Source organism: Halosimplex aquaticum (assembly GCF_028747785.1).
GTDB lineage: Archaea > Halobacteriota > Halobacteria > Halobacteriales > Haloarculaceae > Halosimplex > Halosimplex aquaticum.
This window is the reverse complement of the sequence record NZ_CP118158.1, coordinates 3,519,885-3,633,476: the sequence shown is the minus strand read 5'-3', so window position 1 is coordinate 3,633,476 and position 113,592 is coordinate 3,519,885. Positions and strand designations below refer to the sequence as shown.

The following is a 113,592-nucleotide window of genomic DNA, read 5'->3' as shown; positions in this document are numbered from 1 at the left end:
CCGCCTCGGCGACTACCGACGACTCTGACGCGCGGGATCGAATCCCCGGAGCTGTCGTCCAGAATACCTTTCACCCGCTGCGACGTACGACCGGATATGTCCAGAACGGTCGACCTCTCGGTCCCCCGGTGGGTGCACGTCCCGTTCGTGTTCCTCCTGATCGGCGGCGGGTTCGTCGCCGGCGTCGCCGCCCTCCTCGACCTCGTGGTCGAGGGACTGGGCCTCGTCGAGAGCGGCTACCTACCGAGTCTCGCCGTTGCGGCGCTCCTCTATCTGGCGATCTGCGCGGTCTGGTTCGCACGCACACGGGGAGACGGCAACGGGTCCGTCTGGTCCGCCATCCCCGACACGCAGTACACCGGTCGCCACGCCGAGAGCGGCGGCATCGCCCGGAAGGAACAGGAAGACGCGCTCCGCGAGTTGCAGGACGAACGGGAGTGAGGCCGAGCCGCCGCTCACGATCTGTTCGCGGCAAAATACGGTGGGAAGGGGATTTGAACCACGCCGAGACGTTCGCCTCGCTTCGCTCGGCGACTGCGACTTTCCTGCTTCAAATCTCCTATGAACGTTCGCCCGCGCCGCGATTCGCGGCGCGGTCTCACGGTGGGAAGGGGATTTGAACCCCTGGGTCCGTGAGGACACCTGCTCTCAAGGCAGGCGCGTTAGGCCACTTCGCTATCCCACCGAGCAAGCTCGGTCCGCCCCCGCCACGTCATGCGATTTTGGGCCTTCTGACCAGCCAACGATGAAACACCGTAGTTCCATTCCATCTCGATTGAACTGGCCCGAAACCACCGAAATCGCACGAATCGGGGCGTGTTACGATGAATGAGAGGGAGAAAGTTGAAGGTATCGTTCTCATTTGCGAGCCAACCGAAGAATATCTCAACGAGCGCCAGCGCGTTACGTACCGAAGCCACCGCGAGAAGCTAATCAAATGGCTCGCACGACAGGGAAAAGATCCCGAGAACCTAGCGGGTTACGCCCACGATACGTGTAAGACATATTCGACTATCATCGACCAATTCCACCGCCACGTCTGGACAGACCAAGACCGATTTACACTGAATCTCTCGCAGGAACACGCGGAAGAGTATCTACGAGGTCAGATTCTCAGTGACGAAGACTACTCATCGAGTCATCTGGACAATACCAAATTAGCGCTGAAAGCATACTTTCGGTTCTCGAACGACGAGTGGGACCCTGACCTCACTATCCCATCTACGCTCTTGTGAAGCACGTTGTTGATTTTCAGAGGGCAGCGTCGAGCGCATGTTTGAGCGCTTCGTCACCTGGTTTTCTGTAGAGTTCGCACCGGAGCTGGAATGCTCTGAGATACGGCGTTAGCTTGTCTTTCGAGACGCCTCGGTGGGGCGAGAGCCACCGTCGCGTCAGCGACGCGTGGCTCTCGCAACCGTTGACGTGTACGTCGCCATCAGCGTATTCACCGTCGCCGTGGACGACGTATTCGCGGGTGAATGCGTCATCGTCCTCTAGCGGGTCGTACGCCCGAAATCCGTCGGTGTAGACGGTCAGCGACTCCTGTGTGCGGTTGCCGAGCAGGAGTCGCACGGTCGATTCTTCGGCGGATTTCGCTGGCACGACGTACCGCTCGTCCGAGCCGCGATCGACCAGCGTGAACACCGGCGGTTTGTCGCCGTCGTACGAGCCTCGCCCACGCGTGGACAGGCCACGCGAGCGCGACTCCTGGTCGCGCTCGCGGCCTTTCAGCCCCGCAGACACGTACACTTCGTCGATTTCGACCGGCCCGGACAGCGTCATCGAAGGCGCGTCGAGCGATCTGGCGAAGCGCTCGACGCGCCGTCTCACCGTTCTGTACGAAAGATCGAGCTCTGCCTCGATCTGGCGAATGCTCGTGTTGAACCGTAAGAAGACGTAGATCGTGAAGTACCACTCTTTCAGCGAGAGCTTCGAGTGAGCGAAGATCGTGCCGGTCTTGTCGTTGAACGTCCGACCGCAATTCTTACACAGATACCGCTGGTACTCCCGATAGCTGCCGTTTCTGACCGTCAGGTCAGAACGGCAGCGGGGGCACTCGACGCCATCACGCCAGCGAACCTGTTGGAGCAGGTTCGCGGCAGCCGATTCAGACACGAACCGGCGTATTGGGAACATATCGGGCACCGCTGGCGCGGTGCCCTTGCCCTCTTCGACTTCCAGCCGCAGCTCCCGCTATCAACAATCTACTTCGCAAGAGCGTTGATCGAAACAGGAATCACGTAGTATTCGTCGTGGATTGTACGCCAGTGGTTACGCAATTGGTCCACATCGTCGTCTTCTGCTACTTGCGTAAGGTCGTCCCAGACGTCGTCGTATCGTCCGTCGAGCCAGTCGGAGTCGAGTAGTCCGTCGAGGACGGTCAGCAGGTGGCTCTTCCCACTGCCGTAATAGCCATAGAGCCAATAGTTCGAACCTGTACGCATATCGTCTGCCTGTCCAAGTGTCCGATCGACGAAGTCTCGAATAAAGCGCTGGGAGTCCGCAGTCACGTGGTATGAGTTGATGGCGCGTTCGCGATGATCGCGCTCATCCCTGTCGATGCGAACTGATTCCTCGAAGTCTTCTGGAAGGTCTTCGAACCAACTCGCGTCAACCATCAACTGACACCTCCCCTGGAGATCCACGAATACGGTTTCTCGGTGGGGCGGAGATCAAGGTCACCGTGGAGTTCGAGATACTCCCATGCAGAGGTGCTAGCAGCTCGATCAAACAGCTCTTCCCAGCGGTTCTCTGGTTGAAAGAGGTATAGGAAACCCCGTGGGGAGGCGATCCATTCCTCGTCGCCAGTTTCGTATGAATAATCCATCGCTACGAGTAGCGGCACAGTTCCTACAGAAGGAGTTCCTCCAGTCACTGCTTGTTGGCCCTCGAGAACCCCGACCTCGCGCATCACTGACCGGATCCCTTCGCACCAACGCTCGGTTGTCGATTCTGCATAATCGAAGCTGCTGCCGTCAGAATACGTCAAGCTGTTGAGGATGTTTAGGAGAGTTTCGTTAGAGAAGTCCAATGGTTTCGGCTCCTCGGAAACAAGACGGTCGCTGTATTCGGTGACGACGTATCGAACCAAGGTATCGTCGGTAACAAGATACAAATAGAGGATTTGTGCTTTGTCTCGCGTCGTCTCACATTGTTCGAACACCTGGGGGAGCAAACTGGGGTTCGGGAGCGTTGTCGGTGCGTTCTTGAAGCGAGATGTGAGGACCCGAAATATTTTCTGCGAGCTTCCCCGTGTGCTCCGATTCGATAGGCGTTCGTCGAACCAGATGTTCTTCACATCGTTCCAGTTTCCGTGATCTGCATAAAGTTGAGTGAGCTCCTCGGCTCGCTCAACGAGGAGACCACACATCGTTAGATCCATGTTGACTTCGTCTGGTGAGATCGTCCCAGACAAAGAGGGGATGGGCGCGTCACCGCCGTCGGATATGAGAGTCATGTATGGGTGGATTGAACGGACCTACTTTATGTTTCGTCTATCATAGCATACCCACTCAGAAACTTAACAGATGAGCAAGAAGAGCCAGTACGGCAAATAACAAAGCTTCCAGCCATCTCTCTCGATCACGAGGGACTCGCTTTTTACCAGGTCCTTCGGGAGGCTATCTGTGACAATAAACCGGAAAGGCGCCTGATACTCGAGGTCGATGAGATCTTCCCCATCTTCCTGTGGATGTTTCCCGACGGATGGGTCAAATGCCGTCGCGATCGACGTTGACGCGTCGGTATGCGGGTGGTAGGAGAGTACGAATGGGAGGACCAATTCGTCATTTCGGAGGACGTAATCCACCGTTCCGGCTTCGGTCTCGCAGTATTCGACTTGTGGATCTTCCCCCTCGAAATCATCCTCGACTTGGTATGCAAGCCGCTTGGCGTGGTCGAAACCGACGGTTCGAGCAAGTTTATACTCGAAGTCGTGATTGAGCCGACCCGTTGGCTCGTACGATTCGAATCCGAAATGTTCCTGCCGCTGTGAGAGGAGAACGACGTGCCGAGGATTACGCAGATAGAGTCTGGTCCGCCGGTATCGCTGTAGAGAGTAATCGTGTGATTCCGAAACTGAGAGCCCCTCGTCAAGAAGGGAAAGATACGTGTCAACGGTGCGGCGGTCCACACCAAGTCGTTCGCTAATATCGGTGTACTTTAACTCCTGCCCAGCACGACTCGCTGCCAGCGATGCGAGCCGGTGGAGGTTCTCCGGGTTCTTGATCGATTCGTACTGTGCAAGTTCCTTGTAGAGATAGAGCAGAAAATGCGAGTGGACGAGCTCGTTGTTTACGGAGTAGTCGGGGACTCGCTGGAACAACCCTCCTTTCTGCAAGTATCGCCGTGCAGCTTCGTGTAGTCCGTCCCGGTCAGCTTCAGAGAGTACGTTGTAGTGAAGATCTTCAAGGGCTTCGATAGCGTCTGGGAGCGCTGTGGCATCTGATAGGTTATTTCGAACGTCGCTGATTAACGAATTGTCCTCATCGAAGCTTGTCGTCCGGTGCGTTTCGACTATCGATGCGAGATCCGAATCGACGTCTTCGAACACGGACTTGTTGTAGACCCCATGTTGAACGGTATCGATGAACTTCATCGGAAGCATAGGTCTAGCCCACTTCACCTGGACCTCATCACTGCCAGTGACCTCCTCCATATTCACTTCAGATTCAACGATCCCCGTGACTACGAGAGACGTGTCGTCGTCGATAAGATCGAGAAGCTGCTGTTTCTCTTCACCTTCGAGGCGGAGTGCGCCGACGTCGTCAAGTAAAATGAACTTCCGACCGGTCCGTGGGGCAATATGGGTATAGAAGTAATCAACAACATTGCCGAGTGCTGCCATGGCATCTTCCGAAGGCTCGAGATGGTAAAGCGAGTCCTCCAACGGAATATACAGGACTTGTCGAGGATCAATACTACCGACGAGTTCTAAGTCGCGGTGGCTCGGGTCGAATGCCACCGTGTCCTCTCGAAGAAGAGCTGCAACAATCTGTAGTAATAAAGTGGTCTTTCCTATCCCCGTTGGTCCGTAGATAGGATAAACGAGACCATCCGTTTCTCCATCGTGTTCTCTATCGAGTTGTTTGAGGCAATTCACGACGTCGGAACGTGGCTCAAGCTCCGTGACCTCGGTGAGATCTGACGGACTGCCGGTTTCCCCATCCCACCATTGGTTATGCTGCTTTGCATCTTCGAGGAAGGAAGCGATAGACTCAGACGACTCCATCATATTGCTCTATCCTCCGTGCTGGACATAAATAATCATTCGTTCTGATGTCGCAAATCTGTGGATTTCTGTAATGTAATGCACTGGTTAATCCGTGGGTTCATTGGTCGGTCAGGTGATGTTCGAGCGCAACCTGTACAATCTGGTCGGGATCGGTGACTGCGGAGTCATCATTTTCAGCGATGGCGTCTACGAGAGGCACGAAGGTATCGAAACCAGCGACTGATATTGTTCGAGCATCGGGGTCGATGCCTAGACCCTTACAGAGAGTCCGTCTGACAGAAGTCGATACATCTGCATCGTCAGCCATTGACTGTTCGATCACCTGCTCTAGAGCGGAATCCGCATCGATAGTTGTCGCCGGCGCATCTGGCTCGATGTGGACGTTGTCGCCACGAAGGACGGCAGCCAATAGTTCCTCGACGGCGTCCGCGACGACAGCGTCGATAGTTGTCCCGCAGTCGTCGGCGTACTCGGCTGCGAGTGACCTGACGACGGGATCTATTTCAACGGTTGTGGCATCGTCAGCGCCGCCTTCCATGGCCGCTGAGGACCGAACACCGGACACAGACTGCTCGCTAGCGCCGTCGTTATCTATCGGTTCCTCCGTTGTTTCCTCCCGAGTCTGCTCAGGCTCACCGCGTTCGTCCGCCTCGATCGATCCAGTGGATTCGTTCGACCCAGTAACAGACTCCAAGCGCTCGCCAGCATCGGTACCGTCCTCGTCGTCCGTGTTTACGTCGTCTTTTGGAGTTGGCTCTGGCGCCGTATCAACGGATTCGGGAGCGCTATCGTTCGTCGTATCCGCTTCGGCGCTCAACACTACCTGCGTAGAGACCGTATCGAAAAGTTCCTCGGACTGGTCCGCATCGCCCGTGTCCACTGTAACACGGGCGCGCTTTTGTTCGCTGATGGCCGGGCCCGTCGTCTCGTACAGTCCACCGTCGGCAACGGTCGCCCGACGTTCACCACGGGAACTGCCACTCGCCTCCGCGTTCGGAGTCGGCTGGGACGTGGTTTCCGGGGCAGGCCGGCCTGTCCGAAGCCGCTTGCGGAGGGGCTTCACGTCGACACCTTCGGCCGCGAGATCGATCTGGTCACGTCTCCCGATTTCCGGTAGCGACAGCTGTTCGAGGAGCCCGTCGTTGCTCGCGGCTACTGTTCGAGACTGCTCACGTCCCCGAACGCGACTGTGGGTTTTTTCGCCGACCCACGGCGGGGCTACGATGGAACCGTCTCGGAAGAGTGTCTGTTCAGTCGCGTCGCCGTTCGCCCACGTATAGGCGTCCCACTTGTCCTTGTACCGTTCAGTTGCGCGGCCGTGCTGATGTTCGACGACGACGTGGATCGGCGAGATAGTGTCGACGACGTCGTCGAGGACGTCCTCGGACGGGTGATTCGTAAACATCGTCGAGGAGACCGTCCCTTTCGCGTCGCCACTGTCTTTCGCGTCGGTGTTCCCGCCCTGAACTTGCACGAGCGTCGCGTTTGGGTCGTCCTCGATCGCTCGGAAGAGCCGAGCGCTACTGCCCTCGACCGGGACCTCTGGTCCAGCGATGGTGACGGCACCGGCGTTCAGACAGGTCTTTGGATCGGAGTACGTCGGAACGGTCTCGACGTTGTCGTGGTCGTAGCCGAGGCGGTCGTACAGTTTCGCCACCTGGCCGGCAAGAATCACCCGCACGGCCCGTTCGGTATCCCGCTCGACGCCCGCAAGGAGCGTCGCCAGGTGGACGCCGGTCAGCCCGCTCGTCGTACACAGCGTCGTCGATCCTTCGCTCGCTCGCTGAACGAGCGTTCCGACGGTTTCCGTGAGCTCGTCCTCGAAGTCATCGTTCGTCGCCGCCGTGAGGAAGACGGCGTCGATGTCGAAGTAGTTCTCCGGCTCGAAGCCGGGATACCCGCCGGCGTCCCGAGGAGTGAAGTCTCCGGTCACGAGCGCGTGGAACGGATCTTCGTCGCCGACCTCCACGAGGAATCCACACGCACCGGGTGCATGCCCTGCCGGAACGGGATGGACGCGGACAGTCCCGGCCACGACATCACGCCAGCTGTCGATCCCTTCGACATGTCCGAGTAGTGCTTCCGTCTCACTGAGTCCGTAGTGACGTTTGCCTTCGGCGAAGACGTCCTCGACTATCGCCGCTGTTCCCGGCGAGGTGAGAATCGGCGCTCGGTCACGGTGGGCGTCGTCCAGGGAACGGTAGTGGTCGACGTGTGCGTGCGTGAGGAGAATCGCTGCCAGATACTCGTCGTCACCGAGTAGTTCCCCGGCGTCGACGCCATCTCCAGCGTCCACGAGAATGCACGGCGTACGTGCTTCGTGTTTTTCGCGAATGCGCAAGAGGAACGATTCGTTCCCCGAATGCGGATTTGCGTGCTGGTAGGTAATCTCCATGTATCTGAATTGAGAGTCCATCAATATAGTTCTGTGGTTTAGGTACATCCCAATGATTCAATCTGAATAATAGGGGAAGCACAGTGACTAGTTTTATTTGGTGGGAGGTTATTGGTATGTGTGAGGGTGTCATAGAATCCATCTCATACCGTGATGACGGTGCTTCCCGGATTGTCACCTCGTTCGTAGTTGGTGACGGCGACGACGAGTCGAACGCAGAGCGCAAGGAACACCTGCGCTCGGGCGTGGACGCGGCCTCGGGCGCGTAGCGTCCCGAGGCCGCAGTCCTTGACCGCATCGTTCGTTCGCTCGACCTGACTCCGGCGGTTGTACGTCTCGTCTAGGATCGACTGTTTGAGCTGAATCTCGTCACTGTGTTTCTCGATGCGGTCTTCGACTCTGTACTTGATATTGAGCGGATCGTCGGTGTTTCGCGGGTTGTACGGGGCGATTGGCACGACTCCTGCGGTCAGCAGGAGGTCGTGCCAGTCGAGCGTGTCGTAGGCGCTGTCACCGAGCATCCAGATCGGCTGGGCGACGGCGAGCGCGTCACGGGTGACGCGCATCGCCGTCTCTTCTGCGGCTTGTTTGCTCTCGGTGAACTCGGCTGCAATCGGGATCTTTGCGCCGGTTGAGACGATCGTACAGCCGTAGCCGTAATAGTACTCCTCAGCGGTTGGGTCGTAGTTCTTCGACGCATCTGGGTCGGATGGCATCGCTCGCACGTCCGTCGAATCGATTCGGTAGGTCATGTCGAGCAGGCCGCGGGCGGCGGCCTGCTCGACGAGGTGGTCGAAGACTTCGTCGACGACGTGTTCGAGGTCGGTGAGGAAGCGATCGACCGCGTCTCTTGAGGGCGGTCGATCGAAGCCAGCTGAGCCAGACGACCGTGTTCTGGAGTTCTCGTGTGACCGGGCGAATGCCGTAGATGTCCTTGTAGTAGCAGTGGAGGAACGCTCGGAAGAGTTCTGGTGGGTGGTGGTCTCGTGTTCGCCCCCGGCGAGCGGGGGCGAACACGTCGAACTCGCTGAAAAAGTCGAACTCAAGATGCTCGAACAACGCGAGCGTCTCGGTAGCCACGACATTGAAGAACTCGTCGATAGAACCCTCTTCTTGCAGGGTGCTGGCGCTCGTAGACACAGTTCCAACACCCTGCGTCCTCGTGTGTGAGGCTTTCTATGACACCCTCGAATACGCTTACTCATTGTTTGTGTACTACTCATCTCGATAGCGGGATGCGATGGGCGTGGACAGACGTCAGTGCCTGTCAGCATCGAGAACGTTTCGACAGAGTCGACAGACGACGCCATCGAATTCACCGGCGAACTTGTAGTCCTTCAACAATACCAGGGGGAGTTTGAAATTGAGGATACCGGGTCGTCTTCACGAATAGCTCAGGGACGACGATGCAGGCCGTAGAGATCGGGAGGATTCCCAACTCCTCGTTTCGAGAGGGATTCACGGTTAAGCTGGATAATCCCCCCGAGCGAGTCGTCATTCGAGTCGGCGAGGTACGCACTGACGTCGACGTCGAGTTGTACGGAACGCGCCGAACGGATTCCGGCACTTACGAGAGTTTTCTCCAAGAATAAGTACAGTCACCCCTGACGGAGATGGCCCGCACGGAGACGACGTTCCTCCGCCCGTGCGGCACTAGTATCCGTGGGACGATTGCCCTCGAATGCAAGCGGAAAGTCACCATCGCCTAAATGAGCGAGGATAAAGTGTCTGTTGCTCTCCGAGATACCGCGAACACGCAAAGGAGCGCCTAGAGGACGATACGATCTACAGCCAAGGATGGCGTGCCAAACCATCCGCCGAGATCCGAACGATGAGATTCTAGCTAGATGAGTTGGATCATTTCAATCGATACCAAGCGACTCCCAATGACGTATGAATAAGCCCCTTCAACGAAGAGAAGTCCTGTGCGGGACGGCACTATAGTAGCCGTTAGAACTTTCCGCTCAGAGAGTGTTGCTGTGATCAATGGACCACCTCGACGAGATCTCCGTCGAAGACCTCCAAGACGCCCTCGACAACGTCGAGGGAAACAAGCCGACACAACGGTTGTTAGCCGCAATTGCGTACAAAAACGGCGTAACGCAATCCGAACTTGCAGAGTGGCACGACACCGGTCGAAGAACGATCTACAGCTGGCTGATGCGATTTGATACGGACGAACCGCTTGAGCAAGCTGTGTCTGATGATCATCGATCCGGGAGAAAACGAAAACTCTCAGAATCACAGCAAGAAGAGTTCGAACAAGCCGTGCACGAACCGCCCGAAGAGGCCGGGATCGACGCGCCGGCGTGGACGCCGGCGCTCGTCCAGGAATTTCTCGAAGACGCCTACGATGTCGAGTACTCCTATCCGAGCTGCCGGCGGCTGTTGAAAGAAGCTGGATTGAGTTATCAAAAACCACGCCGCACAGCCGCCGAAGCTGAAGAATCCGACCAAGAAGAGTTCCACGACGAGATCAAAAAAAGCGAGCGGAGATGGACGCCAAAATAGTCTGTATCGATCAGACGAAGAAATCGGTGCAAGTCGAGCCGCGTGCCGCGTGGTTTCCGCGCGGCACGCGGCCGAGCGTCGAATTGTCCGGCCAACGCGACTGGACGTGTCTGCTCGGCGCAATCACCGAAGACGGTGACTGTTTTTTCTCACGGTTCACCGAGTACGTCACCGCCGATCATGCAAAACATTTCATTCTCGCGTTATGCGAAGAATTCGAAGAAGACTTGATCGTCGTATTAGATGGTGCGCCGTACTTCCAGGCGTCGGCCGTCACGGACCTAGCGGCCCGTGACGACCTCGCCTTCGTCACGTTACCGGCGTATTCGCCGGAACTCAACCCTGTCGAAGAGTGCTGGCGACAACTCCAAAACGCTCTCAGCAACCGGTTCTTCGACTCGCTTGAGCAACTGACCACCGCGATCGATACTGCTCTCGACCAACTGTCGCTTCCAAAGGTGAGCAATTATTTCTAACGTCCACTATAGCCGTTCTCTCCGGTTGTATGGAGCCGCGATCACGATCGCTCCGATACGGCTCAATAGAGACATCGCGGAAACCCGGGGCTGTCGAACTCCACATCGCTGTCCAGGCGAGCAGCAAAAACGTTGAAGGCGACTGGGCAGCTTTCCACAACGTCGAGGTCGCCGGATATGACAGTCCTGAGCCTGAACTATGTCGGGCAACGATCGGAACGCTGGCCCCCTCGGAGACGACCACGGTGACACTTGGTTGCTCCACCGCCCCATCCTCGGTGAAAATAAATGGCTAGTAAATTGAACAAGCGTATTATAGCAATTCTAGTGGTAACTGCCGGGTGCCATGAGCTGGGGCCCCAAGAGAAGGTATGGGGCGTGGGATCAGAGATTGCAGGTAGCGTCCAGAGTGACGGTAATTACACGACATCGGTCCAATTCGAACTGGAAGAAGACGTCTCACCTGTTGTTCTGAAAGGCGTCAAAGTAGAGTTCTTGACCGCGGAAGAGGTCATTCTTAACGAGACGACACTAGGAACAGTCCGATTCGAGCGGGGAGCACTTCATCAGTTCAACGTCTCCACACCGGAGCGGCCATATTACGTGTACCTGAAGTACGACGAGGTTGAGCAACCTACCGATGCCGTCGGCGGCGTCAGCGGGTTGCGCTTGCGACAGAGTGCAGAAGGTGAGTACCGATATAGCTCATATAGAAACTACACGGCTGAGTACTGAGTAGCTCTTGTGTTGGTTCCAACAGTGACATGTTACGAAAAGCACCCAGGAGACATCCAGTATTACCGGTCAGTACCTGAGAGACGTTTTCAGTGCGACAGAGCGTTCAGCCAAAGAAGGATCCGTAACAGTTGAATTAAATGAAACTCCTGTCAAACAGAGATGCGTATGCTGCCTCTCTGTCGGACGTGCCTCGTTGCGCTCCTCATCGTGACCGCTGGCTGCCATCAGGTCGGAGTTGAAAACGATAGATGGACTCTGTCTCCTGTGATCAATGAGACTGCTCAAACCAATGGGAGATATACGACGACAGTTGAGTTCAATCTAGGAGGGACGACGGCACCAGTCGTCTTGAATGGAGTCAAAGTACGGTTTCTGACCGCAAACAAGACGCTACTGAACGAAACCACGCTGGGGGCGATCAGGTTTGACTGGGAGGAGGAGACGAATAATCAGTTTACCGTCGTTACACCGGCCAAACCGCACTACGTGTACCTGAAGTACGACGAAGTCAAGCGGCCGACCGACGCCGTCGGCGGCGTTAACGGGCTGCGCTTGCAGCAGAACGCGGAGGGAGAATATACGTACTTCTCATACGAGAATTACACCCGGAGCTACTGAGTAGCTCCAATGCTGATTCCAGATGATCAGTACCGATACGCCACGGGAGGCACCCAGATGACAGCCAATATCATCGGCGCCGGACGGAAAGATGACGGTGTGAGACTCGATCCGGTCGGTGAAGTATCCAGCGGCATTCAGCATCGAGGAGCTACTGCCCGTCGAGTTAGGAAACATTGACACCATTAAAAGCAATGCGTCATAGCGAGATAATGGTAGTAATAGCAGTCTGTCTGCTGATTGCTCTCGCGGGCTGTCACGCCAGTCCTCGATCGTGGACACTGGAAGGCGACGTGGAACGTATTTCCCAGACGGACTCCGAGGTCAATATGACAGTAACTGTCTCTATTCAGGGACAAGGTGAGGGAGTGAAACTCACGGGCGTCAAGGCTGTCTTCCTCTCCGCTGAAAACCGTGTTATCGAGAACCAAAGCATCGGAACAATGTCCTACGAACTTGAGACGGAATATCACAACTTCAGCGTCACGCTTCCACAGCGGCCCCACTATATCAATTTCATGTATGACTCACTACGTCAACCTTCAAACGCAGCCGGGGGCGCTATCGGTTTGCGTTTGACTGATAAATACGAGGGGGCCCACCGGTACAGGACGTATTCAGACTACGACCCAGAATACTAACGGTGAGCTTCTGAGTATCGAACGGCGAGGAACGTTGAGACAGATATCCCTGCTCGAAACTCGCTAATCGGCAGTCTAGTGGCTGTTGTCGACGCTGGTATCTACCACGTCGTGTTCTCTGCCGTAATCTCACCCGGACGCGGAGCTGATATCGAATAGGTTTGATTGGGACCCATACGACCCAAAAGTAGCAGGTGGGCGTGTTCGGCATCGGGACCTTCGTGGCTCGCGGCTAGGCTGACGACCTCGATGTTCCACTGACGAGCGAGAATGCCATTGGTTTCAGCCTCGAATAGCTATCGACGATCGAATTCAATACCATCGAGATGGTGAGAATAATAAAACAAGTCGACAATGAGCCGATACTCAAAGTATCTCGTTGTCCTCCTCGTCTTGACTGCCGGCTGCCACCAGGTCGGGAACGAGCCGAAGGGGTGGACAGTCGCTCCGGAGGTAGCAGACAGTGTCCAGACCGATGATGGGCACTCGACGACCGTCCAGTTCACGCTAGAGGGGGACGCGAGTCCAGTGGTTCTGGACGGGGTCAAAGTCCTGTTCCTCACTCAAAACGAGACTGTACTCAACGAAACCGCCTTGGGCACCGTCGAGGTCGATTGGGGTGAGGGCCAGTCGTTTACTGTGACCACGCCAACGAAACCGCATTACATCAACATGCGGTACGACAGCGTCGAACGGCCCACTGACTCCGACGGCGGTGTCGTCGGATTACGGCTCGAAGGTGGTGGAGAAGGCCAGTATCGGTACGTCACCCATACAGAGTACACGGCGAGGTACTAACAGCTATCTGGCCGCGCAACACTCCCCTTCCTAAAGACGTCGAATACACCTACAGGTAGCCTACTCATGAAACGAACACTCCTCATTGTCTTGCTGGTACTCGCCTTACCAGCCGGATGCCACGTCCCGCAGGAGCGAGAGTGAACCCTCTACGCGGCGGGAGATCACGTGGCCGACTCCAATTCGTAGGTCGTGTCCACCGTCTAGGTGTACACCGGCGGATTCATGACGAACGTCACACTTCACGACGTGGCGGTTCAGTTTCTGACAGACGAGAAATCGGTTCTGCAGGAGGTGCCTGTCGGGACCATCAACGTCTCCGCGAATAGCTGAGATGAATCTAAGAGGCAAATTCAAAACATAGAAACAGTTCGTATCAAAGTAATACTATATCCAGTGACACCAAACAGAACAACAGGGATCGCAATAGTATTCGCCTTGCTTTTAGTGACATCTGGTTGCATTACTCAAAACGAACTCTCTTGGACCATCGGGCTGGAAATTCAAGATACCGAAGAGAGTGATCAGGCCCAAGAGATCACTTTGGAAACCTATATCGGTGGTAGCTATGGCCCTGTTGTCGTTCGGAACGTCTCTATCGTATTCGTTGGTGAACACCAACGAATCTTAGGCCGAGAGAACATTGGTACACTGAGCTCAAACCAGAGCTATCGCAAGAACGTTACAGTATCTCTCCCGGAGCAACCGGAACAAATGCTCCTGCAGCCAGAACGAATAACGACTCCGAACAACTACGTATACGTATTTGAAGGCCTCGTTTCTGATGGAAACCAGTACCTGGCAGTCCAGACGCTCACCGGGGATACCGATACACAATTTCACTTCTTCGAACGGTCCTGGCGCGACTGCAAATACAATTTGTCCTGTGAGAAGTTAGAGTCGGCGCCCTGACGACCGCCTGGTGAGATCTCCCGCGACAAATTGAATACTCGAGACCGTTCCGATTACAAATCGAAATCCGTGAGGCGGAGCGTCATTGCCGAGGGATTCAAACGGAGACTGCTGGAATGTCCAGTGGACGGAAATTATATTCCATTCAGTATCGAAGAACTATCGACAATCGAATTCGCCTCAATTGACATAGTTAGTGATGGATGAAATGAACCACTACAGATTTCTCGCGTTCGGTGTGGTAGCACTGGTTGTCGTCGCCGGTTGCGTCGGTTCCGGGATGTGGTCAGTTGAACCGAACGTTGAGAAGATAACCTCCACTGATTCGGGCTATTGGATGGAGGTCAGCGTTTCGACGAACGAAAACGCTCGACTAGTGCTACACGGAGTGAAGATCGTGTTTCTTTCCGGAGAGGGAAATCGACTCGCTGAGAAAGCACTTGGGAGGATGGAAGGAGCGCACAACAGTAGCTACAAGGTAGTTAACGTTTCCGTGCAGCGACCTCCAGAGTTCATTCAGATCAAGTATGATTCGGTAGAAGCAGGGAGTGAAGGCGAAGCACGCGGATTGAAAAGGACCACATCTGGTGGTGAAGAATACGGATACAAGGTCTATTCAAACTATACTGCGACCGATTAGTCCATCTGAATTCGATTCGAAATTCATCACCTCGATACTGGTCACAGAGACGTGACACAGAGAGTCGGAAGAGCCGACAGCGACGCCACGCTGTGGCGCTCGGAATGACTGCTCCCGATCCCGCAGACTGGAGGTGAAAGATCCGGGACAGTCAAGGAAAACCCTACATGCTGTGTGGCACGACTTATAGTGCTCGATCGATTAAAAGGGATGCCATGGATCGTTCGGGTGATCTGCCCTCGTCATCTACCGAGACGCCCGCTCCCGGAGATGCCTCTCTGTTATCGAAGGCGGATATCGCAACCGTCCAGCTCGATTCGACCGGCGAGATTCTCACAGTGAACGACGGACTCGTGAATCTCGTCGGGTACACTCGTGAGACCCTCGTCGGAAAGGCACTGACGGACATACTCGCGTCCGTCCCGGCCCCGCTCGAATCGTTTCTCGAAAACGGAACGAACGGACCGCTCACGCTGACGCTGCCGCTCGAGGCGTCGAACGAAGATATCGTCGCCTGTGAGACCCATCTAAAACCGATCGCTTCGGACGGAGACCGCGTAGTCGTAGGGCTCTTTTACGAATCCCGCGGGCAGTCGCCTCGACTGGATGCCACAGAAGACAGGGCGCTGACCCCATCGACCGAGATAGCGCCCGCGAGGGCGTTTGTCGCTCTCGCGGACGCCCTCTCCGACGGAATCATCGTTCTCGATACGGACAGCCAGATCCAGTACGCGAATCCGGCGGTCGAGCGGATCCTCGGCTACACGCCCGACGAACTGGTCGGAGGGAGCAATCTCAGCATCATCCCCGAACGGCTTCGAGACGCGCACCTGCGCGCGCTGAACCGATATCTCGAAACCGGGACCCGGAACATCGACTGGACGTACGTCGAGCTCCCCGGCCAGCACAAGGACGGGCACGAAGTACCGCTCGGGATCTCGCTGAACGACTTCGTCTTCGACGGCGATCGGTTCTTCGTCGGCCTGTTCCGGGACATCACGTCGCAAAAAGCGGCCGAACGCGCCCTCCGCGAGCGCGAGCAACTGCTCAACAAGTACAAAGAGTACACGGACGACGTCCTGAACGCGATCGGCGACGTGTTCTACGTGCTCGACGAGGATGGCTGCCTCCGGCGGTGGAACGACACGTTAGTCGAGGTGACCGGCTACACGGACGAGGAGATCGCGTCGATGCACGCGCTGGACTTCTTCGGAGAAGACGACCACGAGACTATCGAAGACGCCATCGAACGGGGGTTCGAATCCGGCGGGACGCGAGTCCAGACAGAGCTACATACCAAGTTCGGTGCGGAGATACCCTACGAATTCGACGCGGCGAGCCTCGAAGACCCCGACGGAGAGCCCGTGCTGGCAGGCATCGGCCGTGACATCACGGACCAGAGAGAACAGCAGCGGAAACTCAAGGAATCGAACGACCGCCTCGAACAGTTCGCCTACGCCGCCTCCCACGACCTGCAGGAGCCGTTACGGATGGTCACGAGCTATCTCCAGCTCATCGAACAGCGATACACCGACGACCTGGACGACGACGCGGTGGAGTTCATCGAGTTCGCCGTCGACGGGGCGGAGCGAATGCGGGAGATGATCGACGGCCTGCTCCAGTACTCGCGGGTGGACACCCAGGGGAAAGAGTTCGAACCGGTCGATCTGAACGCCGTTCTCGACGAGGTGGAGAGCGACCTCCAGCTGCGGATCGAAGAGACCGACGCTCGGATTCAGTCGGACGATCTGCCGCGCGTGTCCGGCGACCGCGGGCAGTTACGACAGGTGTTCCAGAATCTGCTGAAAAACGCGATCGAATACAGCGGGACCGAACCACCGAGAATCGAGATAACGACTGAACGCGACGGACGAATGTGGCGGATTGCGGTGACAGACAACGGGATCGGATTCGACCCCGACGAGACGCAACGTATCTTCCGGGTCTTCCAACGCCTCCACGGTCGCGAGGAGCACTCCGGGACCGGAATCGGCCTGGCGCTCTGTCGCCGCATCGTGGAGCGCCACGGCGGCGAGATCTGGGCCGAATCCGAGCCCGGGGAGGGGTCGACGTTTTACTTCACGCTCCCCGGATCGACTGAACAGCCAGATTCGAATAGGTACTCGCGTGCTCGATAGATGCGGTCCCCGAGCGACGAAGGCAGAGGACCCGCGGCAGAAGAACCCCAGCTACGGTGGTATACCCGATTTCGTCGCCGAGAGGTGCCCTCGTGGGAACCCCTAAGTCCGAACAGGCCGAAGTCACGCTATGGTCGAACCCGGCCGCGAGACGGAGTACACAGAGTCGGACGTCATCGAGGTGTTCCGCGACCGCGAGGACTACGCCGAACCGCTGACGGCGAGCGAGGTGGCCGAAGAGATAGGGTGTTCGCGCCGCACCGCGCTGAACAGACTCCACGACCTGCAGGAGGAGACGGACGTGACGAGCAAGAAGGCCGGCGGACGGAGTCGCGTCTGGTGGATCCCCGTGCTGATGGACGAATAAGCCGACGCGCGGGCATCGATCGCCCGATACTGGCATCTCCATCGTAGCCTCTCTGCCTCCCGCCGCTCGTGGCTGCGCCGTCGCGGTCTCTCCACGACTCACCGTCCCGCAGTGGAAGTCGGCCTCGCTGCAATTCCGGAAACTCTTTATGGATTTTTGGCTAGCCTAAACCCATGGAACGCGATCCCGAGAGTTCGGGTGGGCCGACTCGGAGAGCGTCCGTGACGTACGGTGGGGCGTTGGTGAGTGGCGGATTACCGGCCGGGTGTCCGAGCGACCGCGGTGCCCGAGGTGAGTACTCGTGAGCCCCGCGACGAGCAGCGTCTGCCGGGTCGGTCCCGGCGTCGCGACTCGTGCGGGTAGCGTGCGTCGGCACCCGGTCCGCACCCGAACGGGGCGGGGGGAGCGCTGATGGGAGAGCGCCAGTCCGTATCCGAGGAGTCTTCAGGCGCGCGCCCGGGAGCTTCTGACGAGAACGCGATGGACGACGACCACGGCGACCGCGCGAACCAGAACGGTCACGACGCGGCCAGCGAACTCGTCGGCGAGGACCTGGAGATCGGCTACCCGACGACGAGCGAACCGGTCGTGGAGTGCGACACCGTCGTCGTCCCGCGCGGGGAGGTGACCGCTCTCGTCGGCCCGAACGGCAGCGGCAAGAGCACGCTGCTGAAGGCGATGGCGAACCAGCTCGCGCCCGAGGGCGGCCACGTGTTGCTGGACGGCGAGCAGGTCCAGTCGTTCGACTCGAAACAGCTCGCCCGTCGCCTGGGACTGCTCTCCCAGGAGAACGAGTCGCCCGGGAGCCTCACCGTCGAGGATCTCGTCTATCACGGTCGCTACCCCCATCGCGGGTTCTTCGAGTCGGTCACCGAGAAAGACAACGACGCCGTCGACCGCGCGATCGACCTGGCCGGCGTCGACCACCTCCGGGACCAGGAGCTGCGCAATCTCAGCGGCGGCCAGAAGCAACTCGCCTGGATCGCGATGGTCCTCGCGCAGGACACGGACGTGCTCTTGCTCGACGAACCGACGACGTTCCTCGACCTGCACCACCAGCTCCGGGTGATGGACGTCGTGCAGACGCTCAACCGCGAGCGGAACATCACGATCGGCGTCGTGCTCCACGACATCGCCCAGGCGGCTCGGTTCGCGGACAACCTCATCGCCATGCGCGACGGCGAGATGTACGACTGGGGCCCGCCGACCGACGTGGTCACCGAGGAACTGCTGGCCGACGTGTTCCGCGTCGACGCGACGGTCGACCACGGGCCGTCCGGACCGCATATCTCGCCGAACGTCGCGATCGACGACGGCGAGTGAACGCCGGAGAATCGAGGACTCCAGCGAGGAGCGGCAGATGAGACGGGAGCGGACCGTCCGCCCGTCACTCCGTGGCGACCGGCCGTCGCTGGCTCTCCGCGCTCCCGGGCTGGCGTAACACGCGCTCGGCGACCGGTGCGAGGCTGTTCTGAACCGACCGGCCGTCGCGCTCGCGCTCGACCAGTCCGTCGTCTTCGAGTCGCGAGACGTGGTGCGAGATAGTGCTCGGATCGCGGCCGAGCGCGTCGGCGAGGTCGCTCACCGACGCCGGCCCCGACCGGGCGAGCGTCCGGAGGATCGGTTCGGTCGCGGTGTCGTCGAGCGCGGCGAGCAGCGCCGGGTCGGACTCGTTGCTGAGGAAGTACCGGCGCTGGCCGCGGATGCGCTCGCTGACGAGCAGGTGCTCCTCTTCGAGGATGCGGAGGTGGTGACGAACGGTCGACAGCGACGCGTCGGTCCCCTCGGCGAGCGTCGAGAGGTTGATCCCCGGCGAGCGCTCGACGGTCTCGAACAGGTCCCGCCGCGTCTCGTGTTCGAGCGGGTCGGAGTCGTCGTGGCGGCTGTACCCCGGCGGAACGATCACGCGCGGCAGGCGAGCGGCCTGTCCCCGAAGCGCGTCGACCGCCCCGTGGGCCTTCAACCGCGCCGCCTGTCCGATCCAGGCCAGTTCACTGCCCTGCGCGGCGGGGGTGTTCGCGGCGACGTGTTTCGACGCCGCGGCGGCGGTCACGCCCGCGACCAGGAGTGCGCCGCCGGCGGCCGCCCCCCCGGGCGAGGGCAGCGACGAGTCGCCGGCGCCGCTCTCCTCGCCACGGTCCGCAGCGAGCCCCCCTGACGTCGTCGGCGTGTCGGAACCAGCCGTCGAACCGTCGCTGGTGCTCGCGGCTGTCGCCGGATCCGTTTCAGTCGGGCCTGCTGCGGTCGGTGTCGGCGTCGGGGTCTCCGCGGCGCCCCCGATCCCGACTGATCCGTTGAGACCGACGGTCCCGTTCGCGCCGACCGTCGCCTCCCCGTCGACGGAGACGGTCGCCGTCAGGTTCGCGTCGACGAGGTCGTCGGTCTCGTCGACTACGGGCGACGTGACGTTCTCGGTCGTGTTCGTGACTTCCTCGGTGGTGTTCGTGACTTCCTCGGTCGCGTTCGTCACCGAGTCGGTCGTGTTCTCGACCGTCTCCTGGGTGGTGTTGGCCAGGGTCTCCGTCGTGTTCTCGGTCGTCTCCGTCACCGATTCGGTGGTGTTCTCGGTCGTTTCGGTCGCCGAGTCGGTCGTATTTTCGGTCGTGTTCGTGACGGTCTCGGTCGTGTTCGTCACCGAGTCGGTCGCGTTCTCGGTCGCGGTGCTGATCGCGCCCGAGAGCGAATCGTCCGGCGTCGGCGTGGGCGTCGCGTTCGTTCCAGCGGACGGCGTGGCAGTCGGGGTGGGCGTCGCCGTGGCGGTGTCGCTCAGGTTCCCGAGGACATCGGTCCCGACCATCGAAGCGGCCGTCCCAGCCGACTGGGTCGCACCGCTCACGCGGTCGGTATCGGCCGACGCGGCGCCGGCGAAACCGACGGCACCGGCCCCGAACAGACTCGCGAGTACGACGGCCACGACCGCCACCGCGGCGAGGGGGCTACCGGCCCGAGTATCGTCCATCCTGGAACACCCAGTTACCGCCGAGGTCCCCCCAGGCCGTAATAAGTCTCGTGGAACCGGTCAGTCGGTTCGGACGTCCCGGCCGGCGTCGGTGTCCCTGAACGCGACGCTCCCGCAGTTCGGACACTCGTCGGCGATCGGCCGGCGGACCTCACCCGGAACCGCCGGCGTGAACGACCCGCATCCGAGACACATCACCAGGTCCATCGCCGGTCACCGTCCGGATCGATCTCGTCCACGCGATACTCCGCTCAACGGTGCCGCGCGACGGCGAGACCCGTCAGCGCGGCCAGTGCGAGCAGCGCGACCGCACCACCGAAGCCGGGCCCGTCACCCGACGTGGTCGCCGCGCCGCCGGACTCCCCGTCGGTGGCATCGCCGTCACCCGCTCCGCCGTCGTCCGCGTTGCCGTCCGACGAATCGTCGTCGCCGGCGGACGTGTCGGTCTCGGCCGAGTCGGTCTCGGTCGAGGTGGTGCCCGTCGGCGTGTCCGTCGTATCGTCGGCGTCCGCGTCGTCGGTCATCGTCACCGTCCGCGTCGAGAAGTGATTGACGCCGACGAGAACCGTCGCGTCGGCCGAGGCCGAGGCGTCGCCGGACTGGCGCACCATGTACTTCGAGGTGTCGCCGCCCGCGGCCGCCTGACGGAGTTCCGCGTACGACGAGGCGCTTGCCGCGGCCTCGCCGTCGACGGCCACCTGCACGTCCTCTGCGGACTCGAACGTCTCGTTCGAGACGTGCGTGATGAGGACGCGCCCCTCGTGAGCGGTCCGGCTGACCGTCACGTTGACGCGGCCCTCCGCGCGCTCCTCGACCGCGACCGTCGTGTTCTGGCCGTAGGTGACGGTGTCGGTGACCGTCTCCTCGCCCTGCTGCATCACGTAGACGCTCGCGGCCGCGGTCTCGTTGGCGATCATCCGCTCCTCGCTCGCGTCGGCGTCGGTGCGGGCCTCGGTGTAGCTGCGGACGACGAGGCGGCTGTCCTCCGAGAGCGCGGCGGTGAGGTTGCCGGCCTCCGTCACGGAGACGTTCCCCTCGCCGACGACGATGGCGCTCGCGGTCGCACCGCCGTCTGTCTGGTAGACGACGCGGTCGTCGGCGACTCGCTCCGCGCCGTCGCCGCTGACGTTCAGCGCGACGTACTGGGCGGAGTCGTCGGCCGCGACGACCAGCGAGCCGTGCCCGTTGTCGTGGGCCTCGATGCGCGCACCGCTCTCGGTCGTCAGCGACGCGTTCGCGTCGGTCTGGACGTCGAGCGACAGCGCCGCGCCGACGATACCGGCCGCGGCGTCGAGCCCGGCCGATCCGCCCAGCCCGAGCGCCGAGTCGGCCTCGGATTGGGACTGGACGCGGACCGAGTCGATCGTCTGTTCGCCGTCGACCCGGTAGTCGACGACGGCGTTACTCTGCGTGTCGAAGGCGACGTGACTTCCCGCGTAGGCCTGTTGATCGGCCGTCCCGGCCAGTGCCGTGACGGGCGCGATCGCCGATACGACCAGCATCGCCAGTATCGCAACGGTGCGTTTCATCGTGTGTATCTCCGTCCGGGACGTAGCCGGATTGGTGAAAAGCGCTTGTGGCAAAACCGTCCAAAGGTCCCTGTGGGACGGTGACAGGCCGCGTCGCTCTCGGCGGAACGGGGCCGTGGGCACCCGTACCGATCGTGGTGGCGAAGGAGTCAGACGACCTCGTCGAAGCCCCACTCGTCGGCCCGCTGCTCGGCCTCCTCGCGGGCCTGCTCGCGGATCGCCTCGATCTTCTCAGTACCTTATATGACGAAAATGCGTCACGAACCTTGATCAACTGTCCGAACCGCGGACTTATCCGTGAACCAGCTATCCTCGTCCGGTTGAATAGGGATCGAATCCTTCTCCGGGCGCGATGGTTCCGGATTTGAGGGCACATTGACTGATGCCCGTCCGATGTGACGACTTGTGGCCACACCGGACTGCTCGAAGACCGATATTTTTGGCTGCATTATAGTCTGCATGGATCTCATATCCACACTCTTGACACAGGAAGGTATCGCGCTGGGGTCGGTTTTCGGAATCGATGTGGTCACAATCTGTCCGTGAACACATCCGACTGGTATTCCGAGGGTCAACCAGTAACACGTCGATACCTTCTGCAGTAGCTTTGTACTCAACGTAAGAAATTAAGCGTCTAAACGCCCAGCTGTGGAATAGAGATTGATCTGGGAGTCGTTTTACGATCCCCGTTAGTTCTTCGAAGGCAATCGTTGAGCAGTCATAACGGCGCGCTTCAGCGAGAATGCCGTTTGCAACCCGATGAATCCAGTCAATCGAGAATCTGCGGAGTCGTCTCCCTACTTCCCTATGGGTCCGATATGCACTTCGCGTTCCGGTTTCCTGCAATACACGCTGGAGTTTTTCATATCGCTCGCGCTCATGTTGGAGCTCGGACCCAGAAAAGAATCGCCCTGAACTCGTGACAGCGAGATATTCTATCCCGAGATCAACCCCGAGAACCGTTCCGTTCTCGGCGGCTGAATGTTCGAAATTTGGCGCTGGTTTCCGAAATCCCAGATGCAGGAACCACTGGCCATCCCGGATTGTTAGCGTACTTTCGGTAAGTTGCCACCCTGGATTGGAGAGATATTTGTACTGATAGCCATCTTCGTCGTCTGGAAGTACCAACTCTCCCTTTACACGATTATCGACAGTCGATAACGAAACCGTCCCGTCATCGAAAAGAGTCATCGACCGAGAATCGTAGCGGACAGTTGGAGCTGAAAACGTGGGCTTGGAGATGGGTCGGCCATTCTCTTCTCGAGTACGGCATGCCTGAATCGCCTCAGCTGCTTGGTGGGTCGCTAATATTGCGTGTTGGCTCCCCAGTTCGGTTTCCGAACGGATCGCACCGTACGCTATCGACTGAATGGATCGCTGTTCCTGATACTGTCCCCACGCTTTGTTGACCGCAATCTGACATCCGCCCTTCCACGCACTGAGCGTCTCTTCGAGGAGGTTGTGTGCAGATCTACTAACTACTAACCGCGTGATTGCTGTCCGACGGATGTATTCGGCGGCCACGAGAATCGTTCGCCTCGGATTAGTACTTAAATCTCAGGAGCAGGTAGTAGCAACTGTCCAAGTTGTAAGATATCAAAGAACGATTTCCAGCATGTTTATTCCATCATAGGTGTCGCTGAATTGGTTGTCCAATAGGTATGCGAACTGAGTAATTCCGTCAGACTTTAACGCTCTGGAAAACTCCTGCAAAGCCATGTCTTTTTAGAGTGCAACGTATGATCGAAGTAGTGGAATATGATATTCCCGCTGACGAATCAGTCGGCCATGCAGTGATCCGAACGGTAAGTGATTTCAAAGACTGCCCCATCACATCGCTCCCACCACTCCAAACAGTGATTGACGTGGATGCTCTCAACAAAATATTTGAGAGCGATTCAAACAAGGACCCACACGTGATATTCAATTATACTGGCCTCTCTATCTCAATTTGCAGTTCGGGATTTCTCACTGTCAATACCTGTCATCCGGTACCTCACGAAACGAAAAGTGACTCCTGAGGCTAGCACGTGAAGTGGTGAGGACTGTTTTTGACTCAGTCGTTAGCTGCGACTCGTGAAAATCCGTCGATGGGTTCTGTCTCGGTGAGAAACTGGCCAAGCCCGTTCAGTTCCTGGAGTTTGATAGAGTCCTTATTCGGACCGAAGGCAATAATGCCTGCATCTGCGATTTTCGGAAGGTGTGTGTGATGAAGGGCGATCTCAATGCTCTTTGGATCATTGTTCTGGTTCGTCGATCCCTTGGCCTTGTCCCATTGGGCAATCTCCGATGCGAGGGTGCTGATACTGATCTCCTCAGATGGCACTGTCTAGTTGAGTCAGTTTGAGAAGTGAGCAGGTCGTTGAGTTAGTTGGTCAAGATGCTCGCAGACCTGCTCAGCGAGAGCTATGAACCGGATTTAGAAGAAACTTGGGAGAATGAGCGGACGGCGACGCCCGTCAGGGCGTTCGCCGTCCGCCTCCACCAAACCGGTTGTTCGCTCAGAGAAACAACAACGATTTTAGCTGAATTAGGCGTTCAACGCTCGCATGGCGCGGTCTGGAATTGGGTACATCGGCTAGCTGACAGCGGCTGCGACCCGCCGACGGCGCAGCCGTCAAGGGTCGCCGTCGACGAGACCGCTGTCAAAATTAACGGTGAGTGGTCTTGGCTGTATGCTGCAATAGACATCGAAACAAAGTTGATCCTTGATGTCGCGTTGTTTGGGCGGCATGGCACCGATCCAGCGGCTGCGTTTCTGCAGAAACTCCAAGAGAAACATGATCTCTCGGAGGCTGAGTTTCTCGTCGATCAATTCGGGTACCGGACTGCCCTTGCTCGATTAGGATTAAGCGGTCGGGTCAACTATACCGACCGAAACCGCATCGAGAAGTGGTTTCATACGCTCAAAATGCGGGTCGGCCGCTTCCATAACTCGTGGGTGGGCAGTCGGTCGAGCGTCCGCGAGTGGCTTGAACAGTTTATGCATTACTACAACCGCCACAGACCGCATCAAGCTCTCGATGGAAAGACGCCGATTGAGGAGCTTCAGAACTAGACAGTGCCGGATTAAGAAATACGTCAGATTGTGGGAACAAATCAGTGAGTGAATCATAAGACCAATCCTCGATGTAATCTCCCCAAATTTCTCCGAATTTACCTCCATGTTCTCCGCTCACTTCTCCATAACCTTCCATATTGATTAAATCGTAATAGAAGGTGTCCATCAGTGCCTGTCTCAGCAGGCCGGGGTGTGCTCCAATAAATTCGTCATTATATTTTAGTATTGGTGAGGCGTGCACGGGGTTGTGGTCATCTATATACCGAAATTCAGACTCAAAGTCTGTGATATCCAGAGAGAGTCTTTCTAGATAATTCTCGAATGCTTCTTGATCCAAATCATCGGGAAGTTGATTCAGTAACTCCTGTTCTGAGATCCAAAGATCGTCAGAATAGGATGAGACCTTCTCATAACTTTCTTCGAGCACTTTTATGTCTCTCTGATAATCTTTTCTTTCCGTCGTCTTCGGAAATGACCCTTCCTCATTGATCTGCTCAACAACACTCTCCATCGTATTCTTTTCATGAGAAATTTGGCCCATATCAATATTAGATTCATCAAAATACACTTTGACAGCAAGATCGTCAAATTTCTTCTCAATATATCGAGTGAATTTTATTGCCTGACCAATATTGAAACCGACGGCCTCTACCATCATATCACTGTGGGGTGAATATGCCCGTCGAGCGACTTCTATCGGTTGTTCCCAGAACCAAAACCGGCCAGCAGTAACCTCTCTAAGCCGTAAATTGAACTTAATCGATTTTCGGGATTTTTCTTCATCTGGCGTCTCATAGGGGTCAATCTCTGATAACACTGAGTAACAATATGCATCTTGAACAGCCGTAGCTTTATCTGCGATTTCCCCATATTTTGGCTTCTCGTCACCGTATTCTTTTGCTGAAGCAATTTTTCCCAACAAGTATTCACACATTCTTGGTGGAATTCCTACTCCATCATCTGAGATCGGAACACTACTTATTAGCCCAGAAAGACCCGCTCCAAGTGCGATGTTTTCAATAAGGACTCTTGGATCCGAATCTTGGATAAACTCCTCTAATTTATCTATCTGAGCTTCGATATCGAGTTCTTCTGAGTCATAATGGTCAGTAACCCTATCGTCGTAATCATCGAGTTTTCCAAGAATATAGTCTGCTTCTTCTTCATCCATGTTTCAAATAGTCTGTTAGTTCTGTGTAAGTGTTTCTCAGTGAGTGCGGTGTATTTTGATGATGTGGCCTTAGCCACACCCCTGAGGGTGTCATAGAACGATTAGCACACCAAAGAGCAGGGTGAACGCTGAGGTGGATGAGTTCAGCGACCCTGCAAGATGATCCTTCGGTAGAGTCGTTCTTCAATGTCGTGGAGACAGAGACGCTAGCGCTGTTCGAGCACCTCTCCTTCGAATTTCTCGAAGAGTTTGACGTGTTCGCCCCGGCGCAGACGGGGCGAACACGAGACCACGAACCACCAGAGCTGATGCGTGGCTTTCTCCACTGCTACTACAAAGATATCTACGGCATCCGCCCCGTCGAACGAGAGCTTCGGAACACGGTCGTCTGGTTGAGCTGTGGCTTCGATCGACCGCCCTCAAGAGACGCGGTCGATCGCTTCCTCACCGACCTCGAACACGTCGCTAACGAGGTGTTCGATCACCTCGTCGAGCAGGCCGCCCGCCGCGGCCTGCTCGACTTGACCTACTGTATCGATTCGACCGACGTGAGGGCGATGCCAGCCGACCCAGATGCGTCAAAGTGCTACGATCCAACCAAGGACGAGTACTACTACGGCTACGGCTGTACAATCGTCTCGACCGGGCAAAAGATACCGATCGCAGCGGAGTTCACCGAGAGCAAACAAGCACCAGAAGAGACGGCGATGCGCGTCACCCGTGACGCGCTCGCCGTCGAGCAACCGATCTGGATGGTCGGTGACAGCGCCTACGACACGCTCGACTGGCACGACCACCTGCTGGCCGCAGGGGTCGTGCCAGTCGCTCCGTACAACGCGCGAAACACCGACGACCCGCTCGATATCGAGTACAGGGTCGAAGACCGCATCGAGGAACACAGTGAAGACGTTCAGCTGAAGCAACCGACGCTAGATGAGACGTACAACCGCCGCACGGGAGTTGAACGAACCAACGAATCAGTGAAGGACTGCGGCCTCGGGCGCACCCACGCCCGAGGCCGCGTCCACGCACGAGCGCAGGTGTTCCTCGCGCTGTGCCTTCGCCTTGTCATCGCGATCACCAACTACGAACGTGGAGACAATCCGGGAAGCACGATCATCACGGTGTGAGAAGAGTTCTATGACACCCTCGAACCGGAGACCGATAAGTGCGACCGACAGGTGGGGGAAGGGAGCCGGCGACGCGTGAGCGCGCCGGTTCACCCGAGTTGTCACCGGGGGACCGACGTCGACCGTCAGAGGCTGCCGCTGCCGCCTTCGAGTCGGTCGATGACCTCGCGGATGTCGGCCTCGTCCTCGATGGTCTCTTTGACGTTCTCGCGGCGGCGGACTTCCTTGGCGGTGGCGTCGTAGGCGCGGACGTACTCCGCGCGGCTGTGCTCGTCGAACGCGTGGCGGATCGCGAAGTAGCCGTCGGGGAGGACGGTCCCGCAGACCTTGCACTCGATGCGTTCGTGTGCTGTCGACTGGTGGACGATCAGGTCCTCGACGCGCTCGAACTGGTCGTCGTCGCCGTCGATCGCACACTCCCAGGGGGCCATCGTATCCGAGACATGCCGGCCCCTTAATAAAAACATTCCCCCTCGAACGGCAGTTCGGCGGGCGGTCGACCCCGCTCGCGGCCGTCGTCGGTCAGACCGGGAGCGACCCGCTCAGGTCGGGGAGGTAGTTCGGGAGCACGTAGACGAGGCCGGCGGCGACCGTGAGTTCGAAGGCGGTCACCGCGAGCATCATCGCGTCGGAGAAGTCGCTGCTGACGGGGACGCCGACGGGCGCGCCGAACTCCTCGTCCCACAGCGGGTAGAACAGGGCGATCCCGCGGGTGGTGCCCAGCACGTCGAGCACGTAGTGCGAGAGGACGCCCAGCCAGACCCAGTGGAGGTTGGAGAAGTAGACGGGGTAGGCGGCGACGATGCCGAGGACGAAGAGATTGTGGAGCGTCTTGCGGTGTTTGCCGAAGTGCGTGTCGACGTCGGGGAAGAGGGCGCCGAGGACCAGCGGGACGAACACCGCCGCGACGGTCCGGAAGGTCGCCGCGTCGCCGGCCGGTTCGAGGATGAAGCCGAGGCCGACGGCGAGGAAGACCGCGTTCAACACGTGACCGCGCTTGTTCATCGGCGGTATCGACGGACGGCGGGGTGACAAGTGTTCCCCTTCGGTGTGCCCGTCGAGCGAAGCAGGGGTCGCGGTATCACTCGGAGCGGTCGCGGGCGGCGCGTTCGAGGTCGGCGAGCGCGCGGCGTGCGAGCCGCTCGCGGACCGCCGCGCGGTCGCCGTCGAACTCGTAGCGCGCGACGGTCGCGGTCGAATCGCCCGACTCCCACGGCCCGGCGTAGGCGACCCCGACGAAGCACGTGCCGACGGGTTTCTCCTCGGTGCCGCCATCGGGACCGGCGATACCCGCGGTGGCGACGCCCCAGGTCGCGTCGGCCGTGTCGCGGGCGGCCCGCGCGAGTTCCCGCGTGACCGGCTCGCTGACGGCGCCGTGCTCGTCGAGCGTCTCGCGGGCGACGGCCAGCGTCGTCCTGAGAGCGTCGTAGTCGTAGGGGACGACGACGCGGTCGAGGTAGTCGCTCGCACCGGGTGCGCTCGTGAGGAGCGCGCCGACCAGGCCGCCCGTGGCCGTCTCGGCGACGGCGACGGTCTCCCCGCGGTCGCGGAGCAGGTCACCGACGCGCGACTCGACCGGCGGGTCCTCGGCGAACTCGTCCATACCGGCCCGACGAGCGGTCGACCGAAAAACCCAGGGGGCGGCCGCCGGAGGCCGGACGAGGTCGGTCCGCCGTGCGAGATCAGCGTCGCTCGGCGTCGACGACAGACAGACTGCTGTCGACCGTCAGCGTGAGTTCGTCCTCGCCCGCGGCGAAGGTAACTCGCGCCTCGAAGGGGTCAGTCGAGACGACCTCCTCGTCGAAGTTGTGGTACGCGCGGCCGATCGCGGGGAGCGTCTCGGCGGTCGGCGCGAAGGGGTTCAGCCCGTTGTCGAGCAGGAAGGCGACGAGGTGCGCCGAGTCGGCGAGACCGACGACGGCGGCCCCGCTCTCGTCGTAGATGCAGTTCGTGCATTCGAGGTCGATCGCGACGGCGTACCGTCGACCGCAGGCGCCACAGAGCCCCGCGTCCGGGTCGTGGTCCTCGCAGACCCGCGTCGAGCGGTCGAGCGTCGCCGAGCAGCGCGGGCAGACGCCCGCCGACGCCGCGAGTAGTTCGAGGTGGCCCCAGACCCAGGCCGATCGGAACACGGCCTCGGGGTCGCGGTCGGCGACGCCGGCGGGCGGGAGCGGGTGGTACCCGAGGTAGCCGTAGTCGGCGTCGTCGGCGTCGTCAGCGTCGGCGTCGGCGCACGTTTCGCCGCCCGGATCGGTGTGGGCGTACGTTCCCGCGCACTCCGTGCAGTAGAGCTCGACGCGCTCCTCGCGGAAGCGGACGGCGATCGGCGCGCCGCAGTAGTGGCAGGGCTGGTCGATCTCCGTCCGTTCGAGCACGGGCGCGTCGGTGACCGCCCCGGAGAGGACCGCCTCGACGACGCGCTCGCCGGCCCGCCGGAGCTCGTACCCGTCCTCGCCCTTCCGGACGAAGTGGCCGGTCAGGCGGTCGAGGTGGTAGTTGAATCGCCCGGAGTCGGTCATGCCGACGCGCTCGCGGAGCCGGGAGAACGTTACCGGGTCGTCGCTCCCGCCGAGCGCCCGGAGGATGTCGACGCGCGTCTCGTTCCCGAGGACCTCGAACGCCTCGTCGGGCGAGAGCGTGCGGTCGGCCGGATCGTCGGTCATCGCTCTCGCCAACGGGCGCCGGCACCTAAAACCCGCTCTCGTCGACGCGTCGACGGCGCATCGAAAAACCGCGATATCGACGATTCGACGCCGATTCGGGAGTTCGCTCACGGGGCTGTCCCGGCCCCGGACCGGCGGCAGTCGGCGTCAGCTCTCGACTTCGATGGTCGTGCCGCGGGTCTCGGCGCCCTCGAAAATGGGGAGGCGGACGTCGAGGATGCCGTTGGAGTACTCCGCGGCGATCGCCTCGTCGTCGACGTCCTTCGGGAAGCGGAACCGGCGATGGTACGTCTTCCGCTGGCCGCGCGTCTCGTCTTCGTGCTCCGCGGCGACGTTGAGAACGCCCTCGTGCCACGTCACGTCGATGTCGTCGGGGTCGAAGCCGGGTAGCTCGACGCTCAGTACGAACTCGCCGTCTTCCTCGTACAGTTCGTAGTCGTTGCGTCCCGTCTCGAACAGTCGGTTCGGCAGGTCCATTCCCTGGAACCACGAACTCACTGGTCGATCCGGTAGAGCCATGGCTTCTCACCTCGGCTCAGTAGATCGTTGTTCGCAGTTCTATAAAAACCCTACGGTGCCAGAATATTCCACCGATACCCAGCGGTCCGGTTCACCCGGATTCATACGGAGGGGGCGTCGATTGTGGGCCGATGGGTCCGAGACTCGTGGTACAGTGTGGCCTGCCCGGCGTGGGGAAGTCGACCGTCGCCGCGGAGATCGCCGACCGGCTCGGCGTCGGCCGCGTCCGCAGCGACGCGGTCCGGACCGAGTTGTTCGACGACCCGACCTACAGCCGCGCGGAGAAAGACCGCGTGTACGCGACGATGCTGGAGCGGGCGCGGGCGTCGCTCGCGGACGGGCGTCCGGCCGTCCTCGACGCGACCTACGAGCGGCAAGTAGACAGGGACGACGCGGCCGACCTCGCCGACGAGGTCGGCGCGGAACTCCTCCTGGTCAGGGTCGTCTGCGAGGAGTCGGTCGCTCGCGAGCGCATCCGCCGGCGGACTGACGACCCGAGCGAGGCCGACGTCGAGGTGTACGAGAACGCCCGCGAGCGGTTCGAGCCGCTCGAACGCGACCACGTCACGATCGACAACTCCGGCGACCTGGCGGCGACCCGCCGGCAGCTGGACGAGCACTTCTGAACGGGCGCCGAGCGCCAGTATTTACGTCGCGGGGAGCCAACGGACGCCTACTCGATGGACTACGAGACGCCGCAGTTCTTCAGAGTCATGCAGTACGCCGCCCGCGCGGAGCGCGACGTGGTCGACATGGTCAGCGGCAATCCCGACTGGGAGCCGCCCGCGGCGCTCCGCGAGGGATTGGCCGAGTACGCCGACGGCGAGGTGAGCGACTTCCAGTACCCGCCGAGCGTCGGCCTCACGCCGCTTCGGGACGAGATAGCCGAGCGCCGCGGCGTCGACCGCTCACGCGTGCTCGTGACCAACGGCGCCGGCGAGGCCAACCACCTGGCGATGACGAGCGCGCTCGATCGCGGCGAGGGCGACGAGGTGATCATGACCGACCCGGTCTACCCCTACTACGCGGGGCGAGCGAACCTGCTGAACGCCGAGAGCACCTACGTCCCCGTCGACGAGACCGGACAGGTCGACCCGGCGGCCGTCCGCGAGGCGACCACCGACGACACCGCCGCCATCGTCGTCAACTCGCCGAACAACCCGACAGGGGCGGTGTACCCGCCCGAGACGATAGAATCGCTGGTCGAGATCGCCGAGGACCACGACGCCGTGCTCGTCAGCGACGAGGTGTACGACCACTTCGACTACACTGGCGACTTCGAGAGCGCGCTCGCGACCGACTCCGATCACGTCGTCGCGACCAACTCCTTCTCGAAGTCGATGGCGATCACCGGATTCCGCGTCGGCTACGCCGTCTTCCCGGACGAAGACGGCCCCCTCGGCGAACTCGTCGAGCGGGCCAGAACTCGGCACATGATCCAGAACGTGGCCGGGAGTCGCCCGGCCCAGTACGCTGTCCTGCGCGCGCTCCGGGAGACGCCGCCCGAGTACTACGAGCGCAGTCGCGAGCGCCTCCGCGAGCGCATCGACCGGTTCACCGACGCGCTCGACGCGGCCGGCGCCGAGTACACGACGCCCGGGGGATCGTTCTACGTGATGGCCCGCTTCGACGGCTTCCCGGGGACGATGGAGAACGTCGAGCGGCTGATCGACGAGGCCGGCGTCGCGGGGATGCCCGGCGAGGCCTTCGGCGAGTCCCGCGCCGACTGGCTCCGCTTCGCGCTCGTCACGCCCCGCGTCGACGAGGCGGCCGAGCGACTCGCGGACTACCTCGGGTGAGGACTCACTTCAGCGTCACCGGTTCGCCGCGCTCGGCGGATTCGTAGATGGCCTCGACGATGGCGACGGCCTTGCGCGCCTCCGGGCCGTCGAGCATGAACGGCTCCCCGTTCTCGCGGGCGTCGAGGAACTCGCGGACGTTCGGCAGTTCGAGCGGGTTCGGCTCGTCGGCGCCCGCGTCGGGGCCGGAGAAGCGCTTTCGGACCTCTGCGTCGTCGTCGCGCTCCTCGCGGAACTCCCAGGCCGAGATCTCCTCGCCGCGGACCTCCGCGGAGCCGTCGCGTCCGCCGAGTTCGTAGCGGATGTCGCCGCCGGGATAGGTCGCGGTCGTCGCGAGCACCTGTCCGAGCGTCCCGTCGCGGAAGCGAAGCGTCGCGATTGCGGTGTCCTCGACCGCTAAATCGTCGTGTCCGCGGACGTCCGCGAACGCGAACACCTCGGCGACGGGGTTCTCGCCGGGGGCCAGGTCCAGTCCGGCGCCGACGATCCACTGGAGGGCGTCGACGCTGTGGATCGCCTGGCTCATGACGGCGCCGCCGCCCGCCAGGTCGTAGTCGGCCTGCCAGGTGCCGTCGTAGTAGTCGTCTGCCCGCCACCACGGGACCCCGGCGGTCGCGACGGCGAGCGACCCGAAGCGCCCGTCGGCGACCGCCTCCCGGACGGCCCGGACGACCGGTTTGTACCGGCGCTGAAAGACGCACCCGAGCCGGATTCCGTGCTCGTCGGCCGCGTCGATCATCCGGTCGACGCGCTCGGTGGTGATCTCCAGCGGCTTCTCGCTGAACACGTCGACGCCGCGCTCGGCGGCCGCGAGCGCGGGTTCGAGGTGCGCGCCGTTCGGCGTGCAGACGTCGAGCACGTCCGGGTCGACGTCGTCGAGCATCTCCTCGACGTCGAGGTACGGGTCGCAGCCGTGTTCGTCGGCGAACGACCGGGCGGGCGCTTCTTTGCGACCCGCGCAGGCGACGACGTCCACGTCGTCCAGCTGGTCGTAGGCTCGCATGTGCGTTCCCGCCGCGCCGCCGACGCCGACGATGGCGATCCGATGTACGGACATTGACGGACAGACGCCGAACGACGGCAAAAAGGTCGGGGTGGCGCGCTCGCGTCAGGCCAGGTCCTCGGCGTCGCCCGCGTCGAGTCGGAGCGTGACGGTCGTTCCCTCGCCGTCGGTGTCGAACGACAGCTCCCCGCCGGAGCGCTCGACGACCCAACTGACCAGCCACAGACCGACCCCGGTGCCGTGTTTGAGCGGCGTCTCCTCGCGCTCGTCCAGCACGTCGAGTTCCTCCTGTGAGATGCCCGGGCCGTCGTCGTCGATCCGCAGGGCGACGGTGCCGTCGTCCGCGGTCGCCGAGACGGTCACCGAGGCGTCGTCCTCGCAGTGGGTCACCGCGTTCTCGATCAGGTTCTCGACCGCGTAGGGGAACGCCCGGTGGACGTGGACGGGCACCTGTTCGGTGATCCGCACGTCGTACTCGGCGGCGGAGTGGGCGGCGGAGACGTTCGCGACGCTCCGGTTGACCACCGAGCGCAGGTCGAGCGTGACGCGGCCCTCGTCGCTGTCGATGACGCGCTCGATGGCGCGGGCCTTCTCGGCCGTCGCGACGAGTTCCTCGCTCCGGTCGACGATGGTTTCGGCCATCCGCCGCTCCTCGCCCGTCGTCCGCTCGGCCAGCACCTCCGCCTGTCCGCGGACGACGGTCAGCCCCGTGCGAACGTCGTGTCTGAGCACTCGCGTGAGCACCTGTTTCAACAGGTCCAGCTCGTCCTCGCGGCGCTCGCGTTCGGTCACCTCGTGGAGGATCCCGACCGAACCGGCGGCCTCGGCGTCTCCGAGACCCGCGACGGTCGCCTCGAACTGCCGGACCTCGCCGTCCGCGTCCTGGAGCTGCAGTTCGCAGGTGACGCTCTCGCCCGTCTCGCGCGCGCGGTCGAGGGCCGCGCGCGTCCGCTCGACGGCTTCGTCGGGCACGAACTCCGCGAGTCGCGCCCCGTCGAGCGCCTCGCGCGAGCGGCCGAACAGGGAGGCCAGCGCCTCGTTGCAGATCTCGATCCGGCAGTCGTCGTCGACGACGTACATCGGGTCGCCGGCGCTCTCGACGAGGCGGCGGTAGCGTTCGAGCGTCCGCTCGTGGTCACGCCGCTCGGTCACGTCGCGGGCGACGTTGACGAGCCCCTCGTAGCCGTCGTCGTCCTCGCGGACGGAGAAGTGGACGGCGAGCGTCCGCTCGTCCCCGTCGGCCGTCTCGAAGGTCATGTCGATGACGCCGCTGTCCTGGCTCGTCGTGCGCAGCCGCTGGATCAGCCGCTGGCCCGAGGCGAGTTCGCCGTCGGCCATGAACGACGCCGTGTGCTCGCCGACCATCTCCTCGTAGCCGAGCAGGTCCGCGAAGGACTCGTTGTGGTACTGGACGCGACCGTTGGCGTCGACGACGGAGATGCCGTCCTGGACGTGGCGGTCGAGCAGTTCGAGCAGTTCGTAGCGGGCGTCCGAGCGGGCCGACCAGGTCACGTCCTCGACGACGACCAGGCGGAGCGGCCCGACGGTCTCGGGGAACTCGTGTTCGCTGTACCGAAAGCAGGCCTCGCTGTCGGCGGTCGGCACCGTGAACCGCGTCGGCTCCTCCGGGACGTCGGTGCCACGGATCGTCCGGATCGCCTCGGGGTCGTGCGTGAGCGCCGCCGACAGCTGCTTGTAGAAGTTCGGCGTCTCCGGGAGCGTGACCGACACGTTCCGCCGGTCGAATATCTCCTCCAGCGTCGCCGTCTCCCAGATGACGGTCCCGTCCTCGTACACGAGGTAGCTCGACGACGACTGGGTGTCCGGGTCGACGCGGTCGAACGCACGCGTGAACCGCGACTCGGGCTCCGCGGCGGTGCGGACGGCGCCGAGCAGTTTCTCGACGACGAAGTCCAGCCCCTCCTCGGCGGTCCACTTCTCGACGAGGGTGTCCGCCGCGCCGGAGACCGCCGGGTCGACGTGGTTCGGTTCGAGCCCCGTGTAGATGGCGACCGGCACGGTCGCGTCGGTGACCAGGTCGGTCACGTCGGTCGGGGCGTCCGGTTCGACGACCAGCACGTCGACGTCTCCCTCGTCGAGGCGCTCGCGAGCGCGTTCGACGTCGCCCGTCCCCTCGTAAGTCACGTCGTCGTCACTCTCGTCGATGACGGCTGCCAGGCGCGAGCGGACGGTCTCGTCGGGGTCGAGGTGAAGTATCACCACTGCAGATCCGTCGCTGTCCTCCCCGCCGTCGTCCGTGTCGTCGTCCGATCCAGTCATCTGTCCTCCCGGCCGTCCAGTCCGTTCCGCGGCCCCACCGGCCCGTCTCGTCGGCCGTCGATGCCGGTAGTGCTGACTCCAGGACCATAAGTCTCCCGCGGAATCGCCATCAGTGGCCCGGTTCGCGCGAGCAGGCGGGTCGTGGCACCGCGGATCGCCGCGGCATCCGTGCGTTCATAGGCGAGGACGACGCAGGGATCCCCAATGGCCGAGGACCGCGGCGCGAGCGGCGAGACCGGCGCGTCGATCGGGAGCGGCGACCCCGAGACCGCCTGGCGCGACGTGTTCGGCTTCGACGAGCCCTACGAGAGCCAGACCGACGCGATCGAGCGGGCGATCGAGGTCGGCCAGCTCGGCGGCTACTTCGCGATGGAGGGGCCCTGTGGGACCGGGAAGACGATGGCCGCGCTGACCGCCGGCGCGACGCTCGTGCGCACGACGTCGAAGTACGACCGGGTGATGGTCGTCACGCCGGTCAAACAGCAGCGGATCCAGTTCGTCGAGGACCTGCGGACGATGAACGGGCGACTGGCGGGCGACCCCGACGCGCCCGATCCGCTCGACGGCGTCGCTCTCGTCGGCAAGCGCGACCTCTGTCCCTACGGGCGCGAGGGCGCGTTCCCCGACGACGCCTCGATGCACGACCGCTGCGAGGACCTGCGCGAGTCGACCGCGAATCTGGTCGAGGCCGACCGGCGCTCGGGCGACGCGCCCGCGGCCGACGCCTCGCTCGAATCCGACCCCGATGACATCTGGTGGGACCCGGACCTGGCGAGCGATCTGGTCCGCGAGGCGCGCATGGACGCCGATACCTATCGCACGTTCGACAGCGCGCTGGAGACCGGCGGCGCAACGTCGCCCTACCCGCGGAGCCAGCCAAGCGCCCCAGAGGGGATGACCTCCGGCGACGACGACCCCCTGTACTGCCCCTTCGAGGCCGACTGGTTCGCCCGCAACAAGGGCTCGCCGGTCGATTTCTCGGCCGGCGAGAATCGCGTCGTGACCGCCGACGACTACCTGCCCGCGAGCGTCGAGCGCGGCACCTGTCCTCACCGGGTGATGGGCGTCATGCTCGAACACGCCGACGTGATAATCGGCAACTACAACCACGTCTTCGACCCCGGGTCGCGACCGCTGGTCGCCGCCGCGCTCGACTCCTCGACCTTCCTCGTCGTCGACGAGGCCCACCGCCTCGAAGAGCGCGTGCGGGACCTGCTCTCCGACCGGGTGGGCCGCTCGACGATCAAGCGGGCGCGCAACGACTGCAACCACCTCCTCACGCGAGCGCGCGAGAGCGAAGACCGGAAGCGACAGGTCCGGGACCGACTCGCCAGCCACGACGTGCCGCTCTCGGCGATCGACCGGGCCAGGGAGTTCTACGACGACCTCCTCGGCTGGCTGGACGAGCGCGTCGAGGCCTACCTCGACGAGGAGTTCGAGCGCGACTGGCGCGTCGGCGACCCGGCCGACAGCGTCCCAGCGCGCGACGTGGAGATTCCCCTGCGCGACCCTGACGAGCCCGAACCGGACGAACTCACGCGCTGGGCCGAACGGGTAGGATACGACGGCGACACCTGGCGGACACTCGCGACCGTCGGCGCGGCCGTCGAGGACGTCATCGACGGCCTGGGACTGGCCCGCCAGCCAGTCTGCGCCGCCGTCGGCGCCGTGATGAACCACTGGTGGGAGCGCGACCACGACCGCTACCTGCGGGAGATCGAACTCGAACACTCGCCGAAGACCGGACAGGCCGCGGACGCGGTCGACGAAGACTACCAGCGCGTCTACACGCCGGGGCTCGTCCTGTTCGACTGTATGCCCGCCGAATCGTTACGGGAGATCTTCGACTCGCTCGGCGGGGGCGTCCTCATGAGCGCGACGCTCTCGCCGCTCGACGTGTTCACGGAGGTGTCGGGACTCGAATCGCTCCGCGCCGGCGACCCAGACCCGGGACCGACCCCCGACGAGGGCGACCACGGTCGCCCCGTGGAAGCGAAGAGCTACCCCCTGCGGTTCCCCGCGGAGAATCGCGCCAGCTGGGCCGTCGACGCGCAGCCGTTCACCGCGCGCAACCGCGGCGACCCGGGCGAGATGGACCCGCTCGGCGACGGCTGGAACCAGACGCGCGGCGAGTACGCACACGTCCTGCGGTCGGTCGCGCGCTCGCCGGGGAACGTCCTCGTGGCGATGCCCAACTACCGCGAGGCCGAGTGGGCCGGCGCGTACCTCGAGGACGCCGTCGACAAGCCGGTCCTCGTCGACGAGAGTTCGAGCAACGAGGCGACCGAGGAACTCAAGGCCGACTTCTTCCGCGGCGGCGGGAAGGTCCTGGTCACGAGCACCCGCGGGACGCTCACCGAAGGCGTCGATTACGACGGCGAGAAGCTCGCCGCGGCGCTCGTGATCGGCGTCCCGCTCGTCAACGTCGGATCACCACGTGTACAGGCCGTCCGCCGGGCCTACGCCGACGAGTTCGGCGAGGACAACGCCTTCGAGTACGCGCTGACCGTCCCGGCGGTCCGGCGCGCCCGCCAGGCCATCGGCCGCGTGATCCGGGGGACCGACGAGGTCGGCGTTCGCGTGTTCGCCGACAGGCGCTACACGGCGGGGACCCGCCACTCGGTCCACGAGTACCTCTCCCCTGCCGAGCGCGAGGAGTTCGTGCGGATGACCGCGGAGTTCCTCGACGGGCAGTTAGAGCGGTTCTGGGCGGACCGGTCGCCCTGAGACCTCCCGCGGGCTCGACGGTCGACGGTTTTCTCAGGTCGTCGAAAGGTAGTGCCGATATACCCCGGCGAAGCCGTCACCTGACAGGCGGTGAAGGGGAGTTAATCGGTCTATACCGCCATCCACGGCCGGAAAGCATATGGCGGAGTATTCCCGTTACTCAAGAGATGCCAGAGTGTCAGAACTGTGGGTCGTTTGTTACCGAGGCGTACGTACGCGTTTTCACGCCCGACGGTCACACTGGCCCTCGCGTCTGTCCGTTCTGCGAAGACAAACTCCGTGACGGTGCCGAGGTGCGCGAGGCTCGGTCGTCGCGGTCATAGGCATCAGGCCTACCCGCTCGTGCCGGCCGTCCGGGGGGACGGTCGACCTTTCGCTGTCCGACGCCGCGTAGTCGCTTCTGTCGTCGCCGCTCGGTAGATTCCGGTCGATCCCAGCGGAAACGACAACGGATACGGTGGCCCCTGACAACGCCGACGTATGGAGGCGTATCTGTTCGTCCACTTCAGGGAGAAGCGGACGCCGGACGGTGAGCAGGTGTACTTCGGGATCAGCGAGGACGGGTTCCACTGGGAGGAGGTCAACGGCGGCGACCCGGTCCTCTGGAGTTACAGGGGCGACAAGGGCGTCCGAGACTGCACGATCACCAGGACGGACGACGGGCGGTTCGTGATCGTGGGGACCGACCTCAGTCTGGCCTACGGGATGCCCAACCAGTACGACGGCTCGTGGGAGGAGATCACCCGCAACGGGAGCGACTCGCTGGTGCTGTGGGAGTCGGAGAACCTGGTCGAGTGGTCCGACCAGCGGATGGTCGAACTCGGCGACGGGCAGTTCGGCTGTCTCTGGGCGCCCGACATCACCTACGACAGTCAGAACGACGAGTACGTCGTCCACTGGTCGTCTTCGCACCGCAGCGACGACTATCAGGACAAGGCCATCTACTACGCGACGACGGAGTCGTTCGAGACGTTCTCGGAGCCGGAACTGCTCTACCGGAAGCCCGACAGCGGCGTCATCGACTCGGCCATGTACGAGGAGGACGGGTCGTACTACTGCTTCCTGAAGAGCGAGGCCGACCCCGCCGGGATCATCCTCGTCGAGAGCGATCGTCCGACCGGGCCGTTCACCCGAGTCGAGGCGTTCGACCGAACGATGGAGGGACTGGACGGCGCGCGGTACGAAGCGCCGACCGCGTTCCGACTCGACGACGGGCGTTGGTGCCTGTTCCTCGATTACTTCGGCGGGAGCCCGGAGACGCAGGGGTACGTCCCCTTCGTGGCGGACTCGCTGGAAGCGGAGTTCGAGCGCGCCGACGAGGAGTTCGCGTTCCCGTACGGGTTCAAACACGGCACGGTCCTTCCGATCACGGGCGAGGAGTACGACCGCCTGCAGGCCTACGAGAAGGATCCCTCGGAGCGGTAGGCCGCGCCTTAGCCGTCTAGACTCAGTAGGAGTTGAATCCGGTAGCGACGCCCCATAAACCTCCCGAGCGGGCGCGACGAGGGTACGCCCCGGCCAGAAAGAGGGGTTCTTATCCGTCGCGCGGGCCCAATCCGAGACAATGAGCGACATCGACGTCGAAGCGGTCGACGACATCGACGACGCGGCGGTCCCCGCCGGAGTCGACGCGCCGGAGTACGTCCTCTACGGGGGAAAAGGCGGCGTGGGGAAGACGACGATGGCGGCGGCGACGGCGCTGGCGAGCGCCCGCGACGGCACGGCGACGCTGGTCGTCTCGACCGACCCCGCTCACTCCCTCTCGGACACGCTGGAGAGCGAGATTCCGGCCGAGCCCGCACAGATCCGCGAGGAAATCCCCCTCTACGCGGCGGAGATCGATCCCGAGGCCGCGCTGGAAGACGGCCCGTTCGCCGACGACGGCGGCGGACTCGGCGGCGGCGGGGCACTCGGCGGTCTGGGCGGGATGCTCGGCGACGCCGGCGAGGAGATGGTCGACCCGCTGGGCGGGTCGATGCCCGGCGCGGACGAGGCCGCGGCGATCCGACTGCTCATCCGGTACATGGACGACCCCAGATTCGACCGGGTCGTCGTCGACACCGCGCCGACGGGGCACACGCTCCGACTGCTCGAACTCCCCGACGTGATGGACTCGATGGTCGGCAAGATCCTCTCGCTGCGCGAGCGAATGGGCGGGATGATGGAGAACCTCGGCGGGATGTTCGGCGGCGACGACGAGGACGTCGACCCCGAGGAGGGACTGGACGACCTGCGCGTGCTCAGCGACCGCATCGAGCAGTTGCGCGCCGTGCTCCAGGACCCGACCCAGACCGACTTCCGCGTCGTGATGGTGCCCGAGGAGCTGTCGGTCCTCGAATCCGAGCGACTGCTGGCGCGACTGGACGAGTTCGACGTGCCCGTCGGGACCGTCGTCGTCAACCGCGTCATGCAGGACCTGGCCGACGTGGCCGACGTGGACGCCGACTGGTTCGTCTCGCCGAACCTCGACGACTGCGAGTTCTGCCAGCGCCGCTGGTCGGTCCAGCGCGAGGCGCTCTCGCGGTCGCAGGACGTCTTCCGCGGGCACGACGTGCGCCGCGTCCCGCTGTTCGCCGACGAAGTGCGCGGCGAGCGTGCGCTCAAAGTCGTCGCGGCGTGTCTCGAAGAGTAGCCTCTACTCGCGGTACACGTCGGTGCTGCGTTCGTATTCCATCGCGTCCTCGACGTCGAAGGCGATCTCGTGACCCCACTCGCGCTCGACGAGCCACAGCGCGGCGTCGATGCCGGCGGTGATGCCTCCGGCGGTGAGCACGTCGCCGTCGTCCACGACGCGGGCGTCGACCACGTCGGCGTCGGTCTCGCGCAGGTCGTCGAGCGCGCTCCGGTGGGTGACGGCGGGTCGGCCGTCGAGCAGGCCGGCCGCTTCCAGCACCATCGCGCCGGTGCAGACCGAGAGAACCGCCGCGCCATTGTCGTGAAGCGCTCGGATCGCGTCGAGGACGTGCTCGTCGCGGGCCAGCGCCCGGGCGCCCGTGGTCTCGTCGCCGTCGTTCCAGCCGCCGCCGGGGACGACGAGATAGTCGAGGGCCGCGTCGCCAGTGAGGGCGCCGTCCGGTTCCACGCGGAGGTCGTACGCGGCGGTGACGCGGTCGGTCTCGTCGGTCGCCAGCAAGTCGACCGTCCAGTCCGCGCCCGCCGTCCGCGCGTTCTGGAACACCTCGTAGGGACCGATCGCGTCCAGCTCCTCGAAGCCCTCGAAGGCGAGGATGCCCAGCGAAGCGGGGTCGCTCATGCATCGACGCTACCCGCGAGACGCCCGAAAAGCTACCGGCCGGTCGAGACTGACGGCCGTCTGGCGGACGGGCCGTCACTCGACCAGCAGCACGCGCAGGTCGTTGACATTCGTCCCGGTTCGGCCGGTCCGGACGAGCGCGCCGCGGTCGGCGAGGAACGGCTCGGCGTCGTTGTCGGCAAGCGCGTCGCGCGCGGCGGCGGCCGCCTCGGTGTCGGCGATCGTCTGCCCGTCCACGAGCGCGCCCGCCGCGTCCGTCCCGCCGTCACGTCCGTCAGTGTCGACGGCACCCAGGACGGCCCCCTCTGGGAGTTCGAGGGCCGCGCGGAGGGCGAACTCCTGGTTGGGGCCGCCGGCGCCGTCGCCGCGGACGGTCACGGTCGTCTCGCCGCCCGAGAGGACGACCGCGGGCGGTTCGACCGGATTGCCGGTCGCCGCGATCTCCTCGGCGACGGCGGCGTGGGCGAGTCCCTGCTCGCGCGCCTCGCCGCGGATCCGCGAGGACAGCACCGCGGTCTCGTAGCCCGCCCCCTCCGCCACCGCGCGGGCCGCGTCGATGGCCGTCCACGCGTCCGCCAGCAGGTGCTCGCGCACGTGTCCGAAGTCCGCGTCCGGGCCGGGCGACTCCGGTCGGTCGCCCGCCGCGCCCGCTCGCAGGTGCGTCCGGACTTCCGGGGGGACGGCGAGGTCGTAGCGGTCGAGGACGGCCAGTGCGTCGTCGTACGTGGTCGGGTCGGGCGCCGTGGGGCCGCTCGCGATGACGCCCAGGTCGTCGCCGACGACGTCGCTGAACGCGAGCGTGACGACCGTCGCCGGGGCGGCCGCGGCCGCCAGCCGCCCGCCTTTTATCGCCGAGAGGTGCTTGCGGACGGCGTTGATCTCCGCGATCTCGGCGCCCGATTCCAGCAACGCGGCGGTCGTGTCCCGCACGTCCGCCAGGGAGAGGTCGCCGGCGGGCGCGGGGAGGAGCGCGCTCCCGCCGCCGGTGATCACCGCGAAGACGAGCGTCCGGTCGCCCGCGGCCGCGGCCCGCTCGCGGATCCGACGAGCGCCGTCGGCGGCCGTGTCGTCCGGCACCGGATGGGAGCCTTCGACGACCTCCACTCGCTCGGTCCCGACCGGGTCGTCGGTGACGACGACGCCCCCGTCGACGGCGTCGCCGATCCGTTCTTCGAGCGCGGCGGCGACCTGGCCCGCTGCCTTGCCGCCGCCGAGGACGAGGACGTCCTCGTAGGCGTGCAGGTCGTACACCTCGCCGGCGATCCGGAGCTGATCGCCCGACAGCGAGAGCGCGTCGGCGAGGACGCGCTCGGGCCGCGCGGCCGCGATCCCGGCTTCGAGGCAGTCGAGAACGACCTCGTGGGCGTCGGTGCGGGCCAGGTCGGCGCGGTCGCACACCGAGGCCACGTCAGCCCCCCTCCGGTCCGCGGCCAGTCATCGCTTCGTCGCGACCCAGCGCACCAGTCGATACGCGGCGTCGCGCCAGCGGTCGGGGAGGTGGCGCGACGCGATCATGACGCTCGCGAGCGTTCCGACGGGATAGCGCGGGTCCGGATCCGAGGCGCTGGCAGCGTCGCCGATGACCGCCGCCACCTCGGAGGGATGGACGCCGAAGTCGTTCCCGCTCCCCAGCACGTCCGTGTCCTCCTGGACGCTGTAGAGGTCGTGGTAGGCCCCCGAGCGCTCCAGACGGTCGAACTCCGACTCGGCCCGGTCGCCGAAGCGCGTGGCGACGGGACCGGGTTCGACCAGTACGACGTCGATCCCGAAGTCCTCGACCTCGACGCGGAGCGCGTCGCTCATGGCCTCCAGCGCGAACTTCGACCCGCTGTAGGCGCCGGTGCCGCCCGTCGCGACCCGACCCTGGACGCTGGAGACGTTGACGATCGTCCCCGACCCGCGCTTTCGCATGTGCGGGAGGACCGCGCGGGTGAGCCGGTGCGGGCCGTAGACGTTCACGTCGAACTGGTCGCGGACCGCCTCGACCGGCACGTCCTCGATCGGGCCGTACTGGGCGTAGCCCGCGTTGTTGACCAGGCAGTCGATGCGCCCCGACTCCTCGACGATCCGGTCGACGACGCGCTCGACGTCGGCGTCGCTTGTCACGTCGAGTTCGGCCGTCTCACACCCCGCCTCGGCGAGGTCGGCCACGTCGTCTGTGTCGCGAGCCGTCGCGTACACCGTCCACTCCCGCCGCAGGAAGTCGACGGCGGTCGCGCGTCCGATCCCGGACGAGGACCCCGTAATCAGCGCCGTCTTCGTCATGTTCCCGACGACGAGCGCCCGCAAGTTAAGTCTCCGCCGTGCAAGGGCGCCCTCGGAGGCTCCGCGGCCCGGTCCGCGCCGTCCGGAGCCCGGGCGCGGGAGCTATTTCAGGTCGCGGCGACAACGACGACGCGATGGGCCACCACACGTTCCCCGCCGAGGACGCGGACAGACTGGAAGACGCCGCGCGGCGCTATCGCCACTGCTCGGCCGAGGAACTGCTCTGGGCGATCGACCCCGACGCCGGTGATCGCGTCGTCGACCTCGGGAGCGGCACCGGCTTCTACACCGACGACGTGGCGCCCCACGTCGGCGAGGTCTACGCCGTCGACGTGCAGGCGGCGATGCACGACCGCTACCGCGAGAAGGGCGTCCCCGAGAACGTCACGCTCGTCACGAGCGGCGCGGACGAGTTGCCGTTCGACGACGACGCGCTGGACGCCGCCTTCGCGACGATGACGTACCACGAACTTCCCGGTTCCGCGGTCGCCGAGGTCGCTCGCGTCCTCCGCCCGGGGGGCCAGTTCGCTGTCGTCGACTGGAGCGCCGAGGGCGCGGGCGCGAGCGGACCGCCCGTGGAGGAGCGCTACGACGCCGACCACGCCGCGGCCGCGCTCCGCGACGCCGGGTTCGCTATCGAGTTCCGGGCGACCCGCTCGGAGACGTTCGTGCTCGTCGGCGTCCTCGACGGGGCCTGAGAACGGTCCGAAGCGCGCTCACAGGTTCTCGCGCACGTCGGCTTTCACGTCGTCTGCGTACTTGTCCGCGAGCCGCGTGGGTTCGGGGAGTTTGTACCCGCTCGCACAGGCCAGCGCGACGTCCGAAGCGGTGTCGGCGCTGACGCGATGGCCGGGACTGACGATCAGCGGGTTGACGTATCGGTCCGAGTTCTCGAACTGGCGCGTCTGAACGGCGTCGCCGATGTGCGTGCCCGGTTCGGCCGTCTCCACGTCCGCGTCGGCCTCGATCGCGACGCGTGCGCCCTGGGGGAGCTTCCGGTCGAGCGACTCCCGCGGCGTGCCACAGAGCAGGCTCTTGGCGACCCCGACCGTCGGGAGGTCGAGCGTGACGCCGATATGGGTCGCGATCCCGGCCTCCCGGAAGTGGATGCGCCCGCTGCCGTCCAGCAGCGCGATGTCGGGGTCGCGCGAGAGCAGGTCGAACGCCGAGAGGATGGCCGTTCCCTCGCGGAAGCTCAGCAGTCCGGGGACGTAGGGGATCTCGACCGGTTCGACGGCGTAGGCGCGCTCGACCACCTCGCCGCCCCGAAGGAGCACGACCGCGCTGACGGCGTGGTCGTCGACGAACGACTGGTCGACGCCGGCGACCAGCGGGGAGTCGGCGGGCGCGTCCGCATCGTCCTCGCTGTCTTCGCCGTCCGCATCGCCGCTCGCGTCCACGTCGGCGAGACTCGTCTGTTCGTCGTCGGTGGCGGCCGCGTCGTCGCCGCAGACCGCCGCCGGATCGACGGAGAGGTCGTCTTCGAAGACGGCGGCCTCTGCGATCTCCCGCTGGAGCGACTCCATGTCCTCGCGGGAGAGCGACGCGTCCGGGACGAACTCGGGGTGAACGATCCTCATCAGAACGGACCGCGACCGCCGGGACCGCCCGGTCCGCCAGGACCGCGGCCACCGCCGCCGGCGCCGAACTGGAGCTGGTTCGGGACGCGGTGGCGACCCTTCACGTGCTGGCCGTAGAGCAGGCCGACGATCAGTCCAAGCAGGTGCGCGACCTGCGCCGTGCCGCCGGCGCCCGCACCGACGCTGACGATCTGGTACACCGTCCAGCCGGTGTACCCCACGGTCAACAGCCACAGCGGGACGGGCAGGATGAAGTACAGGTACACCCGGAGATTCGGGTTCAGGACCGTGAGTACGCCCATGACGGCGAGTGCAGCGCCGCTGGCACCGAGGACGCCTGCGGTCGACGTCTGCGGGATCCCCCCGATCTGGACGATGTAGTATCCGATCTGGGCGAGTCCTGCGATCGCACCGCTCCCGAGGAACAGGAGCGCGAAATCCCGCGATCCGACGTAGTCCTCGACGATGCGGCCGAAGAAGTATATCACGATGCTGTTGAGTCCGATGTGGAACAGCGAGAACGGCGCGTGAGCGAAGATAGACGTGAACCACGTCCAGACGTACTCGGGGTGGCTCGCCCGGAGCGTGAAGATGGCGCTGTAGACGTCCCCGCCGGCGACCAGGATGACGACGTGCTGGAGCAGGAACGTGAGCCACATCGCGCCGAGGAAGGCGTAGGTCATGTTCCCGCGGAAGTACGCCAGCGGACCGCCGGGACCGGTGTCGATCCCGAGGCGGTCGCGGACGCCGCCCCCGCCGGAGTCGTCGGCGACGCCGTCGTCGAAGCCGCTATCGAAGACGCCGCCGGGGTCGGACCAGTTGTCCAGGCCCGGACACCCGTGGTTCTCCGGGAGGCGGTGTTCCGCACAGAACGTGCCGCCGCAGTGGCGGCACTGGTACGGCATGTTCTCCTGTTTGCCGCACTCGTCGCACCTCGACATTACAGGCTCTTGGGAAGGTACCGGCAAAGGGATTGTGTTTGGCCGTGTCCCGGCAGTTCCCGCGGCCCGCGGCTGCACAGCGCACGCAGACGGGCTGACTGGCCGCGGTAGTCGACACCCACGCACTTACATAGGATCACCGCATCATATCTCTCCGTGAACGAGACGAGTCCCGAGCCGCGGGTGCTCATCGTCGACGACGACGCGGAGGTCGCGGACGTGTACGCGCTTCGTCTCCGCGACGACTACGACACGGAGACGGCCTACGGGGGGGAGGAGGCGCTGGAGGAAGTCGACGAGTCGGTCGACGTGGTGTTGCTCGACAGGCGCATGCCGGAGGTGTCGGGCGACGACGTGCTCTCGGCGATCCGCGACCGGGGGCTGGACACCCGAGTCATCATGATCACCGCCGTCGACCCGGACTTCGACATCGTCGACATGCCCTTCGACGACTACCTCTGCAAGCCCGTCCAGAAGGGCGACCTCGTCGCGGCCATCGACCAGCAACTGACGGCCACCCGCTACGACGAGCGGCTCACCGAGTACCTCGAAGTCACGTCGAAGATCGCGCTGCTCGAAGCCGAGAAGACCGAACCCGAACTCGACGCCAGCGACGACGTCGCCGACCTCCGCGAGCGCGCCGAGCGCCTGCGGGAGGAGATCGACGAGGCGCTCGCCGAGTTCCACGACTTCGAGGCCGCGTTCAACGAGATCAGTCGCCACGCCGAGTGACACCGGCGAGCGGCAGCTATTCTTGCAGAACGGGCGGATCGAAGCGCGGTCCGCAGTTCGTCGGGTCGCCGGACCGCTCAGCAGAAGTTCGCGGTGGCGAACACGTCACCACGGCGGGTGATGTCGACGCCGACGCCGACCTCGTCGGCCCCGGGTCGCGTCAGTCGCGGCCGGTACGTCGACGTGTTCCACCAGTCGTCGACGATCGCGTGCGCGACGGCGCTCTCGTTGCCGTTGAACCGGCGCTCGCCGTCGTGACGGTACGGCTCGCCCGCGACGGTGCGATCGACGGCTTCGAGGGCGTTGTCGTCGGCGGTCACGAGGGCGTTCCCGTCCTGGGTCGACCAGCGACAGCGGTCGTAGAGGCTGTTCTCACGGTACCGGTCCGCGCTGGTCTGGCCGTCGATCCGGTGGATCGCCTTGTCCACGTCGGCCATGCGGACGCTGTGCCCGCGGGCCATCTGGATCAGGTCGTCGACCCCCTCTCCCTCGTAGTCGAGGCGGTCGAGGTCCCGCTCCGCCCGGCGATCGTTGATGTACTCGGCGACGAGGCGCTCGATCTCCCGTTCGTCGAACGACTCGGCCGGGACTTCGGTCAGCGCGGGCGTCGGCGTGGGCGTCGCCGTCGGCGTCGGTGTCGGCGTGAGCGTCGGATACGGCGTGGGCGTGGCCGTCGCCGTTCCCCCGCCGGCGACGGTCCCGGTTCCCGTGCCCGATCCGGTCTGTGTGGGCGCCAACGTGGGCAGGTCCGTCGCTTCCACGGCGGTCGGCGTCGAGTCGTCGCCGACGACCGGCGCGTCCGGTTGCGTCAGCGCCGCTCCGACGAGGATTGCGACGACTATCAGCGCGACGAGGCCGCCCCCCGCGACCAGCAGCGTCGGCTTGTTCACGTCCGCCATAATCGGGGGTGACTCCGCCACCCAATAACTGTTGCGTCAACCGACTGCCACGGTCCCGACGATTAGGAACCGCTCGCCGGCCGGGAGACGCTCAGTCGTCCGCCTCGGCCGGGCGATCGAGTGCCGCACGGATCCCCGCGACGACGGTGTCCGGGGTGGCCGCCGCGGCGGCGTCGACCGACCGTTCGGGGCCCGCCGCTTCGACGCTCCGGGCGTCCGCAGTGTCGGCGTCCGTCCGGTCGGCCCCATCGAGCAGTCCAGTCGCATCGGGCGATCCGGTGGCCTCGGCGGCGTCGACCGCTTCGGTCCTATCTACGATCTCGGTCGCGGCGGCCGGTCCGACCGCTCCGGTGGTCACTCGAACGACGGCGGGATGGCCGCTGGCGAGCGCCCCCAGCGAGGGGGCGACCGGTTCGACGACGACGGCCGCGTCGGCCGCCGACAGCGAGTCCCGCGCCTCGGCCTCGGCGTCGGGGTCGAGCGCCGCGAACGCCGCCGCCGTCACCGTCTCCGCGGCGAGTTCCCGCGCGGTCGCGGCCGCCACGTCGCCGTCCGGGACCGGTCCGACGGTGACCGTCGCCCCGGCCGCCGCCAGCGCCGCGACGGTCCGCGCCGTCGCCGCGCCAGTCCCGACGACGTGGACCGTCCGGTCGAGGTCGCCCGGTTCCGAGAGCGGGGTGACGGCGGGCGTCCCCGTCACGGGGTTGGGCAGGACCGCCGCGTCGGTGTCGAAGGCGGTTCCGAGGTGCTCGGCGGTCAGGACCTCCGCGGGCGGCCCGACCGCGAGCAGGTCGCCGTCGGCGAGGACGGCCAGCCGGTCGCAGAAGCGGGCCGCCATGTCCAGGTCGTGGATGGCCGCGAGCGCGGCCTTCCCCTCGCTGTCGACGAGGTCGCGGACGAGTTCGAGCGTCCGCACCTGATGGTTCACGTCCAGGCTCGCCGTCGGTTCGTCGAGCAGGAGCGCGGGCGTCCCCTGCGCGAGCGCACGCGCGAGGACGACACGCTGGCGCTCGCCGCCGCTCAGCGACGCGACCGAGCGGTCGCGGAACTGCGCCGTCTCCGTCCGGTCGAGCGCGCGTTCGACGGCCTCGTCCGCGTCGGGGTCGCCGCCGAACCGGCCGTGGTACGGCGTCCGCCCCATCTCGACGACGTCCTCGACGGCGAACTCGAAGGCGACCGTCGTGTCCTGCGGGACGGTCGCGATCCGGCGGCTGGCGGCCCAGGAAGACAGGTCCGCGACACGTTCGCCGGCGACGCGGACCGCCCCCGAATTCGGGTCGAGCACGCCGTTTATCGCCTTCAGCAGCGTCGTCTTGCCGGCGCCGTTGGGACCGACGAGCCCCACGAACTCGCCGGCGTCCACGGCGAGGGACACGTCGTCGAGCACCTCCACGTCGCCGTACCCCACCGAGACGCCGTCGACCTCGAGCAGGGCTCGATCTGGTGCGTAGCCAGCGCCCGATCCCGCCGCGTCCGGGCCGCGAGCGGACCCGCTACCGTCCGAGGCGTCGCCGACGAGGTCGTCGAGGGCTGCCGGCAGGTCGACCGTCACAGCGAGTGCACCTCCCGGGTCCGCAGGAGATAGAGGAAGAAGGGCGCGCCCAGCGCGGCGGTGACGATGCCGACCGGGACCTCGACGCTGCCGGAGCGCGCGACGGTGTCCGTCGCGACGAGGAAGGCAGCGCCGGCGATGGCGCTGGTCGGGAGCAAGATCCGGTGGTCCGGACCGACGACGAGGCGCATCATGTGCGGGACGATGAGGCCGACGAAGCCGATGGAGCCGGCGACGGCGACGGCCGCGGCCGTGGTGACGCTCGACACCGTGAGCAGGATCCGCTTCGTTCGTTCGACCTCGATCCCGAGCGTGTGGGCGTCCTCCTCGCCGAGCAAGAGGACGTTGAGGTCTCGCCCGTACGCGAGGAGGACGGCGAAACAGACCAGCGCGACGGGGGCGGTGACGGCCACGTCCGACCACGCCGCGTTGTGGAGTCGCCCCATCAGCCAGTAGAGCGCCTGTTCGAGGCTCTCGCCGGCCTGGAGGAGGAGATACGAGACGACCGCGCCGAGGAACGTCTGGATCGCGACGCCCGCGAGGAGGAGCGTCGCCACGGGGGTCCGGCCCCCCTCGGTAGCGATGACGTAGACGGCGAAGGCGGCGACGATCGCGCCGACGAACGCGGCGGCTTGGATGCTGTAGGGCCCGGAAAACGACAGCGCGATCGTGGCGACGGCGCCGACCGCGGCGCCCGAGGAGACGCCGATGATCGAGGGGTCGGCCATCGGGTTCCGGAAAAATCCCTGCATCACCGTGCCGGCCGATGCCAGCGCGAACCCGACCGTCGCCCCGAGGGCGATCCGCGGCAGTCGGATCCGCCGGACGATGGTCTCCTGGGTCGAGTCGACAGGGAACGAGAAGAGGTACGTGTAGGAGGGGTCCGGAACCGGCACCGAGACCGTGGCACCGAAGAGGGCGACGGTTCCGGTCCCGAAGCGGACGCCGGTCGGGATCCCGACGGCGTTGAGCGCGGCTTTCGCGACCTCTGGGAGCGGGACCGCGACCGGGCCCCTGGTCGCGCTGACCAGCGCGACGGCGACCAGCACCGCGGTCAGCCCGACCGACCACCCGGTCGCCCTAGTCCGGACGTTCATGGTCATCAAGTCTGGTTGCAGTAGGTAAGTATTTATTGCAAAGAGGCACAGCCACAGACGCCATGAGAGACGCGACAGCAGTCGTCGGTGCCGCGCTGGTGCTCGTCGCCGCGTTCGGGGCGGTCGCGACCCCGGCGGCGGCGGGCGTCGGCGCCGGATCGGGTGCAGCGAGCGCGAGTGCGAGCGGCCTCGCGGACTCACACTGCACCTACCCGATGACAGTAACTGACGCGAGCGGAACGGAAGTAACGATCGAAGAGGACCCCGACAGACTCGTCGCGCTCGCGCCGAGCGCCGCCCAGATACTCTGGGACATCGGCGCGCACGACGAGGTCGTCGGGCTGCCCATCAACCAGTACACCTCCTACCTCGACGGGCGCGAGGGCAAGACGGACGTCGCCACCAACGACAGCACGGTCATCAACGAGGCCGTCGTCGGTGCCGAGCCCGACCTGGTGCTCGCACCGAACGTGATCTCGAACGAGACGGTCCAGACCCTGCGCGACAGCGGCTTGACGGTATACCGCTTCGAGGAGGCCGACAACCTGGAGGACGTGTACGCGAAAATCGAACTGTACGGTCAGCTCACCGGGAACTACGAGGAGGCCGGACGGACCAGCGCCCGGATGCAGGGACAGGTCCAGGCCGTCCGTGACGCCGTGAGCGACGAGGAGAACCCCCGCGTGTACTTCTCTCTCGGGGGCGGCTGGACCGCCGGCGAGAACACCTTCGTCGGCCGGCTGATCGAGGCCGCGGGCGGGAACAACATCGCCGCGGGCGAGATCAACACCAGCAACGGGTACGGCCAGCTCAGCGACGAGATCGTCGCGCAGAAAGACCCCGAGTGGATCGTCCAGAACGGCCAGTTCGGCACGGTCCCGAAGACGGCAGCGTTCAACCAGTCGACGGCCGTTCAGGAGGGGAACATCGTCCAGGTGAACCGCAACTTCATGACACAGAACGGCCCGCGGAACGTCCAGCCGCTGAAGAAGATGGCCCAGGCGTTCCACCCCGAGGCCTACGAGAACGTGGACTTCTCGGCGGTCGAGACACCGCAGCCGGTCTCATGTCCGACGTCGACCGCGACGACCGCCGAGCCGACCGAGACAGCCACGGCCGAGAGCGGTGACGCGACGCCCACGGCGACCGCAGAGACGGGCGCCACGCCGACCGACACCGAGACGCCGGTCGCCGAGACGACCAGTGACGGCGGCCCCGGCTTCACGGCCGCGACCGCGCTCGTCGCGCTGCTCGCCGGCGCGCTGTTCGCCCGGCGACGCCGATAGGACGGCGACCGCGGTCCGCCGATAGAGCGGACGCCGACCGACCTTTTTTCGCCGCGGGTCGCGCCGACCGGAAAGACCCTTACGTAGGCGGGTTCTCAGGGCCGCGTATGGTCGAGAACGTCATCTGGCCCGCGGCGCTCGACGCCACCCGCACCCGCAGCGAGGGGCGTCGCGTGTCGACGGATCTGGCGGTCCCGGAGCCGACGGTCGACGAGATCGCACAGGCCGTCCAGCAGGTCGGCTACGACGCCGTGATCGAGCGCGACAAGACCTACCCCCGCGAGTACGAACCCCGCGGGCGCGTCCTCGTCAAGGACGCCGACGACGCCAGCAAGACCGACCTGCTCGGCGCCGTCGCCGCCTATCTCGGCGTCATTCGCGAATGACCCGCCGGAGGGTCGAGCCGTGAAACGAGTCGGCGAGGTCGTCCGGATCGCACAGCACCTCGCAATCGTCCGCGCGCCGGACGACGACCACGTCGACATCGGCACGCCCGTCGTGGACGAGAACCTCGACCACCTGGGCCGGGTCGTGGACGTGTTCGGCCCGGTCGACCGGCCGTACCTGGCCGTCACAGCCGACGACGACGTGCATCTGCCCGCCCTCGTCGGGACCCCGCTGTACGCGCGGTAGGCGACCCGGTGCGAGCGCGGGCCTGCATCTGTCGCCCCGGATCTTACACCGTGCCGGTCCGGATCTGAACTAGATGCAACTGTTCGGCGGCGACCGCGGCATCGGCGTCACGGAGGCTATCCACAGCCTGGCGGAGTGGCCGGTCGTCCTGCTGTTCGGACTGGTCACCCAGCTCGGAGACGGGTGGTTCCTGTTCGTCCTCGGCGGCACGCTCTTCGTCGCCGGCGAGGAGTTCCCGCTCTGGGGTGTCGACCGCCGCCGCGCGCTGTTCGTCTTCGCGCTCGCGCTCACCTACGTCGCCGTCATCGGCGCGCTCAAGACGTTCTTCGGGCTCGGTCGGCCGCCGGGGGCGATGGAACCGCCCGAGGTGGCGGTGTTCCCGGAGGCGTTCGACGCCCTGTTCGAGAGCGCCACCACCGCCGACGGCCCCGGGTTCCCGAGCGGCCACGCGCTCGGCAGCACGATGGTCTGGGGCGGACTGGCGCTGGTCCTCGACCGGTGGTCGTTCCGTCGGCGAGTCGCGGGCGCCGCCGCGGTGGTCGTGCTCGTCTCGTTCTCGCGGCTCGTCCTCGGCGTCCACTACCTCGTCGACGTCGTCGTCGGGGCGGCCGTCGGCGTGGTCCTCCTCGGCGCGCTCTACCGGTTCGCCGACCGCGGAACCGACCCGGGGCGGGTCCTGGGCGTCGCGGTCGCGACCGGCGCGCTCGGCCTCCTCAACGGGGTCACGTTCGACAGCGTGGCGGCCATCGGCGGCGCCGTCGGCGGCTGGCTCGTGTGGCGGCTCGTCGCCGACTCGACGCCGGCCCACCCGACCGACCGGCGAGAGGTGGTCGCCGGGTTCGCTATCCTCGCCGCCGCAGGCGTCCTCTTCAGCGCCATCGAGGCGTTCGAGCCGCCGCTCGCGCTCACGTTCTCCGGGACCGCCGTGGCCGTGGGCGGCGCCGTCGGCGCGCCGCTGTTGGGAGAGCGACTCGGCTGAGCGACCGACGACGGCGTCGCCATCCCGCTCGGCCCGGTCGCACGACCGCTCCGCCGTCGACGCGGGCGCGACGGCGGTAGTCGGCGACTCGTCGGCCGTAACCCTCAAACGAATCGTGGGCGAGGTGTGCACATGGACCAGCGGACGCGCGCCTACGTCGCTTCCGGAGCTATCGTCGGGATATTCGTGCTCGTGCAACTCGGGGCGCTCGCGCTGGTCGGGCCCTTTCAGGACGCGGGCTACCAGGCCGTCGAGGACCCGCAGAACCCGACGAACACCCTCGTCTACGTGGCGTTCATCCTCGTGATGACGGGCGTCATGCTGTTGATCATCCGGTACGGGGTCGATCAGCTCCTGCGCCTGCTGCTGGTCGGCACCGGCGCGTACGTCGGCCTGTTCGTCCTGCGCGTGCTCGTGCCGCCGGTCGTGACCGTCCCGGTCGGCGGCGTCGAACTCAACGCCGTCGCGTGGGCCGGCGGCGCCGCCCTCGGCCTCGCCCTGTGGTTCCACCCAGAGTGGTACGTCATCGACGCCGCAGGGATCGTCATGGGCGCCGGCGCGGCGGCGCTGTTCGGGATCAGTTTCGGCGTGCTCCCGGCGTTGCTCCTGCTGACCGTCCTCGCCGTCTACGACGCCATCAGCGTCTACGGCACCGAACACATGCTCACGCTCGCCTCCGGTGTGATGGAGCTCAAGGTCCCCATCGTCCTCGTCGTCCCGCTCTCGCTGTCGTACTCCTACCTCGACAGCGGCGCTCCCGACACCGTCAGCGACGGCGAGGACGGGCCCGGAGGCGAAGACGACGGTGCGGACGGCGACCGCATCGGGGAGAACGAGACCGCTCGGGCGGTCGAGACGGACGGCTCGGCCGAAGGGCGAGCCGAAGCGGACGGACGGGACGGCGAAACAGTGCGGGAGGACGAGGGGGAAGCCGAGGACCTCGCCATCGACCGCGAGGCGCTGTTCATCGGTCTCGGCGACGCGGTGATCCCGTCGGTGCTCGTGGCGAGCGCGGCGTTTTTCGCCCCCGACTCCGTTCCGACGGTCGACCTGCTGGGGATCCCCGCGACGCTCCCGGCGCTCACCGCGATGGTGGGGACGACCGCCGGGCTGGTCGTCCTGCTGTGGATGGTACTCAAGGGCCGCGCCCACGCCGGACTGCCGCTGTTGAACGGCGGGACTATCGCCGGCTACCTCCTCGGTGCGCTCGCGAGCGGGCTGACGCTCGCACAGGCGACCGGGCTCGCGCCGTACCTCTGAGCGCGGCCGTCGCGGGCGCGGGAACCGGAAGATCCGGCGGCAGACAGAACAGTGAAGCGGGAGTCGCCACAACACCGGTCCATGCCGCTCGATTCTCTACCGCGACTCGGACTCGGTACGTACTCCGACGACAACCGCGAGCAGTGGCGCGGGAACGTCAGCACCGCCCTCGACGTGGGGTTCCGCCACGTCGACACCGCGCAGGTCTACGAGAACGAACAGTACGTCGGCCAGGGGATCCGCGACAGCGACGTCGACCGCGAGGACGTCTGGCTCTCGACGAAGACCGTCCACCACGACGTCCCTCCGGAGCCCGAGCAGGTGTCCGACGCCATCGACGGCTGTCTCGACCGACTCGGCGTCGACGCCGTGGACCTCCTCTACGTCCACTGGCCGTCGGGGATCTACAGTCACGAGGATGTCCTGCCGGCGTTCGAGGCCGCCTACGAGGAGGGCAAGACCCGGAACATCGGCCTCTCGAACTTCACCCCCGAACTGCTCGACGAGGCGCGCGAGTTCCTCGACGTGCCGCTGTTCGCTCATCAGGTCGAGATGCACCCGCTGCTCCCGCAGGAGGAGTTAGTCGAGTACGCCCAGGAACACGACCACTGGCTGGTCGCGTACTCGCCGCTCGGGAAGGGCGCGGCGCTCGAAGCGCCCGAGGTGCAGGACGTGGCGGAGAAACACGACGCGACGCCCGCGCAGGTCAGCCTCGCGTGGGTCCTCTCGCACGACAACGTCGCCGCCATCCCGAAGGCGAGCAGCCGCGAGCACATGGAGCAGAACCTCGCCGCTCGGGACCTCGAACTGGACGAGGAGGACATCGAGCGCATCGACTCCATCGACCGGCGCCACCGGGAGATCGACCCTGACCACGGCCCCTGGAACTGGTGAGCGGGCGCGTCCGAACGCCGCCGCGGTGATTGCCCGTCACGCCTCGGCGACGTCGGCGAGCGCGTCGAAGTCGTAGGTGACGCCGGTGCGGTCCTCGGAGACGGTCCAGAGCCGCTCGGCGTCCTCCCGGTCGTAGGAGGCGTCGCTGGAGCGCTGTTTCTCCGGGTGGCCGCGCATGCCGAACAGGCCGCCGGGACCGACGTAGTCGCCCCCGTCGACCTCGGGCGCCGTAGCGGCGTACACCAGCGGGAGCGTCCCCTTCTCGGCAGATTGGGCGAACACGGCGTTGAGGGCGGCCATCGCGTATCGCTTGAGCGTCGACCCCTCCTGTTCGGGCCCGCGCCCCTGGAGCTCGGTGTCCGCGTAGCCGGGGTGGCAAGCCGCCGAGAGCGTGTCCGCGATCCCGGCGGCGTCGAGGCGGCGCTGGAGCTCGTAGGCGAAGAGGACGTTGGCGAGTTTCGACTGGGCGTAGGCCTCCCACTTCCCGTAGGCGTCCTCGTGGCCGAGGTCCGCGAAGTCGATCTCGCCGCGCTCGTGGACGCCGCTGGACTGGGTGACGACGCGCGCCTCGCCGGCCGTCTCGACGAGTCGGTCGAGGAGGTGACCGGTCAGCGCGAAGTGGCCGAGGTGGTTGACGCCGAACTGCGTCTCGAAGCCGTCGGCGGTCTCCGAGCGCGGGATCGCCATCACGCCGGCGTTGTTACAGAGGACGTGCAACTCGTCGTAGTCGGCGCGGACGCCCTCGGCGAACGACTCGACCGACGAGAGGTCGGCCAGGTCGCACTCGCGCACGTCGAGGTCCGGATCGGAGAGCCGAACGCGGATGTCGTCCGCGGCGCGCTCGCCGCGGTCCGTGCTCCGACACGCCATCACGACCGTGGCGCCCTTCACCGCGAACATGCCGGTCGCCTCGTATCCGATCCCGCTGTTGGCCCCCGTGACCACGATCGTCTTCCCCGAGAGGTCGGGCGTGTCCGCCAGAGTCCACTCGCTCATACCGGAGTGTCGGACGCCGGCCACTCAAACGCGTCGCCCGGCTGGCAAGACGCGGCGCTGGACCGGCAGGACGCGTGCGGGCGGCGATCAGTCGACGGACTCGGCGGGGTCGCCGACCGGGACCTCGGCGACGGTGACCGTCGTCAGGAGGGCGACGATGCCGACGGTCAGCAGGGCGCCGAGGACGAACGGCGACCAGTAGACGACGACCGCGTAGAGGGCGGTCATGATCGGCGGGCCGACGGTCCGTCCGAGACTTCCCGCGCCCTGCGTGACGCCGAAGGCGCTCCCCTGCCGGTCGGCGCTGGCCGCGAGCGAGACGAGCGTCGTCAGCGCGACCGTCAACAGGCTGTTGCCGAGCGACAGCAGCGTCAGCGCGCCCAGCAGCGCGACGACCCGGGGGCCGAATCCGAGTATCCGGACGTCGCCGAGGAACGCGCGGCCGATCTCCGGCGAGAAGGGGAACGCGCCGAGCGCGACGACGAGCAGGACCGCGCCGGCGATCGCGAGGCGGCGGGCGGGAACGCGGCGGGCCAGTCGCCCGACGAGGACGCCCTGGTTGAACACCGCCAGCGCGCCGACGTAGGTGAGCAGCAGGCCGGCCTGCGAGGCGTCGTAGCCGTACACGTCGGCGACGTACGGGATGAAGGCGATCTGGATGCCGGAGAACGCGACGGAGGCGACCAGGAACGCCGCGACGAGCGGGCGGAGGGTGGCGTCCCGGAACGCCTCGACGAACTGGCCAATCACGCGGGGGCGACGGGCCGGGCCCGCGCGGCGGTCGGGTTCGGGCAGGAACGCCCAGGTCGCCGTGAACGCGACGAGACTCAAGAGGGCGGCGCCGAAACTGGGGAGCGAGAAGCGCGTCGCCGGCAGGAACTCCGGGAAGACCGCCGCTGCGCCGGCGACGGCGCCGTCGCTCGCGAGAACGGAGCCCAGCGCCGGTCCGAAGACGAACCCGAGGCCGAAGGCGGCGCCGACGAGGCCGAGCGCGCCGGCGCGCCGGTCCGCGGGCGTCACGTCGGCGATGTAGGCCTGCGCGGTGGCGATGTTGCCGCCCATCGCGCCGGCGAGCATCCGCGCGAGGAAGAGCGTCGCCAGCCCGGCGGTCGTCCCGGCCGTCGCCGCGACCTCGCCGCCGAGGCCGAACACCGTCCAGGCGACCGCGTTGGCCGCGAGCGAGATCATGAGGACCGGTCGGCGACCGCGGCTGTCCGAGAGCTGTCCGAGCAGCGGCGCGAAGACGAACTGCATCAGCGAGTACGAGGCCGCGAGGAGGCCGTAGACCACGTCGCTCGCGCCGAAGTCGCGCACGTAGAAGGGGAGGATCGGGATGACGACGCCGAAGCCGAGCAGGTCGATGAAGACGATCACCAGCACGGCGAACAGCGCCCGGCGGCGGCCGGCGGCCGGACGAACGACGGCGCGAGGGTCCTGCACGCGCTCCCGTAGGGAGTGCGCGGCCGAATAGCTAGGGGCGGCGGATCTGCGGAGGGGGGCTCGCCATCCGGCGAGGCCAGTGGTGGCCCGGTGTGGCCGGGTCTCGCTCCTGCGCGGCCGCGGCGGTCACGGTTTCCGTCGCTCGTCGAACTCGAAGGCGAACCAGCCGTCCGCGCAGGTGATCCCGCCGCGCTGGACGCGGCCCGCGGCGTCGAGGTCGACTTCGTACCCGTACAGCGTCGCCTCGCCCTCGCGCAGTTGCGCGGCGATCGATTCGAGGTCGGCGGCGATTCGGTCCTCCCGACTGCGGCGTTCGCCCATACTGGACCGTGACGCGCCGCGGAGAAAAATCAGTCCCCGCGCGCCCGGGAAACGACCTCGCCGAGTTCGCGCGTCGCGGCCTCGGGGTCGGCGGCGCGGGTGATCGCGGTGATGACGGCGACGCCGTCGGCCCCGGCCTCGACCACCGGACCGGCGTTGTCGGCGGTGACGCCGCCGATCCCGACGACCGGGATATCGACCGCGTCGGCGATTTCCGCGACGCGTTCGGGGCCGATCCCGTGCTCGTCGTCGTCGATGTCGTCCTTCGAGCCCGTCTCGTAGACCGCGCCGACGCCGAGGTAGTCGGCGCCCGCCCGTTCGGCCTCGCGGGCGTCGTCGACGAACGAGACCGAGCGGCCGATCACGGCGTCCGGCCCCAGTTGCTCGCGCGCGACTTCGACGGGCAGGTCGTCGTCGCCGAGGTGGACGCCGTCGGCGTCGACCGCCCGCGCCAGGTCGACCCGGTCGTTGACGATCAGCGTCACGTCGGCCTTACGGGTGAGCGCCCGGAGTTCGCGTCCGAGACGGTAACGCTCGCGGGCGCTCCGACCTTTCTCCCGCAGTTGCACCACGTCGACGCCCCCGGCGACGGCCGCCTCGACGATATCGGTAGTCGCGCGACCCGCCGAGAGGCGCTCTTCAGTGACGAGATAGACGTCCCAGTCGGACATTGCCGGAGGGTCGGCGGCGCGCGACCTGTTCCTTTCGGACCCTCTTTTTGGCCGGAGGGTCGCCTGCTGCGACTCCTAGCGAAAAAGATGGTTGCGCAAGACGGCGGAACCGTCGTCGGGTCCGGCCACGACCTTATGCCGTCGGCGTCGCTACTCGGAACCATGACCGGCGACACGCCAAGGATCGATCCCAGGGACCTCCAGCGGCGGATCGACGCCGGGGACCCGGTCCGCATCCTCGACCTGCGCAACCGCGGCGAGGTCGAGCAGTGGCGGCTCGCGGGACAGCCCGTCACGGTCACGCAGAAACCCTACAACCGCTTCGTCCAGGCGACGGTGACGGGCGACGTCGACGGGTTCGTCGCCGACGTCGAGGGCGAGGGGCCGATCACCGTCGTGTGCGCGCGGGGGGAAGCCAGCGCCGAAGTGGCGGCGGAGCTGGCGGAAGCCGGGTACGACGCACGCAATCTCGCCGGCGGAATGGAAGGGTGGGCGCGACTCCTCCTCTCCTCGGAGGTGGACGACGGAGTCCCGGACGAATCAGACGGGAGACTCGTCCAGTACCGCCGGCCGTCGAGCGGCTGTCTGGGATACGCCGTCGTCTCGAACGGCGAGGCGGCGGTCGTCGACCCGCTACGGTCGTTCACCGACCGGTACGTGGCCGACGCCGGCGAGCGCGGTGCCGACGTCGAGTACGTCGTCGACACGCACGTCCACGCCGACCACGTCAGCGGCCTGCGCGAACTGGCCGAGGCGACCGGTGCGACGCCAGTGATGCCCGCGCCGGCCGTCGAGCGCGGCGTCGCGTTCGACGTCGAGACGGTCGCCGACGGCGAGACGCTCCGCGTCGGCGACGTGGCGGTCGAGGCCGTCCACGCCCCGGGACACACGACGGGGATGACCGCCTTCGCCGTCGGGGACGCGCTCCTGACCGGCGATAGCCTCTTCACCGACGGCGTCGCTCGGCCGGACCTGGAGCGGGCCGACGACGCCCCGGCGTTCGCCCGCGACCTCTACCGGACGCTCACCGACCGGTTCGCGCGCTTCCCCGACGAGACGGTCGTCGCGCCGGGCCACCACGGCGTGGGTGCGACGCCCGGCGACGACGGAACGGTGACGGCGCGCCTCGGGGAGTGTCGTGACCTGCCCGTCTTCGCGCTGGGCGAGGACGAGTTCGTCGCGCGTATCACCGAGCGGACGCCGCCGCGACCGGCCAACCACGACCGGATCGTCGCGATCAACCTCGGTCGTGAGTCGGCGACCGACGACGACGCGTTCGAGCTGGAGCTGGGACCGAACAACTGCGCGGCCGCGGCGGCCGACGACTGACCGGGACAGAGCGCGGTAGTAACCCGGACTGCGAATCGCTGGAGTCGACGAGCGCACTCAGAAGGGGAGTCGTTCGCGGATCTGTCCGAGGAACGAGTCGTCGGCGGGGTCGACGGGGCCGACGACGCCGTCTTCGGGGACGATGACGGTGCGGCGGTCTTCCTCCGTGGCCTCGATGAGGCCGTCCTCTTTCAGGTCGGCGAGCGCCGTCTCCAGGGTGTCGATGTCGACCTCCACCCGCGACCGGAGTTCGAAGACTGTCATCCCCTCCTCGCGCCGGTCTGCCAGCGCGTCGAGGACCGCGACCTCCACGTCGTCGCGGTCGCGGTACTCCGGTTTCGCCCTCATACATCTGTATTCGACGGGGCGGGTCTTACGCTTATCCCTCGGTCCGGTCGTCGAGCGGGCCCACACGACGGCGCTACGGTCCCGCGCAACCGCCGGATCGCTCGGCGTTCGGACAAACAGCACGCTTATGTTTCGGAGAGGACGAACACGTGGTAATGAGTATCAAGTGTTCGCTCCTGGGGCACAGTTTCGGGGAGACGACTGTCGAACGGGAGCGCGAAGAGGAGGGGACCGAAGTGGTCATCACCATCACCGAGATGGAGACCTGTTCCCGCTGCGGCGAGTCCCGCGTCGTCTCCGAGAACAAGGAAGTGACGACGCTAGAGGCTCCCGACGACCAGGACGGAGGGGCCGACAGCGACGAGAGCGAGGCGGCGACCGACGAGTTCGCTGCGACCCCTACCGACGACGGGGACGACGAGGACGACGTCGGGGGGTCCGACGCCACGGACGCCGTCATCCTCGACGACACCGGCGACGAGTCCTCCGCGCAGGCCGAGGCCCGTGGCGCGGAGTCGACTATCCCCGACGCCGAGTCCGACGCGCCGGTCGAGAGCGACCCCGACGGCGAGGACGCCGTCATCATCGGGGACGCCGAGGACGACGACCGCGACGACGGCGAGTGGCCGGACGACGACGAGGCGGAGTCGGACCCGGACGACGAGACCGCTCGGGACGACGCGGGCGACGACGACCGCGACCCGGGCGAGTGGCCCGACGAGCCGACCGACCCGGCCGAGCGAGCGGGCGAATCCGACGAGGTTGAGATTCTCGACGACGGTCCGAGCGACGACGACGCGACGGGACCCGCGGACGCGTCGCAACCTGCCGACGCGGGCGACGACGCGGCCCCGGACGGCACGACGGACGAAGCGGACGTCGGCGCGGCGGCGGGTTCGGCGGACGGAGGCGACGCCGCGGCGGCCGAAGTCGACGACCGCACCACCGGCGAGTGGCCGGAAGAGGAGGACGCGACGACGAGTGCCGACGCCATGGGCGAGTGGCCCGAGGCGACGAAGCGCGACGAACCGGCCGACAGCGGCGTCGCCGGCCCGTCGCTTGACGGCGAGGAGGGTCACTCGGTCACGGTCCCGGCGGGGATGTTCAAGTGCTCGGAGTGCGGTTTCACGACGGAGGCGGACTCCTCGTCGCTGCGGGCGGGCGACTTCTGTCCCGAGTGCCACCGCGGGACGCTGCTCCAGCGAGAGGACGAGTCTTCGCCGGCGGAGTGAGGCGGTAGAGTAACGGTCGTCGGACGCGCGACCGTGCGTTCGCTCGTTCGGCGCTCGAAAAAGGTAAGAACGGTGCTTGCAAAAGGTCGTCCATGCGGGAGTACAAGATGCGCCGGGGAGAACACCTCGAAGAGCGTATCGAAGACATGGAGGCGACGATCGAGGACTACTTCGGGACCATCTCCACCACCGAGGAGTACAAGGGGAGCGACCTGTACGTGGTCGAAGATCCCGACAACCCGGTGTTCCAGCGCATCACGGCGGGCGCCGTCGAGTACAGCGGCAAGAAAGACAAACTGGCGGTCGACTTCGAGGAGCGACCCGCCGAGGAGGTCATCGCGGAGGGGAACGCCGACGCCGCGGCCGACGCGGTCGACGCGAAAAACGATTTCCTGCTCGAAGCGACCGGGCGCGACGCCAAGAGCCGACGCGACTCGATGAAACGCTCCGTCGAGGACAGCCCCGACGAGGCCGACGAAGTCTAACACTCCTTTTCCGGACCGCGACGGGACGAACGCCGCCGTTCGAAGTCCGGGTCCGCGGTCAGCAGTCCGACGCCCAACCGCGGTACCCCTAAATGTGTGTGCGACGTAGTGACACACGTCGCCTTCCCGGAGGCGATCGGAGAAGTATCCCGGTCGGGGCCGCCGTCCCTGTGGCCATGGGTAGGGCCTGCCACAGTTCCTGTCGAACGCCACCTCGGACGCGGCGGTCACGGATGCAGACTGGCGGCCCCGGTAAATGCTTTCTGGCGACTGTCCGGACGGTGATACGATCCGAATCCAAGCGGCGGCCGCGGTCGGGTACCGACGGCCGGACGGTCGCGTCGAGAGAATGGACGGCTGTTGGCGGCCACTCGCCCCGTCGACCCCAGTAGCGCGGCGAGCGGACGATTACTGCCCGAGCGGATCGCGGTTGATCGCGACGCCGTGGGGCGTGATGATGAGCTGGTCGTCGCCCTTCTGGGCGATGTCGCCCCCGACCTCGTTGGCGACCTGCTTGAGTTCGTCGGTGATGTGCTCCATCGTCCGGTCCTGGGTCGTGTGGCGCGTGATGTCGGCGATGACCACGTCGCCGTCGTAGACGGCGTCTTTGATGTCGATGACGTCCTGCTTGTCCCCGATCTTCGCGATCCGGAGTTCCATCTTGGTCGCGGCCCCCCCGGCGTCGACGCCCTCGCCGTCGATCTCTACGTAGTCGTCTTTGTGCCGGCTACCGGCTGAGTCCCCGAGGATCTTGCTCATTAGTCCCATACTCTGTCTCCCGGTCGCTGAGGGTTTGTATTTTACGTCAGACATCCCTCGCCGTCCGGACATTCGCACGCGACGGTCGCTTCACCCGATCAGCGCTGCAAGCGTCGTCTCCTCGACCACCCAGTCGCCGGGAACGGTCTCCCGGATCGCCAGCGTCACCAAGTCACCGCCTCCCTCGCGGCCGTGCAGTTGTGCGACTGATCCCATCCGCAACGTCTCGCCCCCGGGAACCTCGACCACCGAGACGCGATAGGTCTCGGCCTCCGGCAGGGCGTACTGCTCGACGATAGCCTCGCGGTCGAGACCGCCGTCGAACTGGTCCGCGCGGTGGAGCCACCGGTCCTCGTCCAGTCCGTCGGGCTCGAACCGGAGATAGCGCTCGGGCCGTCCGGTTTCGAGCCCCATCACGATCGAATCCTCCGCGAACGGTCCGGTCATCGGTTGGGACTGTCACGTCGTGAACGGGTACGGGTTTCGGTCGACCAATCGAAAGCACCGTCGGCGGCCCGTGATCGTGTACTCGATGTCGCCCATCGGATTCCATATCGCGTCCTCTCACATCCATCACGTCTTCTTCCGCGACTGAACACATCTTCTCGGCCGCGAGGTCTCCGAATTTGTCGTCGAGGATAGCCACGACTGCGTGAAGCAAAATCACAGTGATCGAAAACCGAGTAGATTCTACGAGTCGAAGTACTTTTTCTGATATTCCTCTTGTTTCCAAACCAGGTCCTCGTGTGAAAACGCAGTTTCTTCGACTGTCAAGTCCGGATCAAACGACAGCTCGACCTCGATGTAGCCTTCGTCACCCTCCTCGGTGATCCACTCTGGGAGATCCGACCGGTTTCGTGTATGTTCGCCGGTCCAGTCCAATCGGTTGGTCTCGATCTTAAACCAGCTTTCCTCATTCGTGGACGTACACGTTACGGGACCGACGACCCTCGTGAAATCGTCCGTGACTTCTGTTTCGTCTTGGAACGACGTTTGCGAGAGTTCGATCCGGGCGTGAAAATACGCGAGTCCGAATCGTCCGTTCGTCGGGAGTAACCGCGCGTTGAGGGCGGAAAAACCCATATGACTGTCGCTGACTAGGTGTGCAACCGGCAACTCCCCCTCGATGTCGTCAACGTACAGGTCCACTTCGACGATTTCACACATATCCGAGGTAGATCCTCGCCCGTATATAAATAAACTGTCATCTTCCAGTAGTCGCCTGCCGATCGAGGCAATCAGTAATCGTTCGCGACAGTGATTCAAGTCAGCCGGTCGCTTCCGCACGCTCGCTCGACGGCAATTCGCTGATCAAGAAGTCGGGAACAGGTGGGACTTCCGAATCGAGATCATCTCCGTCTTCCGACTCGGCAACGACACCCAGCCTCCCGTCTTCTACCTTGAACACGATGTCCTCGTGAGTTGCTGTCCAATACGTCATCACGTCGTTCTGTTCGAGCACACGGAATACCTTCCCGCCAGGAGAACTGGAAGGCGGACTGCTATCGTCGTTGTTCGAGACGACCGCAGTGTACTGGATCGATTTGAGCATCGTTCGGTTGTACGACGAGTCCGTGCCGTGGTGGGGCAGTTTCACGACATCGGCACCACCGAACTGGACGACCGAACGGTCGATGAGTTCCCGGATGTGGGGCGTCTTCACGTCACCCGTGAAGAGGAACGAGTGCGTGCTGTAGTTGACTCGCAAGATCACGGAATTACAGTCGGTCGCGTCGTCGTCGGTCGGGCAGATCCGATCACTGCTCGACGCGTCCATCGGATGCCTGACATCTGCGCTGACGAGTCCGCCACCGAAATCGATGTCGTCGCCGCGGGTGACGATCGTCCAGTCGGCGACCTGATCCGCGTTACTGCTCAGATGGCTGTCGTCTGGTACTGGCGGCCGATACCAGTTGTGGACCTCGATATCGGGATCTCCTTGTAGATTCTCGATGTATTTGTTGTGATCCCTGTCGTCGTGAGAGAGCACAAAGTGGTCGATATCGTAGTCACCATCCCCGCCCTCCGGGACGTCTTCTTCTATCGAGTCCGTGATATCAGCGTAACTTCGACCGCTTTCGTGGTCACCGGCGTCGATGAGCATCGTCTCCCCGTTGGGCGCTTCAAGCAGGATACTGGTCCCTTTCCCCATATCGATGAACCGCACCGTCATATTCTTGTCCGGACAGCCGTCCTCCTGTTCCGGATCGTCGTCACTGCCCGTACTACTCGCTCGTGCGCTGGGCGCCGGGAAGTCCATGTCCTCTTCGGCGACCGGGCACATCGGCCCGGCGGCGAGATTTTCGAACTTGTCGTCGACCATGTCCGCGGCCGTCTTCAGCGCCGAAGAAGCGGTCGTAGACTTCGACGAGACGCCCGTCAGTTTCAGTCCACCCGTGTTGGCCTTCTTCTTCTGATTGTAACACTTGTACTTGTCACCGTGCTTACCGCCGCTGTCGCTGGGCGTCCGCTTGAACGGCGTAAAGCCCGGCCCGGTGTACGTCCACGTCGACGAGCACTCCTTGAGCTGGTGTTTCGCCGCTTTCTTGCCGCTGCTCCCGAAGCGTTCACCAGTCCCCAGCGACCCCGACGGCATCACGGTTCCGCCGGGCATCGCCACTACGATGGGCACGCCGTTGTCGAAGGAGATCGGCTGGACCGTCCCCGCCCGCCGGTCGACGCCGTTAATCTCCAGGTACACCGCCTGCTCCTGGCGGACGTACGTCACGGGCTTCGTCCCCGACGGGTCGCCGGTCCGCGCGGTCACCGCGAATCGGGCGTACTCGCCCTGCATCCGCACGTTCCAGGCGTTGACCGACAGGAACCAGTAGCCCGGGATCGGCGCGATGGGCAACCCCGGCATCGGTCCGCCCTCGACCTTGCTCGCGAACGGCGCGTGCATCGTGTTCTCCGGGTCGGACGGCCCCTCGCCGGCCGGCCGCACCGCCGGCACCGTCTGGCTGTTGACCGGCTTCATCGTCAGCATCGTCGGCGACCCCTTGACCCGGTACGTGATGTCGCCCATCAGCTCGGTGTTCATCTTCGCGGGGTCGGACATGGTCAGCTTCGGCGTCGCGCCGCCGATGAATTCCTTCGCGTTCGACAGCCCGTTCCCGATGCTATCGATCCCCAGTTCGCTCTGGAGGTGGCCGTTCGCTTTGTCCTTGCTGCTCTGGCGGCGCTTGTTGATATCGTTGATCCAGTTTTCGATCTGGGCTATGTAGAGGTGACGCGCCTCCGCTCGCGCCAGATCCGCCGCGTTGCCGTACTCGGATCCACTGGCGTGCTCGTAGATGTACCCCCCTTTCCGCTTGTCGAGCTTGGTCAGGAACTTCTGGAACGGGTTCGACGACGTCCCCATCTTGACGAGCTTCATCTCGATGGGGTCGAAGTCCTTGAGGATCTTCGGGTAGACGTGGTTCTTGATGTCCTCGGCGAGCCAGTTGCGGAGCTTCCCCTGGTCGGCCGGTGAAACGTCCCAGCGGGCGGACGATTTTTGCCGTAACTGGTTTTCGAGCGCGCTCTTACTACCGACGGAACTGGCGGTGATAGCGCTCCGCACGTCAGACTTGGTGAGCTTGCCGCCGGGGCTGATCGTCGAGACTTTCTCCGCTGACTGTTGGGGTAGCCCCTCGAAGTTCGTCGGGGTCGTTCCCTTGTAGTCGGGGGAGCCGCCGGTTTCGAACTCCTTGGTGAGTCCCTTCGCAGTGACGTCGGCAGCCATGCTCCGAGCGCCCTTGATCTCGAAGGACATCGTGTAGGTGACCGTCTTCCAGCCCTTCGAGAAGGTCTTCTGCTTCCAGTCGACACACTCCTCGGTGCCGTCCCCGTTGGTATCGGCCTTGTCGGCGCACTTCCTCCAGCGCTCTTTCTCCTTGTACTGCTTGTCGACCTCGACGGTCGCAGTGTAGTAGGTCCGCTGGCGCGGATTCGACGAGGTCCCCGTCTCGTAGGTCCGTTCGAAGTTCGTGACTCGCGCCGAACTCTTCTTGTCGTACCAGTCGCGGAGCTTCGTGTCGTACCCGGACGGGTCGGACACCTCGGGCTTGCTCCCGCTCTTTTCCAGCCGCGTCGTCTCGAAGTTCGCCTTGGCGGTGTAGACCTCGTCGATCGCCTTCTTGACGATGTCGTCGGGGTCGCCGATCCCCTCGTCGGTCTTCGGAAGCTTCGACTTCTTCCCCGTCACCTTGTCGGAGTTCGGCGGTCGGTCGCCGCCGTTGTACTTCGATCCCCCCCAGTCTTTGCGCAGCACGGTATCGATATCCTTCCAAGTCAGTTTCTTGTCACGAACGTCTTTCTGCGCGGGGTAGGCGAACTTCTTGATGTCGACCTTGATCGTCCGTTTCTGCGGATAGGCCTTCTTGCGGCGCGACTTCTTGAACCCGCCCGTCAGCGACGAGAGGCCGCTGGGGATGAAGTTCATGTACTTCGTGTGGTCGGCGAAGAGGAACTGTGCGCCCGCACAGACCTTGTTCGCGACGTCTTTCGCTCTGGCGCGCCGGGGCGATTTCGATGAGACGATCTTGTTGACCTTCTTGGCGAAGAAACACGCCCAGGCGGGCGCCATCGCTTCGGTCGCTCCTGGGTCCTGCGTTCCGAAGGTCTCCCGCTGGACCGCGTAGATCGCGTCGTTCGCCAGGAGTTCCACTTCGCGGTTCTCGACGACGCTATGGAACGTGCCGCCACCGGAGACCGACGGGGTGGGATTCGTCCCCGCCGCCGGGAACCGCTCGTAGCCCGCCTTCGCCCAGGCGATCGGATAGACGCGCATCGCGAACTGCGTCCCCAGCGAGTTCGGGTTCGTGGAGTCGACGTCGGTATTCCGAAGATTGTCCTCGTAGTTCGAGACCTTCTCGTGGAGCGCGAACACCGTCGTCGCGGCAGAAACCGTGATCGATTCGGTCCGGGTACCGACGCGTTCCCCGTCCCGGTAGGCAGTCACGGTGAGGCCGTCGATCGTCGCCTTCACCGTCCCGGGGTCCAGTGACCCGGATACCCCGGTCTCGAGCGTCACGCGTCCGATCGCTGCTTTCACAGACGCCTTCGAGTAACGGACCGCCGGAAGACTCGCGGTGGTCGTGGTCCCCGCACCGACCGTCTGACCCGCGTCAGCGAGGTTGCGCTGGGCCTGCAGATAGATACGGAGCTTGACGTAGTTCCTGAACACGTCGCCGCCGGCGGCTCTGATCCCCTTCCCGGCGGGCGTCTCCGCGAGCGATCCCGTAGTGGTGAGCGGTTGCTTCGCCGCGGATCGTGCACCCGCCTGGATGGCAGCCCGGACTTCGCTCTGTGCCGCACCGACGGTCTGGTCCATCGCGACCGAGATGTCGACATTGGCGGTCTCCTCCGTTCTGGACTGGAGCACGCCGACGACCGTCGCGCTCGTCACGAGAAGGAGAACGCCGACGATCGCGAACGGGACCCGTGCGCTCCGGTTCGATGCCAGTGCTATCGTGTTCGGCTGTCTCGGTCGCATGGTTACCAGGTTTGAACGGTAATCGTGACTTCCCCAACGGTGATCTCCTCGGCGAGTTCCTCGCCGCTCGTCGACGGATACTTGTCTTTCAGTTCTCTCTTGATGTCAGCCGCGAGCTCGGCACGCAGTTGATCGTTCGCTTTGCGGACCTGGGGGCGAGAAGAGTCGACGAGGTGCGCGACGTTCGGGTCGTAATCGACGCCACGGTCGTCCCACGTCCCCATGGGCCTGGAGCGCTCGCCTCTCCAGTCGTCGAGCCGGTCCTTCCAGCGTTCGTAACGATAGGTGGCCACGGCGCCCTGAAAGCCCCCCCGCTCGAGGACCAGTTGTGTCTGGTGGCGGGGGAAGTACCCGCGAACGATCGCGTCGGCGAGTAGCCGTGCGACGCCACCGTAGTCACCCGTCGCCCAGCGACTCTCGATCTCGCCGTCGCTGACGGACGGGATCCGGCTGTCGACAGTCAGTGTAACCGTCCTGAGGTCGGTTCCCTGGGGCGGTGCTGGGCCGGCCTCCGCTCGCCCCTGAATGGCCGATCCCTCGTAGGGCCGCCAGACGGCCACTACGTGCGCCTTCGCGTCCGCGCTCGTGAGGATGTCGCGGACGTTCCCCTGCATCTTCCGCAGGTAGTCTTCGCCCGCCTGGGAGACGCGGTCGTCGGCGACGCGCACACGAGTGATGGCGGCCGCCGCGAGCAGGTCCGTCACCGGTCCGTGAGACGCCCGCATCAACTCCGACGACGACGGCGATGAGGGGCCCGAGTAATCCGGGTCGTCGACCACCGGCTGAAGCGAGTACTCGACCCTGAGCGTGGTCGCCGAAAGCGTCTGGGCGGTCTGTTCGGATTCGAGCGTGTCCCGCTCGGCGTCGTCGTCCGTGATGTGGATCGCGAGGACGGCTATCGAAGCGCTCACCAGCAACAGCGCGAACGTCACGTCGACGACCGTGCTGATCGCTCGGTCGTCGGGACGGACGGCCCCGGTCATTGTTCCCACGCCGCCACGTTCAGGCGGCCGGCCACCACGTCACCGTGGCCGCGCTGGATCGGGATCGGGCGGCTCGCCGTGCTCGCGCTATCCGGGACCCCCAGATCGGAGTTCTCGACTTCGTCGCGCACGTCGGGGTGGCCGGGAGCGCCCTGTGGCCCGTAGACGACGTGCTTCGTCGTCCCGGTCGCGTTCACGAACAACGCCTGTTGCTCCGTGTCGCCGACTTCCGTCCGCGTGATGTTGATGTAGACGTAGTACCCCTCGGGAAGCCCGGACGGGCCGGGTCCGTCCGACGCCGACGCGCTGTACAGGGAGTCCATGTCCTTGTCCGCGGGGTACACCCCCGATTCCTGCATCTTGTTCCACACGTCGTCGATAGCCGACTCGGCCACGTCGCGCTGCTGGGACCCGGGGAGCGCATCGGTGACGTAGCCGGCGTAGAGACTCAGTCCGATGGCCATCGCGGCGACGGCGATCAGCGCGGCCAGCGGTTCGGTCTGGCCGCTGTCACGCGTCGACGAGCGTCGCACGGTACTCACCCCATTTGACGTGCCTGACCACCAGTCGTCCGTCCGCGACGCGCCAGTTCCGCACGTCCGGGTCGTCGATGTTGTTCTCCACCGTCGTGGAGACGGTCTTCACCGCGTTCCGGAACTCCTCCGGGTCGTCGTAGTGGTCGCTCGGGTCCGACGAGCCGTTCAGTATCGCTCTGAGGTACTCGTTCGGCTGGGCGGGAACGACTCTCGCGTACGAGAGACTCGCCCGCGTCGTGCCGCCGTCGTTTTTCATGGCGATGGTCTTGTTGGCGACGTACCAGCGGTCGGCGTTGTGCTCGTACTCGGCGGTCGCGTTGTAGCCGCTGGCGGTCACGCGGTCGATGGCGTCGGCCGCCTCGGCCGTGTCGGGCGGCGGCTCCGAGGGGAACGACGCCACGACCCCCACGAACGCCAGACTCACCAGCGCGACGCCGAACCACACGTACCACGCGTCAGCCGGCGACTCGAGGTCCATACAGTGTTTGGTCCCGTCATCGCATTTAAACGACAACGCGGACGCGGTCGCGGCCCGCTCCCGCGGGGAGACGGAACCGCTCCGTCCCGGGCAGTCACAGATTGATGATGAAGCCGGTCGCGACGACGGCCAGCACGTAGATCGGCGTCGCGGAGACGAGCGAGCGGCCGACGTGATACCCCACGAGCGAGCGGTCCAGCCCGTCGCGCAGCCCGATCGACAGCGTCGTGAGGATCACCGACATCAGGAGGACGTACCCGCCGACGACGACGCTGAGCTGGTCCGGTGGGAGCGCCTTCCCGACCTGATCGCTGGCGGCCTGCGTGCCGTCGTTCTCGGCGATGTACTTCGCGAGCCCGACCGTCGCGCCGGCGACCAGCGGCCCGAAGTACGCCGCCGTCGAGTCGAGCGTGCCGGTGACCGACGACAGCTCTCGCTTGGCCTCGGCCTCGACCTCCTGTAGTTTCTCCAGGTGGTCGGCCATCGAGACGACAGCGGTACCCGCGGGCCGTCCCTCCCGGGCCGCGATCGACAGGAGCGACGCCATGCCGTGGGCGCGCGGGCTCGGCACGTCCGTCAGCGAGCCGTACTCGCCGAAGAACGCGTGGTCGACGGTGACGTGCAGCCGCTCCTGGAGGCCGGCGGCCTGCTCGAACACCGCGCCGGTCTCGCCGGGGACGCGCTCGCCGGCGTGGGCGATGGCCGACTCGACGGCCTGCCCCTCCGAGACCTGGCGCCCGACGAGGTACAGCGCGTCCGTGAGGTGTTCCTCGATGTCCCGGACGTGGTCGCGCATCGCCTTGACCGGTCCGAAGACCACGAGGAGGGCGGTCCCCAGCCCGAGTCCGATTCCGGCGATCGGCGCGAGGAAGCCGTGGCGGAGGACGCCCGTCGCGACCCCGGCGACGAGCCCGACCGCGATGCCGCCGCCGATCCCGACCAGCCGCCGGTCCTCCACGTCGGGGTGGTCGGTCGTCACCTGGGGCGGCGGGAAGGCGACGGGCCGTCGCTGGAGCAGCCAGACGCTCGCGGCGACGAGCCCGACCGGCAGCGCCAGGTCGTAGACCAGGACGAAGAACTCGATGGGGAGGCTGATCCCGCCCTGGCCGCCGGCGAGCCCGATCGCGGGCACCAGCGCGACCAGCGCGAGCGGGAGCATGACGCCGAAGGCGTACAGCCCGGTCGTCGGCCCGCGGATCTCGCTCGTGAACTGCGCCATCTCCTCGCGGGTGCCGTCGAGGACCGCCCGGAGCGAGCGTTCGAGCGTCCGCTGGCGCTCCTCGGGCGGCGCGTTCTCCGCGGTGGCGAGCAGGTGCGCCGCCCGCCGCAGCGCCGGGAACTCCTCGGCCCAGTCCTCCGCGAAGGAGATGAGCCCGGTCTGTGGCGACCCGATCGAGCGGTCGATGTGGCTCTCCAGGCTGGTCGCCAGCGGGCCGTACCCCGTCCGGGCGGCGAACTCGACGGCCGTCTCGGTCGCCGGCTGGATCTGCATCCGGAGGACCGCCCGGCCGATCAGGTTCGGCGTGTCGCCCAGCGCCTCCGTCCGGCGGAACCCCGCCAGCACGGTCGGCGCCGTGTGGACGCCGTGGATCACCCCGACGCCGATCGGAAGCGCGAGGACGATGTACGGGAGCTTCCCCGCCGCGAGGAGGACGACGGCCACCAGCAGCGCCGCGACGACGCCCGCGCCGAAGCCGGCCCGGACGACCGTCTCCGGAGTGACCGGCGACTCGATGAAGGCGATCGCCTCGACGAGTTCGTCGCTGGTCTCGACCTCGTAGGGGTACAGCCGCGCGAGCCCGCGGACGGCGCCGACCTTCCACCCCATGGCTCACTCGACGCCGCGGCCGGCGTAGGCCGCGGCCACCTCCGTCGGCGAGGTGCGCCCGTCTTCGGCGATCGCTTCCAGCCGCTCGCCCCGCTCGATGACCGCCTCGCGCACGTCGGCGTACGATTCGGCCGGGCCGGTGAGCCGGTCGAGAAAGCGGCTCTCCCCGCGGTCGATCCGGTCGGTCGAGCGGGCGATGTCGCCCTCGATCTCGTACAGCGGCGCGAAGCGGATCTCGTCGTCGCCGACGATGACCTCCTCGATGGCCGAGAGCCGACGCTTGCGGCCCGTCGGGGTGCGGTAGGCCTGGACCGTCACGACCAGGTCGGTCGCGCCGAACGACGACGGGGGCACGCCCAGGTCCGAGACGACCCGCTCGAACACCTCGTCGGCGCCGTCGCCGTGGATCGTCCCGAGGACGGCGTTGGCGTTGGCGCCGACGCGCATCGCCTCGTAGAGCGTCTCGGCCTCCTCGCCGCGGATCTCACCGACCACGAGCGCCCCGTCGCCGAGCCGCAGGGCCGTCTGGAGCGCGTCGGTGGGTGTGATCTCCGGTCCGGTTCCGGTCCCTGTCCGCAGCGGCTGCACGTCGCGGTCGCACTTCTGGAGCTGGTTGACGGGCAGCTCCGGCGTGTCCTCGATGACGACCGTGCGGGTGTCCGGCGTCACCTCGTAGAGGAGGGTGCCGAGCAGCGTCGTCTTCCCCGCGCCGCGGGTCCCGGCGATGAGCGCCGCGGCGTTGCGCTCGATGGCGACCGAGAGGAATCCGGCCGCCTCGGCCGGCATCGTCCCGTTCCTGACGAGTTCCGGGAGCGTGAAGGTGTCCTCGGCCTGCTCGCGGAAGGCGAACGCCACGCCCTCGGCGACCGGGTCGGTGACCCCCGCGACGCGCAGGCCGGTCCCGTTCTCCAGGTCCGCCGTCGCGTCGACGGTCGGCGTCGCTCTGGAGAAGGCGCGACCGCTCGTCCGACGGATGCGCGAGGCCAGCGCGCCGCCGCCGTCCGGCGTCAGGTGGACGTTCGTCGTCATCGCTTGGCCGTCGACTTCCAGGCGGATGGGGTTCGACTCGACCGGGGAAGTGGCGTACACGTCGGTCACGCGCGGGTCGGCGAACAGGTCCTCCAGCACGCCGTACCCCTGCGTGTGTTTGCCGAGCACCGAGGTCAGGATGGGGTCGACGTCGCCGTCGCTGACGTACTCGATGGCCCGCGAGGCCCGCCGGTCTCCCTCGACGAGCCCCTTCGCGATGGCCTCGTAGCCGTCCAGCAGGAGCTCGCGCTGCTCGACGGAGAGGGTCACGTCGACCACGTCCAGCGAGTACAGCGGGACAGAGTCCTCCCGGCCGTAGATCCGGGCGGTGCTCCCGGTCGGCAGCTCCGTCACGTCCCGGAGTCGCGCGCCGTCGTCGACGGTCCGGTCGACGAAGTAGTGACCGACGGTCAGCCCGACGGTCGGCGCGAGCGCCTCGTCGTAGTCTTCGACGCCCGCCGCGGCCTCGTTCAGCCCCGATTGCGCGGCGATGTCGGCGACCGGGCCGACCCGGGTCTCGGCCTCGTCGGCGACTGCGAGCGGGTCGGTCGCGGCGGTCCGGGCGAGCCGGTCGTCGCGGTCGCCCAGCAGGTCGACGAAGCGGCCGGCCGTCGAAAGCAGGGAGACGGCCGAGTCGCCGTAGCGGTACTCGAGACCGCTCGTCTGGACGACCAGCCCGTCGACGGTGTGGTCGGCCAGCTTGCGGACGACGGTCGCCCGACAGGCCGACGACGCGCGGAGGTCGCCGTCGTTGTCACACGCCGACGCGTCGACCAGCAGGACCCCCTCGTCGATGCGCAGGTCGCACGTACAGGGACCGTCGTCGTCCTCGTCGTCCCCGTCGTCGGTCAGCCCGTCGAGACCGACTGCGTCGAGGACCGAGGACAGGGAGAGATCGGACGTACCCGTTGCCATGCCGGGAGTGGCCGCGTGTTCGGTCTTAAACTTCTACACGGCGGCGCCGCGACCGTCGGAGTCCCTCGTCGGCCCGGCGCCGGGTCGATGTCGGGCTACAGCAGCGGGTCAGCCGCCGGCGCGGTGGACCTCGATGATCGGGTCGTCGGTCGTCGACTCCCGTCGAAGCCGGAAGACGAACGTCTGATGGCCCGAGATCCGGCCCAGCTTTAGCGTCCCGCCCTTCGCGTTAACCACCGGCGCGTCGATGTGGTGGACTCGTTCGGGCCGGCCACCGACCCGGTAGATGAGCACGCTGTGCATCTGGCCGTCGCGACGGGCGACGGTGAAATTCTGGACCGCCGTGGCGGTGAGCGACGGCGTCGGGAACTGAACCTCGACGATCCGCTGCGGGCCGCGGACCCCCTTCGGCGGGAGGTCCTCGCTCTCGTTGAGTTCGACCGCCGCCTGCTCGAACTGGCTTGCGATGCTCTCGACCCGGCGGTCGCTGTTGACCCCGGCGGCGTGGTCGATCGCCGGCAACGAGATACCCAGCAGGACGACGGTCAGGATGACGGCCAGGACGACGCGAATCACGGCAGCTTCGAGCGGATGGTGTCCAGGAAGCCGTCGTCCTCGTCGTCGTCACCCTCGCCGTCGAGGTCGAACTCGTCGGCTAACTGCCCCTGGTCGGCGTCCGCGGTCGCATCTGCGCCACCGGCTCCGTCGGCCGACCCGGCGCCACCGCGGCCGTTTGCCGACCCGCGGCCGGCGACTCCGCTGGCGGTTCCGGCGCCGTTCTGCGCGTGACCGTTCCCCGCGGCGCCGCGAGCGGGCCCGGTCCCGCCGCGAGCGGCGCCCTGTTCGCGACCGGAAACGACGCGGTCGACGGAGTGTTCGGCGTTCTGCGGCCCGCTGGCACCGCGATCGGTGCCTCGGCCGTGAGACCCGCCCTGTCCGCCCCGCGTGGCGCCCTCCGTGACTGCTTCGAGCTCAGCGATCCGCCGTTCCAGCCGGTCGACGGCCGCGAGCGCGGCGTCGGCCTGCTGCTCGACGTCCTCGTTGACTGAGCGCACCTGCCCGACGAACCCCTCGACTGACTGCGAGCGGGCTTCGACCGTCGCCAGCCGGTCCTCGATGTCGTCGAGGCGGGACTCCAGCCGATCGACGTCGTCGGCCACCGCGGCGAGGTCGGCCAGTTCGTCGAGTTGGTAGTCCCCGTCGACGACCGCCCGCTCGACCGCCGTCAGCCGCTCGTCCAGGCGCTCGATGTCGGTCATACCCCGTTTGCCTGCCTCATCGTATTTAAACCACAACGCTCCATTCGCCGGTTTTCCGTCGCTCGCCCCGTCGCCGACCGGTCCTCGGCGGCCGGTGGTCGGTGGTCGGTGATCGGAGCGGTCAGCCGTCGACGCACGCCCGGGGCAGCCGCGTCAGTCGTCGTCGGAGAGCCGCGGGTGGGGCTCGACGTTGACGTCGCTCGCGTTGGGGCTGTCCCCGCCGTGTGGCGTCTCCCGGCGGCGGACGTTCGCCGAGTGGACCGTCTCGGTGGCGTCGTCGATGACGATGACCTCGCCGGGGCTCGTCGGCAATCGCTCGGCCAGCGAGGTCTGCATGTAGGTCGGCTGGGCGGCCTCCAGCGCGTCGAGGTCTGCCTCGGAGGTCAGTCGGTGGGAGACGACGATGTCTGACTGGGAGACGGCCACCTCGGAGACGGCGCTGGGCCGCTGGGTCGCCAGCACGAGGCTGACGCCGGGCGCGCGGCCGCGCGTGAGGATCGTCTCCAGCGCCGCCTCGCCGACGCCCTGGAAGAAGGTGTGGGCCTCGTCGATCATGTACCACGGCAGCCGCTCGATCTCGCGGTTGACGCGGGCGCGATAGAGCGCCTCGCCCACGCCGCGGACGACCGCGTTCATCGGCGCCGAGTCCAGCCCCGAGACGTCGACGACGGTCACTTCGCCGCCGCCGAGTTCCTGTGCGTCCAGCCCGTCGGGGGCGAAGATGCCCCACGAATCGGCCAGATCGAGGTGGTTGACGGCCGCGCGCTTGTCGACGGTCGGCGCCTCGGTCGCCTCGACGTTCGCGCGCATGTCGGCGAGCGTCGACTCGTCCTGGGCGGCCTGCCAGACGAGGCCGCCGGCGCCGCTCTCCGGCGAGAGGTCGAGCAGCGCACACCACGACCGCGGGTCGAGCGTCGTCGCCGTGATCTCCGGGTCGCTGACTACCTCGGCGGGGACGGGGTCGCCCTCCGAGGGCTGGTCGAGCGTCGGGAACACGCCCATCGGGTCGGCGATTACAGGTGCAACGCCGCGCGCCCGCGAGAGTGCCTCGGCCACGACGCCCAGCGTGTAGGACTTCCCGTAGCCGCGCTTGCCGACGATCAGCATCGCGTGGGGGCCGTCCAGATCGATGTGCAGGGGGGCGCCGCTGGAGCCGTCCCTGGCCCGGTAGGTCCCGAGGTGACCCGCGGGCGCGTCGTCGTCGGCCGTCACGACCTTGCCGCGGCCGATGACGAACTCCGTCTCGTCGGATGCGGGGGAACCAGTCACGCGAGTCGATAGCCGCGCCGCCGCACTTGTAACTTCGGTTCAAGGTTTAAGTACGAAGACGGGACCAAGACCGACATGCGGCGCACAACGACGCTGTCGCAGGACGAACGGGCCATCGAAGGACTCCCAATACGGCTCGTCATCGCTCTCGTCGTGGGCGTGGCGAGTCTCGCCATTATGATGCAGATGATCGGGGGGCTGGGCTTCAACACCCAGAAGGAAGTGACGGTCGAGATAACGTCGAATTCGATCGCGAGCACTGGTGGCTCTCCGGTCACGGTGACGGTCATGACCGAAGAGGGGGACCCGGTTCGGAACGCGCAGGTGCTGATAGAATCGGGCACGCTGACGGTCACGAACGGCCCCGTGCAGATGTACCCTGATAGTGCTTCAAGCCCCGGACCGAGTGCCGACAACGGTAAAATGAAGACGAGTGGTTCGATTTGTGCGAGCTGCTCCTCCCCCGGCTCTGGTAGACCAAAAGTCGACTTCAGGTCGGACCAGGACAAGGGGACGATTAAATTCGACATCGTCCTCCAGGGCGACGGAAACTACAAGGACAAGAAACCGAATCCGGAGTTAGTCGTCACCAAGTGACGTTGCCGTGACGTCTCGGTTCGGGCAGTGTCCGCCAAATATTCACACTGCATCTCGACGGGAAAACAGTAACTGAGAACAACAGAACCCCGAATTACAGCGAATTAACGCCACTACGCCCGTTTAACGAACAAAATTCTCACCAGGCCGTATTTAAATAGAAAATGCACCACGCCCACGCAAACGAATCGCTCGAACGACTCGAAAAGGTAGTCGCCGCCCTGGTCGCCTGTCTGCTAGTTACTTCCCTGGGTATCGGATTCGTCGGTCCGGCGAGTGCTACCAACTCGTTGGAGCGCGACGCGCAGGGATCAGTTCTCGACGACATGGCCGGCAGTGGCACCGCCGAGGACCCCTACCAGATCACGAACGCGACGGAACTGCAGGCGATGAACGAAGACCGCGAGGCCCACTACGCGCTCGCGAACGACATCGACGCGAGCGAGACTTCCGATTGGAATCGCGGCGACGGGTTCGATCCGATCGGAAGTTACGAAGAGGGCGACGGTTTCAGGGGAACGCTCGATGGCCAGAATCACACGATAACGGGGCTGAAAATAGACCGGCAATCGACTGCTGCCGTCGGGTTGTTCGCCGTCCTAAACGGTGGGACCGTCGAACACCTGACTCTGAAAGACGTTTCCATCACGGGAGAACAGGTCGTTGGTGGTTCTGTTGGATCCGCACGGAACTCAGCGACCATCGACGACGTCAGCGTCAGCGGGACAATCAACGCAGAAAGTGGTTACGCTGGCGGGGTTGTTGGCACCGTTTCAGAGTCGACAGTCGTCGGCGCTCATTCCTCTGCGGACGTGAGTGCGAAACAGCATGCTGGCGGATTGGCAGGGGTGGTTTCTGGAGGCACCGTCCAACTCTCTACTGCGACGGGAGACGTGGCAGTCACCGATATTGTTGCAGGGGGAGCGTTCGGGGAAGTCCTGAAGGAGAGTTCGATCAACCGCGTTTACGCACGCGGATCAGTCACCGGGAGTTCCGGAATCGGTGGTCTCATCGGAACCAACTACCAGAACGAAATCTCAAACGCGTACGCCACTGGCGAGGTGACCGGTGACAACGAATTCGGTGCCCTCCTGGGCGTCGACCAGAAGGGCGGAACGACCTCAAACCTCTACTGGAACGAACAGACTGCTGGTGTCAGCAACAGTGTTGGCTCCGGTAGTGACGTTGGTACGGCAGTGTCGACGGACGAGATGCAGGGAGCATCCAGCAAAACGGCGCTCTCCGGTCTGAAATTCGATCAGGTCTGGGCGACTACCGACAGTTACCCGGTCCTCCGTGACGAGATCGAATCAGTCTCACTGCGGGCACCCGACCAACTGATCGTCAGTCATACCGGTGAAACGTCGGTGCGTGTCACGCTCGCCGACGGTCGAACCGTCACCGCGACCGAGACAGCCAGCTACGACAGCAACCAATCGTTCCTCTCGGTCGATGGGGGCGTCCTCGACGCCTCCGGAACCGGAATGGTCGAGGTGACCGCTTCGGTCGGTGGCCACCCTGACAGCAACACCGTGTCGGTCGTCACTCCGCCGGACATCTCCGTCGAGAGCCGTTCGCTCCGCTACGACAGCGTCGGTTCGGAGACGGCCGCACCGGTCGACGTGACGCTGACGAACGACGGCGGGGCCGACGGCGAGTTCGACGTGGTGCTCTCGATCAACGGTACCACCGAGCAGACCCGGACCGTCACGGTCCCAGGTCACTCGACGACCACGGTCCAACTGAACTACTCCGCGCCCGCGACGGGAACGTACCCGGTCGCGGTCAACGGGACGGACCTGGGCGACCTCACTGTCGTCGAGGAACCCGAGACGAGCGTCGCCTCGGCGTCCGTCTCGAAACGTCTCCTCGCGGTCGGTAACGGCACGACCGTCGAGGCGACAGTGGAGAACGCCGGCGACGCCGCCGCCGGACAGACGGTCGAGCTGACCGCCGGCGGTGAGACGGTCGCTACGAAAGACGTGGTCGTCCCGGCCGACGGAACGACGGTGAGCTTCGACTATACCGCCGATTCCACGGGCGAGTACGATCTGTCCGTCGGCGGCACGAGCGCGGGCACGCTGACCGTCGCCGAGATGGGGAGCGTCTCCGTCGAGAGCGTCTCGGTCCCCGAATCGGTCGAGGCCGGCGCCTCGTACGAAGTGACGGTGACGCTGGCCAACTCCGGCGGGCTGCCGCTGAACTCTGAAGTCGCCTACAACGTCGGCGGCACCTCGGTCGGTACGCAGACCGCCGAGGTGCCGGCCGACGGCACGACGGTCACGTTCGAGGCGACCGCACCCGAGGGCAGCGAGTCCATCGATCACGCCGTCACCACCGGCGACGCGGAGTGGACCGGCAGTTCGACGGTCGCTATCGAGACGGCGACCGCTGAATCGAGCGGCGACGGGAGCGACGGCGGCTCGACGGGTGACGGCGACGGAGCATCGAACGACGGAGACAGCGCGGCGACGACCAGCGGCGACGGCCCCGGCTTCGGCGTCGGCGCAGCGCTGGTCGCACTGCTCGCGCTGGTGGCTGCGACGCGGTATCGACGACGCTAGCGGCGAATCAGGCGATTCGATGACACAGATACAGATGAAACGAACTGGGTTCGGTGGGAACGGATGAATCGGATGCACGCGACGCGAAGCCTCGGGCTCGCGGCAGTGCTGGCCCTGTCGCTCATCGCCCCCTCAGTCGGGGTCGCGACCGCGGACAGACAACAGCAGACGACGTCGTCGCCGCTCTCGGAGATGGAGGGAAGCGGGACGCCCCAGGACCCCTACGTGATCACGACCCCCGAAGAGCTACAGGCGATCGACGAAGACCTGACGGCCCACTACGTCCTCGGGAACGACATCGACGCGAGCGTCACGGAGACGTGGAACGCCGGGAACGGGTTCGATCCGATCGGCGGTCAGAACGGCGCGTTCCGGGGCTCGCTCGACGGGAACGGCCACACGGTCTCCGGGCTGACGATCGTCAGGCCAGGCCTGGGGAAGGTCGGCCTGTTCAGCGTGTCGAGGGGCACGATCCAGAACATCTCGCTTCGCGACGTGCTGATAAACGGGAATCAGAACATCGGTGCCCTGGCCGGTGTCAACCTCGGATCCGTCACCGGGTCGTCGGCGACGGGCCGGATACAGGGAACGGCCGGGAACGTCGGCGGGCTGGTCGGCGTCAACGCCGGACAGATAGTCGCCAGTTACGCGGAAACGACGGTATCCGGTCAGGAAACCGTCGGCGGGCTCGCGGGCGTCAGTCGAGGGCCGATCCGCGGTTCGTACGCCAGCGGCGACGTCACCGCCCAGACGGTCGCGGGCGGGCTCGTCGGCGTGAACAACAACGCACTGACGGCCTCCTACGCGACGGCGACCGTCGACGTCGAGGAGGTGGGCGGCGGACTGGTCGGGTCCAACGGCGGGACGATCCGGACTTCCTACGCCGCGAGCGAGGTCGACGGTAACGCCAGCGTCGGCGGGCTGGTGGGACGGAACGGTAACAGCATCGTCAGCCAGAGTTACTGGGACGAGGACACCGCGGGCGTCAAGCACGCCGCGGGCGACCGGGCCGACATCGGCACGGCGCTGTCGACCGGCGAGATGAGCGGCGACAGCGCGGCCGACAATCTCGACGGCTTCGACACCGCGAACATCTGGATGACGTCCGACGACTACCCGGTCCACCAGTGGGAACGGTCGGACGTCGACCCGCTCGACCAGTGGCAGGTGCCGACACCGACGGCGGCCCCGCCCACGCCGACCGCGGCGCCGACCGCGGCGCCGACGCCGACCCCGACGCCCACTTCCTCGGGGAGCTTCGGCGTCGGTCCGGGCTTCGGTCCGGCCGCCGTCTTCCTCGCTATCGCCGCCCTTGCGGCGCTGGGGGTGACTCGCCGGCCATGAGCCTCCCGGTCGAGGTCCTGCTCGGCATCTCCTTCGGGCTCCTCGTGGGGCTGATCCCGGCGTTCGCGGTCGGGCTGGCGAGCTTCCTGTTCGAGTACTACGGCGACCGGTCGATCCCGGGGTTCGCGGCCGTGCTGGTCGCGTTACCGCTGGCCGGCGCGAACGGCTACGCGGTCGGGCTCGTCGGGACGACCGTCGAGCAGGCCCCGCGACTGCTGATCGCAGCGCTCGTGGCGCTGATGCTCGTCCTGTACGCCAACAGTCAGGGGAACGCGATCGCCGCCGACCTCCCCCGGGACCTGGCCCAGGCGACGCGGAGCCGCCGCACGCTGTCGGCCGAGGCGCTCGACAGCGTCGACGGCTCGGGGCAGGTGATGATCCGGGCGACCGGCGAGATACGCGACGTCGAGGGGTATCCGCCGCTCTCGCCGGAGCTTCGGACGGCCCTGGAGACGGGCGCCTGGCGGCTGCCGGCGGACCTACCGCTGGACGAACTCGAGGCGCGGCTGGCCGACCAGTTGCGGACCGACTACGACCTGGCGGACGTCGCGGTGTCGATCGACGCTCGCGGTCGCGCGTCGATCGCCGCCGCGCCGCCGTCGCGGGACCTCGCCGAGCGCGTGCCCGACGGGTGGCGCGCGGTCTCGTTCACGGCGCTGTTGCCGACGGGGCTGTCGCCGGGCGACGAGGTCGTCGTCGACGCCGGCGGCGAGTCGGTCTCGGGTCGAGTGCTGAGCGTGAGCGCCGACTCGGACGACGACGCCGACGAAGACGATCCCGGCCCGTCGCCGGGGGAGGTCGAGACGCGCAAGCGCGCCCGCGCTGAGACGACCGGCGGTCGCGGTCGCGTGACGGTCGCCGTCCGCACCGCGGACGCGCGGACGGTCCTCGGCGACGACGAGGCGCAGGTCCGCGTCACCTCTCAGGGGACGAGCCACGTCTTCGAGGCGTTCTCGCACCTCGAACGCGCCGGCCAGGCGGTCCGGCGCGTCAGGCTCGACGACGACGACCGCGCAGCGATCGCCGACGCCGGTTCGGACCTCTCGGTCGTCGGCGTCCGCCGCCCCGACGGAGCGGGGCGCGGCTGGCAGTTCGGGCCCGACGCGGCCTCGGTCGAGGAGGCCGACGAGGCGTTCGTCGTCGGCAACGACGGCAGCGACCGGATTCACAGGCTCTCTGGCGACGGCGTGGAGGTGGAGCCGTGACGCTCGCCGTCCCGCTCCAGTTCGCCTCCGACTGGACGACGACCGCGCTGTTGCGGATCCTCGGGTTCGGGCTGTACGCGAGCGTCATCGCGATGGGCTTCGCGTTCATCTATCGCGGCTACAGCACCCGCCCGCTTCCGGTCGGCGCCGCCGTCGTGATCGGGCTCTCGTTCGTCACGACGTCGCTGAACATCACCGCCGTGGTCCAGTCCTCGCTCATCGACGACACGGCGAAGATCCACTACGCCAGCGCGGCGTACCTGCTGGGCGTGTTCACCGTGGGCGCCGTCACCTCCGAGGTCGGCCGCCGCATCGGCGACCACTTCGCCTGCGACGTGTTCGAGATCACCCGCGTCGACGCCGGCGGGATGGTCGCGCGGCTCGTCCAGTCGGCGGGCCTGATCGTCGAGGTGACCCTCCCGGAGACCGTCGACGACATCGACGGCTACCCCGCGGTCGACGACGGCGTCAAGCGGGCGCTGGCCGGGCGGACCGTGCGGTTCCCGCGGCGGCTGTCCGACGCCGACCTCGAAGACCGGCTGGCGACCCGCCTGGAACGGGACTTCGGCGTCGGGCACGTCCACGCAGAGATCGAGTCGGACCTGACGGTCTCGTCGCTGGCCGTCGGCGCCCGCCCGTCGGGGATCGGTCCGTCGCTCCCGCCGGGGACGGTCGCGCTCGCCATCGAAGGCGACCCGTCGCCGGACGCGAGCACCGGCGACCCGGTCGAGGTCTGGATCGACGGCGACGACGGCGGTCGCCTGGTCGCGACCGGCAAGTTCCGGGCGACCGTGGGCGACGTGGCGACGATCACCGTCGGCACCGACGACGCGGAGGCGTTCGACCCCGACGGCTCCTACCGGCTGGTCACTCGGCCGGACACGGCGAACGACGTGAACGAACTCGTGGCGACCGTCTGGGAGGCCGAGGAGACCGTCACGGCGGTCACCGTCGAGGAGGGCGACGCGCTCCAGGGCGAGTTCGTCGACTGGCTGCCCGTCTCGGTGCTCGTCGTCGTCCGCGACGGCGAGCCGATCCCCTTCCCCGCGGAGAACGAGACGCTCGACGTGGGCGACACCGTCTACGTGCTCGGGACGCCGGCCGGCCTCCACCGACTCGCCGAGTACGAACCCGACCGGGAACCCGGTGACCGGCCGGTCCCGGACGGCGCCGTCGGGGGAGCCGACGGCGACGCGGGCGATCGCGACGGCGCTGACAGCACCGACGCGGACGGCGACGGTACCGCGACGGCCGAGTCGAGCGACGACGCCGAGAGCGAAGGCGGCGGGCTCGCCTCGATGTTCTCCGGCGACTGACCGGCGCGGACGTTCGCCGGCGGCCGGCGGACGCCTCATTTTCCCGTACCGTCTGGCGACCGCGGCGGACGCGTTGAACTTTATACAGGAACGGGCGACCAATACCGGTATGGACGAGGTATCGGAGTGCGACACGGTCCGGCGAAACGGGGTGACGTTCGTGCGGGCGACGGTCGAGAACGAGCGTGGAACGCCGCAGGTGGTCGAGCTCGAGAACCGGCTGGACGGGCCGGTGTGGCCCCCGCGGTTCGGCGACGTGACCGCACCGGAGTGGACGGAGGGTACCTGGAAGTCCCGCATCGAACCGGGGCAGACGCTCGGCGTCGGCTACGCCACGCCGGCGCCGCCGCTGCCCGACGAGGACCCGGTCGCCGTCGTCTCGCGGACGCGCGCCTCGGACGCCGGCGAGTCCGACCCCGAGGAAGTGCTCGCATCGCTCGACGACTGGGCACCGCCGAGCGACACCCTCTCCGCCGACAGATGATCCTCGCCGTCTGCGGCGGGAAGGGCGGCGTCGGCAAGTCGACCGTTTCGCTGAACCTCGCCCGCGAACTCGGCGCCGTCGCCGTCGACGCCGACCTGGCGACGCCGGACCTGCCCCGCGGGCGCGGCCCGGACCTCCACGACGTGCTCGCCGGGCGGGCGGCGCCGATGGAAGCCGTGGAGTCCGTGGACTCGATCGACCTCCTGCCGTGCGGTCGGTCGCTCGCCGGCGCGCGGGCGGCCGACCTGACCGAGCTCCCCGAGGCGCTCTCGATGGTCGACCGGCAGTACGGCCGCGTCGTCGTCGACTGCCCGGCGGGGCTGGCCCGCGACGTCGGCTACCAGATCCACAGCGCCGACGCGGTGGTGCTCGTCACGACGCCCGACCGCGCGGCGCTGCTCAACGCCTTCCGGACGCGCCACCTGGCGGGCGAACTCGACACGCCGGTCGTGAGCGTGGTGGTAAACAAGGCGACCGCGTCCGAAGACCGTGAGATCGCCGCCCGCGTCGAGGACGAACTCGGCGCGCCGACGACTGTCGTCCCGCGGCGGTCCGCACTCGCCGACTCCTTCCAGAACGGCCGGCCGCTGCGCGACGCGCGACCGCAGAGCCCCGCGCTGTCGGCGTTCGAGACGCTGACCGAGCGGATCGAGGAGAGCGAGCGACAGATCGCCGAGAACGCGGAAGCGGTCTGAGCGACGCGGTCCGTTCTATCGAGTGTTTCCGGGCGCCTCCTGCGGTCTGCCGGCGTCACCACGCCCGTGATCCGAATCGCCGGCGCGGCCCCGACCGGCACGCTCGTCGCCGGAGAGCGCCGAGTCCACGGACTCGGGGGTGGCGCCGCCGGCCCGGAACTTGGGGACGGCGATCCGGTCGGCGCCGTCGTCGGTCGGTTCGACGGTGAGGACGGCGTCGGCGACGTGTTCGGTGGTGGCACGGTTCTCCGGGACCGAGGGCCGCGAGAGGCAGTGCAGGACGGCGATGCTGTCCGTCTCCAGCATCTGTTCTTTGAGGGCGTTCAGGAACTCGCGGTAGTCGTCGCGGTCGGCCCGCTCGAGCGGGGCCATCGTGTCGACGACGACGTTCGACCCGTCGGGCACCTCGCCGACGAGGCGCTCGGTCTCCGCGAGGCGCTCGTCGGTGACGTAGCGGACGGTCGGACTGCCGACGGTGACCGGCGCTGCGTCCAGAGCCACCCGGATCGTCCGTTCGGTCCGCTCGGTGGAGACGTACAGCGTCCCGCGCGTGGCAGTCAGTCCGTAGAGCAACTGCTCCGACTGGCTCGCCGGCGGCGCCTCGACGACGGCGACGCTCCCCGGCGGCAGTCCGCTCAGGTCGACCTCGAAGGCGTTCAGCCCGGTCGCGGGCGCCTGTCGCCCGTCGTCGACCGTGTCGGGAGGTGCCGTCGCCTCGGACGCGACCTCGTCGCGACGCTGCGCCGGCGAACCGCCGTCGGTTCCGGCCTGGACACCGTCGCCCGAGGGGGGCGCGTCCCTGGCCGGCGACTGCGCGTCGTCCGCCGAGGACTGTGGGCCGCCTGCGTCGACGCGGTCCGCGGCGTCGGCGTGCTCCGTACCGGTTTCGGCTCCCGTCGAGTCGAACGGATCGCCGGTGTCCTGCCCGTCGTGGTCCGCCTCGGCGGGCTGCCCGTCGTCAGCGGCGTCTGGGGTCACCCAGTCGCCGGGTTCGGGGCCGGTCGCGGCGGAATCGACCGGTTCGGGGTCGGCGGGTCGGGTGGCTGTCAGGGAGGCGAGTTCCTCGGCGGCGCGGTCGTACTCGGTGCGCGCCTCCTCGCTGGCGAGCGGCGAGTCCGACTCGGGGACGACCGCGAGGACGGGGATCTCGAACCGCGAGTGGAACGCCTCCGGGACGGCGCTGCAGTGGGTGAAGACGGCGCCCGCGACGGGCACGTCCAGTCGGCGGGCGATGTCGATCGTCGTCGCCGCGGCGTCCAGGCTCTGGTCGCTGTCGGTCGTCACGACGACGACGCCGTCCGCGAGCGCGATCGCCTCGACCACGTCCGGCCCGGCGCCCGACGGGCAGTCGAGCAGCACCTCCGTCGCGCCGGCGTTCAGCCACTCGAGCGCGGCGTCGAGTTCCACGTTCTCGGTGGGCTTCTGCCCGGGGAGGACGTGCGCGCCGCTCGTCCCGGGGAACTCCTGTGCCAGCGAGTGCCAGCTCGTCTCCCGGTCGAGCGCGGCGACGGTCGGCTCTCGCTCGACGCCAGCGGTGACGTGCAGGTCGGGCAACTGCCGGTCCGCGTCGACCGCCAGCGTCTCGATGCCCGAGCGGGCGAACGCCGCGGCGAGACCGAGCGTCGTCGTCGTCTTCCCGGATCCTCCTTTCGCTCCCGCGATCGCTATCATGCCCCTAGTGGTCGCGTCTTCCGTCTTGAACCCTCACACGGGCCCGACCGCCTCGGCCGTCGAGCGCGACGCTCTCCGGGAGCTGTGCTCCCGGCGGGTTCGAAGTCGTGATGCGACGAAAACAGCCGCTATCGCCGTGATGGCCGTAGAATCGCTGATGGCGGCGACCGACGACTACTCGAGGTCGTCGAGGTCGCTCACCGTCGAGCCGATGGTCATCCGCGAGACGTCGGCCAGGTCCGCGGCCTCGCTCTGTTTGACCGCGACGCCGCGCTCGTTGGCGGCCTTGTAGAGGCACGCGGCGGCGACGCCGCTGGGGTTCTTCCCGCCCATGCGGCCCGATTCGACGAGCATCACGGCGTACTCGCGAGCGCGCCGCTCGACCTCGGTCTCCAGATCCAGGTCCGAGGCGTACCGCGGGAGGTACTCCGTCGGCGAGACGGGACCGACGGGGAGGCCGAGCTCCCGGTTCAGCGCGTCGTATGCGGTCTTGAGCTCGCTCCGGTCGGCGCGCGCCACGTCGACCACCTCGTCCATCGTGCGGGCGATCGACTGGGTCCGGCAGGTGGCGTAGACCACCGCGGCGGCGAACCCCTCCAGCGAGCGCCCGCACAGCAGGTCCTCGGACTGGGCCGAGGAGAACAGCGAACACGACTGGTCGCGCACCGACGTGGGCAGCGACATCACCGACACCAGCCGTCGGATCTCCGTGTAGGCGTAGAGCTTGTTGCGCTCGGCCTTGGAGTCGAGTCGCGCCCGGTTGTGCTGGCGACGCATGCGCACGAGCTGGCGCTGGCGGGCACCCGACACTTCCGAGCCGGTGCCGTAGCCGATCTCCGTCGACAGTCCGCGGTCGTGGCGAGACGCCGTCAGCGGCGCGCCCGTGCGGCGCCGGTCGGTCTCTTCGTCGAGCGAGCGCCACTCCGGACCGCGCTCGACGGCGTCCTCCGCGAGGACGAGACCGCAGTCCTCACACACAGTTTCCGTCTCGGATTCGCGAAGCGTCCCACCACATTCCGTACACGCCCGGTCGGTCTGCGGGCCGTCTTCGGCGTCGATACCCCTCCGCTTTTGCTCCGTTCGTTCCCTCAAGCGTACTCCCCCGTGCAACCAAATATGTAGATCTCACGCACTGACATAACTTTTTATATTTCAACTAAACATTTGTTTACTGACACTCGCGGCTGTTCGGAACGGGGTCGGTCGAATCACCGGCGGAGTCGTAACTAACGGACAGAGACGACGTCGGACGCCTCCATCACCGCAAACTTCCACCCGATCGGCCCCCGCCGATACCCGCGATATCCCACAGGAGCAACAAAAACGTACCGGAACGATCGACCCAGTGGAACGACCAACGCGGAGACACGAGGCGCGATCCGTCCGTCGGCGCTCCGGTGAGCGTTCCTCGGACGCCGCCAGTCCAGCGGCCGTAGCCAAACACTGAGGAGCGTCGCGTCCGACGTAGCGGCCGTGACCTTCAGTATCTGCGTTCGCGAGTCGTACGTCGACGACGCGGGCGACGAGCAGACCCGGTTCGGGGTCGCGGTGACGACGCGGCTCGCCGGCGTCGGGACGCTCTGTCCGTTCGCCAGCGAGCACGGCGCGGTGGCGACCCAGAGCCTGGTCAACGTCGACCTCGGTCGCAAGGGCATCGAATACCTCGAAGACGGGCTGGCCGTCGAGGACGCCCTTGAGGCGCTGTTGAACGCCGACGACGGGCGTCCGCAGCGACAGCTCCACGGCGTCGGCGCCGACGGCGAGTTCGCGTTCTCCGGCGAGGAGTGCCGGCCCTGGTACGGCCACGTCGTCGGCGACAACTACACCGTCGCCGGCAACCTGTTGACCGGCGAGGACGTCGTCGAAGCGACCGCGACGGCCTACGAGGCGGCGGCCGCCGAGGAACCGGACGGCCCCGAGAGCGACCCCGCGACGCCGCTGGCGAAGCGGCTGATCGAGGCGCTGGCCGCCGGCCACGAACTCGGCGGCGACAAGCGGGAGGACCTGCACGTCCAGAGCGCGGCGCTGCTCGTCCGGACCACGGAGGACCGGGAGATGGCGCCGTACTACGACGACCTGCGCGTCGACGCGACGGAGACGCCCATCGAGGACCTCCGCGAGACGTACGACCTCGCGAAGGAAGGCTACGAGATGGCGATGGAACGCTACGCCGACGAGTACGAGGACGACGAGAACGCTGGCGATACCGACGCCTGACTGTGGACTCGTCGATGCGCACGGCGGTCTGCGGTCTGCGGTCTGCGGTCACCGACGCTCGTCGGCCAGATACCGACGAGCAGTCCCGACTAGTGCCTCGCCGGCGGTCAGCACGTCCGGCCACCGGATCGACTCGTCGGGGAAGTGCGCCTCCTCGATCCTGCCGGGGCCGAACACGACCGCCGGGATCCCCGCCTCGACGTAGTGGCGCGCGTCGCTGCCATACGTCTCTCCCGTCGGGTCAGTCGCCGACAGCCCCGTTGCCGCCATCGCCCCCTGGAGCGCCGTGACGACGGGTTCGTCGGCGCCGATCTCGGCCGAGGCGAACTGGACGCCGAACCGCTCGAACGTCGGCGGGTCGACCGACCAGGACTCCTCCGTTGCGGCCTCGTCGAGCGTCTTCCGACACGCCGCTTCCACCCTGTCCAGCGATTCGCCGGGCGCGACGCCGACGCGCAGTTCCGCGGTGAGCGTCCCGGGGACATTGGACGCCCAGGTGCCCGCCTCCACCCGCCCGATCACGATCGGCCACGGCGTCTCGAAGCGGTCGTACAGCGGATGTGTGACGGTCTCCGCGCGCTCGGCTTCGAGATCGGCGAAGGCCTGCCTGACCGACTCGAACGCAGGCAACACCGACTCACCCTCCCACCGCCGGGCGGCGTGGGCGGGCGTCCCCTCGATCCTGATTCGGCCCATCAGGCAGCCCTCGGTCGCCGTGACGACCCGCATGTCCGTGGGTTCGGCGACGATGGCGGCGTCGCGTTCGAACGGATAGGGGTTCGACAGCGCCGCGGTCGCCGCGCCGATACCGCCGTCTTCCTCCCCGGCCACGCTCTCGACGACAACTCTGCCGTCGAGGTCGAACTCGCCCGCCTCGACCCGGTCGGCCAGGTGCCGCGCGGCGAAGACGCAGGTCGCGAGCTGGCTCTTCATGTCCACCGCGCCGCGCCCGACGAGGCGGGCGCCGTCCCACCGCGGTTCGAACGGGTCGACGGTCCAGCCGCTCTCGCCGGCGGGGACGACGTCGACGTGCCCGTTCAGGACGAGCGTCCGCCCCGCGTCGGGGTCGCCGAGTTCGAGGACGCCGGCGACGCTCGGGCGGCCCCCCGAAACGAGGTCGTCGGCCGGTGCGAACGAGGGGTGATCGGCCAGCGTGTCGGCGTCCGCGGTCCACGTGTACGTCTCGAACCCGAGGTCGGCGAGGCGGTCGCGGACCCACTCCTGGGCTGGCGCCTCGTCGCCGGCGGTCGTCTCGAACCGGACGAGCCGCTCGGTGAAGGCCCGAGCCCGGTCGCCGTACGCGGCCGCGAAGTCCTCCATCGTTCGCCCTTCGGGCGGCCGGATCTATCAGTCCTCGGGAGCACCGGACTGGCTGCCGCGCGCTTCGACGCGCCCGACCGCAGATGACAGCGTACATTTCCGGATTCCGTAGCGTTACACAGGGGCACGCACACGGGCTGCACATGGAGTACACCAAACTCGGTTCGACCGGCGTCGACGTCTCGAAACTCTGTTTCGGCACCTGGCGCTTCGCCAAGGAGTCCGGCGGGACCGTCGAGACGGACGAGGAGACCGCCCACGAACTGCTCGACACCTTCGACGAGCACGGCGGCAACTTCATCGACACGGCGAACGTCTACGGCGACCCCAACGGAACTAGCGAGGAGTGGATCGGCGAGTGGCTCAACGACCGCGACCGCGAGGACTACGTGATCGCCTCCAAGGTCTACTGGAGCGCGCGCAGCCGCTTCGGTGACAACCTCTCGCGGAAGAACATCCGCGCGGAGATCGAGGGTACCCTCGAACGCCTCGGGACGGACTACATCGACGTGTACTACATCCACCGCTGGGACGACGAGACGCCCATCGAGGAGACGCTGCGGACGCTGAACCGGCTGGTCGAGGAAGGGAAGGTCCACTACCTGGCGGCGTCGTCGATGGCGGCCTGGCAGCTGACGAAGGCGCTGTGGACGAGCGACGTCGAGGGGCTCGAGCGGTTCGAGGTGACTCAACCGCGGTTCAACGCCGCCGACCGTCCCCAGGAGTACCTGGACGTCTGCGCCGACCAGGACATCGCGGTCTGTCCGTGGTCACCGCTCGACGCCGGGTTCCTCACCGGCAAGTACGACACGGACGACCCCGAATCGGGGTCGCGCGCGGACCTGCAGGACTGGGACCTGGAGTTCTCCGACCGGCAGTGGCGGGTCCTCGATGCCGTGCAGGAGGTCGCCGAGGAGACCGGCGCTACGCCCGCTCAGGTCGCACTCCGGTGGCTGACCGACCAGCGGGAGTTTACCTGCGTCCCGATCTTCGGCGCCCGCACCGTCGACCAGATGGAGGAGAACCTCGGCGCGGTCGACGTCTCGCTCTCGGACGACCAGTACGACCGCATCGACGAGGCCTACTGAACCGGCGCCGAACGAGCGCTCGACCGTTCAGACGGAGAATTCGAACAGGCCCTCGGACGACCACTTTTTCGGATCGAAACGCTCGCTCCACCCGCGCTCTCAGACGGAGAACTCGAACAGGTCGTCGCCCACGTGGTGGATGGACTCGACGACCTTGCCGGAGTCGCCGACCATGTCGTCGCCGCCGGTCTTCGCGCGGCCGATGGCGAGGAACTTCCCGTGGCCCTCCTCGTTGATGGCGACGAGGTCGCCCGCTTCGATGCCGTCGTCAGCCTCGACGATGCCGGGGCGCATCACGTCGGCGCCGTCGGAGACGAAGGAGATCGCGCCGGCGTCGACCGTGACGACGTTCCGCTCGGGCGGGTAGGCGTTGGCGCCCTGGACCGTCAGGAACGGTTCGTCGTCGCCGGCGTCGTTCTCCACGTAGAGGACGTGGGGCTCGCCGTCGACGAGGACGACGTTCCAGTCGCTGTCGTCGAACTCGACCTTCTCGAAGCTATCGGCGTCGAGCGAGACGCCCAGCCGCTCGTCGAGGGCGTCTTCGATCTCCGCCACGGCGTCGGCGCGGAGGTGGTGGCGCGACTTGACGTTCATGTCTCGACGTGGGCCGTGACGGGAGATAAATCGACCGCTCCGCGGCCGGTCGGGGCGTCGTCGAACTATCGGGTCGGCGGAGAAGGAGTCAGATCGGCGGCGGGGTTTCGATTCAACGGTTCGGGCCGTCGGAGAGGTGGCCCCGTCCGGCGAGGAGCGCGACCCCGTGAATCGTCCAGAGAGCGGCGAGCAGCGGCATCGTCTCCGGGGAGAACCCGCGGAGCGCGAGCAGCGGCAGGTGGACGCAGGGGAGGGCGATACCGGCCCAGAAGGCCAGGCGCTCCGCGACGCCGACGACGTCGGCGAGGGCGCGGGCGAGTTCGCGGAGGGGAGGGGTCGGAGCGCTCATCCGTACAGAAAGGTCACACCCCGTCCCTCAAAAGACGGCGAACGTTCAAACCCGGGTTTGAGTTATCCCGAGGCGGGCGCGAGCGGCCCGGCGACTGTCGAGACGGCATCGTTCAGGACTTCTCCGCGTCGGCCTCGGTGACCGATTCCGCCCGGCGCTCGTCCCGCTGGATGATCCGCCCGCTGACGTAGGTGAGGATCGTCAGGAGCACGAGCGGTATGAACGTGAGCACGTGCATCCAGAAGACGAACCACAGGTCCCATCCCCAGGGGTTGTACACCCAGAACATCACGTCGAGAAAGGCCAGGATACCGATCGGGATGAAGTTCACCGTGAGGTCGAGCCAGGTTTCGTCGGTGAGTTTCAGGAAGCTCATTGTGTCGGACCCCGGCGCGCGGACCGCGCCGTACAGGCGCTCGGACCGCTGCCCGCAAAGCGCTCGGGCTTGCGATGCAAAGCCGGCGCGCTCGAGGTCGCGTGAGACCGGAACCGGGAATCGTTCTGGGGAGACGGACGGTCGGGGACGGGACCGTTTCAGGGGTCGACGTCTAGTTCGCGCAGCGCGGCGTCGTAAGCGTCGTCGCTGTCGAGGCTGCGGACCACGTCGTCGAGTCGCTCGTCGAGTTCGGCCAGTCGGCGGTCGAGGTCGGCCCGTTCGCCCTCCTCGGCGTCGGCCCGTTCGCTCGCCGCTCGGTAGTACGCTTCGAGCGTCGTCCGGTAGGTCGCCCGGCGGCTGAGTCGGTCGACGGTGTCTTCGAGGAGGTCGTCGGCGACCGGCTTGACGAGGTAGTCGTCGAAGGCGGTCGACTCCACGTCGAGCGCCTCGTCGGTGAGCGCGGCGACCTGGCAGTCGGCTGCGTCGGTGCGCACGCGTTCGAGGACGCGCCGCATGGAGAGGCCCGGGATATCGGGGTCGAGCAGCGCGACGCTCACGTCGGAGTCGAGGCTCGCCAGTACGTCGGCGCTCTCGTAGGCCGAGCGGACGGTGTAGTTGTCCCAGAGCACGGCCGCTATCTCGTCGGTGACGGCGGGGTCGCTGTCGGCCACGAGCACGACCGCAGTCGGCGTCTCCTCGCGGGAGTGCTCGGACCCGCTCGACCCGGCTCGACTGGTTTCGTCTGTGTTCATCTGTTCGTGAGTCACTCTTCCGGAGTAGTCATTCACCGCTGACGCTGGCCGTTCGGAGGTCGACGACGCTGTCGAAGAGGACCTCGAACGTCCGGATCGTTTCGGCGTCGTGGACGTCCGGATTCATGTGGTAGTGGGCGACCGCGTCCGCGCGGTCGACGCTGCTCGTCAGGACCTCGAGGAACTTGAACACGCTCCGCTCGTCGGCGCGCTGAAGCAGGTCGCTCACCGAGTGAACGCAGACGGCCGTCTCGCCGTCAGCGCTCAGTCGCGCCAGGTGGCGGTCGATAGTCTCGCCGAGGTCGACGAGGTCCGCCTCCGCGGGGACCACTTCGACGACGGCGTTCGTCGGTGTGAGGGTCTCGCCGGACGCAGCCGCGGTCGACCGGGCCGCCGTCTCGACGTCGACGACCGTCGCCTCGTTCGGTTCGGCGTGCTCGTGACCGGTCCAGGCTGCGAGTCGCTCCGCGGGCGTTTCCATGCACGTGACCAACAGTCCGTGATCACGGCCCGCCGTTCCGTGTAGGAGCTCGCTGCAGACCTCGGATTCCTGCCCACCCACGGAGGGAGCAAGTACCAATACGTTCGACGGCATCTCTGTGTCTTCCCTGTTAGCGTCCGGTCTCGTGCTCATTGCGATGTCCCCGGAGTTGGCTTCGACGTAACTCCGCTACCTGAGATAAGGGACTTCGCCACGCAAGTAAGTTCCGTTGACGTTATCAGTTGTGATATGTAGTCGTGATATGCATTCGTTCGTACCACTATGGTTGCGGATTGCCAGTGGGCCGTCAGATCCACGGCGACTGGTCGATCCAGAGATAGTAACGAGTGGGTTGGTCCGCCGTAGCACAGGGCACTCGTTTGGAAAGTCTTAAATCCAACTCCGGCAAAGCGATGAATGCGTGCCCGGGTGGTGTAGTGGCCCATCATACGACCCTGTCACGGTCGTGACGCGGGTTCAAATCCCGCCTCGGGCGCTTCTTCGAACTCAACTGAAGAGCGGCGCGTTTCATCGCGCCGCGTTTTGAGTTCGATGTGCGCCGTACTGGGTTTGAACCACGTCAGACCGAACGCAGTGAGGTCTGACATCGGGTTCAAATCCCGCCTCGGGCGCTTTCTGCTGCGAACAATTCCGCGAGCACCGCGTAGCGTGTGCTCGCTACCGTGAGCAGCGAAACGACCTCGAGAAGGGATTTGAACCCTATCAGTCGCGCACAGCGAACGGAGTGAGCGGGCACGTCTGATTCCGGTTCAAATCCCGCCGGTAGTGAAGATCGTTCCAGAGCGACTGCGATCGACAGTAGACGTCGAAAGCCCTCGGCGCGCTCGCGGTCGCTGAGCGACATACCCTCGCTCCGCTCGGGTAGGGGCCGCTCAGACGACTGCACAAGCGCGAGCGCGCCTCGCCCTTTCAGTCCACCAGGAACCGCAACAGCACCCGTCCAGCACAGCACCGCAGACAGCCACGTGCCTCCCCAGCCGATTGCGATGCTCGCAGGCTGCGCTTCTCATCCCTCGCACGGCTACGCCTCACGGCCTCACCGTCGTTCGGCACGCTCGGCAGCGCGCGCCACCGCAAAAGTTCCCCCGGTCAGAGCCACTCGATGCCGTCGTCGAGGTCGAGGGGGACGTCGCCGTGGCGGTAGCCCTCGCAGCGGCCGCTGGGGCGGCAGCGGAAGACGACGGTGGGTTCGTAGCCGAGCGAGGGGCGCTCGGCGCGGATGGGGTTCCACTCGTCGTCGCGGAAGGAGGTGCAGTCGACGAAGAGGACGGCGTCGTCGTGGATGGCGAGCTGGTCGCGGGTCTTCGAGTCGACCGTCCGGCGGAGGGCGGCGATGGCGGTGCCGGCGTTGCGGTCGCGCGGTGGCATCGGGCGAGTGACCTCGACGAGGCGCTCGCCGCCGGGCGTCTCGACGGCGAAGTCGAGGGCGTGCCCGGAGTCGCGTTCGGACTCGGGGACGAACGGGATGCCGGCGTCGGCCAGCAGCTTGGCGGCGTTGAACTCGCCCATGGTGGCGCGCATGCGGTTGAACTCGTTGCGTTCGCTGGTGCCGAGCTTGGCGGCCATGGTGTAGCGGTGGTCGTCGAGGACGCCGGTCGAGAGGAACCGCTCGTAGAATTCGAGGCCGTCCTCGCGGGTGGCGTCGGGGAAGCCAGCGGCGTCGCGGTCGAAGAACGCGCGGGTGGTCTCGCGGCCGTCCTTCGAGAAGAGGACGGGGAGGAAGAACCACGCGACGTACTCGTATGCGGCGAGCCAGGGGGCCTGGCGTTCGAGGTCGTAGGTGAGCTCGCGCTGGGCCCAGCGGGCGATGTCGAACGGCGCCTCGTCGAAGGTCTCCTTGTCGGTGCGCCAGAGGACCTCCGGGGTGACCGTGTTGCCGAGCCAGAAGGCGTCGCGGTCGGTCCAGGCGAACAGCGCGAGGTCGCCGTTGTCCATCTCGAGCCGACGGGCGGTGTACCCCTGCGGGACGTCGATCTTCGGCGTCGTCAGTCGGGCGCCGAAGCGGTCGTCGAGCGGGGCGAGGAGCTGGCGGCGCACGCGCTCCTCGTCCCAGCGCTCGGTCGACCGCCGAAAGCGAACCGGTCCGGCCATACCGGAGACCGGACCGCCAGTCGTATACACTGTTCGAACTCTCTGCGCCGCCGTCCGCCGACGGCCCGCCGTCTGACTGCCGCCCGCTCTCGTCTGTCTCCCACCCGATCGTCGGCCGTCCGCCGGACGGCCGCTGACGATCCGTCGGATCCCGTCGATATCGTTGGTATCCGGCCCGCTCCGTGGACATTCGCACTGACCGTTAGATTGATAGGTGTTAACTCACAAGTGTGGGTGTGGTACACAATGTCTATGGGTGCATACGACGAAGTGGAGCATGAACGGCGGGAGCGGAAGAACAGCGAAGTGGACGTGAGCGAGGACGACCGTCGGACGGAGTACCGCGGGGAGGTCGAGTACGAGAGCGACGAGTCGACCGAGGAGCTGCTCGACCAGTTCAAGGAGATAAATTCGTAATTCCGACGATGCCTTCTGTGCTCCTCTAGAGGACGACCAGCGACAGCGACGCGACCGTCTCGACCGCGTGGCCGACGCGTCGCCGCGGAGACGCTTCCTCTCCGCGGGCCGACCGTCACTCCCAGCCCGGCGTCGCTGGCGCGCCGCGCCCCTCTTCGACCGTGGCGGCCGTCTCGGGGTCGGCCGATTCGTCGCTCGCGGCGCGCTCGCTCCACTCGGCGATCGCCCCGTCGACCCAGGAGTCGGCGTCCAGCGCGCGTTCGTGCGCCTGCTCGTAGCGGTCGTCGTTGACGGCGAGCGTCCCGGGGCTAGAGGCGGCGGCGACGGCGACGAACTCGGCGTGGTCGGCCCGCGTCGCCTCGCCCGTGGCGAGCCGGCCGACGGCGTCCTCGATGCGGTCGGCGTCGGGGTGGACGAACACGCGCGACCCGACCGCCCCGGGGCCGATAACCGGATCCGAGTCGGCCGGCGGGTCGTCGTCGACGAGGCGGTCGCCGCCGTGAGCCCGCTCGACGCGCTCGCATTCGGTCTCGGCGTCCAGCGCGAGGTTGTCACCGGGGTACGTCGAACAGGTCTGCGGGTAGGCCTCTTCCCCGTGGATGCGACACTGGAGGGTCTCGGGGTCGAGGAAGACGCAGCTCGGGAGCCACTGCGGGTCCGAGTCGAAGGGCGCGACCGGTTTGGGCACCTTCGCCAGGCCGACGAGGAAGGCGGGGCGGCCGCGGACGGCGGCGACGTCGACGCCGCCGACGGTCACGCTCGGGCCGTCCTCGATGCGGAAGAGACGAGCGACCATGGCGTCGGCGTGGCCGGCCGCGAGGAACGCGCGCACCTCGTCGCACGACAGCGGGACGAGGTTGTCGACGTCGTCCAGCGGCCGGTAGCGGCCGCGGCGCTCGTGGCCGTGGTCGAAATCGTCGGGGGCGAGCGCTCGCCAGTCGAGGCAACAGCCGGCACACCCCTCGCAGTGCACCTCCATACCCGTCGTTGGCGGCCGAGGCGGAAAAGCGCGACCCCGATCACTCCTCGGAGCGACGGGACGCGGCGTCGCCGACCTCGCCGAACTCGAAGCGCGCCCCGCGGGAGCGCTCGCTCTCGGTCACGTCGACTTCCCAGCCGTGGGCCTCGGCGATGGTCCGGACGATGCTCAGCCCGAGACCGGTCCCGTCGTCGCTGGTGGAGTAGCCCGAGTCGAAGACGCTGTCGCGGTCGCCCTCGGGGATGCCCGGGCCGTCGTCGGCGACGAAAAATCCCTGCCTGCCGTCGAGGTCGCCGACGGTGACGGTCACGCCCGGGCCGGCGCGTTCGCCCGGGTCCGCAGACGCGTCAGCGTTCGCGTGACTCGCGGAGCCGTGCTCCACGGCGTCCTCCGGAGCGTGCGACGGAGGGCCTGTCGAGCCGTGCTCGACAGCGTTCCGGAAGACGTTCTCCAGCAGCTGCTGGAGGCGCCCGCCGTCGGCGAGCAGCGTCGCGTCGGTCCGCACGTCCAGCGACGCCTCGGGCGTCTCGACGACCTTCCAGGCCTCCCGCGCGACGGACGCGAGGTCGGTCGGCTCCGGGTCGCTGACGGTCTCGCCCTCGCGGGCGAGCGTCAGCACGTCGTCGATGAGGTCGTCGATGCGGTACAGCGAGCGCTCGAGGGCGTCGAAGTGCTCCTCGTCGCCGTCCGCGCGGGCGAACTCCAGGCGGCCGAGCGCGACCTCCAGCGGGTTGCGCAGGTCGTGGGAGATGACGCTCGCGAACCGTTCGAGGCGCTCGTTCTGGCGTTCGAGCTGTTTCTCGTACTTCTTGCGGTCGGTCACGTCGCGGGTCACGCCGACGATCCCGAGGACGTTCCCGTGCTCGTCCCGCCAGGGCGCCTTGGAGGTCGTCACGTACGTCTCTTCCAGGTCGTCGCCGTAGGCCTGTTCGATCCGGTCCTCGATCGACTCGCCGGTCTCGACGACGTGGCGGTCGTCCGCGACCGCCCCCTCCGAGAGCGTCGGCGGGTAGAGGTCCCAGTCGGTCTTGCCGATCAGGTCTGCCGGCGTGTGGTGGCGCTTGCCGTCCGGGCTCTCCAGGTACGGCGGCCCGTTCAGCCCCAGCGCCCCGTCGCTGACGCGGACGTGACGGCTCCGGCGGTCCTTGATGTAGATGGACAGCGGCACGTTCTCCAGTAGCGAGTCGAGCATGGTCGACTCGCGGCGCTCTTCCCGGCGCCGCTCGACCGCGGGGCGGAGCCGTTCGAGGGTCGCGACGCGGTCGGTGTCCGCGTCGACCTGCAGGTACGTCGCGACGCCGAACTCCGTGGCCGTCGCGAGCGGGAACGAGTCGTCGGCTGCGAGCACGAACACCGGCAGGGCCTTCGAGTACTCGCGGACGGCTTCGACGACGGCGGGGCCGTCGAACGAGCCGTCGCTGTCGCAGACGACGGCGTCGTACCGACCGTCGGCGAGCATCCCCGCGACGTCGACCGGGGGCGTCGCGCTCTCGACGGCGAGTTCCTCTCCCGATTCGTCCCACGCGTCGGCGACCGAGCGGGCGTTCGGCCCGACGTAGAGGACCGTTGGTGCGGTGTGCATCTGAAGGGCTCCGAGACGATAGAACGGGTTACCGCTGGGGCGCCATAAGTACGTGGGTCGGTCGAACGAGCGCGGCGACCCGGCCGGCCCGAGCCTTGGCGACCCGAGCCCGACGACGCCGAGACCGGAACCGCGAGGCGGTCTCCCGGGCGATACTCCCGCGGTCCGCCCGCACGGCTTTTCCCGGCGGCCGCCCTACGGCGGGTATGACGACCCAGCCATGCGACGGCTGTGGCGACGACGTGAGCATCGCCGGCGGCATCGCCAACATCTGGACGCTCGAGAAGTCCACCACCGACGGCATGACGCTCGAACTCGCCGACGGCTCCGAGCACTTCCTCTGTTACGACTGCATGGAACGGTTGCCCGACGACCGCGAGCCGACCGCCGACGACGTGGCCGACCTGTGAGCGCGACCGGGCGCTCGGTTTCCCGCGTCGCTCAGGCGTCAGGTCCCTTCCCGGCGTCGAGGACCGCCGACGTGTCGCTGTTCGACGGCTCCCAGACGACCTCGATCTCGTAGTCGCTGCGCACGCCGACCCTGACGGTGTGACCGGTGTAGACGCCGCCGTCGTCTTCCGCGCCGCCCTGCCAGGTCCCGGGGCTCGTCTGATCGGCGCCGTCGACGTCCGTGAAGCCGGTTCCTCGGAGCCCGAGCGCGGTCCGCTTGACGATCTCGCCGCCCGCGTGGGTGATCATCAGGAGGCCGACGCCGTCGGCCGTCTCCTCGTAGTGGAAGTCGAACGAGGCCGCCGGCGGCGACGACGACGCCGTGACCGTTTCCGAGTCCGACGCCGCGGTCGGCGGTCCGGTCTCGATCTCCGGGCCCGGGAACTCCCCGGGGAACTCGGTCACGTCGCCCGTCGCGACCTGCGCCGTCGCCGTGACGACCCGCCCGTCGGTCCTGACGGTCGGCGTCCCGCCGAGGAACGCGTCCGACCCGTTCGCCCAGTCGCTCACGGCGCTTCGGTCGGTCGCGCCCTCGGCGAAGACGACGCCGGCGTGGACGCGGGTCTGCTCGCTCCCGACGTGATAGCCCATCCCCTCGCCGACGCCGCCCTCGAAGGTCTTGCCCGCCTCGTGGGTCCTCCCCTGGAGGAGGTGTGCGCTCCCGAGCGTCTCGACGAGGCGGTCGCAGTCGGCGACCGCGTCGACGTACCGCTCGCCGTTGCCCGTGCGGGCGTCGACGATGGCCTCGACGACGGGCGTCTTGTCGGTGGTGTCCGTGCTGGAGACGTCCCCGACCGTGACGAGCATGTTGTCCCGGACGGCCGCCGCCCGCGGGTCCTCGGCGCTGAAGATCCGGAAGCCGTGGCGCGCTTCCCCGGCGGTGAAGCCGAGGCTCCGCAGGTTGTCTTCGACGGGCGTCCGGTCGAACTTCGCCTCGATGACCGAGGCCGTGCGGGCGAAGCGGTGGATGACCGTCGCGTCGCCGATGGTGTCGATGGCCGCGAGCGGGTAGGACCGGTCGAACCCCTCCAGCGCGCCGTCCCCGAGCGCGCCCTCGAATCCGAGTATCGCCCTGGGCGCCATCGACATGAAGGCGTACCCCGACTGGTCGATGGCGCTCGGCGCGGGCATCCACTTCGACAGCTCGGCGACGGGCGTCTCCGGACGCGCCGCGACCGGCGTCGCCGTCGGCGTCCCCGCCGGCGTGGGGGTCCCTCCCGACCCGTCGTTCCCGTCGCTGTCGTCTCCGCCGTCGTTCGGCGGTTCGGTCGCGGTCCCGCCCCCGCCGCCCAGACACCCGGCGAGCGACGAGAGGGCCGCGATCGCTACTCCCCCGCGTTTCAGTGCGTTCCGACGCGTCTCCGACATGCCCCGCTGTTTACCGAGTGCCTTCAAATTGATTGCGGAGTTGACGCGTCGCCTCGTTGACGACACGATCGGCCGCAGACGCACTGCACGGGCCGCCGACGCGCCGCGATGCTACGCGTCAGGGCCTTCTCCCTCCATGAGCGTCGACGACGTGTCGCCGTCGCTGCTCTGCCAGACGACGCTGATCTCGTAGTCGCTGGCGGCGCCGACCGCGACGCGGTCGCCGGCGACGACCGTCCCGTCGTCGCCGCTGGCCGAGCCCTGCCACTGCCCGGCGCTCGTCTGGCCGGCTCCCTCGACCTCGGCGAAGCCCGCGCCGCGGACGAACAGCTGGCTCCGCTGGATCGAGTCGCCGGCCTCGTGGGTGATCTCGAGGAGGCCGACGCCGTCGCCGGTCGCCTCGTAGTCGAACTCGAACGAGGCCGTCGGGGTCTGGCCCGTGGCCCTGTCCGCCTCGCCGGGAAGCTGTGGGTGAAACCGCTCGATATCCGCGCTCGGCACGGTCGCGGTCGCGGTCACGACACGGCCGTCGACAGTCGTCCCGGGTTTCTGCCCGTAGAACGCGTCCGCGCCGCTCGCCCACTCGACGACCGGACCTTCGTTCGCCTGCCCTTCGCGGAAGACGACGGGCGTCGCGACGCGCGTCTCCTGGGTCCCGACCGAGAACGCCACGCCGCCGCCGACCGCGCCGTCGAACGTCTCGCCCGGTGCGTGGGTCCGCCCGCGGATCAGGTGGCCCGTCCCGAGCGCGTCGGTCAGGCGGGCACAGGCCGACGAGACGTCCGCGTACCGGTCCGCCTCGCCCGCCTTCGCGTCGACGATCGCTTTGACCGTCGCCTTCGCGGCACCCGCGTCCTGCTGGCCCATGGCCGAGACGAGCGCGTCCTCGCGCAGCGCCGCCGCGCCGCTTCCCGTGTAGAGCGTGAAGCCGTGGCGCGTCTCGGCCTCCGAGAGGCCGCGCTCTTCGAAGCCGGCGGCCGCGTCCTCGACGGCCACGTCGGTCTCGAACACCATCGCCCGGTTGGCGACCACGTGAACGGCGCTCGCATCGGCGTACGAGCCGACGCCGGGGACGCGCGCCTCCCTCTCGAACTCGGAGACTGCGCCGTCGCCGAGGCTGTCCTTCAGGTCGACGAGCGCGCCGGTCGCGATAGAGATGAACGTGTAGTGTCCGCGGTCGTAAGCGCTCGGTGCCGGAAGCCACGCCGCGTAGTCGGCGTTCCCGAGCGATCCGTCGGGCGTCGCGGTCGGGGTGTCAGTGGCGGTTTCGGCGTCCGTCGCGGTGGCCGTCGGGGTGTCTGTCGCAGTGGCCGTCGCGGTCGCGGTATCGGTGGTCGCGTCGGTCGGGTCGCCGGACCCGCCGGACGGGTCGGTCGCGGTTCCGCTGCCGTCGCTGAGACAGCCGGTCACGGAGCCGACGAGGAGAGCACCGGTCGCGCGTTTCAGGAAGGTACGTCGCGGGGATGTCATCTCCGTATCGTGACAGCGGGGATCCAAAAACGGTTCCGATCGGATGGAGGCCGACGCCGTCTCCGGGATCGGTCGGTCGCGGTCCGGCGACGACCGGCAGTTTTAGGCGGACCGCCCGCCTGCCTCCGTCCGTGCAACCGGGTCGGATATTCGACGAGTTCCCGGCGCCTTCCTACCGCGGCGCGCAGGAGCAAGCGCTCGCTGACATCCGCGACGCCTTCGAGGCCGACAACGACGTGGTCCTCGTGCGCGCGCCGACCGGCAGCGGCAAGTCCCTGCTCGCTCGCGCCATCGCCGGCTGCGCCCGCACCGCGGGCGAGAGCGAGGCCGGCGAACCGATCGACGCCTACTACACCACGCCGCAGGTCTCCCAGCTGGACGACGTGGCCGGCGACGACCTGCTCGCGGACCTGAAGGTCATCCGCGGGAAGAACAACTACGACTGCATCCTCCCCGGCGAGACCGACACGCCCGTCGACCAGGCGCCCTGCGCCCGCGAGCGGATGTTCGACTGCCAGGTCCAGCACCGCTGCCCCTACTTCTCCGACCGCGCCATCGCCGCGAACAACCGCATCGCCGCGATGACGCTCGCGTACTTCATGCAGACCGCCGGTTCTGACGTGTTCGGCCAGCGCGACGTGCTCGTGATCGACGAGGCCCACGGGCTGGGCAACTGGGCCGAGATGTACGCGACTATCGACCTCGGTCCCGACACCGTCCCCATCTGGGACGCCTGTGAACCGCCCGATATCGACGGCCTCGACGACGCCGTCAGCTACGCGGACACCCTCCACACCATGGCGGGCCGGCGCCTGACGGAAGTCCGCCAGCAGGCCGAACTCGCGCCCGAGGAGGCCGCCGAGCGCGACAAGCTCGTCAAACTCCAGTCCGACCTCTCGTGGTTCGCCGAGGACTACCGCGACCCCGAGAGCGCGACCACCTGGGTCGTCGACCAGCCCGACGGCGCGGGCTCGCGGGTGACCATCAAGCCGATGGCCCCTGAGAAGTACCTCAAACACACCGTCTGGGACCGCGCGAGCAACTTCGCGCTGCTGTCGGCCACGATCCTGAACAAGGACGCCTTCTGCGCCAACGTCGGCCTCTCCGCGGACAGGGTCGCCCTCGTGGAAGTGCCCCACACCTTCCCCGTCGAGAACCGGCCGCTGTACGACGTTACCCAGGGGAAGATGACCTACGAGACCCGCGACCAGACCATCCCGCGCGTCGCCGAGACGCTCGTCCGGATCATGCAGGCTCACCCCGACGAGAAGGGGCTCGTCCACTGTCACTCCTACGCGATCCAGGAGCAACTGCTCGACCACCTCCGAGACTTCGGCGTCGACTCGCGGGTGCGCGCCCACGACTCGGCCGACCGGGACGCCCAGCTGTCGACGTGGAAGCGCGTCGACGACCCGGACGTCTTCCTCTCGGTGAAGATGGAGGAGGCGCTGGACCTGGAGGGCGACCTCTGTCGCTGGCAACTGCTCTGCAAGGCGCCGTACCCCAACACCCGCGACTCCAGGGTCGCGGCGCGACTGGAGGACGACCAGTGGGGCTGGTACTACCGGACGGCCCTGCGGACGGTGATCCAGGCCTGCGGCCGCGTCGTGCGGGCGCCCGACGACTACGGCGCGACGTACCTCGCCGACACCTCCCTGCTGGACCTCTTCGAGCGCGCCCGCGTGGACATGCCCGACTGGTTCGCCGAGCAGGTCGACCGGATGAGCGAACCGGACCTCCCCGCGGTAGACACCGCTGCCGCGAGCGGGTCGACCGGCTCGAACGGCGGGACGACCGCCGGATCTAACCGCTCGCGCTCGTCCTCGGGGTCGAACGGAGGCTCCGACTCGGGGACGTCCTCCGGCGCGTCCGCGTCGGGATCCGGGTCCGACGACGACGGCGACGGGAGCTCCCGGAGCGGTCGCCGCCGCTCCCGGCGCTCGAAGTCCAAATCCAACCCTATCGCCGACGTGTGGGACACCGAGTAGCGGCGTCGCCCGCGCGTCGTTTTGAGTCTGCTCGCCGGAGCGCTCGCTGAGAGGCCGGGCGTCTGAGCTATCGGCTCTACGGCGGCCTGACCCTCTCGGACGGTGACAGTACGGATCTGCCTGGGATCGAGTCATAGGGACCCCGCTCTCGCCGCGCGGTCGTCGGACCAACCGCCGAGCGCGTGCGCGCTCCTGACGGCGTCTCCGAGGGGGATCGAGTCGCTCGTCCCGGTTGTGCGTACAACGGAGTTCCGAGTGACTCACCGATGCGACGGGACGAACACTCAAACGTTCTGTATTTCTCCACCATTGTAATATATTGACATTATTTATTTATACTATTGTCCGGAATCGGTTTCCGCATGTCTGATAATACCATGCAAGATACGTGCGGTGACGAACAGAGACGAACGACGACGCGGCGGTCGGTGCTCCGGGCAGCGGGGGCAGGCGCCGCGACGCTGGCACTCGGCGGCCTCAGCGGCACGGCCGCGGCGGCGCCCTCGCGGCTCCACACGGAGGGGAAGTGGATCAGAGACGCCGACGGCAACGACGTGAAACTCCGCGGGCACGCCATGGCGGATCCTGGGTTCTACGAGCGGTCGCACCCGAAGTCGGCGATGGACGTGGCCCAGTGGGCGACAGACGCGGACCGCGGCTGGCACCCGAACCTGCTGCGGATCCCCTGCACGCAGGACTCGATCAGCCACTACGGTGCATCGAACTACGTCCAGAACCACGTTCGACCGATCGTCGACCTCTGCGCCGACCGCGGCATCTACGCCATGGTCGACCTGCACCTCGTCCGGCCCTACACCGAGCAGGCGACGGACGATTCGAGCACGAGCTACGACAAGTACCCCGACGAGGTGGTGCGGGACTTCTGGAACGCGGCCGCGCCGGAGTTCGCGGGCGACTCGCACGTCCTCTTCGAGCTGTTCAACGAGCCGACCGAGCCGGCCTACTGGGACGACGACCAGAAAGCCTGGAGCACCTGGAAGGGCGTCGCCCAGCCGTGGGTCGACCGCGTCCGCGAACTCGCGCCGGAGACGCCCGTCGTCATCGGCTCCCCGCGGTGGACCTCCGTCCCCGACGCGGCGCCGGACGACCCGTTCAGCGGGAACGACCTGATCTACTCGGGGCACATCTACCCGTCGAACGGCCAGCCGTCGGACTTCGACGGGACCTACGGCGCGCCCGCCAGCGAGGTCCCGATCTTCATCACCGAGTTCGGCTGGGACCCCGACGGCAACCCCGACGTCGACCAGGGGACCACCTCCGGGTGGGGCGAGCCCTTCCGGAACTGGGTGGAAGGCTACGAGAACATGGGCTGGGCCGCCTGGTGCTTCGACGACTCCTGGGCGCCGACCTTTTTCAGTTCGCCCGACGCGGGCGCGAACGAGCCATGGACGCTCAAGGACGGCGACGAGCAGGCCGGCGGATACATCAAGACGTGGCTCGACGAGACCGTCAACGGCAGCGGCGGCGACGGAAGCGACGGTGGCACGTCCGGCGGACTCGCCGACGGCACCTACCAGGTCGCCAACGTCAACAGCGGTCAGGCGATGGACGTCTCCGGCGGTGACACCAGCGACGGCGGGGACGTAATCCAGTGGCCCTACGGCGGCGCCGATAACCAGCAGTGGAACGTCACGCAGAACGGCGACGGGTCCTACACCTTCGAAGCGGTCCACAGCGGCAAGGTCCTGGAAGTCGCCAACGCCGGGACCAGCGCCGGCACGAACGTCCAGCAGTGGACCGACAGCGGCGGCGCCCACCAGCGGTTCGAACTGGTCGACCAGGGCAACGGCGAGTACCGGGTCAAGCCGGTCCACAGCGGGATGGCCGTCGGCGTCGCCGACGCCTCGACGTCCGACGGCGCGAACGTCGAACAGCAGTCCTGGACCGGCGGCGCCCACCAGCGCTGGACGTTCTCGTCGGTCTGAGACCGGGCGACCGGGACTCGCGGAGCGGTCGCCGCCGCTCCCGGCGCTCGAAGTCGAAGTCCGACCCGTCGCCGACGTGTGGGACACGGAGTAGCGGCCCGCTCCGGGCTCAGACGCCGGAACCGAACTCGTCCGTCGCGGCGTCGACGAGTTTCGCCTCCGCGCGCTGGAGGTGTCGACTCGCCGTCGACGGCGCGCAGTCCAGTTCGGCGGCCACGTCCTCGTGGGTCGCGTCCCGGGGCGTCTCGTAGTAACCCAGTTCGTGCGCGGCGGCCAGCGCGGCGCGCTGGCGGTCGCTCAGCCGGGACGCCGGGTGGTCGAGCGCGCCGCGGAACGTCCCGACCGTCTCGACCCGCACGTCCATCGCGTCGGGCGCCCGGTCGAGCGCCGCCTGGATGGCGTCCGCGTCGCCCACGACCCGGAAGTGCATGTCGCCGTCGCGGTAGACGATCGGTTTGCGGACGACGAGTCCGGTCCGCGTCCGCGCCCGCCTGACGGCCTCGAAGAGCGGCGTCTCGTGCGGTCGCACCGCCGCGAGGGCGTACGTCCAGCGCCCGTCCACCGCCGAGAGCGTGACGGACTCGACCGCCTCGGTTTCGGGCGCAGCGGCGGCGAACGGTTCGGCGTCGCCGCGGACGGCGAACAGCACCGTCTCCGCCTCGGCGGGCGTCGTGTTCCACTCCAGCACCTGCGTCTCCGCGACGCCGGGCGCGTCGGCCAGCATCGTGTAGAACGCCGGCGCGCGCTCGCCGTCGACCGCCGCAGTGACGCGGAGCTGTTTCACGACCGACAGCTGTCACGGATACGTGATAAATCCCCGTCGTATACTGCACTAAACGCCCACCCGGCCGGCGGGCGACGGTCGACGTGATGACCGACTCGACGCGGGCGGCGCCCGTCCTGACCACCGGGCGACCGCTCGACGACCGCGGCGACCCCCGACCGGGACCGGCGCTGGAACTCGACCGCGAGGGCCCGAGCGCGCGCCTCCTCCGCGAGTCACCGCACGCCCTCGTCTCCAGTCCGGGCGCCGACACGTGGGCGACCCTGCTCGAACGTCCCACGGACGGAGCGACCGACCGCCCCGGTCCCGCGGTCGATCACGACCGGCCAGTCCTCGTCCAGTGGCTCGGCCCCGACGCGCCCGAGCCGCCAGCGCACGTCCACCCGACGACGGAGACGTTCGAGGCTGTCGAGGGGACGCTGACCGTCGAAGTCGACGGGCGGACCCGCCGACTCCCGCCCGGCGAGTCCGCGACCGTCGACGCCGGCGTCGAGCACACCTTCCGCAACGCCACCGGCGGGACCGTCGCGTTCCGGGCCGAACTGCCGTCGATGCGGACGGTCGCCTCGCTCTACACGGTGTGGGCGCTCGACCACGAGGGCGCGTTCGGCGGCGACGGCGAGTACGGTCGGCCGGGACTCCTGCACGCGCTCCCCGTCAGCGAGGACGTGTATCCCGACACGGAGACCGCGGTCGCGCCCGTCACCGTCCAGCGGGCGCTCTGGGCGACCGTCGGTCGGCTGGCGCGCTCGCTGGGGTACACGGGCATCGACGAGGCGTACCTCGCCGACGCGTTCTGGGAGCGTCGGGTCGAACAGCCGCCTCTCTGACGCGCACGCCGCTCTCGGCTGCTGTCCCGATCAGACCGCCTCGCCGCCTTCGCGCCGGCGCTGTTCTCCGGCGCCGCCTCGTCCGGCGGGCCGCCTGACGACCCCACTCTGCGACCGATCCGCACACCAGCCGAACCGATAAGTGACGCCGTGCCGACAGGCGCGGCATGGACGAACTGCCTGCCGACGCGATCTACGACCGGACGCGGCCCGGCGAACTCGCCGTCTCGCCGGACGGCGACCGCGTGGCGTTCGCCGCCAGCGAGGCCGACTCCGACGAGGACGAGCGCCTCCAGTCCGTGTTCGTCGTCCCGGCCGACGGGAGCCGCGACCCCCATCGGCTGACGCGCGCCTCCGGCGCCTGGAACGTCGAGTGGTCGCCCGACGGCTCGAAGCTCGGCGTCGTGATGGTCCGCGACGAGGACATCGCCCTGCGAGTGGGGCGAGACGACGCGAACGCGGACGAGAGCGACGGCGGAAGCGATACCGACGGCGACGGGGACGGTGAGGAAGACGACGCCGACGGCGAGAACGGGGACGGCGAATCGCACGGGAACGGCGGCGACGAACCGAAGCCGCAGGTCTGGGTGTACGACCTCGAACTGGGCGGCGACGCCCGGCAGGTGACCGACCGCGAAAAGGGGGTCCGGGACTTCGACTGGGGGCCGGAGGGCGAGCGGATCGTCGTCTCCGCGCGGGACCCGACCGACGAGGAACGCGAGTACCTCGAACAGCGACGCGAGGACGGCCCCATCGAGACCGAACGCCTCCAGCACAAGATCGACGGACAGGGCTGGCTCGACACCGTGACGACCTACCTGTTCGTCGTCGACGTCGAGTCCAGCGAGGAGCGCCGACTGGACGACGCGTACGGCGGAGGGATCCTCGGGGGGCTGGCCGGCCTCCAGCCCGCCTGGCACCCGGGCGGCGAGCGGATCGCCTTCTGCTCGTATCAGGGGGACGACCCCGACGACACGTACGTCCAGCACGTCTACCTCGTCGACGCGGAGACCGGCGACCTCGACCGTCTCACGGAGGAGGGGAGCAGCGCGACGGCCCCGACCTGGAGCCCGGACGGAGAACGGCTGTCGTTCCTCTCGCGCGACCCCGCGAACTGGTACGCCCCGATCGACGTGGCGGTCGCCGACGTCGACGCGGGCGAGTACTCGATCGTGACGGACGACCTCGACCGGACGATGGGGATCTTCGGCGGTGGGCCCGTCTGGCTCGACGACGACCGGCTCGTCACGGCCATCGCCGACGAAGGGTGGACGCGCTTCGCGGAGATCGACGCCGACGGCGGCCATCGGCGCGTCTTCGACCGCCAGCCGCGCGACGAGACCCACCGGCAGTTCGACGCCGACGGCGGGACGGTCGCCGTCGTGCGGAGCCACCCCGCGGAAGGCACCGACGTGTACGCGATGGACGCCGCCGACCTCGACGCGGGCTCCGACGACCCGGACCCGCGGCGGCGGCTCACGGCACTCGACACCGACCTGCTGGAGGAGTACGACCACCCCGAGACGGCGCGGCTCACCTTCGAGAGCGACGACGGGACCGAGATCGAGGGGATCGCCTACCACCCGCCGACGTTCGATCCCGAGAACCCGAGCCCGCGACCGACGCTGTTGTGGATCCACGGCGGGCCGATGGCCTACGACCAGCCGCAGTTCGACTTCGAGGCGAGTTTCTGGACGAGCCGCGGCTATCTCGTCTACGAGGTCAACTACCGCGGGTCGACCTCCTACGGCCGCGATTTCTGCGAGGCGCTGAAGGGCGCGTGGAACACGCTCGAAGTCGAGGACCTCCTCGCGGGCACCGAGGACCTGGTCGAGCGGGGGTGGGCCGACCCCGACCGGCTGTTCGTCGGCGGGTTCTCCCAGGGCGGGGTCAACACCGCCTACGTCCTGACGCGGACCGACAGGTTCGCCGCCGGGCTGGCGGAACACGGCGTCTACGACCTGCGCTCGGCGTTCGGCACCGACGACTCCCACAAGTGGTTCGAACACGACTTCGGCCTCCCCTGGGAGAACCCCGAGGCCTACGACGCCGCCTCCTCGATCACCGACGTCCACCAGATAGAGACGCCCCTCCTGTTGACCGCCGGCGAGAACGACTGGCGCTGTCCCCCTACCCAGTCCGAACAGCTCTACCGCTCGCTCAGAAAGCGCGGCGTCGAGTCGAAGCTCGTCGTCTACCCCGACGAACACCACAACGTCGGCGACCCCGACCGCGCGGTCCACCGCCTGGAGACGCTCGACGAGTGGGTCGCTCGCTTCGACCCCGAGCGCGACGCACCCGACGGTACCGACGGCGGCGCGGAGTGACCGCACGGGGGGTCAGTCCCTAACCGAACGCGTACGCGAGGACGTAGACGACCGAGGAACCGATCATCAGGAAGACGAGGATCAGCGACAGGATCTGCTGCCGATCCAGGCCCGTGACGTTCATACGCGGACGTTACCGCGAGGACTGATATGGTTTTCGCGCCGGCGGCGCGACCCGTGAAAAGGTTAATAACGAGACAATTCGAACTACCGAGATGACGCCTCAACTGCCGTCGAACGAGCGATTCGTCTCGGTCGCGGGAACGCTGACCGCGATGGCGTTCGCGCTGGTCGGCGGTTTCCTCGCGCTCGTCGTCGCCTTCCCGGTGATAACCGCCACCGATCTCACGCCCGGGACGGCGGAACTGATACAAGGAGCGACCGGGATCGCCCTCGTCACCCTCGGCTATCTCGTCTTCCGGTTCGCGGCTCGCCGGGACGCCTCGCCCCGGTCCGAGGACGAGGAGACCTATTCGGACCCCGCCAGCACGCTCCTCTGGGGCTGGTGACGCCTCCGAACTCGACAGCCGCGTTCTGCGACTCGACCCGCTGCTATCGCCCATCGCTTCTCTGAACTCGACGTGCCAGTAGCGCCCGCTTCCCCGTCGCGACCACCGGACCAGCAACGTTTATCACCCGGTAGTATAACCTAGTAGTTATGCCGACGCAACTACAGCGCGCACGAGACGGGGAGGTCACGCCCGCGATGGAGCGGATCGCCGAACGCGAGAACGCCACGCCCGAGTTCGTCCGCGAGCAGGTCGCCGAGGGGCAGGCGGTCATTCCGTCGAACCACGGCCACGACTCGCTGGACCCGATGATCATCGGCCGGGAGTTCGGGACGAAGGTCAACGCGAACATCGGCGCCAGCGAGACCACGAGCGACCTGGAGGACGAACTGGAGAAGCTTCACACCGCCGTCCACTACGGCGCGGACACGGTCATGGACCTCTCCACGGGCGGCGACCTCGACCGGATCCGCGAGGCCAACGTCGAGTACTCGCCGGTGCCGGTCGGGACGGTCCCCATCTACGAGGCCGTCACGCGGGTCGACGACGTGGCCGATCTCACGCACGAACTCCTACTGGACGTCATCGAGAAGCAGGCCGAGCAAGGCGTCGACTACATGACCATCCACGCCGGCGTCCGCATGGAGCACCTGCCGCTCACGGACGGCCGCAAGACCGGCATCGTCTCCCGCGGCGGTTCGATCCTGGCTCAGTGGATCGAGGAGAACGGCATGGAGAATCCTCTGTACACGAAGTTCGAGGAGATCTGCGAGATATTCGCCGAGCACGACGTGACCTTCAGTCTCGGCGACGGCCTGCGGCCCGGCTGTCTCGCCGACGCCAGCGACGAGGCGCAGTTCGCCGAACTCGACACGCTGGGCGAACTCACCCGCACCGCGTGGGACCACGGCGTGCAGGTCATGGTGGAGGGGCCGGGCCACGTGCCGATGGACCAGATTGCGGACAACGTCGAGCGCCAGCAGGAGGTGTGTGACGGCGCGCCGTTCTACGTCCTCGGCCCGCTCGTGACCGACGTGGCGCCGGGCTACGACCACATCACCAGCGCCATCGGCGCGACCGAAGCGGCGCGGGCGGGCGCGGCGATGCTCTGCTACGTCACGCCGAAGGAACACCTCGGCCTGCCCGACGCCGAGGACGTTCGCGAGGGACTGGCGGCGTACCGTATCGCCGCTCACGCCGCCGACGTGGCCAACGGCCGCGAGGGCGCCCGCGACTGGGACGACGCCCTCTCGGAGGCGCGCTACGAATTCGACTGGCGCCGGCAGTTCGAACTCGCGCTGGACCCCGAGCGCGCCCGCGAGTTCCACGACCAGACCCTGCCCGGCGACAACTACAAGGAAGCCCGCTTCTGCTCGATGTGCGGCGTCGACTTCTGCTCGATGCGGATCGACCAGGACGCCCGCGACGCCGACGGCGAGGGCACGATGGAAGCCATCGACGACGAGACGGACATCGAAGCGTCGCCCGCCGCCGAAGTCAACCGGCCGCCCGTCGGCGAGCACGACGCCGCCGACGTGCCCGACCTCCCCGAGTTCGTGGAGTACCCCCATCCGGATCACGAGGAACCCGCGGACGATTAGTGCGCCGAGAGCCTGACGCGGTTGAATCGGCCCTATTCGTCCGAGAGTGCGCGGAAGCAGTAGACGAAGAAGAGCCCCAGAACGCCCACGGTCACCGCCGATAACGTCTCGAGTAGCTGTTCGGGAACGTCCACCCCGCCCACGTCGACTTCGCCAGCGGCGCCGTCCTCGAGGTCGCGGCCGTACACGCTCACGTCCTCACCGGCTAGACTCCGGCGGTGAAACTCGATTATCTCCGGTTCGCTCGCGTATTCGTGTCCCAGGTTTTCGTAGAGTCGGAACTGGGCCGCTACACCCGCCCGCTCGTAAGCGGTCTGGCAGAACGGGAATCGCTCTGTGGTCATGTCGTCCCCGTAGACCTGGCGCGCGGTTTCGCGTAAGGCGTCGCTCGTCCAGGCGTCGTCGTGCGGTAAGGTGTCGTTCGTGTCTTCGGCGCCCATGTAGAGGAACTGGTTGGTCTCGGAGAGCGCTGAGAGGTCGACGGGCGACCCGGTGAGCGATTCGACGTCGGCAATTCCCACCTGGTAGCGCAACGCGTCGCCGTTCGCTTCGGCCAGCGGCAGCAGGGCCATCCCGTTGAGACCGCCGGCTGTGACCGAGAGCACCCGCTCCGCGTGCAACACGGTGAATCGATCGGCGAAGTGGCCCGAGCTGGAAAACCCGTTCAGCATGATCTCCTCCCGGACGGATACGCCAGTCTCGGCCTCGATCCTGTCGATAGCGTGATCGACCATTGACAGCAGTTGTTCGTCGATCCGTTCGAGCGGCCCCCCGTCGATCGCGAGCGTATCTCGGTCCAGCTGGTGGGTGTAGTGGGTCCAATCGACGGGGTCCGAGTCCGGCCGCGGAAAGACGGGCACGAGGGCCGGGACCCCGAGTTCGTCCGCGATAGCCCGGGGGAATCCTCGCATCGTCTGGCGCGCGCCCTCGAGGTGTTTCTCGAACTCGTCTGTCGTCCCGCCCGGCGTGTCGTTGGGCTGGACGAGAATCGACGCGTCAGGACGGATTGACCCTGCCGAGGGGACGGAGAGGAGGTACGGATAGTTGAAGCCCGCGTCTGGATCGGCCTCGACGATCCGGACGTCGGCCGTGCGGGTGGCGTCCACTGCCCGGGACAGGCCGGAACCGATCCCCAGCATCGCG

Annotated in this window: 106 protein-coding genes, 2 tRNA genes and 2 pseudogenes (2 of these 110 running past the window's edge); 50 read left to right on the top strand and 60 right to left on the bottom strand. The window is 66.7% G+C overall.

Annotated elements, in window-relative coordinates; genetic code table 11:
* Nucleotides 1-28, top strand: the end of a protein-coding gene (locus tag PSC72_RS18085; protein ID WP_274322820.1) for a metallophosphoesterase. The gene continues 734 nt to the left of window position 1, outside the view; only the last 28 of its 762 coding nucleotides appear in the window; the start codon falls outside the window, past its left edge; it ends in the stop codon at nt 26-28.
* A gap of 68 nt (nt 29-96) precedes the next feature.
* Entirely contained in the window at nt 97-441 is a 345-nt protein-coding gene (locus PSC72_RS18080; RefSeq protein WP_274322819.1) for a hypothetical protein, read from the top strand.
* 160 nt (nt 442-601) lie between these two features.
* Here the strand turns inward: PSC72_RS18080 and PSC72_RS18075 are convergent.
* From PSC72_RS18075 to PSC72_RS18045, 7 genes and pseudogenes are all read right to left on the bottom strand, one after another.
* Nucleotides 602-685, bottom strand: a tRNA-Ser gene (locus tag PSC72_RS18075).
* A gap of 566 nt (nt 686-1,251) precedes the next feature.
* Nucleotides 1,252-2,136: an IS1595 family transposase gene (locus tag PSC72_RS18070; RefSeq protein ID WP_274322818.1), complete on the bottom strand. Its 885-nt coding sequence runs from the start codon at nt 2,134-2,136 to the stop codon at nt 1,252-1,254.
* Nucleotides 2,137-2,213: 77 nt separating this feature from the next.
* A pseudogene (locus PSC72_RS18065) lies at nt 2,214-2,618 on the bottom strand (hypothetical protein); the annotation flags it as partial.
* Complete coding sequence (locus tag PSC72_RS18060; protein WP_274322816.1) at nt 2,618-3,457, bottom strand: BrxA family protein; 840 nt, start codon at nt 3,455-3,457, stop codon at nt 2,618-2,620. The pseudogene PSC72_RS18065 and the gene PSC72_RS18060, both read right to left, overlap by 1 nt.
* Nucleotides 3,458-3,520: 63 nt before the next feature.
* Nucleotides 3,521-5,230 carry a DUF4143 domain-containing protein gene (locus PSC72_RS18055; RefSeq protein WP_382261872.1) on the bottom strand — a complete coding sequence of 570 codons (1,710 nt, stop codon included), beginning with the start codon at nt 5,228-5,230 and terminating at the stop codon, nt 3,521-3,523.
* Between the two features lie 100 nt (nt 5,231-5,330).
* Nucleotides 5,331-7,628, bottom strand: a complete 2,298-nt coding sequence (locus PSC72_RS18050) for an MBL fold metallo-hydrolase (RefSeq protein ID WP_274322814.1) — start codon at nt 7,626-7,628, stop codon at nt 5,331-5,333.
* A 143-nt stretch (nt 7,629-7,771) separates the two neighbouring features.
* Nucleotides 7,772-8,768, bottom strand: a pseudogene (locus tag PSC72_RS18045) (transposase).
* Between the two features lie 846 nt (nt 8,769-9,614).
* On the opposite strand from PSC72_RS18045, the gene PSC72_RS18040 reads away from it, so the two are divergent.
* The 10 genes from PSC72_RS18040 (at nt 9,615) to PSC72_RS17995 (ending at nt 18,790) form a co-directional block, all read left to right on the top strand.
* Nucleotides 9,615-10,615 (top strand): IS630 family transposase gene (locus PSC72_RS18040; RefSeq protein ID WP_274322813.1). Its coding sequence is split into 2 segments (ribosomal slippage): nt 9,615-10,107 and nt 10,107-10,615, totalling 1,002 coding nucleotides; the frame shifts between segments, so codons are not numbered across the junction.
* A gap of 288 nt (nt 10,616-10,903) precedes the next feature.
* Nucleotides 10,904-11,350 carry a hypothetical protein gene (locus tag PSC72_RS18035; RefSeq protein WP_274322812.1) on the top strand — a complete coding sequence of 149 codons (447 nt, stop codon included), beginning with the start codon at nt 10,904-10,906 and terminating at the stop codon, nt 11,348-11,350.
* Nucleotides 11,351-11,518: 168 nt separating this feature from the next.
* Nucleotides 11,519-11,971, top strand: a complete 453-nt coding sequence (locus PSC72_RS18030) for a hypothetical protein (protein ID WP_274322811.1) — start codon at nt 11,519-11,521, stop codon at nt 11,969-11,971.
* A gap of 329 nt (nt 11,972-12,300) precedes the next feature.
* Complete coding sequence (locus tag PSC72_RS18025; RefSeq protein WP_274322810.1) at nt 12,301-12,612, top strand: hypothetical protein; 312 nt, start codon at nt 12,301-12,303, stop codon at nt 12,610-12,612.
* A 354-nt stretch (nt 12,613-12,966) separates the two neighbouring features.
* Nucleotides 12,967-13,410 carry a hypothetical protein gene (locus PSC72_RS18020; RefSeq protein WP_274322809.1) on the top strand — a complete coding sequence of 148 codons (444 nt, stop codon included), beginning with the start codon at nt 12,967-12,969 and terminating at the stop codon, nt 13,408-13,410.
* A 396-nt stretch (nt 13,411-13,806) separates the two neighbouring features.
* Nucleotides 13,807-14,322: a hypothetical protein gene (locus tag PSC72_RS18015; RefSeq protein WP_274322808.1), complete on the top strand. Its 516-nt coding sequence runs from the start codon at nt 13,807-13,809 to the stop codon at nt 14,320-14,322.
* A 199-nt stretch (nt 14,323-14,521) separates the two neighbouring features.
* Nucleotides 14,522-14,962 (top strand): hypothetical protein, encoded by a 441-nt coding sequence (locus PSC72_RS18010; RefSeq protein WP_274322807.1) that lies wholly within the window; start codon nt 14,522-14,524, stop codon nt 14,960-14,962.
* A 215-nt stretch (nt 14,963-15,177) separates the two neighbouring features.
* Nucleotides 15,178-17,100, top strand: a complete 1,923-nt coding sequence (locus PSC72_RS18005; protein ID WP_274322806.1) for a PAS domain S-box protein — start codon at nt 15,178-15,180, stop codon at nt 17,098-17,100.
* Between the two features lie 130 nt (nt 17,101-17,230).
* Nucleotides 17,231-17,467, top strand: a complete 237-nt coding sequence (locus PSC72_RS18000) for a helix-turn-helix domain-containing protein (protein ID WP_274322805.1) — start codon at nt 17,231-17,233, stop codon at nt 17,465-17,467.
* Nucleotides 17,468-17,947: 480 nt separating this feature from the next.
* A complete protein-coding gene (locus PSC72_RS17995; protein ID WP_274322804.1) occupies nt 17,948-18,790 on the top strand; it encodes an ABC transporter ATP-binding protein in 843 nt (280 codons plus the stop codon).
* Between the two features lie 64 nt (nt 18,791-18,854).
* Here the strand turns inward: PSC72_RS17995 and PSC72_RS17990 are convergent, their stop codons facing one another.
* From PSC72_RS17990 to PSC72_RS17975, 4 genes are all read right to left on the bottom strand, one after another.
* Nucleotides 18,855-20,426, bottom strand: coding sequence for a helix-turn-helix domain-containing protein (locus tag PSC72_RS17990; RefSeq protein ID WP_274322803.1), 1,572 nt, complete (start codon nt 20,424-20,426; stop codon nt 18,855-18,857).
* 60 nt (nt 20,427-20,486) lie between these two features.
* The gene (locus PSC72_RS17985; RefSeq protein WP_274322802.1) at nt 20,487-20,633 is read right to left on the bottom strand and encodes a hypothetical protein; all 147 of its coding nucleotides are present in this window, start codon (nt 20,631-20,633) and stop codon (nt 20,487-20,489) included.
* 44 nt (nt 20,634-20,677) lie between these two features.
* Nucleotides 20,678-21,955, bottom strand: a complete 1,278-nt coding sequence (locus PSC72_RS17980; protein WP_274322801.1) for a hypothetical protein — start codon at nt 21,953-21,955, stop codon at nt 20,678-20,680.
* A gap of 306 nt (nt 21,956-22,261) precedes the next feature.
* Nucleotides 22,262-23,479: an RNA-guided endonuclease InsQ/TnpB family protein gene (locus PSC72_RS17975; protein WP_274322800.1), complete on the bottom strand. Its 1,218-nt coding sequence runs from the start codon at nt 23,477-23,479 to the stop codon at nt 22,262-22,264.
* 215 nt (nt 23,480-23,694) lie between these two features.
* Between PSC72_RS17975 and PSC72_RS25635 the strand changes: the two genes are divergently transcribed.
* A complete protein-coding gene (locus tag PSC72_RS25635; protein WP_274322799.1) occupies nt 23,695-23,976 on the top strand; it encodes a HalOD1 output domain-containing protein in 282 nt (93 codons plus the stop codon).
* A 35-nt stretch (nt 23,977-24,011) separates the two neighbouring features.
* Here PSC72_RS25635 and PSC72_RS17965 read toward each other — a convergent pair whose 3' ends face one another.
* Nucleotides 24,012-24,281 carry a DUF7344 domain-containing protein gene (locus PSC72_RS17965; protein ID WP_274322798.1) on the bottom strand — a complete coding sequence of 90 codons (270 nt, stop codon included), beginning with the start codon at nt 24,279-24,281 and terminating at the stop codon, nt 24,012-24,014.
* A 54-nt stretch (nt 24,282-24,335) separates the two neighbouring features.
* On the opposite strand from PSC72_RS17965, the gene PSC72_RS17960 reads away from it, so the two are divergent.
* On the top strand, nt 24,336-25,013 hold the full coding sequence (locus PSC72_RS17960; protein WP_274322797.1) for an IS6 family transposase: 678 nt from the start codon (nt 24,336-24,338) through the stop codon (nt 25,011-25,013).
* Here PSC72_RS17960 and PSC72_RS17955 read toward each other — a convergent pair.
* Nucleotides 24,937-26,187, bottom strand: a complete 1,251-nt coding sequence (locus PSC72_RS17955; protein ID WP_274322796.1) for a hypothetical protein — start codon at nt 26,185-26,187, stop codon at nt 24,937-24,939. The two genes, PSC72_RS17960 and PSC72_RS17955, sit on opposite strands and share 77 nt — an antisense overlap.
* Before the next feature lie 137 nt (nt 26,188-26,324).
* Between PSC72_RS17955 and PSC72_RS17950 the strand changes: the two genes are divergently transcribed.
* Nucleotides 26,325-27,317: a transposase gene (locus PSC72_RS17950; RefSeq protein WP_274322795.1), complete on the top strand. Its 993-nt coding sequence runs from the start codon at nt 26,325-26,327 to the stop codon at nt 27,315-27,317.
* Between the two features lie 125 nt (nt 27,318-27,442).
* On the opposite strand, the gene PSC72_RS17945 is transcribed toward PSC72_RS17950, so the two are convergent.
* The 5 genes from PSC72_RS17945 to PSC72_RS17925 all read right to left on the bottom strand — a co-directional run bounded on the left by PSC72_RS17945 (nt 27,443) and on the right by PSC72_RS17925 (nt 30,499).
* A complete protein-coding gene (locus PSC72_RS17945; protein WP_274322794.1) occupies nt 27,443-27,748 on the bottom strand; it encodes a DUF7565 family protein in 306 nt (101 codons plus the stop codon).
* Between the two features lie 91 nt (nt 27,749-27,839).
* Entirely contained in the window at nt 27,840-28,322 is a 483-nt protein-coding gene (locus PSC72_RS17940; protein WP_274322793.1) for a metal-dependent hydrolase, read from the bottom strand.
* Between the two features lie 76 nt (nt 28,323-28,398).
* Complete coding sequence (locus PSC72_RS17935) at nt 28,399-28,920, bottom strand: CinA family protein (protein ID WP_274322792.1); 522 nt, start codon at nt 28,918-28,920, stop codon at nt 28,399-28,401.
* 79 nt (nt 28,921-28,999) lie between these two features.
* Nucleotides 29,000-29,980 (bottom strand): winged helix-turn-helix domain-containing protein, encoded by a 981-nt coding sequence (locus PSC72_RS17930; RefSeq protein WP_274322791.1) that lies wholly within the window; start codon nt 29,978-29,980, stop codon nt 29,000-29,002.
* A 147-nt stretch (nt 29,981-30,127) separates the two neighbouring features.
* Entirely contained in the window at nt 30,128-30,499 is a 372-nt protein-coding gene (locus tag PSC72_RS17925; RefSeq protein WP_274322790.1) for an Hsp20/alpha crystallin family protein, read from the bottom strand.
* A gap of 131 nt (nt 30,500-30,630) precedes the next feature.
* Here PSC72_RS17925 and PSC72_RS17920 point away from each other — a divergent pair, with 131 nt between their 5' ends.
* Both PSC72_RS17920 and PSC72_RS17915 read left to right on the top strand, forming a co-directional pair.
* Nucleotides 30,631-31,125 carry an AAA family ATPase gene (locus PSC72_RS17920; RefSeq protein ID WP_274322789.1) on the top strand — a complete coding sequence of 165 codons (495 nt, stop codon included), beginning with the start codon at nt 30,631-30,633 and terminating at the stop codon, nt 31,123-31,125.
* A 54-nt stretch (nt 31,126-31,179) separates the two neighbouring features.
* Nucleotides 31,180-32,298 (top strand): pyridoxal phosphate-dependent aminotransferase, encoded by a 1,119-nt coding sequence (locus tag PSC72_RS17915; RefSeq protein ID WP_274322788.1) that lies wholly within the window; start codon nt 31,180-31,182, stop codon nt 32,296-32,298.
* A gap of 4 nt (nt 32,299-32,302) precedes the next feature.
* On the opposite strand, the gene PSC72_RS17910 is transcribed toward PSC72_RS17915, so the two are convergent.
* Together PSC72_RS17910 and PSC72_RS17905 are read right to left on the bottom strand one after the other, a co-directional pair.
* Entirely contained in the window at nt 32,303-33,355 is a 1,053-nt protein-coding gene (locus PSC72_RS17910; RefSeq protein ID WP_274322787.1) for a Gfo/Idh/MocA family protein, read from the bottom strand.
* A gap of 51 nt (nt 33,356-33,406) precedes the next feature.
* Nucleotides 33,407-35,581: a PAS domain-containing sensor histidine kinase gene (locus PSC72_RS17905; protein WP_274322786.1), complete on the bottom strand. Its 2,175-nt coding sequence runs from the start codon at nt 35,579-35,581 to the stop codon at nt 33,407-33,409.
* A gap of 204 nt (nt 35,582-35,785) precedes the next feature.
* On the opposite strand from PSC72_RS17905, the gene PSC72_RS17900 reads away from it, so the two are divergent.
* The 4 genes from PSC72_RS17900 (at nt 35,786) to PSC72_RS17890 (ending at nt 40,940) form a co-directional block, all read left to right on the top strand.
* Nucleotides 35,786-38,308: an ATP-dependent DNA helicase gene (locus PSC72_RS17900; protein ID WP_274322785.1), complete on the top strand. Its 2,523-nt coding sequence runs from the start codon at nt 35,786-35,788 to the stop codon at nt 38,306-38,308.
* A 167-nt stretch (nt 38,309-38,475) separates the two neighbouring features.
* Nucleotides 38,476-38,631 (top strand): DUF7563 family protein, encoded by a 156-nt coding sequence (locus tag PSC72_RS25740; protein WP_425484368.1) that lies wholly within the window; start codon nt 38,476-38,478, stop codon nt 38,629-38,631.
* Between the two features lie 157 nt (nt 38,632-38,788).
* Nucleotides 38,789-39,733 (top strand): glycoside hydrolase family 43 protein, encoded by a 945-nt coding sequence (locus tag PSC72_RS17895; protein ID WP_274322784.1) that lies wholly within the window; start codon nt 38,789-38,791, stop codon nt 39,731-39,733.
* Nucleotides 39,734-39,872: 139 nt separating this feature from the next.
* The gene (locus tag PSC72_RS17890) at nt 39,873-40,940 is read left to right on the top strand and encodes an ArsA family ATPase (protein ID WP_274322783.1); all 1,068 of its coding nucleotides are present in this window, start codon (nt 39,873-39,875) and stop codon (nt 40,938-40,940) included.
* A gap of 3 nt (nt 40,941-40,943) precedes the next feature.
* Here the strand turns inward: PSC72_RS17890 and PSC72_RS17885 are convergent, their stop codons facing one another.
* The 3 genes from PSC72_RS17885 to PSC72_RS17875 all read right to left on the bottom strand — a co-directional run bounded on the left by PSC72_RS17885 (nt 40,944) and on the right by PSC72_RS17875 (nt 43,826).
* Nucleotides 40,944-41,561 (bottom strand): DJ-1/PfpI family protein, encoded by a 618-nt coding sequence (locus tag PSC72_RS17885; protein ID WP_274322782.1) that lies wholly within the window; start codon nt 41,559-41,561, stop codon nt 40,944-40,946.
* 75 nt (nt 41,562-41,636) lie between these two features.
* Complete coding sequence (locus PSC72_RS17880; RefSeq protein ID WP_382261812.1) at nt 41,637-42,968, bottom strand: glycerate kinase type-2 family protein; 1,332 nt, start codon at nt 42,966-42,968, stop codon at nt 41,637-41,639.
* A gap of 27 nt (nt 42,969-42,995) precedes the next feature.
* Nucleotides 42,996-43,826, bottom strand: a complete 831-nt coding sequence (locus PSC72_RS17875) for an SDR family oxidoreductase (RefSeq protein ID WP_274322781.1) — start codon at nt 43,824-43,826, stop codon at nt 42,996-42,998.
* 134 nt (nt 43,827-43,960) lie between these two features.
* Here PSC72_RS17875 and PSC72_RS17870 point away from each other — a divergent pair, with 134 nt between their 5' ends.
* Complete coding sequence (locus tag PSC72_RS17870; protein WP_274322780.1) at nt 43,961-44,524, top strand: class I SAM-dependent methyltransferase; 564 nt, start codon at nt 43,961-43,963, stop codon at nt 44,522-44,524.
* Between the two features lie 18 nt (nt 44,525-44,542).
* On the opposite strand, the gene PSC72_RS17865 is transcribed toward PSC72_RS17870, so the two are convergent.
* Both PSC72_RS17865 and PSC72_RS17860 read right to left on the bottom strand, forming a co-directional pair.
* Nucleotides 44,543-45,406: an endonuclease V gene (locus PSC72_RS17865; protein WP_274322779.1), complete on the bottom strand. Its 864-nt coding sequence runs from the start codon at nt 45,404-45,406 to the stop codon at nt 44,543-44,545.
* Nucleotides 45,406-46,347, bottom strand: a complete 942-nt coding sequence (locus PSC72_RS17860) for a rhomboid family intramembrane serine protease (RefSeq protein WP_274322778.1) — start codon at nt 46,345-46,347, stop codon at nt 45,406-45,408. Before PSC72_RS17860 ends, PSC72_RS17865 begins: the two co-directional genes overlap by 1 nt.
* A gap of 156 nt (nt 46,348-46,503) precedes the next feature.
* Between PSC72_RS17860 and PSC72_RS17855 the strand changes: the two genes are divergently transcribed.
* Entirely contained in the window at nt 46,504-47,079 is a 576-nt protein-coding gene (locus tag PSC72_RS17855) for a response regulator (RefSeq protein WP_274322777.1), read from the top strand.
* A gap of 77 nt (nt 47,080-47,156) precedes the next feature.
* On the opposite strand, the gene PSC72_RS17850 is transcribed toward PSC72_RS17855, so the two are convergent.
* The 3 genes from PSC72_RS17850 to btuC form a co-directional block, all read right to left on the bottom strand.
* On the bottom strand, nt 47,157-47,978 hold the full coding sequence (locus PSC72_RS17850; RefSeq protein WP_274322776.1) for a CAP domain-containing protein: 822 nt from the start codon (nt 47,976-47,978) through the stop codon (nt 47,157-47,159).
* 91 nt (nt 47,979-48,069) lie between these two features.
* Nucleotides 48,070-49,530, bottom strand: a complete 1,461-nt coding sequence (locus PSC72_RS17845; protein WP_382261811.1) for an ABC transporter ATP-binding protein — start codon at nt 49,528-49,530, stop codon at nt 48,070-48,072.
* Nucleotides 49,527-50,627 (bottom strand): vitamin B12 ABC transporter permease BtuC, encoded by a 1,101-nt coding sequence (gene btuC / locus PSC72_RS17840; protein WP_274322774.1) that lies wholly within the window; start codon nt 50,625-50,627, stop codon nt 49,527-49,529. The genes PSC72_RS17845 and btuC overlap by 4 nt, the downstream gene beginning before the upstream one ends.
* Before the next feature lie 62 nt (nt 50,628-50,689).
* Between btuC and PSC72_RS17835 the strand changes: the two genes are divergently transcribed.
* The 6 genes from PSC72_RS17835 to PSC72_RS17810 all read left to right on the top strand — a co-directional run bounded on the left by PSC72_RS17835 (nt 50,690) and on the right by PSC72_RS17810 (nt 55,679).
* Nucleotides 50,690-51,913, top strand: a complete 1,224-nt coding sequence (locus PSC72_RS17835) for a PGF-CTERM-anchored ABC transporter substrate-binding protein (RefSeq protein WP_274322773.1) — start codon at nt 50,690-50,692, stop codon at nt 51,911-51,913.
* A 107-nt stretch (nt 51,914-52,020) separates the two neighbouring features.
* Complete coding sequence (gene srp19, locus PSC72_RS17830; RefSeq protein WP_274322772.1) at nt 52,021-52,299, top strand: signal recognition particle subunit SRP19; 279 nt, start codon at nt 52,021-52,023, stop codon at nt 52,297-52,299.
* Nucleotides 52,300-52,318: 19 nt separating this feature from the next.
* Complete coding sequence (locus PSC72_RS17825) at nt 52,319-52,546, top strand: H/ACA ribonucleoprotein complex subunit GAR1 (RefSeq protein WP_274322771.1); 228 nt, start codon at nt 52,319-52,321, stop codon at nt 52,544-52,546.
* Nucleotides 52,547-52,619: 73 nt separating this feature from the next.
* Nucleotides 52,620-53,525 carry a phosphatase PAP2 family protein gene (locus PSC72_RS17820; RefSeq protein WP_274322770.1) on the top strand — a complete coding sequence of 302 codons (906 nt, stop codon included), beginning with the start codon at nt 52,620-52,622 and terminating at the stop codon, nt 53,523-53,525.
* A gap of 132 nt (nt 53,526-53,657) precedes the next feature.
* Nucleotides 53,658-54,785 (top strand): presenilin family intramembrane aspartyl protease PSH, encoded by a 1,128-nt coding sequence (locus PSC72_RS17815; RefSeq protein ID WP_274322769.1) that lies wholly within the window; start codon nt 53,658-53,660, stop codon nt 54,783-54,785.
* Between the two features lie 81 nt (nt 54,786-54,866).
* Nucleotides 54,867-55,679 carry an aldo/keto reductase gene (locus PSC72_RS17810; RefSeq protein WP_274322768.1) on the top strand — a complete coding sequence of 271 codons (813 nt, stop codon included), beginning with the start codon at nt 54,867-54,869 and terminating at the stop codon, nt 55,677-55,679.
* A gap of 36 nt (nt 55,680-55,715) precedes the next feature.
* On the opposite strand, the gene PSC72_RS17805 is transcribed toward PSC72_RS17810, so the two are convergent.
* From PSC72_RS17805 to thiE, 4 genes are all read right to left on the bottom strand, one after another.
* A complete protein-coding gene (locus PSC72_RS17805) occupies nt 55,716-56,675 on the bottom strand; it encodes an oxidoreductase (protein WP_274322767.1) in 960 nt (319 codons plus the stop codon).
* Nucleotides 56,676-56,762: 87 nt separating this feature from the next.
* A complete protein-coding gene (locus tag PSC72_RS17800) occupies nt 56,763-58,115 on the bottom strand; it encodes an MFS transporter (RefSeq protein WP_274322766.1) in 1,353 nt (450 codons plus the stop codon).
* Between the two features lie 126 nt (nt 58,116-58,241).
* A complete protein-coding gene (locus tag PSC72_RS17795; protein WP_274322765.1) occupies nt 58,242-58,436 on the bottom strand; it encodes a hypothetical protein in 195 nt (64 codons plus the stop codon).
* A 29-nt stretch (nt 58,437-58,465) separates the two neighbouring features.
* Nucleotides 58,466-59,107 (bottom strand): thiamine phosphate synthase, encoded by a 642-nt coding sequence (gene thiE, locus PSC72_RS17790; protein WP_274322764.1) that lies wholly within the window; start codon nt 59,105-59,107, stop codon nt 58,466-58,468.
* A 162-nt stretch (nt 59,108-59,269) separates the two neighbouring features.
* Between thiE and PSC72_RS17785 the strand changes: the two genes are divergently transcribed.
* Complete coding sequence (locus PSC72_RS17785) at nt 59,270-60,436, top strand: MBL fold metallo-hydrolase (RefSeq protein ID WP_274322763.1); 1,167 nt, start codon at nt 59,270-59,272, stop codon at nt 60,434-60,436.
* A 57-nt stretch (nt 60,437-60,493) separates the two neighbouring features.
* Here PSC72_RS17785 and PSC72_RS17780 read toward each other — a convergent pair whose 3' ends face one another.
* On the bottom strand, nt 60,494-60,784 hold the full coding sequence (locus PSC72_RS17780) for a DUF6432 family protein (protein ID WP_274322762.1): 291 nt from the start codon (nt 60,782-60,784) through the stop codon (nt 60,494-60,496).
* Nucleotides 60,785-60,939: 155 nt separating this feature from the next.
* Here PSC72_RS17780 and PSC72_RS17775 point away from each other — a divergent pair, with 155 nt between their 5' ends.
* The gene (locus PSC72_RS17775; RefSeq protein ID WP_274322761.1) at nt 60,940-62,016 is read left to right on the top strand and encodes a DUF7093 family protein; all 1,077 of its coding nucleotides are present in this window, start codon (nt 60,940-60,942) and stop codon (nt 62,014-62,016) included.
* Between the two features lie 92 nt (nt 62,017-62,108).
* Nucleotides 62,109-62,501, top strand: a complete 393-nt coding sequence (locus tag PSC72_RS17770; protein ID WP_274322760.1) for a DUF5611 family protein — start codon at nt 62,109-62,111, stop codon at nt 62,499-62,501.
* Between the two features lie 408 nt (nt 62,502-62,909).
* Here PSC72_RS17770 and PSC72_RS17765 read toward each other — a convergent pair whose 3' ends face one another.
* The 12 genes from PSC72_RS17765 to PSC72_RS17710 all read right to left on the bottom strand — a co-directional run bounded on the left by PSC72_RS17765 (nt 62,910) and on the right by PSC72_RS17710 (nt 77,033).
* Entirely contained in the window at nt 62,910-63,269 is a 360-nt protein-coding gene (locus PSC72_RS17765; protein ID WP_274322759.1) for a cell division protein SepF, read from the bottom strand.
* Nucleotides 63,270-63,350: 81 nt separating this feature from the next.
* Nucleotides 63,351-63,707 carry a hypothetical protein gene (locus PSC72_RS17760; protein ID WP_274322758.1) on the bottom strand — a complete coding sequence of 119 codons (357 nt, stop codon included), beginning with the start codon at nt 63,705-63,707 and terminating at the stop codon, nt 63,351-63,353.
* 243 nt (nt 63,708-63,950) lie between these two features.
* A complete protein-coding gene (locus tag PSC72_RS17755; protein WP_274322757.1) occupies nt 63,951-64,427 on the bottom strand; it encodes a hypothetical protein in 477 nt (158 codons plus the stop codon).
* 100 nt (nt 64,428-64,527) lie between these two features.
* The gene (locus tag PSC72_RS17750; RefSeq protein WP_274322756.1) at nt 64,528-68,736 is read right to left on the bottom strand and encodes a ComEC/Rec2 family competence protein; all 4,209 of its coding nucleotides are present in this window, start codon (nt 68,734-68,736) and stop codon (nt 64,528-64,530) included.
* A gap of 2 nt (nt 68,737-68,738) precedes the next feature.
* The gene (locus PSC72_RS17745; RefSeq protein WP_274322755.1) at nt 68,739-69,719 is read right to left on the bottom strand and encodes a DUF7284 family protein; all 981 of its coding nucleotides are present in this window, start codon (nt 69,717-69,719) and stop codon (nt 68,739-68,741) included.
* The gene (locus tag PSC72_RS17740; protein ID WP_274322754.1) at nt 69,716-70,252 is read right to left on the bottom strand and encodes a DUF7285 family protein; all 537 of its coding nucleotides are present in this window, start codon (nt 70,250-70,252) and stop codon (nt 69,716-69,718) included. The genes PSC72_RS17745 and PSC72_RS17740 overlap by 4 nt, the downstream gene beginning before the upstream one ends.
* Entirely contained in the window at nt 70,230-70,733 is a 504-nt protein-coding gene (locus PSC72_RS17735; RefSeq protein ID WP_274322753.1) for a DUF7283 family protein, read from the bottom strand. Before PSC72_RS17735 ends, PSC72_RS17740 begins: the two co-directional genes overlap by 23 nt.
* Before the next feature lie 94 nt (nt 70,734-70,827).
* Nucleotides 70,828-72,561: a secretion system protein gene (locus tag PSC72_RS17730; protein ID WP_274322752.1), complete on the bottom strand. Its 1,734-nt coding sequence runs from the start codon at nt 72,559-72,561 to the stop codon at nt 70,828-70,830.
* Nucleotides 72,562-72,564: 3 nt separating this feature from the next.
* Nucleotides 72,565-74,505 carry a type II/IV secretion system ATPase subunit gene (locus tag PSC72_RS17725; protein WP_274322751.1) on the bottom strand — a complete coding sequence of 647 codons (1,941 nt, stop codon included), beginning with the start codon at nt 74,503-74,505 and terminating at the stop codon, nt 72,565-72,567.
* A gap of 108 nt (nt 74,506-74,613) precedes the next feature.
* Nucleotides 74,614-75,081 carry a DUF7311 family protein gene (locus PSC72_RS17720; RefSeq protein ID WP_274322750.1) on the bottom strand — a complete coding sequence of 156 codons (468 nt, stop codon included), beginning with the start codon at nt 75,079-75,081 and terminating at the stop codon, nt 74,614-74,616.
* Nucleotides 75,078-75,764 (bottom strand): DUF7310 family coiled-coil domain-containing protein, encoded by a 687-nt coding sequence (locus PSC72_RS17715; RefSeq protein ID WP_274322749.1) that lies wholly within the window; start codon nt 75,762-75,764, stop codon nt 75,078-75,080. The genes PSC72_RS17720 and PSC72_RS17715 overlap by 4 nt, the downstream gene beginning before the upstream one ends.
* A gap of 153 nt (nt 75,765-75,917) precedes the next feature.
* A complete protein-coding gene (locus tag PSC72_RS17710) occupies nt 75,918-77,033 on the bottom strand; it encodes an ATP-binding protein (protein ID WP_382261810.1) in 1,116 nt (371 codons plus the stop codon).
* Between the two features lie 75 nt (nt 77,034-77,108).
* Between PSC72_RS17710 and PSC72_RS17705 the strand changes: the two genes are divergently transcribed.
* From PSC72_RS17705 to PSC72_RS17675, 7 genes are all read left to right on the top strand, one after another.
* Entirely contained in the window at nt 77,109-77,630 is a 522-nt protein-coding gene (locus tag PSC72_RS17705) for a hypothetical protein (RefSeq protein WP_274322748.1), read from the top strand.
* Between the two features lie 164 nt (nt 77,631-77,794).
* Nucleotides 77,795-80,194, top strand: coding sequence for a CARDB domain-containing protein (locus PSC72_RS17700; RefSeq protein WP_274322747.1), 2,400 nt, complete (start codon nt 77,795-77,797; stop codon nt 80,192-80,194).
* A gap of 72 nt (nt 80,195-80,266) precedes the next feature.
* The gene (locus PSC72_RS17695) at nt 80,267-81,538 is read left to right on the top strand and encodes a M26 family metallopeptidase (RefSeq protein ID WP_274322746.1); all 1,272 of its coding nucleotides are present in this window, start codon (nt 80,267-80,269) and stop codon (nt 81,536-81,538) included.
* Entirely contained in the window at nt 81,535-82,743 is a 1,209-nt protein-coding gene (locus tag PSC72_RS17690) for a potassium transporter TrkA (RefSeq protein WP_274322745.1), read from the top strand. Before PSC72_RS17695 ends, PSC72_RS17690 begins: the two co-directional genes overlap by 4 nt.
* Nucleotides 82,740-84,059 (top strand): cation:proton antiporter regulatory subunit, encoded by a 1,320-nt coding sequence (locus PSC72_RS17685; RefSeq protein ID WP_274322744.1) that lies wholly within the window; start codon nt 82,740-82,742, stop codon nt 84,057-84,059. The genes PSC72_RS17690 and PSC72_RS17685 overlap by 4 nt, the downstream gene beginning before the upstream one ends.
* A 109-nt stretch (nt 84,060-84,168) precedes the next feature.
* On the top strand, nt 84,169-84,543 hold the full coding sequence (locus tag PSC72_RS17680; protein WP_274322743.1) for a DUF7857 domain-containing protein: 375 nt from the start codon (nt 84,169-84,171) through the stop codon (nt 84,541-84,543).
* Nucleotides 84,540-85,238, top strand: coding sequence for a MinD/ParA family ATP-binding protein (locus PSC72_RS17675; protein WP_274322742.1), 699 nt, complete (start codon nt 84,540-84,542; stop codon nt 85,236-85,238). The genes PSC72_RS17680 and PSC72_RS17675 overlap by 4 nt, the downstream gene beginning before the upstream one ends.
* A gap of 15 nt (nt 85,239-85,253) precedes the next feature.
* Here the strand turns inward: PSC72_RS17675 and PSC72_RS17670 are convergent, their stop codons facing one another.
* Together PSC72_RS17670 and PSC72_RS17665 are read right to left on the bottom strand one after the other, a co-directional pair.
* The gene (locus PSC72_RS17670) at nt 85,254-86,909 is read right to left on the bottom strand and encodes a DUF7125 family protein (RefSeq protein WP_274322741.1); all 1,656 of its coding nucleotides are present in this window, start codon (nt 86,907-86,909) and stop codon (nt 85,254-85,256) included.
* Between the two features lie 174 nt (nt 86,910-87,083).
* Nucleotides 87,084-87,968, bottom strand: a complete 885-nt coding sequence (locus PSC72_RS17665) for a transcription initiation factor IIB (protein WP_274326196.1) — start codon at nt 87,966-87,968, stop codon at nt 87,084-87,086.
* A 414-nt stretch (nt 87,969-88,382) separates the two neighbouring features.
* Here PSC72_RS17665 and PSC72_RS17660 point away from each other — a divergent pair, with 414 nt between their 5' ends.
* Complete coding sequence (locus tag PSC72_RS17660; RefSeq protein WP_274322740.1) at nt 88,383-89,126, top strand: DUF1028 domain-containing protein; 744 nt, start codon at nt 88,383-88,385, stop codon at nt 89,124-89,126.
* Between the two features lie 48 nt (nt 89,127-89,174).
* Here the strand turns inward: PSC72_RS17660 and PSC72_RS17655 are convergent, their stop codons facing one another.
* Entirely contained in the window at nt 89,175-90,446 is a 1,272-nt protein-coding gene (locus PSC72_RS17655; protein WP_274322739.1) for a M20/M25/M40 family metallo-hydrolase, read from the bottom strand.
* Between the two features lie 143 nt (nt 90,447-90,589).
* On the opposite strand from PSC72_RS17655, the gene PSC72_RS17650 reads away from it, so the two are divergent.
* Complete coding sequence (locus PSC72_RS17650) at nt 90,590-91,534, top strand: aldo/keto reductase (RefSeq protein ID WP_274322738.1); 945 nt, start codon at nt 90,590-90,592, stop codon at nt 91,532-91,534.
* Nucleotides 91,535-91,633: 99 nt separating this feature from the next.
* Here PSC72_RS17650 and PSC72_RS17645 read toward each other — a convergent pair whose 3' ends face one another.
* The 5 genes from PSC72_RS17645 to PSC72_RS17625 form a co-directional block, all read right to left on the bottom strand.
* Nucleotides 91,634-92,128 (bottom strand): RNA-binding protein, encoded by a 495-nt coding sequence (locus PSC72_RS17645; protein WP_274322737.1) that lies wholly within the window; start codon nt 92,126-92,128, stop codon nt 91,634-91,636.
* A gap of 112 nt (nt 92,129-92,240) precedes the next feature.
* The gene (locus PSC72_RS17640) at nt 92,241-92,477 is read right to left on the bottom strand and encodes a hypothetical protein (RefSeq protein ID WP_274322736.1); all 237 of its coding nucleotides are present in this window, start codon (nt 92,475-92,477) and stop codon (nt 92,241-92,243) included.
* Nucleotides 92,478-92,589: 112 nt separating this feature from the next.
* On the bottom strand, nt 92,590-92,853 hold the full coding sequence (locus PSC72_RS17635) for a DUF6684 family protein (RefSeq protein WP_274322735.1): 264 nt from the start codon (nt 92,851-92,853) through the stop codon (nt 92,590-92,592).
* Between the two features lie 158 nt (nt 92,854-93,011).
* The gene (locus PSC72_RS17630; RefSeq protein WP_274322734.1) at nt 93,012-93,605 is read right to left on the bottom strand and encodes a response regulator transcription factor; all 594 of its coding nucleotides are present in this window, start codon (nt 93,603-93,605) and stop codon (nt 93,012-93,014) included.
* Nucleotides 93,606-93,633: 28 nt separating this feature from the next.
* Nucleotides 93,634-94,200 carry a DUF7504 family protein gene (locus PSC72_RS17625; RefSeq protein WP_456071271.1) on the bottom strand — a complete coding sequence of 189 codons (567 nt, stop codon included), beginning with the start codon at nt 94,198-94,200 and terminating at the stop codon, nt 93,634-93,636.
* Nucleotides 94,201-94,509: 309 nt separating this feature from the next.
* On the opposite strand from PSC72_RS17625, the gene PSC72_RS17620 reads away from it, so the two are divergent.
* Nucleotides 94,510-94,582 (top strand) — tRNA-Asp (locus tag PSC72_RS17620).
* A 614-nt stretch (nt 94,583-95,196) separates the two neighbouring features.
* Here the strand turns inward: PSC72_RS17620 and PSC72_RS17615 are convergent.
* On the bottom strand, nt 95,197-96,198 hold the full coding sequence (locus PSC72_RS17615; protein ID WP_274322732.1) for a DUF5784 family protein: 1,002 nt from the start codon (nt 96,196-96,198) through the stop codon (nt 95,197-95,199).
* Nucleotides 96,199-96,444: 246 nt separating this feature from the next.
* On the opposite strand from PSC72_RS17615, the gene PSC72_RS17610 reads away from it, so the two are divergent.
* The gene (locus tag PSC72_RS17610; protein WP_274322731.1) at nt 96,445-96,615 is read left to right on the top strand and encodes a DUF5786 family protein; all 171 of its coding nucleotides are present in this window, start codon (nt 96,445-96,447) and stop codon (nt 96,613-96,615) included.
* Between the two features lie 115 nt (nt 96,616-96,730).
* On the opposite strand, the gene PSC72_RS17605 is transcribed toward PSC72_RS17610, so the two are convergent.
* On the bottom strand, nt 96,731-97,594 hold the full coding sequence (locus tag PSC72_RS17605; protein ID WP_274322730.1) for a YkgJ family cysteine cluster protein: 864 nt from the start codon (nt 97,592-97,594) through the stop codon (nt 96,731-96,733).
* 40 nt (nt 97,595-97,634) lie between these two features.
* Complete coding sequence (locus PSC72_RS17600; RefSeq protein WP_274322729.1) at nt 97,635-99,176, bottom strand: PAS domain-containing sensor histidine kinase; 1,542 nt, start codon at nt 99,174-99,176, stop codon at nt 97,635-97,637.
* 206 nt (nt 99,177-99,382) lie between these two features.
* Between PSC72_RS17600 and PSC72_RS17595 the strand changes: the two genes are divergently transcribed.
* Nucleotides 99,383-99,586 (top strand): DUF7561 family protein, encoded by a 204-nt coding sequence (locus PSC72_RS17595; RefSeq protein WP_274322728.1) that lies wholly within the window; start codon nt 99,383-99,385, stop codon nt 99,584-99,586.
* 31 nt (nt 99,587-99,617) lie between these two features.
* Here the strand turns inward: PSC72_RS17595 and PSC72_RS17590 are convergent, their stop codons facing one another.
* Nucleotides 99,618-100,994, bottom strand: coding sequence for a hypothetical protein (locus PSC72_RS17590; RefSeq protein ID WP_274322727.1), 1,377 nt, complete (start codon nt 100,992-100,994; stop codon nt 99,618-99,620).
* A gap of 111 nt (nt 100,995-101,105) precedes the next feature.
* A complete protein-coding gene (locus PSC72_RS17585; RefSeq protein WP_274322726.1) occupies nt 101,106-102,464 on the bottom strand; it encodes a hypothetical protein in 1,359 nt (452 codons plus the stop codon).
* A gap of 131 nt (nt 102,465-102,595) precedes the next feature.
* Between PSC72_RS17585 and PSC72_RS17580 the strand changes: the two genes are divergently transcribed.
* Nucleotides 102,596-104,452 carry an ATP-dependent DNA helicase gene (locus PSC72_RS17580; protein ID WP_274322725.1) on the top strand — a complete coding sequence of 619 codons (1,857 nt, stop codon included), beginning with the start codon at nt 102,596-102,598 and terminating at the stop codon, nt 104,450-104,452.
* Between the two features lie 362 nt (nt 104,453-104,814).
* Nucleotides 104,815-106,398, top strand: coding sequence for an RICIN domain-containing protein (locus PSC72_RS17575; protein WP_274322724.1), 1,584 nt, complete (start codon nt 104,815-104,817; stop codon nt 106,396-106,398).
* Between the two features lie 109 nt (nt 106,399-106,507).
* Here the strand turns inward: PSC72_RS17575 and PSC72_RS17570 are convergent, their stop codons facing one another.
* Nucleotides 106,508-107,182 carry a helix-turn-helix domain-containing protein gene (locus PSC72_RS17570; RefSeq protein WP_274322723.1) on the bottom strand — a complete coding sequence of 225 codons (675 nt, stop codon included), beginning with the start codon at nt 107,180-107,182 and terminating at the stop codon, nt 106,508-106,510.
* Nucleotides 107,183-107,268: 86 nt separating this feature from the next.
* Here PSC72_RS17570 and PSC72_RS17565 point away from each other — a divergent pair, with 86 nt between their 5' ends.
* From PSC72_RS17565 to thiC, 4 genes are all read left to right on the top strand, one after another.
* Nucleotides 107,269-108,012 carry a cupin domain-containing protein gene (locus PSC72_RS17565; protein WP_274322722.1) on the top strand — a complete coding sequence of 248 codons (744 nt, stop codon included), beginning with the start codon at nt 107,269-107,271 and terminating at the stop codon, nt 108,010-108,012.
* Between the two features lie 167 nt (nt 108,013-108,179).
* A complete protein-coding gene (locus PSC72_RS17560; protein WP_274322721.1) occupies nt 108,180-110,339 on the top strand; it encodes a S9 family peptidase in 2,160 nt (719 codons plus the stop codon).
* A gap of 215 nt (nt 110,340-110,554) precedes the next feature.
* Nucleotides 110,555-110,848 carry a hypothetical protein gene (locus PSC72_RS17555; protein WP_274322720.1) on the top strand — a complete coding sequence of 98 codons (294 nt, stop codon included), beginning with the start codon at nt 110,555-110,557 and terminating at the stop codon, nt 110,846-110,848.
* 149 nt (nt 110,849-110,997) lie between these two features.
* Nucleotides 110,998-112,449, top strand: a complete 1,452-nt coding sequence (gene thiC, locus PSC72_RS17550; RefSeq protein ID WP_274322719.1) for a phosphomethylpyrimidine synthase ThiC — start codon at nt 110,998-111,000, stop codon at nt 112,447-112,449.
* 32 nt (nt 112,450-112,481) lie between these two features.
* Here the strand turns inward: thiC and PSC72_RS17545 are convergent, their stop codons facing one another.
* Nucleotides 112,482-113,592 carry the 3' portion of a hypothetical protein gene (locus tag PSC72_RS17545; protein WP_274322718.1) on the bottom strand. The gene runs 59 nt beyond the window's last position, so the window shows 1,111 of its 1,170 coding nt (coding positions 60-1,170); the start codon falls outside the window, past its right edge; it ends in the stop codon at nt 112,482-112,484.

Bases quoted from the DNA above. Each gene is read 5' to 3' on its own strand.
- PSC72_RS18080 (WP_274322819.1), top strand. From the start codon at position 97: ATGTCCAGAACGGTCGACCTCTCGGTCCCCCGGTGGGTGCACGTCCCG.
- PSC72_RS18070 (WP_274322818.1), bottom strand. From the start codon at position 2,136: ATGTTCCCAATACGCCGGTTCGTGTCTGAATCGGCTGCCGCGAACCTG.
- PSC72_RS18060 (WP_274322816.1), bottom strand. From the start codon at position 3,457: ATGACTCTCATATCCGACGGCGGTGACGCGCCCATCCCCTCTTTGTCT.
- PSC72_RS18055 (WP_382261872.1), bottom strand. From the start codon at position 5,230: ATGGAGTCGTCTGAGTCTATCGCTTCCTTCCTCGAAGATGCAAAGCAG.
- PSC72_RS18050 (WP_274322814.1), bottom strand. From the start codon at position 7,628: ATGGAGATTACCTACCAGCACGCAAATCCGCATTCGGGGAACGAATCG.
- PSC72_RS18035 (WP_274322812.1), top strand. From the start codon at position 10,904: ATGGCTAGTAAATTGAACAAGCGTATTATAGCAATTCTAGTGGTAACT.
- PSC72_RS18030 (WP_274322811.1), top strand. From the start codon at position 11,519: ATGCTGCCTCTCTGTCGGACGTGCCTCGTTGCGCTCCTCATCGTGACC.
- PSC72_RS18025 (WP_274322810.1), top strand. From the start codon at position 12,301: ATGACAGTAACTGTCTCTATTCAGGGACAAGGTGAGGGAGTGAAACTC.
- PSC72_RS18020 (WP_274322809.1), top strand. From the start codon at position 12,967: ATGAGCCGATACTCAAAGTATCTCGTTGTCCTCCTCGTCTTGACTGCC.
- PSC72_RS18010 (WP_274322807.1), top strand. From the start codon at position 14,522: ATGGATGAAATGAACCACTACAGATTTCTCGCGTTCGGTGTGGTAGCA.
- PSC72_RS18005 (WP_274322806.1), top strand. From the start codon at position 15,178: ATGGATCGTTCGGGTGATCTGCCCTCGTCATCTACCGAGACGCCCGCT.
- PSC72_RS18000 (WP_274322805.1), top strand. From the start codon at position 17,231: ATGGTCGAACCCGGCCGCGAGACGGAGTACACAGAGTCGGACGTCATC.
- PSC72_RS17995 (WP_274322804.1), top strand. From the start codon at position 17,948: ATGGACGACGACCACGGCGACCGCGCGAACCAGAACGGTCACGACGCG.
- PSC72_RS17990 (WP_274322803.1), bottom strand. From the start codon at position 20,426: ATGGACGATACTCGGGCCGGTAGCCCCCTCGCCGCGGTGGCGGTCGTG.
- PSC72_RS17985 (WP_274322802.1), bottom strand. From the start codon at position 20,633: ATGGACCTGGTGATGTGTCTCGGATGCGGGTCGTTCACGCCGGCGGTT.
- PSC72_RS17980 (WP_274322801.1), bottom strand. From the start codon at position 21,955: ATGAAACGCACCGTTGCGATACTGGCGATGCTGGTCGTATCGGCGATC.
- PSC72_RS25635 (WP_274322799.1), top strand. From the start codon at position 23,695: ATGATCGAAGTAGTGGAATATGATATTCCCGCTGACGAATCAGTCGGC.
- PSC72_RS17960 (WP_274322797.1), top strand. From the start codon at position 24,336: ATGCTCGCAGACCTGCTCAGCGAGAGCTATGAACCGGATTTAGAAGAA.
- PSC72_RS17955 (WP_274322796.1), bottom strand. From the start codon at position 26,187: ATGGATGAAGAAGAAGCAGACTATATTCTTGGAAAACTCGATGATTAC.
- PSC72_RS17950 (WP_274322795.1), top strand. From the start codon at position 26,325: ATGAGTTCAGCGACCCTGCAAGATGATCCTTCGGTAGAGTCGTTCTTC.
- PSC72_RS17945 (WP_274322794.1), bottom strand. From the start codon at position 27,748: ATGGCCCCCTGGGAGTGTGCGATCGACGGCGACGACGACCAGTTCGAG.
- PSC72_RS17940 (WP_274322793.1), bottom strand. From the start codon at position 28,322: ATGAACAAGCGCGGTCACGTGTTGAACGCGGTCTTCCTCGCCGTCGGC.
- PSC72_RS17935 (WP_274322792.1), bottom strand. From the start codon at position 28,920: ATGGACGAGTTCGCCGAGGACCCGCCGGTCGAGTCGCGCGTCGGTGAC.
- PSC72_RS17930 (WP_274322791.1), bottom strand. From the start codon at position 29,980: ATGACCGACGATCCGGCCGACCGCACGCTCTCGCCCGACGAGGCGTTC.
- PSC72_RS17925 (WP_274322790.1), bottom strand. From the start codon at position 30,499: ATGGCTCTACCGGATCGACCAGTGAGTTCGTGGTTCCAGGGAATGGAC.
- PSC72_RS17920 (WP_274322789.1), top strand. From the start codon at position 30,631: ATGGGTCCGAGACTCGTGGTACAGTGTGGCCTGCCCGGCGTGGGGAAG.
- PSC72_RS17915 (WP_274322788.1), top strand. From the start codon at position 31,180: ATGGACTACGAGACGCCGCAGTTCTTCAGAGTCATGCAGTACGCCGCC.
- PSC72_RS17910 (WP_274322787.1), bottom strand. From the start codon at position 33,355: ATGTCCGTACATCGGATCGCCATCGTCGGCGTCGGCGGCGCGGCGGGA.
- PSC72_RS17905 (WP_274322786.1), bottom strand. From the start codon at position 35,581: ATGACTGGATCGGACGACGACACGGACGACGGCGGGGAGGACAGCGAC.
- PSC72_RS17900 (WP_274322785.1), top strand. From the start codon at position 35,786: ATGGCCGAGGACCGCGGCGCGAGCGGCGAGACCGGCGCGTCGATCGGG.
- PSC72_RS25740 (WP_425484368.1), top strand. From the start codon at position 38,476: ATGCCAGAGTGTCAGAACTGTGGGTCGTTTGTTACCGAGGCGTACGTA.
- PSC72_RS17895 (WP_274322784.1), top strand. From the start codon at position 38,789: ATGGAGGCGTATCTGTTCGTCCACTTCAGGGAGAAGCGGACGCCGGAC.
- PSC72_RS17890 (WP_274322783.1), top strand. From the start codon at position 39,873: ATGAGCGACATCGACGTCGAAGCGGTCGACGACATCGACGACGCGGCG.
- PSC72_RS17885 (WP_274322782.1), bottom strand. From the start codon at position 41,561: ATGAGCGACCCCGCTTCGCTGGGCATCCTCGCCTTCGAGGGCTTCGAG.
- PSC72_RS17875 (WP_274322781.1), bottom strand. From the start codon at position 43,826: ATGACGAAGACGGCGCTGATTACGGGGTCCTCGTCCGGGATCGGACGC.
- PSC72_RS17870 (WP_274322780.1), top strand. From the start codon at position 43,961: ATGGGCCACCACACGTTCCCCGCCGAGGACGCGGACAGACTGGAAGAC.
- PSC72_RS17865 (WP_274322779.1), bottom strand. From the start codon at position 45,406: ATGAGGATCGTTCACCCCGAGTTCGTCCCGGACGCGTCGCTCTCCCGC.
- PSC72_RS17860 (WP_274322778.1), bottom strand. From the start codon at position 46,347: ATGTCGAGGTGCGACGAGTGCGGCAAACAGGAGAACATGCCGTACCAG.
- PSC72_RS17850 (WP_274322776.1), bottom strand. From the start codon at position 47,978: ATGGCGGACGTGAACAAGCCGACGCTGCTGGTCGCGGGGGGCGGCCTC.
- btuC (WP_274322774.1), bottom strand. From the start codon at position 50,627: ATGAACGTCCGGACTAGGGCGACCGGGTGGTCGGTCGGGCTGACCGCG.
- PSC72_RS17835 (WP_274322773.1), top strand. From the start codon at position 50,690: ATGAGAGACGCGACAGCAGTCGTCGGTGCCGCGCTGGTGCTCGTCGCC.
- srp19 (WP_274322772.1), top strand. From the start codon at position 52,021: ATGGTCGAGAACGTCATCTGGCCCGCGGCGCTCGACGCCACCCGCACC.
- PSC72_RS17820 (WP_274322770.1), top strand. From the start codon at position 52,620: ATGCAACTGTTCGGCGGCGACCGCGGCATCGGCGTCACGGAGGCTATC.
- PSC72_RS17815 (WP_274322769.1), top strand. From the start codon at position 53,658: ATGGACCAGCGGACGCGCGCCTACGTCGCTTCCGGAGCTATCGTCGGG.
- PSC72_RS17810 (WP_274322768.1), top strand. From the start codon at position 54,867: ATGCCGCTCGATTCTCTACCGCGACTCGGACTCGGTACGTACTCCGAC.
- PSC72_RS17805 (WP_274322767.1), bottom strand. From the start codon at position 56,675: ATGAGCGAGTGGACTCTGGCGGACACGCCCGACCTCTCGGGGAAGACG.
- PSC72_RS17795 (WP_274322765.1), bottom strand. From the start codon at position 58,436: ATGGGCGAACGCCGCAGTCGGGAGGACCGAATCGCCGCCGACCTCGAA.
- thiE (WP_274322764.1), bottom strand. From the start codon at position 59,107: ATGTCCGACTGGGACGTCTATCTCGTCACTGAAGAGCGCCTCTCGGCG.
- PSC72_RS17785 (WP_274322763.1), top strand. From the start codon at position 59,270: ATGACCGGCGACACGCCAAGGATCGATCCCAGGGACCTCCAGCGGCGG.
- PSC72_RS17780 (WP_274322762.1), bottom strand. From the start codon at position 60,784: ATGAGGGCGAAACCGGAGTACCGCGACCGCGACGACGTGGAGGTCGCG.
- PSC72_RS17775 (WP_274322761.1), top strand. From the start codon at position 60,940: ATGAGTATCAAGTGTTCGCTCCTGGGGCACAGTTTCGGGGAGACGACT.
- PSC72_RS17770 (WP_274322760.1), top strand. From the start codon at position 62,109: ATGCGGGAGTACAAGATGCGCCGGGGAGAACACCTCGAAGAGCGTATC.
- PSC72_RS17765 (WP_274322759.1), bottom strand. From the start codon at position 63,269: ATGGGACTAATGAGCAAGATCCTCGGGGACTCAGCCGGTAGCCGGCAC.
- PSC72_RS17760 (WP_274322758.1), bottom strand. From the start codon at position 63,707: ATGACCGGACCGTTCGCGGAGGATTCGATCGTGATGGGGCTCGAAACC.
- PSC72_RS17755 (WP_274322757.1), bottom strand. From the start codon at position 64,427: ATGTGTGAAATCGTCGAAGTGGACCTGTACGTTGACGACATCGAGGGG.
- PSC72_RS17750 (WP_274322756.1), bottom strand. From the start codon at position 68,736: ATGCGACCGAGACAGCCGAACACGATAGCACTGGCATCGAACCGGAGC.
- PSC72_RS17745 (WP_274322755.1), bottom strand. From the start codon at position 69,719: ATGACCGGGGCCGTCCGTCCCGACGACCGAGCGATCAGCACGGTCGTC.
- PSC72_RS17735 (WP_274322753.1), bottom strand. From the start codon at position 70,733: ATGGACCTCGAGTCGCCGGCTGACGCGTGGTACGTGTGGTTCGGCGTC.
- PSC72_RS17730 (WP_274322752.1), bottom strand. From the start codon at position 72,561: ATGGGGTGGAAGGTCGGCGCCGTCCGCGGGCTCGCGCGGCTGTACCCC.
- PSC72_RS17725 (WP_274322751.1), bottom strand. From the start codon at position 74,505: ATGGCAACGGGTACGTCCGATCTCTCCCTGTCCTCGGTCCTCGACGCA.
- PSC72_RS17715 (WP_274322749.1), bottom strand. From the start codon at position 75,764: ATGACCGACATCGAGCGCCTGGACGAGCGGCTGACGGCGGTCGAGCGG.
- PSC72_RS17705 (WP_274322748.1), top strand. From the start codon at position 77,109: ATGCGGCGCACAACGACGCTGTCGCAGGACGAACGGGCCATCGAAGGA.
- PSC72_RS17700 (WP_274322747.1), top strand. From the start codon at position 77,795: ATGCACCACGCCCACGCAAACGAATCGCTCGAACGACTCGAAAAGGTA.
- PSC72_RS17695 (WP_274322746.1), top strand. From the start codon at position 80,267: ATGCACGCGACGCGAAGCCTCGGGCTCGCGGCAGTGCTGGCCCTGTCG.
- PSC72_RS17690 (WP_274322745.1), top strand. From the start codon at position 81,535: ATGAGCCTCCCGGTCGAGGTCCTGCTCGGCATCTCCTTCGGGCTCCTC.
- PSC72_RS17680 (WP_274322743.1), top strand. From the start codon at position 84,169: ATGGACGAGGTATCGGAGTGCGACACGGTCCGGCGAAACGGGGTGACG.
- PSC72_RS17675 (WP_274322742.1), top strand. From the start codon at position 84,540: ATGATCCTCGCCGTCTGCGGCGGGAAGGGCGGCGTCGGCAAGTCGACC.
- PSC72_RS17670 (WP_274322741.1), bottom strand. From the start codon at position 86,909: ATGATAGCGATCGCGGGAGCGAAAGGAGGATCCGGGAAGACGACGACG.
- PSC72_RS17655 (WP_274322739.1), bottom strand. From the start codon at position 90,446: ATGGAGGACTTCGCGGCCGCGTACGGCGACCGGGCTCGGGCCTTCACC.
- PSC72_RS17650 (WP_274322738.1), top strand. From the start codon at position 90,590: ATGGAGTACACCAAACTCGGTTCGACCGGCGTCGACGTCTCGAAACTC.
- PSC72_RS17645 (WP_274322737.1), bottom strand. From the start codon at position 92,128: ATGAACGTCAAGTCGCGCCACCACCTCCGCGCCGACGCCGTGGCGGAG.
- PSC72_RS17640 (WP_274322736.1), bottom strand. From the start codon at position 92,477: ATGAGCGCTCCGACCCCTCCCCTCCGCGAACTCGCCCGCGCCCTCGCC.
- PSC72_RS17635 (WP_274322735.1), bottom strand. From the start codon at position 92,853: ATGAGCTTCCTGAAACTCACCGACGAAACCTGGCTCGACCTCACGGTG.
- PSC72_RS17630 (WP_274322734.1), bottom strand. From the start codon at position 93,605: ATGAACACAGACGAAACCAGTCGAGCCGGGTCGAGCGGGTCCGAGCAC.
- PSC72_RS17625 (WP_456071271.1), bottom strand. From the start codon at position 94,200: ATGCCGTCGAACGTATTGGTACTTGCTCCCTCCGTGGGTGGGCAGGAA.
- PSC72_RS17615 (WP_274322732.1), bottom strand. From the start codon at position 96,198: ATGGCCGGACCGGTTCGCTTTCGGCGGTCGACCGAGCGCTGGGACGAG.
- PSC72_RS17610 (WP_274322731.1), top strand. From the start codon at position 96,445: ATGTCTATGGGTGCATACGACGAAGTGGAGCATGAACGGCGGGAGCGG.
- PSC72_RS17605 (WP_274322730.1), bottom strand. From the start codon at position 97,594: ATGGAGGTGCACTGCGAGGGGTGTGCCGGCTGTTGCCTCGACTGGCGA.
- PSC72_RS17600 (WP_274322729.1), bottom strand. From the start codon at position 99,176: ATGCACACCGCACCAACGGTCCTCTACGTCGGGCCGAACGCCCGCTCG.
- PSC72_RS17595 (WP_274322728.1), top strand. From the start codon at position 99,383: ATGACGACCCAGCCATGCGACGGCTGTGGCGACGACGTGAGCATCGCC.
- PSC72_RS17590 (WP_274322727.1), bottom strand. From the start codon at position 100,994: ATGTCGGAGACGCGTCGGAACGCACTGAAACGCGGGGGAGTAGCGATC.
- PSC72_RS17585 (WP_274322726.1), bottom strand. From the start codon at position 102,464: ATGACATCCCCGCGACGTACCTTCCTGAAACGCGCGACCGGTGCTCTC.
- PSC72_RS17575 (WP_274322724.1), top strand. From the start codon at position 104,815: ATGTCTGATAATACCATGCAAGATACGTGCGGTGACGAACAGAGACGA.
- PSC72_RS17565 (WP_274322722.1), top strand. From the start codon at position 107,269: ATGACCGACTCGACGCGGGCGGCGCCCGTCCTGACCACCGGGCGACCG.
- PSC72_RS17560 (WP_274322721.1), top strand. From the start codon at position 108,180: ATGGACGAACTGCCTGCCGACGCGATCTACGACCGGACGCGGCCCGGC.
- PSC72_RS17555 (WP_274322720.1), top strand. From the start codon at position 110,555: ATGACGCCTCAACTGCCGTCGAACGAGCGATTCGTCTCGGTCGCGGGA.
- thiC (WP_274322719.1), top strand. From the start codon at position 110,998: ATGCCGACGCAACTACAGCGCGCACGAGACGGGGAGGTCACGCCCGCG.